92 protein-coding genes (2 of these 92 running past the window's edge) are annotated in these 115343 nt (G+C 75.4%); 41 read left to right on the top strand and 51 right to left on the bottom strand.

Annotated elements, in window-relative coordinates; all coding sequences use genetic code 11:
• From treZ to J0910_RS13310, 4 genes are all read left to right on the top strand, one after another.
• Positions 1 to 949, top strand: partial view of a malto-oligosyltrehalose trehalohydrolase gene (gene treZ / locus J0910_RS13295; protein ID WP_420158806.1) — the 3' portion only. 854 nt of this gene lie to the left of the window's left edge; the window shows 949 of its 1803 coding nt (coding positions 855-1803); the start codon falls outside the window, past its left edge; its stop codon occupies positions 947 to 949.
• 118 nt (positions 950 to 1067) lie between these two features.
• Positions 1068 to 2486 (top strand): aspartate aminotransferase family protein, encoded by a 1419-nt coding sequence (locus J0910_RS13300; RefSeq protein WP_420158807.1) that lies wholly within the window; start codon positions 1068 to 1070, stop codon positions 2484 to 2486.
• Between the two features lie 176 nt (positions 2487 to 2662).
• Positions 2663 to 4870 carry a chorismate-binding protein gene (locus J0910_RS13305; RefSeq protein ID WP_420158808.1) on the top strand — a complete coding sequence of 736 codons (2208 nt, stop codon included), beginning with the start codon at positions 2663 to 2665 and terminating at the stop codon, positions 4868 to 4870.
• 59 nt (positions 4871 to 4929) lie between these two features.
• Positions 4930 to 5985 (top strand): lipoate-protein ligase LplAB, encoded by a 1056-nt coding sequence (locus J0910_RS13310; RefSeq protein ID WP_420158809.1) that lies wholly within the window; start codon positions 4930 to 4932, stop codon positions 5983 to 5985.
• A 1059-nt stretch (positions 5986 to 7044) separates the two neighbouring features.
• On the opposite strand, the gene J0910_RS13315 is transcribed toward J0910_RS13310, so the two are convergent.
• The 5 genes from J0910_RS13315 to J0910_RS13335 all read right to left on the bottom strand — a co-directional run bounded on the left by J0910_RS13315 (position 7045) and on the right by J0910_RS13335 (position 12756).
• Positions 7045 to 8205, bottom strand: coding sequence for an acyl-CoA dehydrogenase family protein (locus J0910_RS13315; RefSeq protein ID WP_420158810.1), 1161 nt, complete (start codon positions 8203 to 8205; stop codon positions 7045 to 7047).
• 530 nt (positions 8206 to 8735) lie between these two features.
• Positions 8736 to 9383, bottom strand: coding sequence for a LutC/YkgG family protein (locus tag J0910_RS13320; RefSeq protein WP_420158811.1), 648 nt, complete (start codon positions 9381 to 9383; stop codon positions 8736 to 8738).
• A complete protein-coding gene (locus J0910_RS13325) occupies positions 9380 to 10861 on the bottom strand; it encodes a lactate utilization protein B (RefSeq protein ID WP_420158812.1) in 1482 nt (493 codons plus the stop codon). The genes J0910_RS13320 and J0910_RS13325 overlap by 4 nt, the downstream gene beginning before the upstream one ends.
• The gene (locus J0910_RS13330) at positions 10858 to 11604 is read right to left on the bottom strand and encodes a (Fe-S)-binding protein (RefSeq protein WP_420158813.1); all 747 of its coding nucleotides are present in this window, start codon (positions 11602 to 11604) and stop codon (positions 10858 to 10860) included. The genes J0910_RS13325 and J0910_RS13330 overlap by 4 nt, the downstream gene beginning before the upstream one ends.
• 273 nt (positions 11605 to 11877) lie before the next feature.
• Complete coding sequence (locus tag J0910_RS13335) at positions 11878 to 12756, bottom strand: fumarylacetoacetate hydrolase family protein (protein WP_420158814.1); 879 nt, start codon at positions 12754 to 12756, stop codon at positions 11878 to 11880.
• 263 nt (positions 12757 to 13019) lie between these two features.
• Here J0910_RS13335 and J0910_RS13340 point away from each other — a divergent pair, with 263 nt between their 5' ends.
• The gene (locus J0910_RS13340; protein WP_420158815.1) at positions 13020 to 13790 is read left to right on the top strand and encodes a FadR/GntR family transcriptional regulator; all 771 of its coding nucleotides are present in this window, start codon (positions 13020 to 13022) and stop codon (positions 13788 to 13790) included.
• Positions 13791 to 13914: 124 nt separating this feature from the next.
• Here the strand turns inward: J0910_RS13340 and J0910_RS13345 are convergent, their stop codons facing one another.
• The 5 genes from J0910_RS13345 to J0910_RS13365 all read right to left on the bottom strand — a co-directional run bounded on the left by J0910_RS13345 (position 13915) and on the right by J0910_RS13365 (position 18755).
• Complete coding sequence (locus tag J0910_RS13345; RefSeq protein WP_420158816.1) at positions 13915 to 15180, bottom strand: cytochrome P450; 1266 nt, start codon at positions 15178 to 15180, stop codon at positions 13915 to 13917.
• Positions 15177 to 15938 (bottom strand): alpha/beta fold hydrolase, encoded by a 762-nt coding sequence (locus J0910_RS13350; protein ID WP_420158817.1) that lies wholly within the window; start codon positions 15936 to 15938, stop codon positions 15177 to 15179. Before J0910_RS13350 ends, J0910_RS13345 begins: the two co-directional genes overlap by 4 nt.
• Before the next feature lie 106 nt (positions 15939 to 16044).
• Positions 16045 to 16566, bottom strand: coding sequence for a hypothetical protein (locus tag J0910_RS13355; protein WP_420158818.1), 522 nt, complete (start codon positions 16564 to 16566; stop codon positions 16045 to 16047).
• Positions 16566 to 16967 (bottom strand): hypothetical protein, encoded by a 402-nt coding sequence (locus tag J0910_RS13360; protein WP_420158819.1) that lies wholly within the window; start codon positions 16965 to 16967, stop codon positions 16566 to 16568. Before J0910_RS13360 ends, J0910_RS13355 begins: the two co-directional genes overlap by 1 nt.
• Positions 16968 to 17291: 324 nt before the next feature.
• A complete protein-coding gene (locus tag J0910_RS13365; protein ID WP_420158820.1) occupies positions 17292 to 18755 on the bottom strand; it encodes an FAD-dependent oxidoreductase in 1464 nt (487 codons plus the stop codon).
• A 125-nt stretch (positions 18756 to 18880) separates the two neighbouring features.
• Here J0910_RS13365 and J0910_RS13370 point away from each other — a divergent pair, with 125 nt between their 5' ends.
• Positions 18881 to 20179, top strand: coding sequence for an HhH-GPD-type base excision DNA repair protein (locus tag J0910_RS13370; RefSeq protein WP_420158821.1), 1299 nt, complete (start codon positions 18881 to 18883; stop codon positions 20177 to 20179).
• Between the two features lie 132 nt (positions 20180 to 20311).
• On the opposite strand, the gene J0910_RS13375 is transcribed toward J0910_RS13370, so the two are convergent.
• The 8 genes from J0910_RS13375 to J0910_RS13410 all read right to left on the bottom strand — a co-directional run bounded on the left by J0910_RS13375 (position 20312) and on the right by J0910_RS13410 (position 33937).
• Positions 20312 to 21355, bottom strand: coding sequence for a hypothetical protein (locus tag J0910_RS13375; protein ID WP_420158822.1), 1044 nt, complete (start codon positions 21353 to 21355; stop codon positions 20312 to 20314).
• A 677-nt stretch (positions 21356 to 22032) separates the two neighbouring features.
• Positions 22033 to 23088 (bottom strand): TerC family protein, encoded by a 1056-nt coding sequence (locus J0910_RS13380; protein ID WP_420158823.1) that lies wholly within the window; start codon positions 23086 to 23088, stop codon positions 22033 to 22035.
• Positions 23089 to 23197: 109 nt separating this feature from the next.
• Complete coding sequence (locus J0910_RS13385; protein ID WP_420158824.1) at positions 23198 to 23722, bottom strand: hypothetical protein; 525 nt, start codon at positions 23720 to 23722, stop codon at positions 23198 to 23200.
• Complete coding sequence (locus J0910_RS13390; protein ID WP_420158825.1) at positions 23722 to 25317, bottom strand: Nramp family divalent metal transporter; 1596 nt, start codon at positions 25315 to 25317, stop codon at positions 23722 to 23724. The genes J0910_RS13385 and J0910_RS13390 overlap by 1 nt, the downstream gene beginning before the upstream one ends.
• 318 nt (positions 25318 to 25635) lie before the next feature.
• On the bottom strand, positions 25636 to 27804 hold the full coding sequence (locus tag J0910_RS13395) for an acetate--CoA ligase family protein (RefSeq protein ID WP_420158826.1): 2169 nt from the start codon (positions 27802 to 27804) through the stop codon (positions 25636 to 25638).
• A 3-nt stretch (positions 27805 to 27807) separates the two neighbouring features.
• Positions 27808 to 29037 carry a formyl-CoA transferase gene (gene frc / locus J0910_RS13400; RefSeq protein ID WP_420158827.1) on the bottom strand — a complete coding sequence of 410 codons (1230 nt, stop codon included), beginning with the start codon at positions 29035 to 29037 and terminating at the stop codon, positions 27808 to 27810.
• Between the two features lie 32 nt (positions 29038 to 29069).
• The gene (locus tag J0910_RS13405) at positions 29070 to 30758 is read right to left on the bottom strand and encodes a thiamine pyrophosphate-binding protein (protein WP_420158828.1); all 1689 of its coding nucleotides are present in this window, start codon (positions 30756 to 30758) and stop codon (positions 29070 to 29072) included.
• Positions 30759 to 32536: 1778 nt separating this feature from the next.
• Positions 32537 to 33937, bottom strand: coding sequence for an MFS transporter (locus tag J0910_RS13410; RefSeq protein WP_420158829.1), 1401 nt, complete (start codon positions 33935 to 33937; stop codon positions 32537 to 32539).
• Positions 33938 to 34594: 657 nt separating this feature from the next.
• On the opposite strand from J0910_RS13410, the gene sucC reads away from it, so the two are divergent.
• From sucC to J0910_RS13425, 3 genes are read left to right on the top strand one after another with little or no spacing between them, the layout of a single operon-like run.
• Entirely contained in the window at positions 34595 to 35770 is a 1176-nt protein-coding gene (sucC, locus tag J0910_RS13415; RefSeq protein WP_420158830.1) for an ADP-forming succinate--CoA ligase subunit beta, read from the top strand.
• Between the two features lie 14 nt (positions 35771 to 35784).
• Positions 35785 to 36717: a succinate--CoA ligase subunit alpha gene (gene sucD / locus J0910_RS13420; RefSeq protein ID WP_420158831.1), complete on the top strand. Its 933-nt coding sequence runs from the start codon at positions 35785 to 35787 to the stop codon at positions 36715 to 36717.
• Entirely contained in the window at positions 36714 to 38264 is a 1551-nt protein-coding gene (locus J0910_RS13425; RefSeq protein ID WP_420158832.1) for an aldehyde dehydrogenase family protein, read from the top strand. The genes sucD and J0910_RS13425 overlap by 4 nt, the downstream gene beginning before the upstream one ends.
• A 56-nt stretch (positions 38265 to 38320) precedes the next feature.
• On the opposite strand, the gene J0910_RS13430 is transcribed toward J0910_RS13425, so the two are convergent.
• Complete coding sequence (locus J0910_RS13430; RefSeq protein WP_420158833.1) at positions 38321 to 38500, bottom strand: hypothetical protein; 180 nt, start codon at positions 38498 to 38500, stop codon at positions 38321 to 38323.
• Between the two features lie 240 nt (positions 38501 to 38740).
• On the opposite strand from J0910_RS13430, the gene J0910_RS13435 reads away from it, so the two are divergent.
• Positions 38741 to 39793, top strand: coding sequence for a hypothetical protein (locus J0910_RS13435; protein WP_420158834.1), 1053 nt, complete (start codon positions 38741 to 38743; stop codon positions 39791 to 39793).
• On the opposite strand, the gene J0910_RS13440 is transcribed toward J0910_RS13435, so the two are convergent.
• The 7 genes from J0910_RS13440 to J0910_RS13470 form a co-directional block, all read right to left on the bottom strand.
• Positions 39778 to 42243, bottom strand: coding sequence for an ATP-binding protein (locus J0910_RS13440; RefSeq protein ID WP_420158835.1), 2466 nt, complete (start codon positions 42241 to 42243; stop codon positions 39778 to 39780). The genes J0910_RS13435 and J0910_RS13440 overlap by 16 nt on opposite strands.
• Entirely contained in the window at positions 42240 to 45494 is a 3255-nt protein-coding gene (locus J0910_RS13445) for a hypothetical protein (protein WP_420158836.1), read from the bottom strand. The genes J0910_RS13440 and J0910_RS13445 overlap by 4 nt, the downstream gene beginning before the upstream one ends.
• Before the next feature lie 94 nt (positions 45495 to 45588).
• Positions 45589 to 49320 (bottom strand): DEAD/DEAH box helicase, encoded by a 3732-nt coding sequence (locus J0910_RS13450; protein ID WP_420158837.1) that lies wholly within the window; start codon positions 49318 to 49320, stop codon positions 45589 to 45591.
• Between the two features lie 210 nt (positions 49321 to 49530).
• Entirely contained in the window at positions 49531 to 50331 is an 801-nt protein-coding gene (locus tag J0910_RS13455; protein ID WP_420158838.1) for an SDR family oxidoreductase, read from the bottom strand.
• A gap of 102 nt (positions 50332 to 50433) precedes the next feature.
• Positions 50434 to 51399, bottom strand: a complete 966-nt coding sequence (locus tag J0910_RS13460; protein WP_420158839.1) for an acyl-CoA dehydrogenase family protein — start codon at positions 51397 to 51399, stop codon at positions 50434 to 50436.
• A complete protein-coding gene (locus J0910_RS13465; RefSeq protein ID WP_420158840.1) occupies positions 51396 to 52529 on the bottom strand; it encodes an acyl-CoA dehydrogenase family protein in 1134 nt (377 codons plus the stop codon). The genes J0910_RS13460 and J0910_RS13465 overlap by 4 nt, the downstream gene beginning before the upstream one ends.
• Complete coding sequence (locus J0910_RS13470; protein WP_420158841.1) at positions 52519 to 53373, bottom strand: enoyl-CoA hydratase; 855 nt, start codon at positions 53371 to 53373, stop codon at positions 52519 to 52521. The genes J0910_RS13465 and J0910_RS13470 overlap by 11 nt, the downstream gene beginning before the upstream one ends.
• Before the next feature lie 128 nt (positions 53374 to 53501).
• Here J0910_RS13470 and J0910_RS13475 point away from each other — a divergent pair, with 128 nt between their 5' ends.
• From J0910_RS13475 to J0910_RS13485, 3 genes are read left to right on the top strand one after another with little or no spacing between them, the layout of a single operon-like run.
• Positions 53502 to 54284 (top strand): SDR family oxidoreductase, encoded by a 783-nt coding sequence (locus J0910_RS13475; RefSeq protein ID WP_420158842.1) that lies wholly within the window; start codon positions 53502 to 53504, stop codon positions 54282 to 54284.
• Positions 54285 to 54292: 8 nt separating this feature from the next.
• The gene (locus J0910_RS13480; RefSeq protein WP_420158843.1) at positions 54293 to 54910 is read left to right on the top strand and encodes a TetR/AcrR family transcriptional regulator; all 618 of its coding nucleotides are present in this window, start codon (positions 54293 to 54295) and stop codon (positions 54908 to 54910) included.
• 19 nt (positions 54911 to 54929) lie between these two features.
• A complete protein-coding gene (locus J0910_RS13485) occupies positions 54930 to 56084 on the top strand; it encodes an acetyl-CoA C-acetyltransferase (RefSeq protein WP_420158844.1) in 1155 nt (384 codons plus the stop codon).
• 688 nt (positions 56085 to 56772) lie between these two features.
• Here J0910_RS13485 and J0910_RS13490 read toward each other — a convergent pair.
• On the bottom strand, positions 56773 to 57492 hold the full coding sequence (locus J0910_RS13490; protein WP_420158845.1) for a TetR/AcrR family transcriptional regulator: 720 nt from the start codon (positions 57490 to 57492) through the stop codon (positions 56773 to 56775).
• Positions 57493 to 57595: 103 nt separating this feature from the next.
• Between J0910_RS13490 and J0910_RS13495 the strand changes: the two genes are divergently transcribed.
• On the top strand, positions 57596 to 58066 hold the full coding sequence (locus tag J0910_RS13495) for a hypothetical protein (RefSeq protein WP_420158846.1): 471 nt from the start codon (positions 57596 to 57598) through the stop codon (positions 58064 to 58066).
• 432 nt (positions 58067 to 58498) lie between these two features.
• Here J0910_RS13495 and J0910_RS13500 read toward each other — a convergent pair whose 3' ends face one another.
• The 4 genes from J0910_RS13500 to J0910_RS13515 are packed head-to-tail and all read right to left on the bottom strand — an operon-like array spanning position 58499 to position 61867.
• On the bottom strand, positions 58499 to 59569 hold the full coding sequence (locus tag J0910_RS13500; protein WP_420158847.1) for an NAD(P)H-dependent flavin oxidoreductase: 1071 nt from the start codon (positions 59567 to 59569) through the stop codon (positions 58499 to 58501).
• Positions 59566 to 60297, bottom strand: a complete 732-nt coding sequence (locus J0910_RS13505; protein ID WP_420158848.1) for a CoA-transferase subunit beta — start codon at positions 60295 to 60297, stop codon at positions 59566 to 59568. The genes J0910_RS13500 and J0910_RS13505 overlap by 4 nt, the downstream gene beginning before the upstream one ends.
• Positions 60297 to 61118 carry a CoA transferase subunit A gene (locus J0910_RS13510; RefSeq protein WP_420158849.1) on the bottom strand — a complete coding sequence of 274 codons (822 nt, stop codon included), beginning with the start codon at positions 61116 to 61118 and terminating at the stop codon, positions 60297 to 60299. Before J0910_RS13510 ends, J0910_RS13505 begins: the two co-directional genes overlap by 1 nt.
• Positions 61118 to 61867 carry an enoyl-CoA hydratase family protein gene (locus tag J0910_RS13515; RefSeq protein ID WP_420158850.1) on the bottom strand — a complete coding sequence of 250 codons (750 nt, stop codon included), beginning with the start codon at positions 61865 to 61867 and terminating at the stop codon, positions 61118 to 61120. Before J0910_RS13515 ends, J0910_RS13510 begins: the two co-directional genes overlap by 1 nt.
• A 1072-nt stretch (positions 61868 to 62939) precedes the next feature.
• Between J0910_RS13515 and J0910_RS13520 the strand changes: the two genes are divergently transcribed.
• The 4 genes from J0910_RS13520 to J0910_RS13535 all read left to right on the top strand — a co-directional run bounded on the left by J0910_RS13520 (position 62940) and on the right by J0910_RS13535 (position 67306).
• On the top strand, positions 62940 to 64238 hold the full coding sequence (locus tag J0910_RS13520; RefSeq protein WP_420158851.1) for a hypothetical protein: 1299 nt from the start codon (positions 62940 to 62942) through the stop codon (positions 64236 to 64238).
• 229 nt (positions 64239 to 64467) lie between these two features.
• Entirely contained in the window at positions 64468 to 65211 is a 744-nt protein-coding gene (locus J0910_RS13525) for an SDR family oxidoreductase (protein ID WP_420158852.1), read from the top strand.
• A gap of 216 nt (positions 65212 to 65427) precedes the next feature.
• Complete coding sequence (locus J0910_RS13530; protein ID WP_420158853.1) at positions 65428 to 66123, top strand: Crp/Fnr family transcriptional regulator; 696 nt, start codon at positions 65428 to 65430, stop codon at positions 66121 to 66123.
• Between the two features lie 163 nt (positions 66124 to 66286).
• Entirely contained in the window at positions 66287 to 67306 is a 1020-nt protein-coding gene (locus J0910_RS13535; RefSeq protein WP_420158854.1) for a hypothetical protein, read from the top strand.
• Positions 67307 to 67878: 572 nt separating this feature from the next.
• Here J0910_RS13535 and J0910_RS13540 read toward each other — a convergent pair.
• The gene (locus tag J0910_RS13540) at positions 67879 to 68223 is read right to left on the bottom strand and encodes a serine protease inhibitor (protein ID WP_420158855.1); all 345 of its coding nucleotides are present in this window, start codon (positions 68221 to 68223) and stop codon (positions 67879 to 67881) included.
• Here J0910_RS13540 and J0910_RS13545 point away from each other — a divergent pair.
• From J0910_RS13545 to J0910_RS13575, 7 genes are all read left to right on the top strand, one after another.
• Positions 68222 to 68404, top strand: coding sequence for a hypothetical protein (locus J0910_RS13545; RefSeq protein ID WP_420158856.1), 183 nt, complete (start codon positions 68222 to 68224; stop codon positions 68402 to 68404). The two genes, J0910_RS13540 and J0910_RS13545, sit on opposite strands and share 2 nt — an antisense overlap.
• 277 nt (positions 68405 to 68681) lie before the next feature.
• Positions 68682 to 69518, top strand: a complete 837-nt coding sequence (locus J0910_RS13550) for an NAD-dependent protein deacetylase (protein WP_420161991.1) — start codon at positions 68682 to 68684, stop codon at positions 69516 to 69518.
• A 138-nt stretch (positions 69519 to 69656) separates the two neighbouring features.
• Positions 69657 to 70346, top strand: a complete 690-nt coding sequence (locus J0910_RS13555; RefSeq protein WP_420158857.1) for a Crp/Fnr family transcriptional regulator — start codon at positions 69657 to 69659, stop codon at positions 70344 to 70346.
• A 160-nt stretch (positions 70347 to 70506) separates the two neighbouring features.
• Complete coding sequence (locus J0910_RS13560) at positions 70507 to 71280, top strand: hypothetical protein (RefSeq protein ID WP_420158858.1); 774 nt, start codon at positions 70507 to 70509, stop codon at positions 71278 to 71280.
• Positions 71277 to 73028, top strand: a complete 1752-nt coding sequence (locus tag J0910_RS13565) for a hypothetical protein (protein WP_420158859.1) — start codon at positions 71277 to 71279, stop codon at positions 73026 to 73028. Before J0910_RS13560 ends, J0910_RS13565 begins: the two co-directional genes overlap by 4 nt.
• Positions 73025 to 73600: a hypothetical protein gene (locus tag J0910_RS13570; protein WP_420158860.1), complete on the top strand. Its 576-nt coding sequence runs from the start codon at positions 73025 to 73027 to the stop codon at positions 73598 to 73600. Before J0910_RS13565 ends, J0910_RS13570 begins: the two co-directional genes overlap by 4 nt.
• Positions 73600 to 74418, top strand: coding sequence for a hypothetical protein (locus tag J0910_RS13575; protein ID WP_420158861.1), 819 nt, complete (start codon positions 73600 to 73602; stop codon positions 74416 to 74418). The genes J0910_RS13570 and J0910_RS13575 overlap by 1 nt, the downstream gene beginning before the upstream one ends.
• A 143-nt stretch (positions 74419 to 74561) precedes the next feature.
• Here the strand turns inward: J0910_RS13575 and J0910_RS13580 are convergent, their stop codons facing one another.
• The 6 genes from J0910_RS13580 to J0910_RS13605 all read right to left on the bottom strand — a co-directional run bounded on the left by J0910_RS13580 (position 74562) and on the right by J0910_RS13605 (position 83997).
• Complete coding sequence (locus tag J0910_RS13580; RefSeq protein WP_420158862.1) at positions 74562 to 75167, bottom strand: Uma2 family endonuclease; 606 nt, start codon at positions 75165 to 75167, stop codon at positions 74562 to 74564.
• 218 nt (positions 75168 to 75385) lie between these two features.
• Entirely contained in the window at positions 75386 to 76246 is an 861-nt protein-coding gene (fdhD, locus tag J0910_RS13585; protein ID WP_420158863.1) for a formate dehydrogenase accessory sulfurtransferase FdhD, read from the bottom strand.
• 58 nt (positions 76247 to 76304) lie between these two features.
• Positions 76305 to 77309, bottom strand: a complete 1005-nt coding sequence (locus tag J0910_RS13590) for a 2Fe-2S iron-sulfur cluster-binding protein (RefSeq protein WP_420158864.1) — start codon at positions 77307 to 77309, stop codon at positions 76305 to 76307.
• A complete protein-coding gene (locus tag J0910_RS13595; RefSeq protein ID WP_420158865.1) occupies positions 77306 to 79360 on the bottom strand; it encodes an NAD(P)H-dependent oxidoreductase subunit E in 2055 nt (684 codons plus the stop codon). Before J0910_RS13595 ends, J0910_RS13590 begins: the two co-directional genes overlap by 4 nt.
• 1528 nt (positions 79361 to 80888) lie before the next feature.
• A complete protein-coding gene (locus J0910_RS13600; RefSeq protein WP_420158866.1) occupies positions 80889 to 82832 on the bottom strand; it encodes a molybdopterin oxidoreductase family protein in 1944 nt (647 codons plus the stop codon).
• 145 nt (positions 82833 to 82977) lie between these two features.
• Positions 82978 to 83997, bottom strand: a complete 1020-nt coding sequence (locus J0910_RS13605) for a 2-dehydropantoate 2-reductase (RefSeq protein ID WP_420158867.1) — start codon at positions 83995 to 83997, stop codon at positions 82978 to 82980.
• A gap of 231 nt (positions 83998 to 84228) precedes the next feature.
• Between J0910_RS13605 and J0910_RS13610 the strand changes: the two genes are divergently transcribed.
• Positions 84229 to 84945: a GntR family transcriptional regulator gene (locus J0910_RS13610; protein ID WP_420158868.1), complete on the top strand. Its 717-nt coding sequence runs from the start codon at positions 84229 to 84231 to the stop codon at positions 84943 to 84945.
• 114 nt (positions 84946 to 85059) lie between these two features.
• Here the strand turns inward: J0910_RS13610 and J0910_RS13615 are convergent, their stop codons facing one another.
• From J0910_RS13615 to J0910_RS13635, 5 genes are all read right to left on the bottom strand, one after another.
• Entirely contained in the window at positions 85060 to 85758 is a 699-nt protein-coding gene (locus J0910_RS13615; protein WP_420158869.1) for a class I SAM-dependent methyltransferase, read from the bottom strand.
• On the bottom strand, positions 85742 to 86563 hold the full coding sequence (locus J0910_RS13620) for a tRNA-dependent cyclodipeptide synthase (protein ID WP_420158870.1): 822 nt from the start codon (positions 86561 to 86563) through the stop codon (positions 85742 to 85744). Before J0910_RS13620 ends, J0910_RS13615 begins: the two co-directional genes overlap by 17 nt.
• Positions 86560 to 86865 carry a DUF6092 family protein gene (locus tag J0910_RS13625; RefSeq protein ID WP_420158871.1) on the bottom strand — a complete coding sequence of 102 codons (306 nt, stop codon included), beginning with the start codon at positions 86863 to 86865 and terminating at the stop codon, positions 86560 to 86562. The genes J0910_RS13620 and J0910_RS13625 overlap by 4 nt, the downstream gene beginning before the upstream one ends.
• Before the next feature lie 4 nt (positions 86866 to 86869).
• A complete protein-coding gene (locus J0910_RS13630; protein ID WP_420158872.1) occupies positions 86870 to 87424 on the bottom strand; it encodes a nitroreductase family protein in 555 nt (184 codons plus the stop codon).
• 574 nt (positions 87425 to 87998) lie between these two features.
• Complete coding sequence (locus J0910_RS13635) at positions 87999 to 89552, bottom strand: polysaccharide deacetylase family protein (RefSeq protein ID WP_420158873.1); 1554 nt, start codon at positions 89550 to 89552, stop codon at positions 87999 to 88001.
• 385 nt (positions 89553 to 89937) lie between these two features.
• Here J0910_RS13635 and J0910_RS13640 point away from each other — a divergent pair, with 385 nt between their 5' ends.
• The 4 genes from J0910_RS13640 to J0910_RS13655 all read left to right on the top strand — a co-directional run bounded on the left by J0910_RS13640 (position 89938) and on the right by J0910_RS13655 (position 92902).
• Positions 89938 to 90216, top strand: a complete 279-nt coding sequence (locus J0910_RS13640) for a hypothetical protein (protein WP_420158874.1) — start codon at positions 89938 to 89940, stop codon at positions 90214 to 90216.
• 384 nt (positions 90217 to 90600) lie between these two features.
• Entirely contained in the window at positions 90601 to 90900 is a 300-nt protein-coding gene (locus J0910_RS13645; RefSeq protein ID WP_420158875.1) for a hypothetical protein, read from the top strand.
• 92 nt (positions 90901 to 90992) lie between these two features.
• Complete coding sequence (locus J0910_RS13650) at positions 90993 to 92243, top strand: sensor histidine kinase (protein WP_420158876.1); 1251 nt, start codon at positions 90993 to 90995, stop codon at positions 92241 to 92243.
• Entirely contained in the window at positions 92240 to 92902 is a 663-nt protein-coding gene (locus J0910_RS13655; protein WP_420158877.1) for a response regulator, read from the top strand. The genes J0910_RS13650 and J0910_RS13655 overlap by 4 nt, the downstream gene beginning before the upstream one ends.
• 346 nt (positions 92903 to 93248) lie before the next feature.
• On the opposite strand, the gene J0910_RS13660 is transcribed toward J0910_RS13655, so the two are convergent.
• The 4 genes from J0910_RS13660 to J0910_RS13675 all read right to left on the bottom strand — a co-directional run bounded on the left by J0910_RS13660 (position 93249) and on the right by J0910_RS13675 (position 98924).
• The gene (locus J0910_RS13660; RefSeq protein ID WP_420158878.1) at positions 93249 to 94397 is read right to left on the bottom strand and encodes a pyroglutamyl peptidase; all 1149 of its coding nucleotides are present in this window, start codon (positions 94395 to 94397) and stop codon (positions 93249 to 93251) included.
• Positions 94398 to 94518: 121 nt separating this feature from the next.
• Positions 94519 to 96081: an aldehyde dehydrogenase family protein gene (locus J0910_RS13665; RefSeq protein ID WP_420158879.1), complete on the bottom strand. Its 1563-nt coding sequence runs from the start codon at positions 96079 to 96081 to the stop codon at positions 94519 to 94521.
• 186 nt (positions 96082 to 96267) lie between these two features.
• Positions 96268 to 98190 (bottom strand): ABC transporter ATP-binding protein, encoded by a 1923-nt coding sequence (locus tag J0910_RS13670; protein ID WP_420158880.1) that lies wholly within the window; start codon positions 98188 to 98190, stop codon positions 96268 to 96270.
• Positions 98191 to 98315: 125 nt separating this feature from the next.
• Positions 98316 to 98924 (bottom strand): flavin reductase family protein, encoded by a 609-nt coding sequence (locus J0910_RS13675; RefSeq protein WP_420158881.1) that lies wholly within the window; start codon positions 98922 to 98924, stop codon positions 98316 to 98318.
• 74 nt (positions 98925 to 98998) lie between these two features.
• On the opposite strand from J0910_RS13675, the gene J0910_RS13680 reads away from it, so the two are divergent.
• The 3 genes from J0910_RS13680 to rpsN all read left to right on the top strand — a co-directional run bounded on the left by J0910_RS13680 (position 98999) and on the right by rpsN (position 100577).
• A complete protein-coding gene (locus J0910_RS13680; protein ID WP_420158882.1) occupies positions 98999 to 99970 on the top strand; it encodes a threonine ammonia-lyase in 972 nt (323 codons plus the stop codon).
• A 61-nt stretch (positions 99971 to 100031) separates the two neighbouring features.
• A complete protein-coding gene (gene rpmB, locus J0910_RS13685; RefSeq protein WP_420158883.1) occupies positions 100032 to 100268 on the top strand; it encodes a 50S ribosomal protein L28 in 237 nt (78 codons plus the stop codon).
• A 3-nt stretch (positions 100269 to 100271) separates the two neighbouring features.
• The gene (gene rpsN, locus J0910_RS13690) at positions 100272 to 100577 is read left to right on the top strand and encodes a 30S ribosomal protein S14 (RefSeq protein ID WP_420158884.1); all 306 of its coding nucleotides are present in this window, start codon (positions 100272 to 100274) and stop codon (positions 100575 to 100577) included.
• Between the two features lie 558 nt (positions 100578 to 101135).
• Here rpsN and J0910_RS13695 read toward each other — a convergent pair.
• Positions 101136 to 104318 (bottom strand): amidohydrolase family protein, encoded by a 3183-nt coding sequence (locus tag J0910_RS13695; protein ID WP_420158885.1) that lies wholly within the window; start codon positions 104316 to 104318, stop codon positions 101136 to 101138.
• Between the two features lie 328 nt (positions 104319 to 104646).
• Here J0910_RS13695 and J0910_RS13700 point away from each other — a divergent pair, with 328 nt between their 5' ends.
• Complete coding sequence (locus J0910_RS13700; protein WP_420158886.1) at positions 104647 to 104904, top strand: hypothetical protein; 258 nt, start codon at positions 104647 to 104649, stop codon at positions 104902 to 104904.
• A gap of 226 nt (positions 104905 to 105130) precedes the next feature.
• Positions 105131 to 105847, top strand: a complete 717-nt coding sequence (locus J0910_RS13705; protein WP_420158887.1) for a Crp/Fnr family transcriptional regulator — start codon at positions 105131 to 105133, stop codon at positions 105845 to 105847.
• Positions 105848 to 106241: 394 nt separating this feature from the next.
• Here J0910_RS13705 and J0910_RS13710 read toward each other — a convergent pair whose 3' ends face one another.
• Positions 106242 to 107426 carry an aromatic acid exporter family protein gene (locus J0910_RS13710; protein ID WP_420158888.1) on the bottom strand — a complete coding sequence of 395 codons (1185 nt, stop codon included), beginning with the start codon at positions 107424 to 107426 and terminating at the stop codon, positions 106242 to 106244.
• Positions 107427 to 107569: 143 nt separating this feature from the next.
• The gene (locus J0910_RS13715; protein ID WP_420158889.1) at positions 107570 to 108409 is read right to left on the bottom strand and encodes a hypothetical protein; all 840 of its coding nucleotides are present in this window, start codon (positions 108407 to 108409) and stop codon (positions 107570 to 107572) included.
• Positions 108410 to 108557: 148 nt separating this feature from the next.
• On the opposite strand from J0910_RS13715, the gene J0910_RS13720 reads away from it, so the two are divergent.
• From J0910_RS13720 to J0910_RS13740, 5 genes are all read left to right on the top strand, one after another.
• Positions 108558 to 109361, top strand: a complete 804-nt coding sequence (locus J0910_RS13720) for a helix-turn-helix domain-containing protein (RefSeq protein ID WP_420158890.1) — start codon at positions 108558 to 108560, stop codon at positions 109359 to 109361.
• A gap of 257 nt (positions 109362 to 109618) precedes the next feature.
• Positions 109619 to 110644, top strand: coding sequence for an iron-siderophore ABC transporter substrate-binding protein (locus J0910_RS13725; RefSeq protein ID WP_420158891.1), 1026 nt, complete (start codon positions 109619 to 109621; stop codon positions 110642 to 110644).
• The gene (locus J0910_RS13730) at positions 110641 to 111681 is read left to right on the top strand and encodes a FecCD family ABC transporter permease (RefSeq protein WP_420158892.1); all 1041 of its coding nucleotides are present in this window, start codon (positions 110641 to 110643) and stop codon (positions 111679 to 111681) included. Before J0910_RS13725 ends, J0910_RS13730 begins: the two co-directional genes overlap by 4 nt.
• Positions 111678 to 112712 (top strand): FecCD family ABC transporter permease, encoded by a 1035-nt coding sequence (locus tag J0910_RS13735; protein WP_420158893.1) that lies wholly within the window; start codon positions 111678 to 111680, stop codon positions 112710 to 112712. Before J0910_RS13730 ends, J0910_RS13735 begins: the two co-directional genes overlap by 4 nt.
• Positions 112709 to 113521, top strand: a complete 813-nt coding sequence (locus J0910_RS13740; protein ID WP_420158894.1) for an ABC transporter ATP-binding protein — start codon at positions 112709 to 112711, stop codon at positions 113519 to 113521. The genes J0910_RS13735 and J0910_RS13740 overlap by 4 nt, the downstream gene beginning before the upstream one ends.
• On the opposite strand, the gene J0910_RS13745 is transcribed toward J0910_RS13740, so the two are convergent.
• Complete coding sequence (locus tag J0910_RS13745; protein ID WP_420158895.1) at positions 113448 to 114239, bottom strand: lysoplasmalogenase; 792 nt, start codon at positions 114237 to 114239, stop codon at positions 113448 to 113450. The genes J0910_RS13740 and J0910_RS13745 overlap by 74 nt on opposite strands.
• Before the next feature lie 457 nt (positions 114240 to 114696).
• On the opposite strand from J0910_RS13745, the gene J0910_RS13750 reads away from it, so the two are divergent.
• Positions 114697 to 115343 carry the 5' portion of a phytanoyl-CoA dioxygenase family protein gene (locus J0910_RS13750; protein ID WP_420158896.1) on the top strand. 145 nt of this gene lie beyond the right edge of the window, so 647 of the gene's 792 nt are visible here — the first part of the coding sequence; the start codon lies at positions 114697 to 114699; its stop codon lies beyond the right edge, outside the window.

The following is a 115343-nucleotide window of genomic DNA, read 5'->3' on the forward strand; positions in this document are numbered from 1 at the left end:
CGAGTCCGACCGGAACGACCCGCGCACCACCGCGCCGCGCGAGGCCGGCGGGCAGGGCATGACCGCGCAGTGGTCCGACGACCTGCACCACGCGCTGCACGCCGCGCTGACCGGGGAGGCGCACGGCTACTACGCCGACTTCGCCGCTCCCGACGCGCTCCCGCGCACGCTGCGCCGGGTCTTCCTGCACGACGGCCGGTACTCCTCGTTCCGCGGCCGGTCGCACGGGGCGCCGGTGGACCCGCGCACCTCCTCCGGCGCCCGCTACCTGGGCTACCTGCAGACCCACGACCAGGTCGGCAACCGCGCGCGGGGGGACCGGATCTCGGCCTCGGCCCCGCCCGCCCTGCTGTGCTGCGGGGCGGCACTGGTGCTCTGCTCGCCCTACACCCCGATGCTGTTCATGGGGGAGGAGTGGGCGGCCTCCACCCCGTGGCGGTTCTTCGCCTCCTTCACCGACCCGGAGCTGGCCGAGGCGGTCCGCCGCGGCCGGGCCCGCGAGTTCGGCGCGAGCGTCTGGGCCGGGGAGGGCGGCGGGCCGGAGGTCCCCGACCCGATGGACCCGGCCACCCGGGACGCCTCGGTGCTGGACTGGGCCGAGCCGGGCGACGAGCCGCACCGCTCGGTGCTGGCCGCCTACCGCGACCTGATCGCGCTCCGGCGGGCCCGGCCCGAGCTGGCCGACCCGAGGCTGGACCGGTTCGAGGTGCGCGCCTCGGCCGACGGGCGGGTGCTGGTGCTGCACCGGGGGCGGCTCCGCCTGGCCTGCAACCTGCGGCCCCGGCCGGCCGAGGCGGAGCTGGACGCCCCGGCCGGCGCGGTGCTGCTGGCCCGCGGCGGGGTCGAGGCGGACGGCCGCGCGCTGCACCTGCCCGGTCACTCCTTCGCGGTGCTGGAGACGGCCGGTGAGACCGACGGATGCGACTGCGAAAACCGTGGAGAAGATTGATGATCACTGCGCTATCGGTTGTCATCAATAAGATTTGCGCGTGAAACAGTTGACTTTTCCGGGAGAGGGTGCTGATCATGGGGCACCGCACAACGTTGACTGCAACGGGCAAGGGGCCATGAGCACGAACGCAGAGAAGGCAGCCGCTCGCGACGACGTCCAGCGACTCTCCGACGCCGCCCGCGACCACCTCTGGATGCACTTCACCCGGCACTCCCCCTACGAGAGCGGGGCGAAGGTGCCGGTGATCACCAAGGGCGAGGGCGTCCACATCTGGGACGCCGAGGGCCGCCGCTACATCGACGGGCTCGGCGGGCTCTTCGTCGTCCAGGCCGGCCACGGCCGCCGCGACATCGCCGAGGCCGCCACCCGGCAGGCGTCCGAGCTCGCCTACTTCCCGCTGTGGAGCTACGCCCACCCGGCCGCGATCGAGCTGGCCGAGCGGATCAGCACCCACACCCCGGGCGACCTGAACCGGGTCTTCTTCACCAACAGCGGCAGCGAGGCGGTGGAGACCGCCTGGAAGCTGGCCAAGCAGTACTTCGCGCTCACCGGCCGCCCGGAGAAGCGCAAGGTGATCAGCCGCTCGGTGGCCTACCACGGCACCACCCAGGGCGCCCTGTCCATCACCGGCGTGCCGGACCTGAAGAAGGTCTTCGAGCCGCTGGTGCCGGGCGCCTTCAAGGTGGCCAACACCAACCTGTACCGGGCCGACGAGATCACCGGCGTCCCCGGCATGGCCGAGGACCCCGAGGCGTTCGGCCGCTGGGCCGCGCACCAGGTCGAGCTGGCCATCCTCGCCGAGGGTCCGGAGACCGTCGCCGCGGTCTTCCTCGAGCCGGTGCAGAACTCCGGCGGCTGCTTCCCGCCGCCCCCCGGCTACTTCGCCGCCGTCCGCGAGATCTGCGACCGGCACGACGTGCTGCTCGTCTCCGACGAGGTGATCTGCGCCTTCGGCCGGGTCGGCGAGATGTTCGCCTGCACCCGCTACGGCTACACCCCGGACATCATCACCTGCGCCAAGGGCATGACCTCCGGCTACGCCCCGATCGGCGCGGCGATCGCCTCCGACCGGGTCTTCGAGCCGTTCCGCCACGGGGACAACACCTTCTACCACGGCTACACCTTCGGCGGGCACCCGGTCTCCTCCGCGGTCGCCCTGGCCAACCTCGACGTCTTCGAGCGCGAGGGCCTGAACGAGAACGTCCGCAAGAACGAGGCGGCGTTCCGCTCCACCCTGGAGCGGCTCAAGGACCTGCCGATCGTCGGCGACGTCCGCGGCGACGGCTACTTCTACGGCATCGAGCTGGTCAAGGACCGCGAGACCAAGCAGACCTTCAACGCCGAGGAGGCCGAGCGGATCCTGCGCGGCTTCGTCTCCGGCGCGCTGTTCGACGCGGGCCTGTACTGCCGCGCCGACGACCGCGGCGACCCGGTCATCCAGCTCTCCCCGCCGCTCACCGCCGACCAGCCGGTGTTCGACGAGATCGAGCAGATCCTGCGCTCGGTGCTGAGCGAGGCCTCCACGCTGATCTAGCCCGGAGCCGGTCCGCGCGCCCGTCCGCCCCGCAGGAGGGAGGGCGGGCGCCGTCCCGTTCCGCCCGCGCCCCGGCCGGTCCGGACCCGCGCCGCCGACGGCCGGGACCAGGGTGGATAAGGTGGGTCCGCCCCCTTTGTCCACCTGTCGGTCCGCTGGTCGGTGAGAGGCGACGCATGCATGACGACCCGCTCGGCAGCGGGGCCCACCCCTCAGGCGCGCGCCCGCGCGTGCTCCTCGTGGACAACCACGACTCCTACACCTGGAACCTGCACCAGCTGATCTGGCAGGTCGCCGGGGTCGAGCCGGTCACGGTCCGCAACGACGAGGTGGACCCGGCCGCCGCCCTCGCCGCCGGCCACACCCACCTGGTGGTCTCCCCGGGCCCCGGCACCCCGCTGCGCGGCGGCGACATCGGCCGCGTCCCCGAACTCCTCGCCGCCTTCCCCGGCCCGGTGCTCGGCGTCTGCCTGGGCCACCAGGCCCTCGCCGCCGCCTTCGGCGGCGCCGTCGAGCGCGCCCCCGAAGCCATGCACGGCAGGGTCGACGAGGTCGCGCACGACGGCGCGGGCGTCTTCGCCGGCCTGCCGCAGGGCTTCCGCTGCGTCCGCTACCACTCGCTGGCCGTCCCCGAGCCGCTCCCCGCCGAGCTGGAGGTCACCGCCCGCGCCTCCGACGGCGTCGTCATGGGGCTGCGGCACCGCACCCGGCCGCTGCACGGCGTCCAGTTCCACCCCGAGTCGGTGGAGACCGAGCACGGCCGCGAGCTGATCGCCAACTTCCTCCGGCAGGGCGCGCCCCCGCGCGCGGCGGACGCGGCGGAACCGCGGCCCGCCCGGAGCCGCCCCGCCGCCGGGGCCCGCCGGCCCCGGCCCGCCTCCGCGCCGGTGCACACCCTGCCGGTGCGGCTGCCCGGCACCGCCGAGGACGTCTTCGGCGCGCTGCACGCCGCCGACGAGCACGCGTTCTGGCTGGACAGCGCCCGCACCGCCTACGGGATGGGCCGGTACAGCCTCCTCGGCTCGGTGGACACCCGCCGCGACCCGCTGCTGCGCTACACGGCCGGCCCCGGCGCCCCGCGCCTGGAGGAGGTGCGCGGCACCGAGGTTCGGGCGCTCGGCGGCGACCTCCTCGGCGAGCTGCGCCGCCGGCTGGAGGCGGACCGGGTCGACCCCGCCGCCTTCCCGCTGCCGTTCCTCGGCGGCCTGGTCGGCTACCTCGGCTACGGCGCGGCCCGCGGCGCCGGACCGGACGGCGCCGGGGCCGGACCGGTCCGCCCCGACCCGCGCGGCCCCGACGCCGCCTTCCTCACCGTCCGCCGCTTCCTCGCCGTCGACCACCTCACCGGAGCCGCCTGGCTGGTGCACGCCGGCGGCACCGCGGCCGAGGCGGGGGAGTGGTTCGACGGCTACCTGGCGCGGCTGCGCGGCGCCGCCCCGCTGCCGCCCGCACCGGAGCCGCCCGGCGCGGCGGCGCGCCCCGGCGTCGACCGCCGCACCTACCTGCGCGACCTGGCCGAGGTGCGGCGCTGGCTGCTGGACGGGGAGAGCTACGAGGCCTGCTACACCTACGGGATCGGCGTCCGGGCGCCGCGCACCCCGGAGGGCCTGTTCGCCGCCTACCGCCGGCTGCGCCGGGACAACCCCGCGCCCTACGGCGCCTATCTGCGCACCGGCGCGCGCACCCTGCTCAGCGCCTCCCCGGAGCGGTTCCTCACCGTGGACGGCGCCGGCTGGGCGCACAGCAAGCCGATCAAGGGCACCGCACCGCGCCGCTCCGACCCGCTGCTGGACGCGGCCGAGGCCGAGCGGCTGCCCGCCGACGCCAAGACGCACGGCGAGAACCTGATGATCGCCGACCTGATCCGCAACGACCTCGGCCGGGTCTGCGAACCCGGGACCGTGCAGGTGCCCCGGCTGATGGGCGTGGAGTCCTACGCCACCGTGCACCAGCTGGTCACCTCGGTGCAGGGGCGGCTCCGCGCCGACCGGGACGCGCTGGACTGCCTGCGCGCGCTGTTCCCCGGCGGCTCGATGACCGGCGCGCCCAAGGAGCGCACCGTGGCGCTGCTGGACGCGCTGGAGGCCGAACCGCGCGGCCCCTACGCCGGCTGCCTGGGCTACCTGGGCTTCAACGGCACCGCGGACCTGAGCATCGTCATCCGCACCCTGGTCTGCGACCCCGCCGGCGCCCGGCTGGGCACCGGCGGCGCGATCACCGCCCTCTCCGACCCGGAGGAGGAGTACCGGGAGACGCTGCTCAAGGCCGCGGCCGTGCTGTCCTGCCTGGGCGCCGAACCGCCCGGGGCGGCCGTTTCATCCGCGGGGGGCGGGCGAGGAAGCTCACCCCGCGCGGCCCCGGCCGGGAGGGCCTCCGGCGCATAGGCTGGCGTCGGTTTCGCGGGGCCCGCAACGGGGCGGCCCCGGGACGACAGGAGATCGGCGTGCACGGAGAGTACAAGGTCCCCGGAGGGAAGCTGGTCGTCGTCGACTTCGACGCGGTGGACGGCGCGCTGCGCAACGTCCGCGTCGCCGGGGACTTCTTCCTGGAGCCGGACGAGGCGCTGGAGGCCATCGACCGCGCGCTGGAGGGGGCGCCGACCGACACCGACGCCCGCGCGCTGGGCCGCCGGATCGAGGCCGCGCTCCCCGAGGAGACCATGATGGTCGGCTTCTCCGCGGAGGCGGTCGGCGTCGCGGTGCGCCGCGCGCTGAGCCGCGCCACCACCTGGCGGGACTACGAGTGGCGGCTGATCCAGGACGGCCCGCACCCGCCCGAGGTGCACATGGCCCTGGACGAGGTGCTCATCCGCGAGGTCGCCGAGCGCCGCCGCCCGCCGACGCTGCGCTTCTGGGAGTGGGACCGCCCCTCGGTGGTGATCGGCAGCTTCCAGTCGCTGCGCAACGAGGTCGACCCGGACGGCGCCCGCCGGCACGGCGTGACCGTGGTGCGCCGGATCAGCGGCGGCGGCGCCATGTTCCAGGAGCCCGGCAACAGCATCACCTACTCGCTGTACGCCCCGGCCGCGCTGGTGCAGGGCATGCCGTTCGCCGACAGCTACGCGTTCCTGGACGACTGGGTGCTGGGCGCCCTGGCCGAGGTCGGCGTGGAGGCCTGGTACCAGCCGCTGAACGACATCACCTCCAAGGGCGGCAAGATCGCCGGCGCCGCGCAGAAGCGGATCACCGCGCACGGCTCCGCGGTCCTGCACCACACGATGATGGCCTACGACATCGACGCCGAGAAGATGACCGAGGTGCTGCGCATCGGCCGGGAGAAGATGTCGGACAAGGGCACCAAGAGCGCCCAGAAGCGGGTCGACCCGCTCCGCCGGCAGACCGGTCTGCCCCGGGAGAAGGTCATGGACGCCATGACCGGCGTGTTCCGCGCCCGGCACGGCCTGGTCGACGACGAGATCACCGCCGGGGAGCTGGCCCTGGCCCAGGAGCTCGCGGTCACCAAGTTCGGCTCCCGCGACTGGACCGCCCGCATCCCTTAGACCGCCGGAGGGAGAAGCCCCGGGCGATGATCTCGACGCTGAGGCCCTGTCCGAACGCCCCGTCGTCAAATGGCCGTTGCAACGAGGAAAACGAGGAACTCGAGGAGGGCCGAGGGGCGGGAGGCACCCCGACCGGGCGCGGCGCCCCGCAGAGCCGAGGTTCGGACCAGCAGCGACGGCGAGGGTAAGGCCGGGGTCCAGGCGATCGCCCGGGCGCGGCGCCTCGCGGAGCGGGGGTTCAAGCGGGCGGCGAGGGCGAGGAGGGGCACCGACCGGTCGGTCGAGTGCGGCGCCTCGCGGGCCCGCCCGCACCCCCAGGGCGCCTTATCCCTGTATGCCCGGTTTGCGGCGGGAGTGGGGGCGCCCTGCGCACCTCGGCGGCACCCCGATTGCATCTACCGGCGAGTAGTAAGCCCTGAGGCCTCCGCCCGCCTCTCGCCGGTTACCCAGAGTGGTCAAGCAGGGCCTCTCGGGAGAACGAAAGCGACATCTCGCCCCCGTGCCGCCCCTGCTCGGATTCCGGCCCCCTGCTTTGCGGCCTCGCGGGCGGCTTGAACCCCCGATCACCGGCCCGAACAGGGCGAATCAGGCCCTCAGAGGCCCGATCCGACCCAGGATGCGCGCCCGGGAATCACCGGGGTGCTCTCGCGGTGCGCAGGGAGCCCCACCTCACCATCACTCCGCGTATTCACTCAGGTCAGAGAGGTGCAGTGGTTTCAGGGGCGGCCGCCCCCGGCACCGAAGCGGCGCGGGCACGGCGATCCCGCCCCCTCTGCCCGCCCCGACGCCCCGCCCTGCTCTGCCGCACTCGACCGACCGGCAGGTCTCCACCGCCGCCTTCGCTGCCCGCTACCTCCGCTCCGCGAGGCGCCGCGCCCGACTGGGGCGCCCGACCACGTCCCAGCCTGCGCCGTCGCCGTCGGCTTGTACCTCCGCTCCGCGGGGCGCCGCGCCGGACCGACCGGCCGGTCCCTCTCCCTGCCGTCGCCGCCCGCTTGTACCTGCACCCCGTGGGGCGCCGCGCTTGACCGACCGGCCGTCCGGTTCCCGGTGGCCGGCTCAGTGCAGCGGCAGGTGCTTGGCGATGACCTCGTTCATCACCTCGTAGGTCCCGCCGCCGATGCTGAACACCCGGGCGTCGCGGTAGTGCCGCTCGACCTCGCTGCCGCGGAGGAACCCCTCGCCGCCGTGCAGCTGGACGGCGCCGTCGACCACCTGGTCGAGCGCCTCGGTGGCGGTGTTCTTGGCCATCGCGACCTCGGCGACCGGCTCCTCGCCGGCCTGGGCGCGCTCGGCGATCCAGCGCACGTAGGACCGCGCCACCCGGGTGCGCCGGTGCATCTCGGCGAGCCGGTGGCGCAGCACCTGGCGGCGGGCGAGCGGCTCGCCGAACGCGGTCCGCTCGCGCATCCGGCGCGCGCTGAGCTCGACGCAGCGCTGGGCGATGGCGCACGCCTGCACGGCCATGCCGATCCGCTCCGCCGCGAACTGGTGCATGATCTGGAAGAACCCCGTGTCCTGCTCGCCGACGAGGCGGTCGGCCGGCACCCGCACGTCGGCGAAGGACAGCTCCGCTGTGTCGGAGCAGCGCCACCCCATCTTGTCGAGCCTGCGCACGGCGGAGAAGCCGGGCGTCCCCCGGTCGACCACGAACAGCGAGATGCCCCGGTGCCCGGCGCCGGAGGTCCGGGCCGCCACGGTGACGAAGTCGGCCCGGTGGCCGGAGGTGATGAACGTCTTGGACCCGTTGATCACCCAGTGGTCGCCGTCGCGGACCGCGCGGGTGCGCAGCCCGGCCACGTCGGAGCCGGCGTCCGGCTCGGTGATCCCGAGCGCGCTGACCTTCTCCCCGGCCAGCGCGGGCCGGACGTAGTCGCGGGCGAGGTCCTCGCGCCCGCTGCGGACCAGGGCGGGCAGCGCGATGGAGCAGGTGAACAGGGAGGCCAGCACCCCGCTGGGGACACCGGACAGGATCAGCTCCTCGGAGGCGACGAGCTGGTCCAAGGACTCCCCGGCCCCGCCGACCCGCTCGGGCTGGCCCAGGCCGAGCAGGCCCAGGGCGCCCGCGGCGCGGTGCAGCGACCGCGGCAGCTCGCCGGCGTCCTCCCACTCCTCCACGTGCGGCAGGATCTCCTTGGCCGCGAAGGCGCGCACGGTCTCCCGGAGGGCGGTGCGCTCCGGGGTGTTCCACAGGTCGGCGGGGGCTCCGGCAGGGGTCATCGCTCACGCTCTCATCCGTGTTCGGCCCGAGCCGCGGCTCGGGGAGGGGCCACGGCGACGGAAGGGGACCTCGCCACCGCCTCCGGAATGAGACCCGGGTCGCTTGCCGGGCACAGTCTCACGGCCCGGGGCCGATCGGGTCAACGGCCCCCGGACCGCCCGCGGGCGGCCGCCGGGGCTTCCGCGCCGGCGGCGCCCCGTACCGGCGGACGCCCCCGGGGACCGGGGCCCTGGGGCGGCTCCCCGGGCCGGGGGCCGTCCCCGGTTCTCCCGTCCGGTCCGCCGGCGGCTCGCGGCGCGGCCGGCGGCCGGGACCTCTGCCCGCCGGCCGCCGCCCGCGTGGGGGCGCCGGGGCCGCTGGTCCGCTTCCCGGACCGGGCGCCGCCGCACCCGTTCCTTCCGCCCGGTCCGGGAAGCGGACCTCATCCGGGACGGCCGCCGGCCGGGTTCTCCGTGCGGCGGTCCGCCGGAGGCGGCGCGCCCGCCCGCGCGGGCCGCCCGTTCCGCCCGGCCCGGCCCCGGGCGCCCGCTCATTCGGCGATCAGCACCTCCAGGGTGCGCGGGCCGTGCACGCCCTCCACCCGCTGCAGTTCGATGTCGCTGGTGGCCGAGGGGCCGCTGATCCAGGTCTGGGGCAGGGCCGGGGAGAGCCGGGCCACCGCCTCCGGCACCGAGTCGACCACCTGGTCGGCCCGGACCACGCACAGGTGGTAGTCGGGGACCAGGGTGAGGGCGCGGCGCCCCTGGCGCTCACCGGTGTCCAGGACGATGGTGCCGGTCTCGGCGATCGCCACCGAGCAGCCGGTGACCACGCCGTCCACCGCGTCCAGCTCGGCCACGCCGAGCACCGGGCCGCCGCCGGGCGGGGCGTCCCGGACCACCTCCGCCGGGCAGGAGGCGAACCACTCCCCGGGGGCGTCGGCGGGGGCGGCGACCCGGGCCGCGCCGCGCCGCCGCAGCGCCTCGGCGACCGCCTCGCCGACCCCGGCGGCGGGCACCCGGCGCACCAGCGCCCGGTAGTCCGCCAACCGGTCCGCCAGCAGGTCCGGCGCGGGCCCCTGGCCGTGCGCGCGCCGGTAGCCGCGCGGCACCTCGACGTCCTCGGCGGCCTCGCCGCGCGGCACGTCGGACAGGGCGGCGCGCACCCGGGCCAGGATCCTCTCCCTCGAACCGGTCACCGCTCCCCTCCCTCGCGGTCCGCGCGCCCGCCGGCGGCGCCGGGGCCGCTCCCCCGGGCGCGCTCCCGCTCGTGCTCGCGCCACCAGTCCCGGAACGGGCGGGGCGGGATGTCGGGGAGGTCGCGGGTGTCGGTCCACCCGGCGGCGGGGCCGGGCAGCCGGCGGGGCACCGCGCCGCGCGCCGCCGACGCGGCGCGCTGCGCCATGTTCAGCAGCCGGTGGTCGCCGAGCACCGCCTCGGCCGCGGACATCGCGGCCCGCTCCGCGGCGTGTCCGGGCCCGGACGCGACCCGCTCGCGCAGGTGCACCAGGATCTCCGGGATGTCGATCGCCACCGGGCACACCTCGTAGCAGGCGCCGCAGAGCGACGAGGCGTAGGGCAGCGACGCCTCCATCGGCCCCTGCACGCCGCGCAGCTGCGGGGTGAGGACCGCGCCGATCGGGCCGGGGTAGACCGAGCCGTAGGCGTGCCCGCCGGAGCGCTCGTAGACCGGGCAGATGTTCAGGCAGGCCGAGCAGCGGATGCAGCGCAGCGCCTGGCGGCCCACCCGGTCGGCCAGGGTGTCGGTGCGGCCGTTGTCCAGCAGCACCAGGTGCACGTCCTGCGGGCCGTCGCCGGGGGCGGCCCCGGTCCACACCGAGCTGTAGGGGTTCATCCGCTCCCCGGTGGAGGAGCGCGGCAGCAGCTGCATGAACACCTCCAGGTCGGCCCAGGTCGGCACGAGCTTCTCGATGCCGACCACGGAGATGAGCGTCTCCGGCAGGGTCAGGCACATCCGGCCGTTGCCCTCCGACTCCAGCACCACCAGGCTCCCGGTCTCGGCGACCGCGAAATTGGCGCCGGAGACCGCGACCCGGGCGTTCAGGAACTTCTCCCGCAGGTGCACCCGGGCCGCCTCGGCCAGCTCGCGCGGGTCGTCGCCGAGCCCCTCCGGCGCCGGCACCCCCCACTCGGCCATCCGCCGCGCGAAGATCTCCCGGATCTCCGCGCGGTTGCGGTGGATCGCCGGCACCAGGATGTGCGACGGGAAGTCGTCGCTGAGCTGCACGATCAGCTCGGCCAGGTCGGTCTCGTAGGCGGTGACGCCGGCGCGGGCGAGCGCTTCGTTCAGCCCGATCTCCTGGGTGGCCATCGATTTGACCTTGACCACCTCGCGCTCGCCGGTGGCGCGCACCAGCCGGGTCACGATGGCGTTGGCCTCCGCGGCGTCGGCGGCCCAGTGCACGGTGGCGCCGGCCGCGGTCGCCCTCTCCTCCAGCTGCTCCAGGTAGCGGTCCAGGTGCCGCAGGGTGCGGTCCTTGATCGCCCGGCCGGCGGCGCGCAGCTCCGCCCAGTCGTCCAGCTCGCCGACGGCCTCGCCGCGCTTGCCGCGGATGGTGTGCGTGGCCTTGCGCAGGTTGTGCCGGAGCTGGGCGTCCTGCACGGCCCGCCGGGCCGCCGCCGGAAACGACGGCATGCCGATGAAAGTGCCGCTCATACCCGGGCCGGCTCCTGTTCGGTCGAGGCGAGGATCTCCGCGAGGTGCACGGTCTTCACACCGGCCCGCTCCCGCCGCAGGGTGCCGCCGATGTGCATCAGGCAGGAGTTGTCCACCGCGCACACCACCTCCGCGCCGGTGGAGGCGATGCCGCGGGCCTTGTCCGAGCCCATCGCGGCGGAGACGTCGGGGTTCTTCACCGCGAAGGTGCCGCCGAAGCCGCAGCACTCCTCCGCGCCGGGCAGCTCCTTCAGCTCCAGGCCGCGCACTTCGCGCAGCAGCCGGTAGGGGCGGTCGCCCAGGCGGAGCAGGCGCAGGCCGTGGCAGGTCGGGTGGTAGGTGACGGTGTGCGGGAAGTACGCGCCGACGTCGGTCACCCCGAGCACGTCCACCAGCAGCTCGGACAGGTCGTGGACCCGGGGCGCGAGCTCGGCGGCGGCGCGGGCCAGCCGGCTGCCCTCCTCGGCGAGCCGGGGGTGGTTGTCCCGGATCATCGCGGCGCAGGAGGCGGAGGGGGCGAGCACCGCGTCGGCCCCGGTGCCGGCGAAGGCGGTGGCGAACCGGACCGCCAGCCGCTGGGCGTCGCGCCGGTAGCCGGTGTTGTAGTGCATCTGCCCGCAGCAGGTCTGCGCCTCGGGGAAGACCACCTCGTGGCCCAGCCGCTCCAGCAGCCGGACGACGGCGCGCCCGGTGTCCGGATAGAGCGTGTCGTTGACACAGGTGATGAACAGGGCGATCCGCATGCGCTCCCTCGTCCGTGCGCTCGTGGCCCGCCTCGGCCGGTGCGGGCCGGCCCGGCCCCGTCCCCGGTGGGGGCGCGGGACCGGTCGGTGACGACTCTAGGACCGGGGCGCGGCGGCGCCCCGGCTCCGGGGGAGCGTGTCGGCGCACCGCCCCGCCGCCCCCGGCGGTGCCCCCGCGGCGCCGCGGGGCCGCCGGGGTCCGCCGGCGGCTCGCGGCACCGGGGCACCGGGGGAGGGGCGCGGACGGGAACCGCTCGCGCCCCTCCCTGCGGCTCAGGCCGCGGCCAGCAGCTGCCGCTGCGTGCCCAGCCCGTCGATCTCCAGCTCCATCACGTCGCCCTCCCGCAGGTAGGGGGTGCCCGGCCGGGTCATCGCCGGGCCGGCGGGGGTGCCGGTGATGATGACGTCGCCCGGGCGCAGCGCCATGAAGTGGCTGAGGTGGTGGACCAGGTAGGCGACGCCGAACAGCATCGCCCCGGTGCTGCCCTCCTGGACCAGGGAGCCGTTGACGCGGAGCCGCAGCCCCAGCGGCGCGGTGCCGCCGCCGTCCAGCTCGTCCGGGGTGACCAGCCAGGGGCCCAGCGGGGTGAAGGTCTCGAAGGACTTGCCCTTGCCCCACTGGCCGCCGTGGCCGAACTGGTGCTCCCGCTCGGTGACGTCGTTGGCGATGGTGAAGCCGGCGACGGCGGCCGCGGCCTCCTTCTCCGAGGCCAGGTAGCGGGCGTGCCGGCCGATCACCACGGCCAGCTCCACCTCGTGGTCGGTGGCGGAGCACCCGCGCGGGATGAGCACCCGGTCGCGGGGGCCCACCACGGTGTCGGTGGGCTTGATGAACACGATGGGGCGCTCCGGCGGCTCGGCTCCGGTGGCCGCCGCGTAGTCGGAGTAGTTGGTGCCGATACCGATCAGCTTGCCGTTCGGGGAGACCGGCGGGCCGATCCGGGGCCCGCCCTCCCGCCCGGCGCCGGCCGCGCCCTCCAGCGGGGGCAGCGCGCCCCCGGCGAGGGCGGCGCGGACCCGGTCCGGGCCGTCCCCGGAGAGGAAGGCCCCGTCGACGTCGGGGGTGATGCCGGAGATGTCCAGCGGGGTCCCGTCGGCGGAGAGCACCGCGGGGCGCTCCGCTCCGGGCGCACCGATGCGCAGGAATTTCAAGGCGTTCTCCCGTCCAGCGGCGGCTCTCGGGCGGCGGGCCGCACCGAGATCGCGTCGATTGGTCTGATGAGTCGTTCGTGGCTGTCGGCCGATCGACGTTGAATAGCCGGTTCGCCTCGGTTTCACCCGAGAGGGGTCGAGTGAGTGGTCTGATCTCTTCTACGTGCAGTGCGAGAGTGGTGTCAAGATGGTGTGCGAAAGAGAAGCGGACGAGAACCCCGGCGGCCCCGCGCCCCCGGCCCGCCGGAGCGGAAGGACCCTGCGTGACCACCCCTGACGGCCTGCAAGGCGCCGCGGCGCGGATGCCGGTGACCCGGCGACCGGTCGAGCGGATCAAGGAGATGATCGCCGAGGGCGAGCTGAGCCCCGGCGACCGGCTGCCCACCGAGCGGGAGCTGTCCGCGGCGTTCGGGGTCTCGCGCAGCTCGCTGCGCGAGGCGGTGCGCACCCTGACCACCCTGGGCGTGCTGGAGGTGCGGCACGGCGCCGGCGTCTACGTCACCGGCCTGCGCCCGGTCGACCTGCTGGAGACCTTCTCGGTGCTGGCCGAGATCTCCCAGGGCGACACCCTGATCGAGGTGCTCCAGGTGCGCCGGATGCTGGAGCCGGCCGCCACCGCGCTGGCCGCCGCCCGCGCCACCGACGAGCAGCTGCGGCGGATCGGCGCCATCCTGGAGCGGATGGCGGAGGGCGGCGGCGAGCGCGAGGCCGTCGCCGCCGACCTCACCTTCCACCAGGCGATCGTGCAGACCACCGGGAACGCGACGCTGGCCGCGATCAACGACGGGCTCTCCTCGCGCACCTTCAACGCCCGGGTGTGGAGCGGCCACCGCGAGGCCGGGCAGACCGCCCGGCTCCGCGACGACCACCAGCGCATCTACCAGGCCCTGCTCGCCCGGGACCCGGACGCCGCCCGCGCCGCCGCCACCATGCACGTGATGGAGGTCGAGCGCTGGCTCCGCTGCGACCTCCACCGCGAAAAGGGGACCCGTCCGGGCGGAGCGGAGCAGGCCCCCCGCCCCGAACCCGCCTGAGACCGCCGCCGGGGAACGGGGTGAGCGGGCGCCCTTCCGCGCCCGCGCCCCTTTCCCGCCAGCGGCCCCGAGCGGCCGCCGCGCGGAGGCGCGGCCGACTCCGCCCGGCGCCCGGCCCGGAGGGTCAGCGGGGGCGCCAGCGCAGCGGCAGGTGGCTGATGCCGTTGATGAAGTTGGAGGTCAGACGGGTCGGCGGGCCGTCGGGTTCGGGGCGGTGCGCCAGCCGGAGCAGCTCGGTGAAGAACGCGTGCATCTGCATCCGGGCGAAGTGCGCCCCCATGCACAGGTGCGGGCCGTCCCCGAAGGCGAGGTGGGGGTTGGGGGAGCGGGCGACGTCGAACCGGTGCGGGTCGGGGAGGGCGCGCTCGTCGAAGTGGGCCGAGCAGTGGTAGACGACCACCTTGTCGCCCGCCGCGATGCGCCGCCCGGCCAGCTCGGTGTCCCGGACCGCGGTCCGGCGGAAGGTCAGCACCGGCGGGTGCCAGCGCAGCATCTCCTCCACCGCCGAGGGGAGCAGCGACGGGTCGGCCTCCAGCCGGGCGAGCTCGCCCGGGTGCTCCAGCAGCGCCAGCAGCCCGCCGGGCAGGGCGCTGCGCACCGTGTCGTTCCCGGCGACGACCAGCAGGAAGAAGAACATCCGCAGCTCGGAGTCGTCCAGCCGGCGGCCGTCCACCTCGGCCTGGACCAGGGCGGTCATCAGGTCCTCGGCGGGGCGGCGGCGCTTCTCCCCGGCCAGCTCGGAGGCGTAGTCGAACATGTCGCCCAGCATCCGCGGCGAGCGCGGGTTGACCGGGCGGCCGTCGGAGCCGGTCACCAGGTGGGCGTGCTCGGCGTCCTGGTAGCCGATGACGCGGTTGGTCCAGGCCAGCATCAGATGCCGGTCCCCGGGTGGGACGCCGAGCAGCTCGCCCAGGTTGGCCAGCGGGAAGTCGTCGGTGACGTCGGCCGGCAGGTCGCAGCGCCCGCGCCGGGCCGCCTCCTCCAGCAGCGCGCGGGCCCGCGCGGAGACCGCGGCGCCGAACCGCTCCAGCCGCCGCCGGGTGAACACCGAGCTCGCCACCCGGCGCAGCCGCATGTGCTCGGGCGGGTCCATGTTGAGGATGGTGCGTCTCAGGAACGGCAGGTCACCGGGGTCCGGGTCGCGGATCTGGGTGGCGCCGGCGTGCGAGGAGAACACCTCCGGGGTGCGCAGGACGTGCCGCACGTCGGCGTGCCGGGTGACCGCCCAGAAGCCGGGCCCGGCCGGCCACGGCCCCACCTCGTGCTCCTCCTGCCAGGACACCGGGTCGGTGTCGCGGAGCAGCCGCAGCGCCCGGTGCGGCAGCCCTTCGGCGAACACCCGCGGGTCGAAGACGTCCGGGGCGGCGCCCGCCGGGGCGCCGGTGCTCACGCGACCCCCGCCAGGTGCCGCTCGATGAGCGTGGCCACCGCCACCGGGGTCTCGTCGACGGCGTAGTGCCCGGCGTCGCCCAGCACCTCGATCTCGGAGTCGGGGTACCACTGCTGGAAGGTGCCGGCCATGGCCGGCGCGCCGAGGGCCGGGTCGTGCCCGCCGACGATCAGCCGCACCGGCACCGGGCTGCCCTCGATCTCGCCGTGGAAATCGGTGTCGGCCCAGGCCTTCAGGTAGGCGGCGAAGGCGTCCCGGTCGGAGGCGGAGACCGAGTGGGCCACCATGGCGTCCAGCCACACCCCGGTGAGCCGGTTGCCGGTGGTCATGTCGATGATGGCGCGGCGCTTGGCCGGGTCGTCCGCGGCGCCGTCGAACAGCGCCCGGGTCTCGGCGTCGAACGGCACCCCGCCGGCCGGCACCGGCGAGATGCCGACCAGCCCGCGGACCCGCTCCGGGGCGTCGGCCAGCACCCGCTGCATCACGCTGCCGCCCATGGAGTGCCCGACCATGGAGAACCGCTCCCAGCCGAGCGAGTCGGCGAGTGCCAGGACGTCCGCCGCGGCCTCGGCCAGGGTGTAGTCGCCCGGTTCCGACCGGCGCTCCCCGTAGCCCCGGTAGTCGGGGAAGACGTAGCTGAAGGCGCCGCCGTCCAGGTGCGGCCAGAGCGGCGCCCAGGACGCCCCCGAACCGAACCAGCCGTGCAGCGCCACCACGGGGTGCGGGCCCCCGCCGACCCGGTGACCGCCTCCGCCCATCGGCGTCTCCTCTCACTCGCGGTACGGATGTGAGGAGCCTCACCCGCCGCGGGGGCGGGCGTCAAGGGCGCCGTGCCAGCCTGTGGACGGAGGCGGCCGGAGGTGATCAGCCCGCGCCGGGCGGACCGCCGAGCGGACCGCCGGCCGGCGGTGCGGGCGGCGCCGGCGGTCCCGGCGGCGGACCCGCGGGCCGCGGGCCGCCCGGCATCGGGGGCGCGTACGGCGGGTGCGGCCGGTTCGGAGGCTGCGGCGGGTGGGCGTGCAGGACCGGAGGCGCCGCGGGGCCCTGCTCGCGGGGGGCGCCGAACACGGCGATCAGCAGCATCACCACCGCCGCGGCCGGCAGCAGCGGGCCTGCGAAGTTCCACACCGGCATCAGCACGTCCTGCATCAGCGCGGAGAAGGACGAGGGGGGACCGGGGGTGAAGCCCAGGCTGTAGGCGAAGAAGGCGTAGTAGACCCGGATCGCCGCGGAGAGCAGCGCGTACACGATGAACAGGACCCCCGCGGCGGCGATGAGCCCGCGGGAGTTCTGCGCCCGGCCGGCGCGGATCAGGACGACCAGGCCCGCCACGCCCGCCAGGGCGGAGAGGGCGGCTCCGAGGCCGCTGAGGATGTAGGCGAACACTAGTGGCGGACTCCGTTCGGTCCGGGGTGCGGCGGGAAGGGGCCCGGGCCGCCCGGCTGCGGCGCCGGGGCGCCGGCCATCGCGGGCGCGGGCGCGGGCCGCTTGGCGCGCCGGGTGGCGGCCAGGCCGAGCAGCAGGAACCCGACCCCCTCCAGCAGCACTCCGAGCAGGCCGACCAGCTGGGACAGCGGGGTGAGCAGCTCCTCGTCGAGGGTCCCGTACAGGTTGCCGATCACGAACATGTTGACCAGGAAGACCAGCTGCGCGCCGAGCATCAGGACCAGGCCGGTCAGGGCCGTCCCCCGGGCCGCCTTGGGGACCTTGGCGATCAGGGCGAGCCCGACCACCGCGGCGATGGTGAGCGGCGCCACGCTGAACACCTGCATGAGTATTGGGGGCATCGGGCCTCCGGGGCTGTGAAGAGCGGGAGCGGCGCCCCTCCTGGGTGCGCCGGACGACGATGCTACCGCCGGGGCCCGACCGGCCCGCCGCGGCGGAGCCCCGCTCCCCGGTCCGCCGGCCTCCTCCGCAGCGCAGGGAGCCCGCCCCTCCCTCCCCCCGGGCGGGCGGAGCCGGCCCCGCGGACTCCGCCCGGTCCCGGCCCGCCGCGCCGCTCGGCCCGCCGGGAGGCGCGCACGCCCCCGCACCGGGAACGGGCCGGCCTCGGACGGGGCGACGGGAGAGGGCCGCGGAACCGGCCCCTCCCGCCGGGGCGGGCCCGGCCCTCAGTCCGGGGCGCCGCACCAGTCGCGCAGTGCGGCGCGGACCCGCTGCGGCTCCGGTCCCAGGCCGCTCCAGGCCAGGTAGCCGTCCGGGCGGACCAGCAGCACATCCATGGTGGACAGGCCCAGGCCGTCGGCGCGGACCGCGTCGACGCGGTCGGACCACTCCGCGGCCTGCGCGGCGGCCGCGCCGTCCGGGGAGGCGTCGACCAGGGTGAACCGGTCGCGGTGAGCGCGGGCGTGCAGCCGGCCGCCGGACTCCTCGGGCAGCGGCAGGTCGGGGACGCGGTGGCCGATCGAAGGGGTCTCCTCGATGCCGGGCGGGGCAGGGTAGCGCACGTTCAGAGCGGAGACGGTGCGGCGCACGCGCCGCCGCACGGCGGGCCGGTCCAGCAGGGCGGGCAGCATGTAGGGGCGGAAGGGCCGCACCGGCGCGGGGGCGGTGGCGACCCGCAGGATGGTGTCGGTCAGCCGCAGCGCGGTGCGCCCCGCCGGGTGCCGCTCGGCCTGGTAGGTGTCGAGCAGCCACTCCGGGGCCCGGCCGCGGTGCGCGGCGATGAGCTTCCAGGAGAGGTTGGCGGCGTCCTGGATGCCGGTGTTCATGCCCATCGCGCCCAGCGGCGAGTGCACGTGCGCGGCGTCGCCGGCGAGGAAGACCCGCCCGGAGCGGTACCGGTCGGCCTGGCGGCGCTCGCTGAGGAAGCGGGTGGACCAGCCGATCTCCGCCGCGCCGAAGTCGTCGCCGGCGATCCGGCGCAGCGACTCGCGGACCTGCTCCAGGGTGAGCGAGGCGTCGGCGGGCACGTCCTGCACGGTGCGGTCCCAGATGACCGCGCGGAACCAGCCGTCTCCGTAGGGCGCCAGCAGGCCCACCCCGGCGTCGGCCATGAACGGGTTGAGCGCGCCCTCCAGGTCCGCCTTGAGCAGCACGTCGGCCAGGAGGATCCGGTCGGGGTAGCTGCGCCCGGGGAACCCGGCGCCGATGAGGTCGCGCACCGCGCTGTGCGCGCCGTCGCAGCCGACCACGTGGTCGGCGGTGAAGACCCGGCCGTCGGCGGTGGTCACCGCGGCGCCGCGGGCGTCCTGCTCCAGCCCGGTGACCTCGGCGCCGTGCACGACCTCCGCGCCGAGGTCCAGGGCGCGCTCCAGCAGCGCCGCCTCGGTGCGCGCCTGCTTGAGGATGAGGACGAAGGGGAACCGGCTCTCCGGATGGCGCAGGTCGAGCGCGGCCGAGGCGTTCCCGACGCGTACCCGGACCTCGGGCAGCCCGGTCCCCTCGGCGACCAGGCGGTCGGCCAGGCCGCGCATGTCCAGCAGCTCCAGTGAGCGGGCGTGCAGGCCGAACGCCCTGGTCAGGTTGGACTCCTCGGTGCGGCGCTCCAGCACGGTGACGGGGACGCCCGCTTCGGCCAGGTCCCCGGCGAGCAGCAGCCCGGTGGGGCCGGCTCCGACGATGACGACGCTCATCCGATCCTCCTCGGATCACTTTCCTGAGACTCGAAGTATCACAACTCAAGTGATACTCCCGGTATCTGATACTGTCAATCCCAGAAAAGATGATCGTTTCGGAGCGCTTCCTTGGAGGGATCGGGATGAGTGGGGCGACCGCGCGGCGGGGGCGGGCACCGGACCCCGGGGTCGACGATGCGATCCGCGCCGCGGTGCTCGGCCTGCTCGCCGAGCGCGGCGCCGACATGACCTTCGACGAGGTCGCCGCGCGCGCCGGGGTCGGCCGCGCCACCGTGTTCCGCCGCTTCCCCACCAAGCGGGACCTGATCCTGTCCGCGGCGGCCTCGCAGAGCACCGGGCTGATCCACCCGCCCGCCACCGGGACGCTCCGCGGCGACCTGGAGGCGCTGGCCGCCATCGCCATGGAGGTCTTCGGCGAGCCCGCCCGCTCCGGCCTGGTCCGCGCCATGGCCGCCGAGTCCGCCCGGGACCCCGCCTTCGCCGAGCTGTTCCGCACCCTGCTGGACCGGCGCACCGAGATCTTCGCCGAGGTGCTCGGCCGGCACGTCGCGACCGGCGAACTCCCCCCGGAGACCGACCCCCTCATCGTCGCCGACCTGGTCTCCGGGATGCTGGCGCTGCGCCTGATGAGCCGCCGCGACCTCCCCGGCCCCGAAGAGCGCGCCCGCATCGTCGACCTCCTGGTCGCCGGCCTGACCGGCGCCCGGACCCCGGACGCGCGCACGCAGGACGCGCCCGCACCGCGGCCGCCCGCGCGGAACGGACCCGCACCGGACGCACCGGCGCGGAACGCGCGGCCTCCGGAGGCCGCCCCGCACCCCGACCGGTGGCAGGATCAAGGCATGGAACGCACGCTTCACCTGACCGGAGACCCCGGGGCCGACGCCCTCCTCGCCGAGGAGCCCCTCGCTCTCATGCTGGGAATGCTCCTGGACCAGCAGATCGCGATGGAGGTCGCCTTCGCCGGCCCGAAGAAGATCGCCGACCGCCTCGGCTCCCTGGACGCCGCCGACATCGCCGCCCGCGACCCCGAGGAGCTCGCCGAGGTCTTCGCGCAGACCCCCGCGGTGCACCGCTTCCCCTCCTCGATGGCCAAGCGGGTCCAGGCGCTCTGCGCCGCCCTGGCCGCCGACTACGGGGGCCGCGCCGAAGCCGTCTGGACCGAGGGCGCCCCGGACGGCCGCGAACTCCTCCGCCGCCTCAAGGCCCTCCCCGGCTACGGCGACCAGAAGGCCCGCATCTTCATCGCCCTCCTCGGCAAGCAGATGGGCGTCCACCCCGCCGGCTGGCGCCAGGCCGCCGGCGCCTACGGCGAGGAGGACGCCCGCCGCTCCATCGCCGACGTCGTCGACGAGCAGACCCTCACCGAGGTCCGCGACTTCAAGAAGGCCGCCAAGGCAGCCGCCAAGAAGAAGGGCTGAGGCGCGGGGCGGCCCCCGCCGCCCGGGAAGCGGCCGGCACCGGGCCGACCTTCATCTTCAGGTCGGTGCCGGCCGCGAGGCTGCCGAGGCCGAAGAGCCGGTGGGCGTCCGGGCGCGGGAGAGGGGAAACGTTCAGGTGCTCCGGTGCAGTGGGCGTATCGCCAGGACGGAGCCGTCCGGGTGCCGGGAGACGGGGCCGCCCCACCGCTCGTCCCAGATGACGGGCTTCTCGGACCACTCGGCCATCCGGGCGTGGACCTCGCGGCGGTACTGCTCCACCTTTCTCTCTTCCACGAGGTCGAACAGGTATTTCGGGATTCCAGAGAAGGCGTCCAGGCGATTATCGCCCAGCCGGAACACGTGGTCCGTGCCGGTGAAGGGGAGACCGAAGAATTCCTCGCCGTGGACGTTGCGGATGCTTCCGGTGACGGAGTGGGCGAAGGCGGAGAAGTATTTCTTTCCTTGGCCTTCGGTGAGGTAGCCGGAGGCGACTTCGCCGTCGCCGGTGAAGGCGGCCAGGCCGGCCATGGCGGTGTGCGCCAGCACCCGCTGGAACCATTCGCCGTTCTCCGGTTCGATATGGAATCCGGGGACGTTCTCTGCGGGCCCGCCCCGTGGATCCGGGCGGTCGATTCCCGGGAATTCATTGCGGGATTCGACTCTGCGGTCCAGGTTCCCGCTCGGAGGGCCCAGGGGCCGGTCCGAACCTGAGGCCTCCAAGGCGTAGACCGTGATGGGCCGCTCCGTGTCCAGCGCGGTGCTGAACGCCATGCACGGGGTCCGGTTCCACGGGCCGATGTGCACGGCCTCGACCCGGGCGGAGGAGTCCGCCAGCTGCCGGTGGGCACTGGCAGGGGTGCTGTGGTTGCCGCGGAAATCGGCGGGGAACACCCGCGAGGGTTCCCCGGGCTTCCAGACCTCGAAGAAGCAGGCGAGGCGCTGCTTGCGGCCCGACAGGCTCCCCTGGCCTTTCCGGTGCCTCCCGTCGTCGGCGCTCAGGGCCCATCCGGCCTGCAGGGCGGTATCGGCGGGGATGAGCGAGACCATGTGCCCGGGGTAGCGTTCCCGCAGGATGTGCTCGGCCAGGACGATTCCGAACCCGGTGCCCAGCTCATCGGAGCGGAGTCGCTTGTAGTAGGCGGAGGCCACCCTCTGGGAGGCGGAGGAGAGAACCATGCTCCCCCGCGTTCGCGCGGAATCGGGAGAGAGGTCCAGGCCGTATTTCAGGCCGCCCCAGTGCTCGGACAGGCCGCGTGCGGCCCCCTTCCGGGTCAGAGTGAGAGAGCGGGCGAGCGCGTGCAGGACGCTCCACGGCGTCGTCACCAGGCCGCCGCTCGCCCCGGGGACCGGGGACAGGCCGGGTTTCCTGCGCAGGGCACCGGTTCCGCGGCCGGATTCCTTCCGCTTCTCCTCTCTCTTCTCATCGTCCTTCGCCGCCGCTTTCTCCACCTTCCCGGCCAGAGCAGAGGACGAATGGATTGCGACGGCCGCTTCTTTCACGAGGTCTTCGAGAACTTTTTCTGGTTTCGCCAAAATCGCTCCCATCGGCCCGTGGGGGGTGATGCGGGCCGTGTCGGAGATTATCCGTTGGGAAATGCCTGCCTGCAAGGGGCGCGGTTCCGCAAACGGGTTAGCGGGCCGCCTGATAACGCAACAGGAGTCTCCGGCCTCCAGAACGTCTGGTTTCAAAGGGGCTGGAGACAGGGCCCGCATCTCATGGGAGCCTGCACAGGCGGCTTTCCGGGAGATGGCCGTATCCGGTCAGGCGCCGGAGAGAGCGCTCGGTCTCATGAGCTGAGGGCCGGGCACCCGCGCGGGTGCCCGGCCCTTTTCTTCTCTCCGGTGTGGGGCGGCTAGACCTTGAGGCGGTCGGCGTCGCCGCCGCCGTCGGGGTCGCCCGGGGTTTCGTGGGCCGGGGCGGAGGGCTGTGCCTCGGCGGTCGCCTGGGCGGCGGTCGCCTGGGCGGTGGCCGCTGCGGTGCGGCGGCTCTTGAGGAGGCTGGCGGCGGCGGTGACCAGCAGGGTGAGGAGGATGACGACCAGGGAGAGCAGGGTGGGGATCTCCGGGACCGGCCAGGTGGTGGTCTCGTGCACGGCGTGCAGGATCAGCTTCACGCCGATGAAGCCGAGGATCACGGCCAGGCCGTGGCTGAGGTAGACCAGGCGGTCCAGGAGGCCGCCGATGAGGAAGTAGAGCTGGCGCAGGCCCATCAGCGCGAAGGCGTTGGCGGTGAAGACCAGGTAGGGCTCCTGGGTGATGCCGAAGATCGCCGGGATGGAGTCCAGGGCGAACAGGATGTCGGTCATGCCGACGGCGATCATCACCATCAGCATCGGGGTGACCATGCGCCTGCCGTCGATCCGGGCGGTCAGCCGGGAGCCGTGGTAGTCGTCGGTGGTCGGCAGGACCTTGCGGATCGCGCGCAGGGCCGCGTTCTCCTTGAACTCCTCGTCCTCGTCGCCGCCGGCGATCAGCTTCCAGGCGGTGAACAGCAGGAACGCGCCGAACAGGTAGAACACCCCGGCGAAGGCGCTGACCGCCGCCGCGCCCAGGGCGATGAACAGGCCGCGGAAGAGCAGGGCCAGGGCGATGCCGACCAGCAGTACGCGCTGGCGGTGCTCGGGCGGGACCGCGAACGCGCCCAGGATCAGGATGAACACGAACAGGTTGTCCATGCTCATCGAGTACTCGACGATCCATCCGGTGAAGAAGTCCACCGCCTGCCCGTCGGTGAAGGCGGCCAGCCCGATGCCGAACAGGACCGCCAGCGAGACGTAGACGCCGATCCAGATGCCGGCCTCGCGCATCGACGGCTCGTGCGGGGTGCGGGCGGTGATGACGAAATCGACCGCGATCACGCCTAACAGGACGGTGATCGTGACGGCCCAGATCCAGGGTGCGATGTCCACGTGCGGATACTCCAGGTCTCTTCAGGCGCGGGTCGGCCTGCCCCCGGGCGCGGTCGCGCCCGGGGGAGGATAGCAGCGGAGCGGGAGGGGGCCGGCGAGAGCGGGGAGGTCAGCTCCCGCGCGGGCGGCCGGGCGGCGGGGCGTAGTGCGACGACAGGGCCGCCGCGACGGGGTTGCGGGACCGGATCCGGCGGAACCAGCGCGGGGCCAGCCGCTCGTGCAGCCAGAGGAAGCCGATCGCGAAGCCCAGGCTCAGCATCGCCTGGAACAGCAGGAACGAGGGCAGCGGCTCGCGCAGCACGGCGCCGTGGCCGACCGCCGCCGCGACGAACGCCTCCTCGGCGAGCCGGGCGGCCGGGAAGCCGACGACCCAGAACAGCGCGGCCGGGCCGATCGCGCCCGGCGCGACCAGGCCCCTGCCGACCAGCACCCCGTACACCCCGCCCAGCAGTGCCAGCGGGGCGCCCATCCCGGCCGCGATCGCCCCGGTCAGCCCGGCGCCCAGCCCGGCCAGGGCGGCGGTCACCGCCCCGAACGAGCCCGCCGCCAGGCCGATCGCGGCGCCGGGCAGCGCCGCCTCGGCGTAGTGCAGCACGCCCCCGGCCGGCGCCGGGGCCGCCGTGCGCGGGCCCATCAGCTCACCACCACGCCGAAGGCGAACAGCGAGTAGAAGAGCGCGCCCAGGTAGAACAGCGCGGCGAAGCCGATCAGCGCGTTGGACACGATCCCCGGGCGGATCGGCTTGGGCAGCGTCAGGTTGTTCACCAGCAGCAGCACCACGCAGTAGGCGCCCATCGCGAAGGTGGACAGGAAGGCCAGCACGTCCAGGATCGAGGCGGGGCCGTCGGCCGGGCCGAACAGCAGCACGCCGATGCCGAACAGGATCAGCCCCCACAGGAAGAACGCGTAGAGCTTGGAGACGCTGAACCGCTTGGCGCCCGGCACGAAGTGGTAGGCCATGTCGGCCTGGCCGCGGGAGAACGAGTCGAACAGCCCGAGCGTGGCGTTCAGCCCGATCAACGCGATGAACAGGAAGAAGACCGTGCCCAGGACGGGGCTGCCGGCGGCGGAGAAGGCGCCGGCCATGGCGTCCAGGGCGGCGTCCCGCTCACCGTCCCGGATCACCTCGGTGACGCCGGGGTCCAGCCGCGCCGAGGCCTGCGCCAGCACCGTGAAGGAGACGGTGACCAGCATGGTGATGCCCCAGAAGAGCAGCAGGGCGTCGAAGGCGACCCAGCGCCGCCACCCCCTCCACTTGCCCATCTCGGCGGAGTCGGAGGTGTCGAACATGAAGCCGCGGGAGGGCATCTCCTCCTGCTCGCCGGCGTGCCGCAGGCCGCGCACCTGCGGGATGTGCGCGCCCATCCCGGCGCCCTTGTCGCGCAGGTGCAGCGTGTACCACATCTGCTGCATGCCGGAGGGGCCGGCGAACGCGATCGACCCGACGATGATCGGGAACCAGGCCGGGGAGAGCGCCTCCTCCGGCATGTAGCCGAAGGCGAACATCCCGGTGACGGTGGAGGAGAGGTCGGCGAAGCTGCCCACCATCGCGGCGACCACCGCGGTGCCGGCCACCAGCAGCCCGATGCAGATCGACAGCACGTTCTCCAGCAGGTTGTAGACCACCTTGGCCAGGGTGAACACCACCCCGACCAGGAGCATCCCGGCGACCGCCGTGGCCTGCCAGGGGATCCCGGTCACCCGCTCGAGCGCCGAGGCCCCCGCGGAGAGGTGTCCCGGCCAGATGTAGACCGCGATCGCGGTGATGAAGAAGAACCACATCAGCGGCTTGAACACCCGCGCGGCGCCGAAGAAGATGCTCTCGCCGGTCGCCATGGCGTACCGGGCCATCTCCAGCATGACGACGGCCTGCAGGGTCACGCCGATCAGGAACAGCCACCGGATCTCCGGCCCGAAGACCAGGACCAGCCGGGGCCACATGTAGGACTCGCCCATGCCCACGCCCAGCGCCACCAGGAACACGGTGGGGCCGAGGATGTGGATGGACGGCGGGGCCTTGGGCAGCTTGCGGATGGGCATCGGCTCCAGCCGGCCGGCGCGCCAGAAGCGCTCGGCGGGGGCCTCGGGCCCGGAAGCGCCGGAGGCCTGCTCCTGGGCCGGGGGCCTGCGCTGGCGGGGGACGGAGGCCGCGCCGGCGGCCTCGGGGCCGGTGGAGACGGGTTCGTCCCGCTTCGCGGGGCGGCCGGATTCAAGGTCTGGGGAATCCATGGACGGGATCTCTCCCTTGCAGGTCACGGATGCGAGTTCGCCCCTCATACGCCCCCGGGGAGTGGATACCGCCTCCTATCTGCGGCTCGCAGAGCGGTCGTGGCCGGCGCGGCGCACCGCGCCGGCGGAGCGCGGAGGCCGCGGTGCACCCGGGGCCGGCCGGATGGCGGACCGGCCGGCCGCCGGGTTCGGTTGCTCCGGACGGGTCTGGGGGGCCGTCCGGGCGATGCGTGCGGTGGAGGGTGGCTCGGGTCGGGAGCTCCGCCCGGGGCGGGCGGGGCCCGGGGCGCAGATGCGCCCCCCGTTACGTGTCCCGGGTCACAATAGTCCGGCGGCGCGCGCCCAGCGATACTTCGCGCCGAGCACCTGCACCGGCCGCTCCGTGGTGTAGGGGTAGGCCACCACCCCGTGCTCGAACAGGTGCTCGGCGGCGGCCTCCACCTCGGTGTCCCCGGACAGCGAGGCCACCACCGGCTTGTCGATGCCCTCCGCCCGCGCCTGCTCCACCACGCCGGCGACCAGCTCGGCGAAGACCATCGGCGGGGTGACGATGGTGTGCCAGTAGCCCAGGATCAGCGCGTGCACCCGCGGGTCCTCCAGACCGAGGCGGATCGTCTTCTCGTAGGTGGACGGCGGCTCCCCGCCGGTGATGTCCACCGGGTTGCCCGCGGCGCCGAACGGAGGGATGAACGCCCGGAACGCCTCGTCCAGATCGGGCGGGATCTCCATCAGCGACATGCCGTTGTCGACCACCGCGTCGGAGAGGAGCACGCCGGACCCGCCGGCGCCGGTGATGATGACGACGTTCTCCCCGGCGGGGGCGGGCAGCACCGGCAGCGCCCTGCCGTACTCCAGCAGCTCGCCCAGGCCGGGCGCGCGCACCACGCCGGCCTGGCGCAGGATGTCGTCGTAGACCTTGTCGTCGCCGGCCAGCGCGCCGGTGTGCGACCCGGCGGCGCGCGCCCCGGCCGAGGTCCGCCCGGCCTTGAGCACCACCACCGGCTTGCGCGGCACCACCTCGCGGGCGGCCTCCACGAAGGCCCGGCCGTCCTTGAGGTCCTCCAGGTGCATGGCGATCGCGTCGGTGCTGCCGTCCTGGCCGAAGAAGGTGAGCAGGTCGTCCTCGTCGATGTCGGCCTTGTTGCCCACCCCCACGATCGCCGAGACGCCGGTGCGGGTGCTGCGGCTGTGGCCCAGGATCGCCATCCCGATCCCGCCGGACTGCGAGGTCAGCGCGGTGCCGCCGGCCACGTCGTAGGGGGTGCAGAAGGTCGCCGAGAGCTTCTGCGGGGTGTAGTAGTAGCCGTAGATGTTGGGGCCGAGCAGCCGCACGCCGTGCTTGCGCGCCACGGCCAGCACCTCGTCCTGGAGCTCCTGCTCCCCGGTCTCGGCGAAGCCCGACGGGATGAGCACCGCGCCCGCCGCGCCCTTCGCGCCGACCTCCTCCAGCGCGCCGGCCACGAACTTCGCCGGGATGGCGAAGACCGCGACGTCGACCTCGCTGGGGATGTCGGCGACGCCGCGGTAGGCGGTGCGCCCGTAGACCTCGGAGGCCTTGGGGTTGACCGGGTACACCTCGCCCTCGTAGCCGCCGTCGACGATGTTGCGGATGACCGAGTTGCCGATCTTCCCGGCCTCGTTGGAGGCGCCGATGACGGCGATGGAGCGCGGCCGGAAGATCCGCTCCATCGCGGTGAGGATCTCCTCCCGCCCGAACCGCTTCGGCCCCGGCGCCGGCGCGAAGTCCAGCACGAACCGCAGGTCGGCGGCGACGGCGCCGCCCGCGGAGGCGAACACCGGGTTCAGGTCCGCCTCGGCGATCTCGGGGAAGTCGGTGACCAGCTCGGAGAGGCGCACCAGGAGGTCGGCCAGGGCGCCCCGGTCCACCGCCTCGCCGCCGCGCACCCCGTCCAGCACCTCGGCGGCCCGGATCGAGCCGATCTGGTCCAGCGCCTCCTCCCGGTCCACCGGGGCCAGCCGGAAGGACACGTCCTTGAGCACCTCGACCAGGACGCCGCCCAGCCCGAACACCACGATCTTGCCGAAGGTGGGGTCGGTCGCGGCGCCGACGAGCACCTCGGTGCCGCCGCCGACCATCCGCTGGACCTGCACGCCGTCGATCCGGGCGCCGGGGTCGTGCGCGCGGGCGCCGGCGGTGATCCGCTCGTAGGCGTCCCGCACCGCCTGCGGCGAGTCGAGGCCGATCGCCACGCCGCCGGCGTCGGTCTTGTGCAGGATGTCGGGGGAGACGATCTTGGCCGCCACGGGCAGGCCCAGCTCCACGGCGGCGGAGACGGCCTCGTCCGCGGAGGCCGCCAGCGCCTCGCCGGGCACCGGGATGCCGTAGGCGTCGGCGAGGGCCTTGCCCTCGGGGGCGGTGAGCGCGGTGCGGCCCTCGGCGCGGGCCCGGTCCAGGACCGCGCGGACCGCGTCCCGGTCGCGGCCGCGGTCGCCCGCGGGGGATGCGGTGGTGTCGGCGGGGGGCATCGGTCAGATCACTCCGTTCGCTGCGAGGTCGGCGATTTCGCCGTCGGACAGGCCCAGCTCGCCGCCGTAGATCTCGGTGTTGTGCTCGCCCAGCAGGGGGGAGCGGCGCACGTCGGCGGGGGAGTCGGAGAGCCGGATCGGCAGGCCGACGGTGGTGTAGGAGCCGCGCTGCGGGTGCTCGACGTCGGTCACGATGCCGCCGGCGCGCAGCGTCTCGTCCTGGATGATCTCCCTGGTGGACAGGATCGGCCCGCAGGGGATGTTCCGCTCGTTCAGCCGGGCCAGCACCTCCCACTTGGGCAGCTTGGAGGACCACTCCTCGATCAGCGAGAACGCCTTGTCCAGCTTGTCCAGGCGCGCCTCGGGGGTGGCCCACTCCGGATCGGAGGCCAGCTCGGGCCGGCCGGCCAGCTCCGCCAGGTGCGGCCAGCCGGGCGGCTGGATGATCACGTAGACGTAGTCGTTGGGGCCGCCGGGGGCGGTGCGCACCGCCCAGCCGGGCTGCCCGCCGCCGGAGGCGTTGCCCGAGCGCGGCACCTCGTCGCCGAACTCGTCGTTGGGGTACTCCGCCAGCGGGCCGTGCGCCAGCCGCTGCTGGTCGCGGAGCTTCACCCGGCACAGGTTGAGCACCGCCTCCTGCATGGCCACCTCGACCCGCTGGCCGAGCCCGGTGCGGGCGCGCTGCAGCAGCGCGGCCAGCACCCCGGCCACCAGGTGCATGCCGGTGCCGGAGTCGCCGATCTGCGCACCGGTGGCCAGCGGCGGCCCGGTGTCGAACCCGGTGGTGCTCATCGACCCGCCCATCGCCTGCGCGATGACCTCGTAGGCCTTGAAGTCGGCGTAGGCGCCGGGCCCGAAGCCCTTGATCGAGGCGTAGACCAGCCTCGGGTTGGCCTCGTGCAGCACCTCCCAGGTGAACCCCATCCGGTCCAGGGCGCCGGGGGCGAAGTTCTCCACCAGCACGTCGCTGCCGCGCACCAGGTCGAAGAAGATCCGCTTGCCCTGCTCGCTCTTGGTGTTCAGGGTGACGCTGCGCTTGTTGGAGTTGAGCATCGTGAAATAGAGGCTGTCGGCGTCGGGGAGGTCGCGCAGCTGCCGCCGGGTGATGTCCCCGGTGGGCGCTTCGAGCTTGACCACGTCGGCGCCGAGCCAGGCCAGGATCTGGGTGGCCGAGGGGCCGGACTGCACGTGGGTCATGTCGAGGACGCGGACGCCGTCGAGGGCCTTCGCCATGGCTCTGCTCCCGTCTTCTTCGCGCCGGCCGGTCACTTGTACATGGTCTGGTTCATGGTTCCGGGGGCGTAGGCGTCCGGGTCGATCCAGACGTTGACCAGCGACGGCCTGCCGGACTCGCGGGCCCGCCGCAGCGCCGGGCCGATCTCGGAGGCCTCGCGGACCTCCTCGCCGTGCCCGCCGAGCATCTGCGCGAACTCCGAGTAGCGCACGTCGCCCAGGGTGTTGCCGAGCTCGCCGCGGTCCGCGCCGTACTTGGCGATCTGGCCGTAGCGGATCTGGTTCATCGAGGAGTTGTTGCCGACGATGCCGACGAAGGGCATGCCGAAGCGGACCAGCGTCTCGAAGTCCCATCCGGTGAGGCTGAACGCGCCGTCGCCGAAGAGCGCGACGACCTCCTTGTCCGGCCGGGCGTACTTGGCGGCCATCGCGAACGGGACGCCGACGCCGAGCGTGCCCAGCGGCCCGGGGTCCATCCAGTGGCCGGGCGACTTGGGCTGGACGACCTGCCCGGAGAAGGTGACGATGTCGCCGCCGTCGCCGATGTAGATCGAGTCCTCGGTGAGGAAGTCGTTGATCTCGGAGACCAGCCGGTAGGGGTGGATCGGGGAGGCGTCGGAGGAGAGCAGCGCGGAGCGCTTGTCGCGGGCCTTGGCCTCCACCGCGCGCAGCTCCTCCAGCCAGGGCTTGCGGCTCTGCGCGCCGGTGTCGCCGAAGCCGGAGGCGGCCTGCAGCACCCCGCGGAGCACGGTGTCGGCGTCGCCGACGATGCCCAGGTCGATGTCGCGGTTCTTGCCGACGGTGGCGTAGGACAGGTCGATCTGGACCACGGTCGCCTCGGGGGAGAGCCGCTTGCCGTAGCCCATCCGGAAGTCGAACGGGGTGCCGACGATGATGATCAGGTCGGACTCGGCGAAGGCGTGCCGCCGGGAGAGCTGGAAGTGGTGCGGGTCGCCGGGGGGAAGGGTGCCCCGGCCGGCGCCGTTCATGAAGGCCGGCACGTTGAGCGCGCGCACCAGCTCGACCGCGGTGCCGGTGGCGCGGGTGGTCCACACCTGCCCGCCGAGCAGGATGCTCGGCCGCTCGGAGCGGACCAGCAGCTCGGCCAGGCGCTCGATCGCCGCGGGGTCGCCGGCCTGCCGGGTGGAGGCGCGGTACCCGCCGGGCCGGGGGATCCGGGCCCGCTCCACCGGCACCCGGGCGTCCAGTACGTCGCGCGGGATCTCCAGGAAGGACGGGCCGGGGGCGCCGCTGGACGCCTCGCGGAAGGCCATCGAGACCATGTCGGCGACCCGCTCGGTGTGCGGGACGGTCGCCGCGAACTTCGAGATCGGGGTGATCATGTCGACGTGCGGCAGGTCCTGCAGCGAGCCCATCTTGTGCTGGCTGAGGGCGCCCTGGCCGCCGATGAGCAGCATCGGGCTCTCGGCGCGGTAGGCGTTGGCGATGCCGGTGACGGCGTCGGTGGTGCCGGGGCCGGCGGTGACCACCGCGCAGCCGGGCTTGCCGGTGATCCGGGAGTAGCCGTCCGCGGCGTGCGCCGCCACCTGCTCGTGCCGGACGTCGATGATGTCGATGCCCTCGTCGGCGCAGCCGTCGTAGATGTCGATGATGTGTCCGCCGCAGAGGGTGAAGACCACGTCGACGCCTTCGGCCTTCAGTGCCTTGGCGACCAGGTGGCCGCCGGAGATCGAGGTGTCCTCGCCGGTTCCGTTGCTCATGGCAGGTGCGTCTCCTCGCTCGTCGCGCTGCTCATCGGTGCGGTCCGGTGCCGTTCGGTTCCGCTCAGCGGTGTTCGTCGAATACTGCATACAGTATGGGTCTTCATTGCTACCTCAGCCCCGCCCGGGTGTCCAGACCCCCGGGGCCGGCTCAGGGGCTGCCGGATATGCGCGCGGTGGCGGTGGGGGCGGGCCGGGTGCGGCGTCTCGCGGAGCGGAGGTTCAAGCGAGCGGCGAGGCCAGGGGGCGTGCCGGCCAGCCGGTAGGGCGCGGCGCCCCACGGGGTGAAGGCTCAACCAGGCGGCGACGGCGGAGGAAGGTGCGGGGCGCGGGTGTCGGTCGGGCGCGGCGTCTCGCGGGGCGGGGTTCAGGCGGGCGGCGACGGCGGAGGTAGGGGCGGGGTGCGGGTGTCGGCCGGGCGCGGCGCCTCGCGGAGCGAAGGTTCAAGCGAGCGGCGAGGCCAGGGGGTGTGTCGGCCAGCCGGTCGGGCGCGGCGCCTCGCGGAGCGAAGGTTCAAGCGAGCGGCGAGGCCAGGGGGCGTGCCGGCCGGTCGGTCGGGCGCGGCGTCTCGCGGGGCCGGGGTTCAGGCGGGCGGCGAGGGCGGGAGTGGGCCGGGGTCGGCGGGTCGCCTGCGGCAGGGCGGTGGGGTGGGTGAGGGGGCGGGTTCGCCGTTCCCGCGTCGCCCCGGTGGTGGGGCGGGCCGCCCGGCGACCGCCGACACCTCCCTGAACTGTATGAATACGGAGGGTGACGGTAGTGGGGGGCGCCCTGCGCACCGCGAGAGCACCCCGGTGATTCCCGGGCGCACATCCCGGGCCGGAACGGGCCTCCCGGGGCCCGAACGGCCCCGATCCGGGCGGCGGCCGGGGATCCGTGCCGCCCGGAAGGCCCGAAAGGCCGGGCCGGAACCCCTTGGAGGGGCGGGGAGGGGGCGGGATGTCGCATTCGTCCTCCCGGCGGGCCCCGCTTCGGCCACTCTGGGTGACCGGGAAGGTGGTGGCGGGGCTTCAGGACTTACTACTCGCCGGTAGATGTCATCGGGCATGCTGCGGGGGTGTGCAGGGCGCCCCCGGCCCGCCCGATCCCCGCCGGCGATCCGGCATAGCGGACATAACCCCCTCCGCCGGCAAGGTGACTCCGGGCCCGCCGCCGGAACACCGCTTCCCTGTCGGGCGCCTGGTTGCGGACCCGTGAACGCCGCCCCGGCCCACTCCCGCCCTCGCCGCCCGCCTGAACCCCCGCCCCGCGAGACGCCGCGCCCGACCGAGCAGCCGACACGCCCCTACCTGCGCCGTCCCCGCCCGCTTGAACATTCGCTCCGCGAGACGCCGCGCCCGGCCGACACCCGTGCTCTGCCCCTACCTTTGCCGCTGCCGCCTGCTTGAACCCCCGCCCTGTGGGGCGCCGCGCTCGGGCGACACCCGTTCCCTGCCCCTGCCGGCGCCGTCGCTGCCGGTTTGGACCTTCGCTCCGCGAGGCGCCGCACCCGGCCGGGACGCTCTGTCCCGCCCCTGCCGGCGCCGTCGCTGCCGGTCTGAGCCTTCACTCCGTGGGGCGCCGCACCCGGCTGGGACGCTCTGCCTCACCCCTCCCCTTGCCGTTGCCGCAGGTTTGAACCCCTGCTCTGCGAGGCGCCGCGCCCGACCGGCCGGCACGCTTCCTGCCCTCACCGCCTGCCTGAACCCCCACTCCGCGAGACGCCGCAGTCGGGTGAGGCGCCCGGCCCCGCCCCGCCCGCCGCCTCGCGGAGTCGGCTGCATGCCCGGCAGTCCTCCCTCTCAGGTGGAGGGGAGCGGCAGGGTGCGGGCCGACAGCGGGCGGCGCAGCCGGGCGGCGGCGAGCGCGGCGGCCCCCGCCGCGGCCCCGGCCGCCGCTGGAGCCGCCACCGTCCAGGCGGCCGGGGCCAGGGCGAGCAGGGCCGCCGCCCCGCCCACCCCGACCAGCCCGCCCACTCCCTTGGCGCTGTAGACCAGCCCCTGGATGCGCGCGGAATCGCGCACCCCGAAGAAGTCCACCGCCAGCTCCCGGGTGAGCGGGTAGCACGATCCGCCGCCGATCCCGGCCGCGGCGGCGAAGCAGACCAGCGCGGGCGCGGCCCCGGCCGCGACCGCCGCGGCCAGCCCGGCATGCGCCACCGCCCCGCAGGCCAGCGCGGCCGCCAGCACGGTGCGGCGATCGCCCCGCTCGGCCCACCCGCCGGCGGCGATCCGGCCCAGGCCGCTCCCGGCGACCACCGCGGCCGCCGCGGCGGCGACCGCGCCGGGCGGGAAGTCGGCCCGGGTCAGCAGCAGCGGCAGCACCGCGGCATCGAACAGCGCAGCGGCCCCGGAGGCGGCGACCACCAGGTGCAGCCGGGGCAGCGCCCCGCTGCGCCAGGCCTCGGCGGGGGAGTGGTCGCGCGAGGCGGGCGGTGCGGTTCGGGGGCGCAGCGCCCAGCCGCGCGGATCGGTCTCCGGCGGCCACCAGCGCGGCGGCGGTTCGGCCAGCCGGAGCCCGCAGGCCGCGCCGACCGCGCCGACCAGGACCGCCAGCGCCAGGGCGGCGGGGGCGAGCACCTCCGGCGGAGGGCCCAGCCCGGCCGCCGCGACCAGCGGGACCGAGCCGAGCGCGAACGCGGCGCCGGTGAACGCGGTGTGCAGCGCGGGCCGCTCGGGGTACCAGGCCGCGGCCAGGTGCACGCAGGAGTGGTAGACCAGCCCGGCGCCGGCCCCGCCGAGCAGGCCGTGGCCGAGCACCGCCCAGAGCGGGTCGGCGGCCCAGGGCAGCGAGGCCGGGCCGGCCGCGGCCAGGACCGAGCCGAGCGGGACGGCCAGGGAGGGCGGCAGGGCGCCGCGCTCGCGGAGCCGCGCCACCGGCGCCGCCGAGCCGGCCTGGACCAGCGCCCACACCGCGAACGGGAGCAGCGCCTGGACCGGGCTCCAGCCGTGCGCGGCGATCAGCAGCGGGACGGCCGCCCCGTAGCCGAACTGCAGCACGCCCACGGCGGCCAGCGCCAGCGCGGCGCGGCCGAGCAGGTGCGACCGGTCCCGGCCGGTGAGCGCGCGGGCGCTCGGGCCGACGGTGTAGCGACGCCCGGACCAGTCCCGGTACTCGCCGGCCCGCGGCGCGTACGGCGAGGCCGGCCCGGCACCGGGCGCGGGCCGGTCCGGCGGTTCGGGTGGGCGGTGTGCGGTGGTCACGGCCGATCACCTCCGAGGCTCCAGAAAAATTGCATACAGTATCCATGAAATGGCCGACTCTGCCCAGGGGGTCGTTCACCGGCGCTCCGCCGGCGTGCGGCCGGGGCGCCGGCGGGCCCCTGGTCGGCCGGCCCGCAGCGCGCGACCCGCTCGGTTCCCGTTCGGGAAGCCTGCCGCCGGTCGGGTCCCGGGCGGCCTGTCCGCCCCGGCCGGGTCCGGCGGGTGTGGACCCCGTCCGGTGCAGGCGGGCGGGGCGTGCGAAGCCCGGGGTGCCGATGGGCCCCGCCCAGTCGGTCCGCGACGTGCGTCCTGCCGGCTTCCGTTCGGGGCCCGTTTCCGGTCGGAGCCCCGAGCGGACCGAAGGGGGCGGGGTGCCGGTTCGGCGCCCCGCGCCTTCCCCGGGGCGGTCCAGGGGCCGCTCCGCGCGGTGCCCGGCCCGCCGGGCGCCTGCCGGTGCGGTCGCATTCTCCGCCGCCTCCCGGAAGAGGGCGGCTCCGGCGGTGGCGGTTTCCCGCAGCTCGGGCCGTGGTGGAGCGGGGCGGCGGCGCGGCCGGGCGGCTCGAGCGGGCGGGAGGGAATTCGGGCCGCGATATTGAATACTGCATACAATCTCGCTAAGACTGTTCCGAGGGGGCTTACCAGACCCGAGGAGGGCCGGTGGATCTCTACGAACACGAGGCGAAGCAGCTCTTCGGCGAGCACGGTGTGCCGCTCGCCGAGCGGCAGCTCGCCCGGACCCCGGAGCAGGCCGTGTTCAGCGCGGCCCGGCTCGGCGGCCGCGTCGCCGTCAAGGCGCAGGTCAAGACCGGTGGCCGCGGCAAGGCCGGCGGTGTGAAGGTCGCCGCGGACGCGGAGGAGGCCGGCCGGCACGCCGAGCGGATCCTGGGCATGGACATCAGGGGCCACACCGTGCGGAGCGTGCTCGTCGAGCAGGCGACCGACATCGCCGAGGAGTACTACTTCTCGGTGCTGCTGGACCGCGCCGACCGGTCCTTCCTGGCGATCTGCTCCGCCGAGGGCGGCGTGGACATCGAGCAGGTCGCCGCCGAGCGCCCCGAGGCGGTGGTGCGTACCCCTGTCCCGGTCCGCACCGGGCTGGACGCCGCCACCGCCGGGCGGATCTGCGCCGAGGCCGGGCTGCCCGAGGAGGTCCGCGCCCCCGCGGCCTCCGCCATGCGGCGGCTGTGGGAGGTCGCCGTCCAGGAGGACGCCACCCTGGTCGAGGTGAACCCGCTGGTGCGCACCGCAGACGGGCGGATCCTGGCACTGGACGGCAAGGTCACCCTGGACGACGGCGCCGGGTTCCGGCACCCGGAGCGCACCCCGTTCCGCAACGGCGACGGCGGGGGCGGACGCGAAGAGGCGGCCCGGGCAAAGGGCCTGAACTACGTCAAGCTCGACGGTCAGGTCGGCATCATCGGCAACGGCGCGGGCCTGGTCATGTCCACCCTGGACGTGGTCGCCTACGCCGGCGAGGCCCACGGCGGGGTCAAGCCCGCCAACTTCCTCGACATCGGCGGCGGCGCCTCGGCCGAGGTGATGGCCAACGGCCTGGAGATCATCCTGGGCGACGCCGACGTGCGCTCGGTGTTCGTCAACGTGTTCGGCGGGATCACCGCCTGCGACGCGGTGGCCAACGGCATCGTGCAGGCCCTGGAGCTGCTGGAGTCGCGCGGCGACGACGTGACCAAGCCGCTGGTGGTGCGCCTGGACGGCAACAGCGCCGAGCTGGGCCGCTCCATCCTGACCGAGCGGGCCCACCCCGCGGTGCGCCAGGTGGAGACCATGGACGGCGCCGCCGCGCAGGCCGCGCAGCTGGCCGCGGCGAAGTAGAAGGGGCGAGACACGTGGCGATCTTCCTGACCAAGGACAGCAAGGTGCTGGTCCAGGGCATGACCGGCTCTGAGGGCACCAAGCACACCCGGCGCATGCTGGCCGCCGGCACCCAGGTGGTGGGCGGGGTCAACCCGCGCAAGGCCGGCACCGCGGTGGACTTCGACGGCACCGAGGTGCCGGTGTTCGGGTCGGTGGCCGAGGGCATGGCCGCCACCGGCGCCGACACCACGGTGATCTTCGTTCCGCCGAAGTTCACCAAGGACGCCGTGATCGAGGCGGTCGACGCCGGCATCGGGCTGGCGGTGGTCATCACCGAGGGCGTGCCGGTGCACGACACCGCCTACTTCTGGGCCTATGCCACCGAGAAGGGCAACAGGACCCGGATCATCGGGCCCAACTGCCCCGGCCTGATCACCCCGGGCGCCTCCAACGCCGGGATCATCCCGGCCGACATCACCAAGCCGGGCCGGATCGGGCTGGTGTCGAAGTCGGGCACGCTGACGTATCAGATGATGTACGAGCTGCGCGACATCGGCTTCTCCACCTGCGTGGGCATCGGCGGGGACCCGATCATCGGGACCACCCACATCGACGCCCTGGCGGCCTTCGAGGCCGATGCCGACACCGACGCGATCGTGATGATCGGCGAGATCGGCGGGGACGCCGAGGAGCGGGCCGCGGAGTTCATCAAGGCCAACGTCACCAAGCCCGTGGTGGGCTACCTGGCGGGGTTCACCGCGCCGGAGGGCAAGACGATGGGGCACGCGGGCGCGATCGTGTCCGGGTCCTCGGGCACCGCCCAGGCCAAGAAGGAGGCCCTGGAAGCGGCCGGTGTGCAGGTCGGCCGCACCCCGAGCGCCACCGCCGAACTGGCCCGGCACACCGTCGCCGTGCTCGGCGCGGAGGCCGCCCCGGCGGGCGCGGCGGCGGGGAGGGGCCGGTGAGCGGGCTGCGCGTCAAACCGGGGACCGAGTGGGACGCCCTGTACGGCCGCTGCCGGGACGCCGCCCCCGAGGCGTTCGGCGCCGACCGGGTCCGCAACCGCTGGGGCGGGGCCTGGCGCGCCGACGGGGAGCCGCGGCCCGCGCACTCGCCGGTGGACGGCACCGAGATCGCCGGGCCGCCGCTGGTCGGCGCCGGCACCGCGGAGGGGGCGGTGCGCGCCGCCGCCGACGAGCACCGCGCCTGGCGCCGGGTCCCCCTGCCCGAGCGCAGGGCCCGGGTGCGCGCGGCGGCGGACGCGTGGAAGCGGCACCGGGACACCCTGGCCCTCGCCCTGGTCTGGGAGATCGGCAAGCCGTGGCGGCTGGCCCGCCAGGACGTGGACCGGGCCGTCTCCGGGGTGGAGTGGTACCTGGACGAGATCGACGGGATGCTGGAGGGCCGCGCCCCGCTGGACGGCCCGGTCTCCAACATCGCCAGCTGGAACTACCCGATGAGCGTGCTGGCGCACGCGATGTGCGTGCAGGCGCTGGCCGGGAACGCCGCCGTCGCCAAGACCCCCACCGACGGCGGGCTGGTCTGCCTCACCCTGGCCATCGCCCTGGCCGTCCGGGAAGGGCTGCCGTTCACCCTGGTCAGCGGCGGCGGCCGGGAGCTGTCCCCGGCGCTGGTGCGCGGCCCGGAGATCGGCTGCGTGTCGTTCGTCGGCGGCCGGGACACCGGCGGGCAGGTCGCCGCGGACCTGGCCGACCTGGGGCGCCGGCACATCCTGGAGCAGGAGGGGCTGAACTGCTGGGGCGTGTGGGAGTTCGGCGACTGGGAGGCGCTGTCCGGGCAGATCCGCAAGACGTTCGACTACGCCAAGCAGCGCTGCACCGCCTACCCCCGGTTCGTCGTCCAGCGCGGCCTGTTCGACCGGTTCCTCGCCGCCTACCTGCCCGCGGTCTCCTCGGTCCGGTTCGGCCACCCGCTGGCCGTCGCCGACCCCGGCGACGACCTGCCGGAGCTGGACTTCGGGCCGCTCATCGGGGCGGCCAAGGCCAAGGACCTCGCCGCCCAGGTCGACGAGGCGGTGGCCGGCGGCGCGGTGCCGATCCACCGCGGCTCGCCGGCCGCCGCCCGGCTCATCCCCGGCCAGAACGCCGACGCCTACATGGCCCCGGCCGCCCTGCTGGAACCGCCGCGCTCCTCCCCGCTCTTCCACGCCGAACCGTTCGGCCCGGTGGACACCTTCGTGCTGGTCGACACCGAGGCCGAGCTGCTGGCGGCGATGAACGCCAGCAACGGGGCGCTGGTCTCCACCGTCTCCTGCGACGACCCCGACACCGCCCGCCGCCTGGCGGCCGAGGTCCGCGCCTTCAAGGTCGGCATCAACGCCCCCCGCTCCCGGGGCGACCGGGAGGAGCTGTTCGGCGGGTGGGGCGCCTCCTGGCGCGGCGCCTTCGTCGGCGGCCCCCTCCTCGTCCGCGCCGTCACCCGCGGCCCGGAGGGCGAGCGCGTCCCGGGCAACTTCCCCGACTACACCCTGATCCCGGAGGGGCACGCCTGAGTCCGGAGACGCGCCCGGGAGGCGGACGGTCGCCGTCCGCCTCCCGGGGCGCGGGGCTATTCGATCTGTTGGCCGATGAGGGTCGCCGAGCCCATCACCGCGGCCCCGCCGGCGCCCACCGCGGCCAGCAGGGCGGCCGGCCACGAGGCGGCGGTGGCGAGGGTGAGCCCGCCGACGAGGAGGGCGGCGAAGCAGCCGGCGAGGCCGATCACGGCCCAGTGGAGGGGGAGCTTCATGGCGGTGCACCTTTCTCGAGCTGTCCCGGATTTCTTCCGCTGCCACCATGAAACCGATCCCGGTGGAATTCGCGTATGCGTTTCCGGTGCCGGTGCGGAGAAGTCCGGCGGACCCGTGGAACGGATCCTCCGCCGCGGTTCCGCGGCCTTTCCTCGGCGGTTCCGCCGGCGTTCCGCAGCGGCGCCGCCCGCCCGGCCGCCACCCGGGGCGGACCGGGCCGGCGCGGCTACAATCCCTGTATGGCAGCGGGTACCGATCGCGTGTTCACCGTTCGAATGCTGGGAGAACTCCAGGTGCACCGGGTCTCCGACGGGGAACCGGTGCCGCTGGGGGAAGGAACGGGCCCGCGCGCCGTCTTTCTCCGGCTGATGCTGGCCAACGGCGAATTCGTGCATATCGAGCGCCTGCAGAGAACGCTCCAGACGACCTCGGCCAGCGGCGACCTCCGCGGGCTCGCCAGGAAGTACGTCAGCCAAGTGCGCAACGCCCTCGACGCCGAGCCGGAGGTGCTGGAGACCAAGGGACAGGGCGGAACGCTCGGCTACCGCCTCGCCCCGGAGGCGTTCGGCGTCGACGCCCGGGACTTCACCGAGGGCGTGAAAAGGCTCCCCCGGCCCCCCGCCGCTCCCGATCCGGGGGAGGTCGACCGGCTGCTGCGCATGTGGACGGGGGACCCGCGCGAGCAGTACCGGCGGCTCCTGGACCAGGGGCTCTGGGGCGAGCTCTACCGGAGCCGGGACCGGCTGGCCGAGGCCGCCGCCCGCCTGGCCGCCGGCGGCGGGGAGGTCGAGGCGTGGCCCGGTTTCCGCTCCTGCTTCGAGCTGGACCCGGGCTTCCTGCGGAGCGGCGCGGCCCGGCGGCTGGACGAGGGGCGCGCCGCTCCGCAGCGGGCCGCGGAGAGCCGCCGGATCCTGCTGGTGGAGGACCGGTTCCACGACTGGTACCGCGAGCGGCTGGCCGGATACGACTGCGTCGTGGTCCGGTCACTGGCGGAATGGCACGCCCTCAAAGCGGGGGAACCGGGGCTCGACTTCGATCTGGCGCTGGTCGACCGCCACCTGACCGAGGAGTCCGACGACTCCGACGGCCTGGGCATCCTGGAGGAGATGCTGGACATGGGCTGCACCTTCCCCCGGGTGCTGATGACCGTGGAGATCCCCGAGGAGTACGACAGCGAGGAGATCAAGCGGCGCTACGGGGTGAGCACCATCGTGCAGAAGGACCGGAACCGCCAGAGGCCGGAGGGACTGAACCTGCTGCGGCAGGTGGTCCGCCGCTACACCGCGCGCTGATCCTCCCCCGGCAGCTCCCGGGCGAGCGGGAACCGCAGCCGCACCCGGGCCCCGCCCAGCTCCTCCGAGCGCGGGAAGTACTGCACGTTGCCGTCGTTGAACAGCACCCCGGCCTTACCGATGGCCACGCCCCGGCCGGACAGGCCGCTGTCGTCGTTCCAGATCTCCTCCCAGCCGTGGTCGTTGAAGAGCCGGATCCGCTCCTCATCGAGGCCGCCGCCGGAGTCCTCGATGTGCACATCGACCCCGGACGGGGCATCGTGCCCGGGGTAGCGGATGCGCCGCAGCGCCATCCGCACCCGGCCGCCCCCCGCGGCGCGCACCGCCTGGACCGCGTTGTCCAGCAGGGCGTCCACGGCCACCCGGAGCATGTCCTCATTGGCCCACACCCACGCGCCCGCCTCCGGCTCCTCCACCTCCAGCCGGTCGACCCGCACCTCCGCAGGGAGGGAGAAGCCGAGCCCGTTCCGGCACCGGCCGAGGAAGAGCGGGAGGTCCAGCCTGCTCCTCTCGCCCCTGCCGATCCGCCCGATCCGCGCCTCCCGGTACTCGTCCTTGCCGATCGGCGGGCGGTCCTGCCCGGCCTGCCGGGACTTCTCGTTGTGCCGCCAGATCTCCTCGTACATGTCCGCCAGGCGGGGGCGGAGCGCGGCGACCGTGCGCTCGCGCCGCTCCAGCGTGCGCCGCACCCCCTCGGCGACGGCCCGCCGCAGGTGCTCCTCGCCGACCGAGGCCAGCAGCCCGGTCAGCCGGGGCGAGGCCCAGCGGTAGGCGCCGGGGGAGCCGTCCGCCCTGCGCAGCACCCCGAACCGCTCCATCCGGGCCAGCAGCTGCTCCGGGGTGCTCTGCGCGAACGGCTCGGCGGCGTCGGCGTACTCGAACGCCGCGGAGACCTCGGCCGGGCCGATCAGGCCGTCCAGCGCCTCGCCGAACAGCAGGAGCGCGCGGAGCACCAGCGCCGCCTCGCCGGTCAGCCGCTCGGCGCCGAGCACCCGCTCGTGGCAGGCCAGCAGCGCGCCCGGGTCCTCCCGCCAGCGCTCCACGTCCTCGATCCGCAGCCGCCCGGTGCCGGCCCGCGCCTCGCGGACCAGGAAGTCCACCGCGGCCCGCAGCGCCACCGGGTGCTCGTCGGCCTCGTCCAGGAGGGTGTCCAGCACCCCCGGGTCGACGCCGACGCCGAGCAGGTCGAACCACCAGGCCAGCTCGTTGCGGACGGCGAGCGTCGGCGGGCGCTCCCCCGCCGCCACGTAGGGGGAGTCGGCGCCGGTCACCTGGGCGGGGGAGAGCCGGCGGCAGATCTCCCGCAGCAGGTTGACCCGCTGGAAGACCGCGGTCCCGGGGCCGCCGGGCGCGGCGGAGCAGAGCAGCCGCCGCGCGTCCACGGGGACGGGCCCGGGGGACTCCTCCTCCGCGCCCGGGGGCGCCTCCTCCAGCACCAGGCGGATCCCCGGCGCGCCCCGGGGCGGCCGCCAGCCGGGCGGGCCGACCCACAGCGGCAGCGGCCGGGGCAGCGGGAGCCAGGGGAACCGCTCCTCGGCCGCCCCGAGCAGCTCGGTGCGCCATCCCTCGCCGACCTCCTGTACCGCGCGGCCACTCGGGGCGTCCGCGCCCAGGTGGGCGTCCCAGGCCAGGGCCAGCGCGCGCACCGCCTCCCCGCTCGGCGCCTCCTGCGCCCCCCGCAGCGCCTCGACCAGCTCCCGCCCGGTGTCGGTCTCCGGCCACCACTGGCCCACGAACCCGGTCGGGACCAGGGCGCCCTCCCGGTACATCGCCAGCGCCTCGGGCACCGGCCTCGACTGCAGGAGGCCGTTCCACCGCCAGGGGCGGACGTAGTCGGGCCATTCGTAGGAGTGCGTGCCGGGGGGCAGCCCGATCAGCCGCTCGGCGGCGTCGAACTCGCCGCCCTCCAGGCAGCTCCGGGCGGCTTCGAGCAGCTCCTCGTTCTGCGGGCCGCCGCCGGCGAAGCGCTCCTCGGCTCGGGCGCGCAGCCGCTCGCGCAGCAGCTCCTCCTGCTCGGCGATGCGCGCCTCCCAGTCCCGCAGCGCCGCGTCGGCCGCGCCGCGGCCCGGTGCGAGGACCTCCTCCGGGGCGAAGGGCACCCGCTCCGAGGCGATCCGGGCCTTGCGCGAGCGCCGGAGCAGCCGGCCGATCCGGCGGTCCAGCCGGACCCGTTCGGCTTCCACGTGCTCCTCGACCAGGCGGAGCGCGCCGGGGCCGCCGGCCGGCGCCGCCTCCCGGGCGGCCCGGTGGTCGCCCTGGCAGAGCAGGCGCCGCACGCTCTCCTCGGGGTCGGCCACCGGGTCGGTGTAGCCCTCCAGGACCGCCTCGACCAGCTCGCCGGCGGCCGGCTCGCCGGCGTCGCCGGAGAGCAGCGGCAGCAGGCCGGGGAACCGCCACCGGTCGGGCCAGGCCCGCAGGGCCGCAAGGATCTCGGGGGGAGGTGGGGTCACCTGCTGCTCCATTCCCGTATCAGCTCCAGCGGGTCCAGGGCGCGGCGGACGAGGTGCCGCTCCGGCTCGGCGATCTCCTCCGCCGCGCCGAGCCACCGCTCCGCGCCGCCGGCCAGGCGGCGCGCGGTCTCCCCGTGCCGCGGGGCGAGCCCGGGGACCGGGGGCGCGGCCCGGTCCTCCGCCGCCACCCGCGCGGCCAGCCGGCTGATCACCTTGAGCTTGTCGTCCACGTAGCCGCGCCGGCGGGCCGCGTCGATCCTGGGCATGGCCTTGGTGCCGGGCAGGTCCCGGGTGGTGCGGTCCACCAGGTCGTCCACCGCGTCCTCGGGGTGCTCCCGGGCCCAGGCGGCCACGGCGGCGCCGTCGTGCGCGCGGACCGCCTCCAGCAGCAGCCCGAAGGCGCCGTCGGAGCGGAACAGCGCCTGGTGGGTGCGCCTGCCGGAGGTGAAGTCCAGGTGCACCAGGGAGGTCGATTCCAGCAGTTCGAGCAGGCGGGTCCAGTCCTCATCGACCTCGGCGCGGGCGCGCAGGACCGCGACGGCCGACCGCAGCTCGTCCACCGGGACCGGCCCGGAGTCGCGCTCGGCCTGCCGGTGCTCCAGCGCGCGGTCGGCCAGCTCGCGCCAGGGCGGGCCGAGGTGCTCGGCGAGCGCGCCGAGCGCCTCCCTGGCCTCCCCGGCACCCGCGCCGAACAGCAGCTCGGCGGAGAGCAGCACGCCGAGCGCGACCAGTTCGTCCCGCCCTCCGGGCAGCGGGGCGGCGCCCGGCTCCAGCGCCTCCTCCGCGGTGAGCGCGGCGGTGACCGCGTGCTCCTCGAACAGGGGGGTGCCGCGCAGCGCCGCCAGGGCCGCGGCGACCGGGCCGGGGCGCAGGTCGGGGTCGGCCAGGCCGGCGCGGAGCACGGCGGCCGCGGGGAAGTCCCCCCGCTCCCACAGGTGGCGCAGGAGCCACTCCCACCACGGGCGGAACCGGGGGGTGCCGCGCTCCTCCGGCGCCGTGCCGCGCAGCACCTCGGCCACCGCGACGTGCATGTCCGCGGCCGGGAAGCCGGCGGTGTGCAGCTGCGCCAGCAGGGCCAGGAGGCGGTCGCTCCCGCTCTCCCGCAGCTCGGCGATCCGGTCCCGGACCAGCCGGGCGCGGGCGGCGGGCTCGCCGGTGCCGAGCCGGGACAGGTCGTGGTCGAGCCGGGAGCCGTCGGTGCCGAACCCGGCGGTTTCCTCGGCGGGCGCGGCTCCGGAGCCGGGCGGCGGCAGCGGGGGGAGCCGCCGGGTGAGGTTCTCCACGAACGCGTCCACGGCCTCCCGGCCGGTGATCCGCACGCCCACGCCGAACCGGCGCAGGTGCCTGGCCCCCGCCGAGGTGCGCTGGTCGGTCAGCGGGTCGAACCCGCCCACCAGCAGCTCGTCGTCGAAGGCGACGAACCGCGCGTTGCTGCGCTGCTTGAGCGCGTGGACATAGCGCCGGCAGTCCTGCAGCGCGCGGTTGGCCTGCTTGCCCGCCTCGCTGCGGTTGTCCGCCGGGCCGGGGTGGACCAGGGTGACCAGCGCGCCGTCCTGGTGGCGCGCCCGCAGCTCCTCCAGCAGGGCGTGGTCCAGGGTCCGGGCGTCCAGCCGGGAGCAGCCGATGACCAGCTGCCGGCGCGCGCCGCGCAGCGCCTTCCAGAGCATGTCGCGGTGCTGGCCGTCCAGCACCACCGAGGCGCGCGGGGAGGGCAGCGCGTCGTAGGAGCGCCGCAGGGCGTCGGCGTAGGAGGTCCAGGCGTCCTGCCACAGCAGGCCGTTGCCGGGCTGGGCGGGTTCGGGCGGCAGGGCCGGCTCCCACGGCTCCTCCCCGTCGCCCCCCGGGGCGAAGTCGTGGCGCCGGGTGGACAGGGTCCCGCCGACCCGGTGGTCGGGGACGACGGTGGCGGCCCAGGACAGCAGCGACTCGATCGGCGGGCACGGGCCCGCCGGCGGGGCGGACAGCACCACCCCGGCCTGGCGCACCCCCTCCTGCGGCCGCTGCGGCAGCGGGCAGCCGGTCACCAGGGCGGCGCGGTCGTCGGCGATGGCCGCGGTGGTGTTGACCCGGCTGGACCTGCGGCCGAACTCGAACCGGCCGGGGTGGGAGCGGCGCAGGTCGATGAGCATGTTCCAGGCCCTGGACTCCAGGGTGGCGTCGTGCTGGGCGCCCCACAGCAGGACCACCCGCACCTGCCGCTCCAGGACCAGGCGGAGCGCGTCGAACCACCGGCTCAGCCCGTCGTAGCGCAGCGCCGGCCAGACCAGCACGAGCTGGTCGCGGGCCTGGTCGAACAGGTCGCCCAGGGCGCGGTGGTGCTCCTCGGCGGAGTCGAGCGCCTCCACCCGCACCCGGGTCATCGCCAGCCCGCGCAGCCGGCCGGCGATCCCCCGGGCCTCCTCGCGCATCCCCTCGTGCCGCTGCTCCCAGGACTGCGGGGCGGTGCCGGCGAGGGCGGCGGCGTCCTCCCGGAACCGCGCGATCCGCTCGGGCAGCGGGACCGACCCGGTGAACCCGTGGTCGACCCTGCCCCGGACCTTCCTGGAGAATTCGCTCTGCGGGGCGGACTCCACCAGTTCGGCGATGCGCAGCTCGGCCCGCTCCCGGTCGGCCGCGGACAGGTCGCGGTCGTCCAGCTCGACGATCAGCCGGTCGGCCGCCTCGTCCCAGCCCAGGGCGGCCTCCACGGTGCGCCAGCGGCGGCGGTGCAGCCCGCTCCGGCCGCTCTCGGGGACGTGCGCGCCCAGGACGTGCCGGAGCGCCGACCCGGGGGCGCCCCGGCGGGCCCGGTCCTCGGCGGTGGCCCGGGTCGCCCGCAACAGGTCCACCTGGGAGAACGCGGTGGAGGAGACGAGGTCGGCGGGGACCTCGACGCTGCCCTCCGGCGGGGCGAAGGGGCCGCCCTCCGGCAGCAGCGCCCCGGTGAGGCCGTCCACCATGACGCGCCACTCCTGGGTGTCCACCTGGGCGGCGTCCAGCCGGTCCAGCGTTCCGTCCCGGGCGTGCTTGCGGACCTCGTCGGTGACGGCCACGGTGGCGGCCCGCATGTCCACCGCGAGGTAGCCCTTGTGCCACAGGTCGTCCACCAGGTCCACGGTGACCCGCTCGCCGATGCCGAGCAGTTCCACCAGGTCGGGAAGGTAGTAGCGGGCGTCAGGGGCGTAGGGCTCGGCCTCCGGCGGCCCCAGGGCCACCACGGCCAGCACCGTCTGCTCCATCCGGGACAGCACCCGGTCGTAGCCGAGCCGCACCCGGACCGGAAGCAGCTCGCAGGGGATCGCCAGGCGGGTCGTGCTCAGTGTTCCTCCCTCACCGTCACCGTCGTCGTCCCGGCCGGCCGGGGGCTCACACCAGGGCGCGTGCGGTGACCACGCGCCCGTCCTCCTCGAACCGCCTGCACACGCGCGGCCAGAACCCTCCCTCGTTCTTCGCGAAGAACCCGTGGTCGCCCACCATGACCAGCAGCCTCCTGGCGCGCGAGCACATCACGTTCACCAGCTCCGGCTGGGTGAGGTGGCCGATGTTGAGCCACGGCCGCTCCCAGCTGCCCCGCTCGCGGTCGCGGACCAGGGAGATGACGACGATGTCGGCCTCGCGCCCCTGGAAGGAGTGGACGGTGTGCGCGAACGGGGCGAGCCGGTCCTTCCCGCGCAGGATGTCGAGCTGCTTCCGGTAGGGGCTGAGCACGGCGAGCCGCTCGGCGGCCTCCTCCGGGTCGCCGTGGAGCGGGTGCGGGCGCAGCGCCTCGATGAACCGGGCGACCACCTCGGCCTCGCCCCGGTTGTACCAGCTGGGCTCGTCCGCGCAGTCGGCCGCGTCGGCGGTGTCCAGCCAGAGCAGGGAGAGCCCTTGCAGCCAGGACGGCTCGGCCAGGCCGTGCGGCTCGTCCGGGAGGCCGTTGCGCACCAGCCCGCCCCGGCCCGGCGCGGGGTCGGTGGAGCGCGGGTCGGTGTAGAAGACATCGCTGACCAGGTCGCCGATGGCCCGGTTCATCCGGAACTGCGTGCTCAGGTGGCGCACCGGCGGGTCGGCGGCCCCCTGCAGCTGCTCCACCCGCTCCAGGGCGGGCGAGGCGGACGGGTCGACCTTGGAGAAGAGCGACCCGAAGAGGTTGAACGCCCGCATGTACTGCTCGCCCCGCCGGGCGTGCTCGCTGAGCTCCTCGTCGTCGCTCTCCGCGCACCCGGCGAGGAACCGCTCGACGTCGCTGCGCCGGTGGGCGGGCAGCTGCTTGTGGTCGCCGATGAGCGTCCACCGGATGCCCTGGGTCAGCGGGATGACCAGCTCGGTGGGCCACGCCTTGGCGGCCTCCTCGATCACCACCCAGTCGAACAGGTCGCCGCCGCGCCCGGTGGCGTCGGCGGTCCGCCCGGCCGCCGAGCAGGTGGCGAAGACCAGGTTGGCCGACCGGCGCACCCGGTCCACCAGCTCCATCTCGTCGTGCTCCACCACCGAGGGCCATTCCGCCAGCAGCTCGGCGAGCCGGGGCTTGCGGCGCACCTCCTCGGCGCGCGCCCGCTGCGGCATCAGCCCGTGGAGCAGTTCCACCCGCCGCTGGGCCAGCTGCTCGGGCACGAACCGGTCGCGCAGCCGGGGGTCCACCCGGTCCTCGTGGCCGTGCGTGGCCAGCCGCAGCGCGATGACGCGCCCGGACTCGTCCTCGCCGGCCCGCTCCTCGGCCCCGTCGCCGCCCAGCAGGTCCAGCCGCTCCAGCAGCACGGCGGCGAGGTTGTCCAGCGCGTAGTTGGACTGGGCCGACACCAGCACCCGGCGGCCCGGGTTGTTGCGCAGGTAGGCCGCGATCGCCTGGGCGGAGACCCGGGTCTTGCCGGTGCCGGGCGGGCCGTGCAGGGCGAAGAACGGCTCGCAGACCAGCATCTCGGTGGCGATCACCCCGCCGATCAGCCCGCTGCCCGCCTCCTTCTTCCACGGGTGGACCAGGCCGCGGATGGTGGTCGGGTTCAGCAGCTGGCCGACCAGCATCCGGTTGTCGAGCAGGGTGGGCAGGGCGTCGCTCTGGCGGCGCAGCGCGATCTCGCTGCCGGTCTCGTTCTCCGGCCGCACCCACCCCCTCTCCGGGATCCGGGGCCGGTGCGGCCCCTGGCGGACGGTGATGCCGTCCTCGCCGCCCCGCTCGACGAAGTCCACCTTGACCGGGTCGCGGCCGGGGCGGCCGCCGCTGTCCGGGAGCACCTCGACCACCCTGCGGTGCTCGCCGCCGCCGGCCACCGAGTCGAAGAAGTCGCCCATGCCCGGCCGGAGCCGCGGGGTGCCGTAGTAGTGGGCGGTGAGCGCGTCGTCGTAGCGGACCTTGCGGTCCCGCTCCTCGTCGAGCCGGAGCACCGTCCGGTCGCCGGTGCCCTCGGCGATGTAGGGGTAGTGCCGGGCCTGGAACTCGATCCGCTGGTACTGCAGCAGCCACTTCATGGCCTCTTCGAATTCGCGGTAGGCCTGGGACTTGCCGGCCGAGATCTTGATGCTGTCCAGCAGCCTGGACCAGACCGGGCGGCCGGTGCGCTGGTGCTCCAGCTCCTCGGGGTCGACGGTGAGGGGGAGGGCCTCGACCGAGCCGATCTCCCGGCTCAGCTCCTTGCCGGTGGAGGGGGCCGACTCCTTGCCGATCAGCGCCTCCCGGAGCCGCCGGCCGGGTGCCGCCTGCAGGTTCACCACGTACTTGATGATCAGGACGTCCGGGTAGGGGTCGCCGTACCCGGACAGGCCCTGGCGGGGGCGGAACTCCCGGCAGAACCAGGCCATTCTCCTGCCGAACAGCAGGTACTCGGACTTCTCCTTGTCCCGCAGCTGCTGCGCGGTGCGGGAGGCCATGTAGGGGGCGGCCCCGGAGGGGGCGTGGTACAGCCGCGCCCCGCGCAGGTCCGCCTCGATGCGGTCGGCCAGCTCCTTGGCGCCCTCCTGCGTCTCCACCGGGTCGTGCCGGATCTCCCCCCAGGCCAGCAGGGTGTCGCGGTACTCGGAGGGGGCGTAGATGAGCAGGTGCGGCCGCTCGTCCTTGGCCGGATCGTCCCAGTACCACATGATCTCGTCGAACTTCTTCCGGAGCCTGCCCACCACCTGCCCGCTGGACGGGCGCGACCTGGTGTGCCCGTGCAGCATGGCCGCGAGCAGGTCCTTGAGGGCCTTGGGCAGTCTCCGGGAGTCGCGGACCGACTGGACGACCCGGTGCTGCCAGGTGAGGACCTCGTCGCGGCCGGGGGGACCGGCATCGGCGGGCGGGGCGGGGGCGTCCTCGGCCAGCAGCCCCGCCGCCACCAGCCCCAGGCTGTACACGTCCGACCACTCGCCGACCTGCGGGATCCGCTGGAGCCCGAGGTCGAGGAATTCGAGCATCTCCGGGGCGCAGTAGTACAGGTCGGCGCCGTGCAGTTCGCGCAGGATCTGCGCGGGGTCGCGGTCGTGCTCGGCGACGGCGAAGCGGAGCAGGTCGTTGGTGAGGGTGCTCATCTCGAACCGGGTCAGCTGGAGCCCGATCTGGCCGGTGCCGGAATCCGGGGCGTCGGAGAGGACCGCGCCGATGCTGCCCCGGGAGATGCTGCGGTGCACCATCCGCTGCCCGTGCAGCTCCTGCAGCCCGTCGGCCAGGACGAGGAACTGGCGCAGCGATGAGGGCGGGTCGCCGCGCAGGTCGTCCCAGAAGGCGGTGAGGGCGTGGCCGTGCCGGCGGGTGACGACGTAGGCGAACCCCTCCGTGCCGATCCCCTGGCCGCGGACGTACTCGTCGTCGCGGTGGCCGCCCTCCAGGATCTCCGGCAGGGCGGGGTGGCCGTAGGAGGCGGCGCGGAGCAGGACGCGGACCTGGCGCTCCCACAGGTTGCCGCCGAGCCTGCCCACGCCCCGGTACAGGTGCAGGGTGACCGGCTGCTTCCGGGAGTCGACCAGGGGGCACCGGTAGAGGACGCCGGGGATGATCGTGTGGCACTTCTCGGTGACCGGCCGATCGGCGGGCGTCGCGTAATGGCCGATGGCGGTCTCGGGATCGCAGAAGAAGTGCCCGATGAGCGCGGCGACCTCGCGCAGATCGTCCGGGACAGGGGGGTTCTCCGAGGGGGATCCGTTCAACGAGGCCTCGATCCTCCTTTCGCGGCGATCGGTGCCTTTCGCGCGCGGCCGCCTCGCCGGGGGTGGAGGTGAATATACCCGCGGAAGTGCGGCGGAGTGGTGCGGAGGAAGAGTTTTCCGCCTTCAAGGGACTTATGGGGCTCGTTTTCTTTTTTCTTTTTCAGCCGGGCGCTCCGGGGCGCCCCCCCCGGTGCGCCGCGCCCGCACGCCCTATCTCCCCGAGACCGGCGGGTCCGGCATCGCCAGGTAGCGGGCCGGGACCTCGCCGCCGCCGTGGACGGCGAGGTCGGCGCCGGTGATGTAGGGGTCGGAGGCGAGGAAGAGGCAGGCGCGGGCGATGTCGGCGGGCTCGGCCATCCGGCGCATCGGGATCACCCGGTCGACCCCGTCGGCGCCGGCGGGGCCGAACACCTCGTCCGCGGCCTCGGTGCGGACCGGGCCCGCGGTGACGTGGTTGACCCGCACCTCCGGCCCCCACTCCAGGGCCAGCGCCCGGGTCAGGCCGAGCAGCCCGGCCTTGGCCGCGGTGTAGGCGGCCGTCCCCGGCTGCGGGTCGTGCGCCGCCACGCTGCCGATGTTGACGATCCAGCCGCCCTCCCGCTGCCGCCGCATGATCCGGTTGGCCGGCTGGGCGGTGTGGAACGGCGCCAGCAGGTTGAGGCCGACGACCTTGGCCACGAACCGGGGCGAGACCTCGGCCGCCTCCGCGCTCGGCGCCCCGCCGGCGTTGTTGACCAGCACGTCGAGCCGGCCCAGCGGCTCCGCCGCCGCCTCCACCAGCCCGGCCGCCTGGTCCGGGTCGCGCACGTCGGCCGCGAGGAAGCGTGCGGTCCGCCCGCCGGCGGACGGCGGAACCCCGGGCGGGGTCCGCCCGCCGACGGCCACCTCGGCCCCGGCCGCCAGGAACGCCTCGGCGATCACCCGCCCGATGCCCCGGGTCCCCCCGGTGACCAGCACACTTCGGCCACGGAAATCGGCCGCTGCGGTCATCTCCTCCACCTTCCCGACCATCGGCTCTCCCCGCCGCCCCCGCGATGATCCCGGCGTTCCGGGGCCGTCAGCACCCGTCGATGCCCCCGGAACGCCGAGATCATCGCGGGGGCGGGGCGTCGTTCACTCACCGGTGAGGGCGGCCATCACGCGGCCGCGGTGGTGGGCGGGGGAGCCCCAGGCGGTGTGCAGGGCGCGGGCCTTGCGGATCCACAGCGACAGGTCGAACTCGTCGGTGTAGCCGATCGCGCCGTGCAGCTGGAGCGCGGTGCGGGCGGCCCGGTAGGCGGCCTCGGAGGCGGCGGCCTTCGCCGCGGAGGCGTCCCGGGCGGCGTCGGGGCCGCCGTGCGCGACCGCCGCGCCGTACACCAGCGAGCCGGCGAACTCCAGCTCGATCAGGGTGTCGGCCAGCCGGTGCTGGACCGCCTGGAACGCCCCGATCGGGCGGCCGAACTGCTCGCGGGTCCGGACGTGCTCCGCGGTGGCGTCCAGCAGCCGGCGGCCGGCGCCCAGGGCCTGGGCGGCGCAGGCCAGCGCGCCGAACTCCGCGGCGGCCGCGGCCGGGGAGGCGGCCGCGCAGGGGACCTCCCCGGCGGGGGACCAGGAGAACAGCCGCCGGGCCGGGTCCAGGGAGCGGCGCGGCCCGCCGTCGGGCCCGGCCCGGTGCAGCGCGCCGCCGTGCACGGCCAGCACCAGGTCGGCGGCGTCGGCGTCCAGCGCGTAGGGCACCACCGGGGGCAGCGCCAGGGTCGCGGACAAGGAGCCGTCGGCGATGCCGGCCAGGGCCTCCGGATCGCCCAGCACCCGGGCGGCGGCCAGGGTCTCCACCACCGGGCCGGGCACGCCGTGCCGCCCGACCTCGATCAGCGCGGCGACCAGCTCCACCGGGCGGACGCCGGCGCCGCCGTGCTCCTCCGGCACGGCGAGCGCGAAGACGCCCGCATCGGCCAGCGCCCGCCACAGCGCCCGGCCGGGCGCGCGGTCGCCGCGGCCCCAGGCCCGCGCGGCGCCGCACGCGTCGGCGCCGGACAGCAGGCCGCGCACGGTCTCGGCGAACAGCCGCTGCTCGGAGTCGAGGGTGAACCTCACCTGCCGCCCCTTCCCGCGCGGGGGAGGCCGAGGACGCGCTCGGCCACCACGTTGCGCTGGATCTCGTTGGTGCCCGCGTAGATCGGCCCGGCCAGGGCGAACACGTAGTCCTCCAGCCAGGGGCCGTCCAGTTCGCCGTCCGGGCCGAGCAGGTCGAGCGCGGTCTCGGTGAGAGCCACGTCCAGCTCCGACCAGAAGACCTTGTACATGCTGGCCTCCGACCCGGCGTCGTGCATCCGGGAGAGCACCGCGTACCCGTGCATCCGGTAGGCGCGCGCCCGGATCCAGGCGTCGGCGACCCGGTCCCGCAGCGCGGTGTCGGCCGGGTCGCCGCGCTCGGCCCAGAGCCGGACCAGCCGGTCGGCGGCGGCGGTGAACCGCCCCGGGCTGCGCAGGGTCAGCCCGCGCTCGTTGCCCGCGGTGCTCATCGCGACCCGCCAGCCGTCGCCCGGCTCGCCGATGACGTCGGCGTCGGGCACGAACACCCCGTCGAAGAAGAGCTCGGCGAAGGCCGGCTTGCCGTCCAGCCGGCCGATGGGGCGGACCGTCAGGCCCTCGGCGTCCAGCGGGAACATCAGGTACGTCAGGCCGCGGTGCCGTTCGCCGGAGGAGCGGAAGATGCCGAACGCGCGGTCGGCGAACGGCCCCCGGGAGCTCCAGATCTTCTGCCCGGACAGCAGCCAGCCGCCGTCGGTGCGCGACGCGGTGGAGCGGATCCCGGCCAGGTCGCTCCCGGCGCCCGGCTCGGACCAGGCCTGTGCCCAGATCTCCGCCCCGGCGGCCATCGGCGGCAGCACCCGGGCGCGCTGCTCGGCGGTGCCGTGCGTGAAGAGCGCGGGGGCCAGCAGGTTGATCCCGCCCTGGTTGACCCGGCCCGGCCCGCCCGCGGCGTGGTACTCCTCCTCGAAGACCAGCCACTCCAGCGGGGCGGCGCCGCGCCCGCCGTACTCCTCGGGCCAGGAGACCGCGGACAGCCGGGCCGAGTGCAGCTCGCGCTCCCACTCCCGGTGCGCGGCGAAGCCCTCCCGGGTCTCCAGCGACGGCAGCGGCTCCGCGGGCACGTGCTCGCGCAGCCACGCCCGCACCTCGGCGCGGAACGCCTGCTCGGCCTCGGTGAAGTCAAGATCCATCGGAGGCCGCCCTCTTCATGCTCCGCGGGTCCATCCCGGCCAGCGCGTCGGTGCCGGTCTCGGCGTTGTGCGCGTGCGCGAGGTGGTGCAGGCCGAACGCGGCGTCCATGCCGGCGCGCATCCCCTGCAGGTCCTCGGCCTGGTTGACGGCGCGCTTGGCCAGCGCCAGCCCGAACCGGGGCATCCGGCCGATCCGCTCGGCCAGCGCGAGCGCCTCCCGCTCCAGGCCGTCCCGGGGCACCACCCGGTTGACCATGCCGACCTCGCGGGCCCGGTGCGCGTCCATCCGGTCCCCGGTGAACAGGAACTCCTTGGCCACCCGGGGCGGCATCACCCAGGGGTGGGCGAAGTACTCCACGCCGGGCACGCCCATCCGCAGCACCGGGTCGCTGAAGAACGCGTCGTCGGAGGCGACGATCAGGTCGCAGCACCAGGCCAGCATCAGGCCGCCGGCCACGCAGGCGCCCTGCACCATGGCCACGGTCGGCTTGGGCAGCTCCCGCCAGCGCCGGCACATGCCCAGGTAGACCTCTGCCTCGCGGGCGAACCGGCGCTCGCCGCCGGCCTTGTCGGAGTGGTCCCACCACAGGCCGGCGCGGCGCTCGAAGGGCCGGTCGGCGTCGCGGCCGGGGCTGCCGATGTCGTGGCCGGCCGAGAAGTGCCGGCCGGCGCCGGCCAGTACGACCGCGGCGACGCCGTCCTCCTCGGCCGCCCGGTAGAAGGCGGCGTCCAGGGCGTAGGTCATCGCGGAGTTCTGCGCGTTGCGGTACTCGGGCCGGTTCATCGTGATGACGGCGACGGACTCCTCCGCGCCGCGCCGCTCGTAGCGGACGACGTCGTCCATGCGGGCCTCCTCGCTCCTCGGTCCGGCCGACGGCGTACGGATGCTCCTGTTTTCTAACAAGTGTTTGGTAGGGTAGCATGCGAGCGACCGGCGGCCCAGGCCGCGCGCCCCGAGCGGAAGGTCCCCCGATGAACGCGGTGCCGCCCTACGTTCCCGGCCACGGACTGATGCGCGGCCGCACCGCCGTGGTCACCGCCGCCGCGGGCACCGGCATCGGCGGCGCCGCCGCCCGCCGCCTGCTGGAGGAGGGCGCCCGGGTGCTGCTGAGCGACGCCCACCGGCGCCGCCTGGAGGGCACAGCCGCCGGACTGGCCGCCGAGTTCGGCGCCTCCGCGGTCGCCTCGGTGCCCTGCGACGTCACCGACGAGGACCAGGTCGCCGCCATGTTCGACGCGGCGCTGGAGCGCTTCGGCCGGATCGACGCGGTGGTCAACAACGCCGGGCTCGGCGGCACGGCCCGGCTCACCGAGATGACCGACGCGCAGTGGAGCCGGGTGCTGGACGTCACCCTCACCGGGACCATGCGCTGCACCCGGGCCGCGCTGCGGCTGATGGCCGGCGGCGGGGGCGGCGCGATCGTCAACAACGCCTCGGTCCTGGGCTGGCGCGCCCAGGAGGGGCAGGCGCACTACGCCGCGGCCAAGGCCGGGGTGATGGCGCTGACCAGGTGCGCCGCGGTGGAGGCGGCCGGCGACGGGATCCGGGTGAACGCCGTCGCGCCCAGCCTGGCGGTCCACCCCAACCTGGCCAAGGCCGCCTCCGAGGAGCTGCTCGCCGAGCTCGCCGCCCGGGAGGCCTTCGGCCGGCACGCCGAGCCGTGGGAGGTCGCGAACGTTATCGTCTTCCTGGCCAGTGACTACTCCTCGTACATGACCGGGGAGGTCGTTTCGGTTTCGAGTCGGAGAGCGTGACGTTGACGATGAGCCCACGGCGACGCGATGCGGAGGGCGCGGCCGCGGCCCGCGCGGCCCGGCGCACCGAACTGCTCGGCACCGCGGCGGAGGTCTTCGCCGAGCGCGGGTACGCCGCCACCACGGTCCGCGAGGTCGCCGACGCGGCGGGCATGCTCGGCGGCAGCCTCTACTACCACTTCGACTCCAAGGAGTCGATGATCGACGAGATCCTCTCCGGGTTCCTCACCGCGCTGTGGCGGGACTACGACGCGGTCCTGGCGCGCGGCGGCGGCGCCGAGCGGACGCTGCGCGGCCTGGTCGCCGCCTCGTTCCAGGCGATCGACCGGGACCGCGCCGCGGTCGTGCTCTACCAGAACGAGGCCAAGCACCTCGCCCCCAACCCCCGCTTCGGCTACCTGGACGAGTCCCGGGGGCGCTTCCGCGACATGTGGGTGGGCCTGCTGGAGCAGGGCGTCCGCGACGGGTCCTTCCGCGCCGACCTGGACGCCCCGGTCGTCTACCGGTTCATCCGCGACACCGTGTGGCTGGCCGCGGGCTGGTACCGGCCGGGCGGGCGGCTCGGCGCGGACGAGGTCGCCCGGCAGTACCAGGCCCTGGTCCTGGAGGGGATCCAAGGGTGCTGACCAGCGAAGGAGGAGTCAGGTGGCCGAGGCCTACATCGTGGAGGCGGTCCGCACCCCCGTCGGCAGGCGCGGCGGCGGGCTCGCCGGAGTCCACCCCGCCGACCTGGGCGCGCACGCGCTGAGCGCACTGATCGACCGGTCCGGCGCCGACCCCTCCGCCGTCGACGACGTGGTCCTCGGCTGCGTGGACACCCTCGGCCCGCAGGCCGGGGACGTCGCCCGCACCGCCTGGCTGGCCGCCGGGCTGCCCGAGGAGGTGCCCGGCGTCACCGTCGACCGGCAGTGCGGCTCCTCCCAGCAGGCGGTGCACTTCGCCGCGCAGGCGGTGCTCTCCGGCACCGCGGACCTGGTGGCCGCCGGGGGAGTGCAGAGCATGTCGCAGGTCCCGATCGGCGCCGCGATGACCGCCGGCGAGGCGTTCGGGCACGCCGGCGGGCCGTTCCTCGGCTCCCGCGGCTGGGTGCGGCGCTACGGGACCGGCGCGGTCGACCAGTTCCGCGGCGCGGAGATGATCGCCGAGCAGTGGGGGCTGACCCGGGAGCGGATGGAGGCCTACGCCCTGGAGTCGCACCGCAGGGCCGCCGCGGCCGCCGACGCCGGGCGCTTCGCCGCCGAGACCGCGCCCTGCGCCGGGCTGGCCGCCGACGAGGGCCCGCGCCGGGACACCACCCGGGAGCGGATGGCCGCGCTGCCGGAGCTGGTCCCCGGCGGGCGGCTCACCGCCGCGCTGGCCTCACAGCTCTCCGACGCCGCGGCCGCGCTGCTCATCGCCTCGGAGCGGGCGGTGGCCGAGCACGGCCTCACCCCGCGCGCCCGCGTCCACCACCTCTCCGCACGCGGCGAGGACCCGATCCGGATGCTCACCGCGCCCATCCCGGCCACCGCCCGCGCACTGCACCGGACCGGACTGTCCGTCGCCGACATCGACGTCTTCGAGGTCAACGAGGCGTTCGCCTCGGTGGTCCTGGCATGGCTGGACGAGACCGGCGCCGACCCCGCCCGGGTCAACCCGAACGGCGGCGCCATCGCCCTGGGCCACCCGCTGGGCGCCACCGGCGCCCGGATGATGACCACCCTCCTGCACGAACTGGAGCGCACCGGCGGCCGCTACGGCCTGCAGACCATGTGCGAGGGCGGCGGCCAGGCCAACGTCACCGTGATCGAGCGCCTCTGACCCGCCCGCCCGGCCCGCGGGCGTCGCAGAGCGGCCGCGGCGCCCGCCCGGCCCGCGCGGCGCCCTCGCCGGACCGGGCGGCGGCGGGGCGGACGGCCGTTCCCGGCGTTCGGCCCGCTCGGCGCCGTTGCCGAGGGAGAGGGAAGGGGCCGCGGCCCGCTCGCGGACCGCGGCCCCGCCGGCGGCCATGGCGTGCGGTTCGGCGGCACGCGGTCACCGGCCGGGCCGGCCCGCCGCCACCGCCGGTGCGTCCGCGCGCGATGCCCGGCGGCCCGGCCTGCACGCCCGCGACCGGGGGCAGGGGAGGCGCGGCCCGGCGCGTCCGGATCCGCTGCGGCGCCGCAGACCGCCTGGAGCAGTGACCGGCACCGGTTCCGCCGCCGCGTGCCCGCACCGGCGGGCAGGCGGGGCCGGAAAGGGGCGGCGGGGGAGAGGTCCGGCCTCCGGAGGCCCCTGGAACGCGGCCCCCTCCACCCGTCGCCGCCGCCGGCGGCGCCGTGCCCGCTCAGGCCGTGAAGGCGGTCCGGGCTCCCGCCGCCCCGCCTCCCGGGTCCGCCCGGCTCCCGTCTGGTCCGCTCGCTTTCGGCCGGCTTCTCCGGCGGTCCGCTCGCCCCGGTGCGGGTGGAGCGCGCCGGCGTGAGCCGGAGGCGGGGCGGCCTCCGGGGCCGGCCGGGGCCGGAGCGGCGGGTCAGGCCGGTGCGCCGGGAGGCGGGGCCGGGGGCCGGTCGGGGCGCATCTCCGTTCCGGCGATCAGCGGGACCAGGTCGGTCAGGGAGCCCGCGCGGGCGCCGAGGATCCGCTCGACGGCCTCCAGGTGCGCCCGGACCAGCACCTCGCGGCGGCGCGGCCCGCCCTCCCCTCCGGCCGGTTCGAGGTAGGCGTCGATCAGGGCGTCGCCCAGGTGGAGGCCCATCCCGGCGATGATCACCGCGGCCTCCTCCGGGTGGGAGGCGTCGAAGACCCCCTCGTCGCGGCCCTGGCGGACCACGGCGGCCAGCAGGGGCGCCTGGGCCTGCACGGACGCCTCGCTGATCCGCTGCTTGAGCAGCGCGTTGTTCTCGTGCCTCCACATCCGGGCGACCGCCGAGAGCTCGTCGGTGTGCGCGGCCTTCCACGCGATCGCGGCGGAGAGGTGGCCCCGCAGCCGGGCCACGGCGTCCCGGGACGGATCGGCGGCCGACTCCAGGGCGGCGCGCGCGTCGCGGGTCAGGTCCTCCACGATCCCGTCGAGCACCGCCCGCTTGGAGCGGAAGTAGTGGTAGAAGGCGCCCTTGGAGATGTCCAGTCTGTCCAGGAGGTCGGCGATGGTCATCTCCTGGTAGCCCTTCTCCCGGATCAGGTCCAGGGCGGCGGCGATGATCCGCGCCCGCCGGGCCGCGTACTCCTCGGGCCTGACCCGCCGCGCCATTCCGCTCCCTCCGATGGTCCGCCCGGGGCCGTTGCCGGACCCGGGCGGCAAGTGTACCTTGAAAATAAACCGACCGTCGGTTTGTGAATAGAGGGAGGCGCAGGTGTCCCAGGAATCGGTGTCCGAGGAGGAAGCGGCCCGGCTTCGCACCAAGGTGTTCGCCCGAGTCATCGGCCCCTACATGACGATCTTCACCGGGGTGATCGCGCTCCGCCTGCCCGAAATGGAATCCCTGGTCGGCGACCCGTTCGCCGACCCGTTCAACCTCTGGATACTCGGCGCGCTGATGATCGCCGGCGGGCTGGTCGTCATCGGCGGGCACCGCAACTGGCGCGGGCCGGCGGCGGTCGCGATCTCCCTGTTCGGCTGGTTCGTGGGCCTGCGGGGGATCGGACTGATCGTCCTCACCTCCCCGATGCAGAGCGGCGTCGACGCGGTGGTCGGGCAACCGGGGCCGCTCGCCGTCGCCCGGGTGCTGTTCGGGGTGATGGCCCTGTTCGGCCTCTGGCTCGCCTACCACGGATGGGCCCCGGACCGGCGCACCGAGCCCCGGAAGGCCGGCGCCCCCGCCTGATCCCGCCGGGGGCCGCGCCCCTGACGGCCGACCCGGGGAGGGCGCCGGTCGGGCCGCGGCACCTCGGACGGGGAGCCGACCGGGCGCCGGGTGCGCTTCGGGGTCTGTCGCCGTTCCCCCTGGCGGCCCGGCGCCGGCCGGGGTGCCCGGGTGCCGGTCGGCCCGTGGAGCGCTGCGGGTCCGTCCCGGTGGGCGGTCCCCGGCCGTCCCCGGGGCTGCGTTCCGGCCGCCGGGGTCGTGCGGGCATCTGGCGCGCTTCGAGGGCCGTCGCTGTTTCCGCGGGCGGTGCGCGAGCGGTCCGGGGCGCGGACCGGTCGGGGCGTCTGCTGCTCCGCGGAGTGCCGCGGGTTCCTCCCGGCGGGCGGGGGAGCGCGCCGGCCGGACCCTCGGCGTCCCGCGTCGGCCCTGGTTCACCGGGACGGGCGGGACCGGTCAGTCCCCGGCCCGGCGCAGGCCCTCCAAGCGGTCCAGGGCGCGTACCGCGTCGGCGACGATTCCCTCGATCAGCTCCGCGCAGCCGGGCAGGTCGTCCACGGCCGCGACGGCCTGGCCCGCGGCCATCACGCCCAGGTCGGCGCGGCCGTCCACCATCGCGGCCTTCAGCAGCACCGGCGTGTTGGCCGCCATCAGCACCTGGGACCAGGAGAGCCCCCGGGCCCGCCGCATCGCGGCGCCGTCGCGGAGCAGCGACCCCCAGGACAGGCCGGTCTCCCGGCGCAGCGCCGCCGCGCTGCGCACCGCCACGGACAGCCGGGACACCGGGCCGGAGCGCTCCAGCGCGTCCACCGCCGGGGTGCGCAGCACCCGGTGCGGCACGCCGTCCACCTCCCGGGTCACCACCGTCTCCGCCGCCTCCAGGTAGGCGCGCTTGACCGCGTCGGGCACCGGGCTGTCCGAGGTGAGCAGGAACCGGGTGCCCATCGCCACCCCGGCGGCCCCGTAGGCCAGCGCCGCCGCCAGCCCGCGCCCGTCGAAGAACCCGCCGGCCGCGATCACCGGAATCCGCACCGCGTCCACCACCTGCGGCAGCAGCAGCGTGGTGGCGAGCGGCCCGGTGTGCCCGCCGCCCTCGCCGCCCTGCACCAGAACCGCGTCGGCGCCCCACGCCGCGACCTTCTCCGCGTGCCGCCGCGCGCCGACCGAGGGGATCACCACCACCCCGGCCTCCTTCAGCCGGGCGATCAGCTCCGGCCGGGGCGCCAGCGCGAACGAGGCGACCCGGACCCGCTCGGAGATCAGCAGCTCGACGCGCTCCTCGGCGTCGCCGGCGTCGGCGCGCAGGTTCACCCCGAACGGCCGGTCGGTGCGCTCGCGGACCTCCCGGATCGCCGCGGCGAGCCGGTCGACCGGCATCGTCGCCGACGCCAGCACGCCCAGCCCGCCCGCGTTCGCGGTCGCCGACACCAGGCGCGGCCCGGCCACCCACCCCATGCCGGTCTGCACCACCGGGTGGCGGCAGCCCACCAGGTCGGTGAGGGCGGTGCGCAGCGGCCCGGTGCTCACGCCGGCACCTCCCGGTCGCGCAGCCCGCCGGGATCGAGCACCTCGCGCAGCAGCCGCAGCTCCTCCCCGGTCGGCTCGCGGGTCACCGGCACCTCGCCGTCCGCCCCGGCCAGGTCGAACCCGGTGCGGTCGAGGACCTCCCGCACCGTCGCCCCCGGGTGCACCGAGACCAGCCGCGCGGTCCCGCCGGGGCCGCCGAAGTCCAGCACCGCCAGGTCGGTGACGACGCGGCGCAGCCCGTGCGCGTCGGCGGCGGCCACCCCGCTGACCATGTCCACCTCCGGCACGAACACCCGGCGGGAGTGGCGCGGGACCCAGTAGCTGGTCGGGTTGGACCGGGTGTTGCCCGGTGCGCCGCGCACCCCCAGCAGCTGCCGGTCGGGGCGCTCCCACGGGCCGATCGCGGAGATGTTGCTCCGGCCGAACCGGTCCAGCTGGGAGGCGCCCATCATCACGTGCCGGCGCCCGTGCAGCACCAGCCACAGGTGGTCGCGGAAGGGCAGCCACCCCTCGGCGTCCTCCGGGCCGGCGGCCCGGCCCAGCGGGAGCGCCTCCCGGGTGAGCAGCGCGCCGCCGTCGGTGGTGAGCAGGCCCGGCTCGAACGTCATCCGGGCCAGCCGCGCGCCCAGCACCGAGCAGGTGCCCATCGCGGCGGCCAGCACCTCCCCGTCGCCCCGCCACGCCTCGGCGCACGCCACCGCGCAGACCTCGGCCCTGGTCGCCGCCATCACGCCGCCTCCGTCCGGCCGGGGCCCGGGCCGGGCCCGAAGAACTCCGCGCGCAGCGCCGGGTCGGACGCGGAGGCCGCGTAGCGCCGCTGCGCCTCCTCGTCGCGCCCGTAGTCCGGTTCGCACGAGGTGAAGAGCGCGCCGCCGGGGGTCTCCGCCACGCCCGCCACCATCGCCCTGCTGACCAGAAGCGACTGCGGCGGCCCGGTGAAGGAGCCGACCAGCCGCTCGCAGGAGAGGTAGCAGCGGTCGGCGGCCTTGGCGAACAGGTCGTCCAGGTAGGGGTCGGGGCCCAGGTACTGCCCGTTGCCGCGGTCATCGGCCCGGTTCACGTGCACCAGCGCCGCGTCCAGCCGCAGCGGGGGCACCGCGACCAGCGGGCCCTCCCCCTCGGCGGGGTAGGGGGAGCGGACGGTGCGCAGCCCGGGGTTGACCCGCAGCACGTCGGAGCCGAGGCCGGCCGGGGTGGGCAGGAACGGCAGCCGGTGCGCGGCGGCCAGCAGCCCGAACATGAACATGCCCTCGTCGTACTCGGTGAGCGCGACCGCACCGCTCTCCCGGGCGGCGCGGAAGTACGGCTCCAGCGGGATCGAATCGAGCGTGACGAAGGGGGCCACCACCCGCCGGACCTTGCCGTGCGCGCAGAGCATGCCCACGTCCGGGCCGCCGCAGGAGACCACGGTGAGGTCGCGGACCGGGGACCGGCAGACCGCGCGGACCAGCTCCATCGGCTTGCGCCGCGACCCCCAGCCGCCGATGCCGAGCACCATCCCGTCGGCCAGCGACGCGGCGATCGCGTCCGGCGTCGTCACCTTGCCCATCACCGCTCCGCTCCGCGGGCGAACGCCGCCCGGTGCTCGTCGCCCGCCCCGGCCAGGGTGAGCTCGAAGGTGAACCCCTGCTCGAACCGGTAGGAGCGGTGGACGTCCACCGGGTCGATGCCGTTGAGGGACTCCTTGGCGCACCGGATGACGCGGGGGTCCTTGGCCGCGATCGACCGCGCGGTGCCGAGCGCCTCGCCGCGCAGCTGCTCGCGGGGGACCACGGACAGCACCGAGCCGAAGGCGTGCAGCTCGGCGGCGGTGGCGGTGCGGCAGGTGTAGACCATGGCCCGCATCAGGTGGTGCGGGACCAGCCGGGCCAGGTGGGTGGCGGCGCCCAGGGCGCCCCGGTCCGCCTCGGGCAGGCCGAAGCGGGCGTCGTCGGAGGCGACCACCACGTCGGCGTTGCCGGCCAGCCCGACGCCCCCGCCGAGGCAGAACCCGTGCACCGCGGCGACCACCGGGACCGGGCAGTCGTAGACCGCGGAGAACGCGGCGGCGCAGCCGCGGTTGGCGCCGAGGAGCGCGGTGTGGCCGGGGTCGCGCTGCATCTCCTTGATGTCGACGCCGGCGTTGAACCCGCGCCCCTCCGCGCGGAGCAGTACGGCGCGGGTGCCGGGGTCGCGCCCGGCGGCCAGCAGCTCGCCGGCCAGGTCGTGCCAGCCCTGCACGGTGAGCGCGTTCACCGGCGGCGCGTCCACGACGATCTCGGCGACCCCGTCCGGGTGCCGTGTGGTGGAGACAGCCATGACCATTCCTCCAACCAAACACTTGTTAGAATTCACCGTAGCAAGCCCGGCCCCCTCGCGGCAGGGGCCCGGCGCCGTCCTGTCCGGAGACCCGCACGGACCGACCGGAAGGGGAGCGGTCCCGCCCCTCCGCCCGCCCGGGCCACCGTTCTCGGGGGCGCCGGCTCCCGCTCTCCTTCTGCGGTGCGGCTGCGAGCCGCGTGCGTCAGGCGGCGCCCACCGGACGGGAGTGCCGACCGGGTACGGCGGTGGTGCTTCCCGCATCCGCCCGCGGGACCGGCCGGAGGGGCCCCGACGCGGTCCGCCCAGGCCGAAACGCTCGGCGGCCTTCCCGGCGCGGATTCCGCTCGGCCCCGGGGGCTCCGCCCGCCTGGAACACCGGGTCTTCCCGGATGCGGACGGGCTCCGGCTCGGCCGGGCGGCTCGGAGCGCCGGGCCCGGCGACGGTGCTTTCCGCATCCGGTCACCAGTCTCCGCTGCCGGCCGGGCGCCCGCCCCGGCTCCAGCGCCCGGCGGCCCTCCCGCCCGGACGGGTGCTCGGTTCCGAGAGCGCCGCCGCTCCTGATCCCCCGGGTTCTCCGAGGCGTGGGCGGGTTCCGGTCCGGACGGAGTAGGGCGGTGGGCGCGGTGGGGAAGGCGGATCCGCGACCGTCCGGCGGTTCCGCCGAGGGCGCCGCCCGGGAGGCCCCGCAAGGCCCACGGATGGCCGGATCCGGCCACGGGGCCGGTTTCGTTCGCGTTCTGAGACCGGAAGCGGTCTTCCGGCCCGCGCGGAAGGAGTAGCCTCCCGCACAGGCATGATCATCGGCGGGCGCGGGGATCCGCGCACCGGCGGGCCTCCCGCAGGCCGGAGCGCCGGGAACGCGACGGATCGTGCCGCGATCAGGTCCGCACGCACCGCTCGCGGCCGGGCCGCCCGCGCCGTCCCCCGACTCCGGCGCGGGACGGGCCCGGGGCGATCCGGCGCGGTGCGCCGCCGGTCCGAGCCGCGTGCACCGGAGAGGCCGCACCGGCCGCACCGTCCGCAGGAAGGAGGGGGCGCCTCCCGCGCGGGAGCGTGCCCGAACAGGTGATGACCAGGACAAGCCGCGCCCTGCTGGCGGTGCTCTCGGCGGGCGCGGCCGTGGCCGCCCTCGTCCTCCTCGGATGGTGGGCCTACCGCGCCTGGGACCTGGGCAGGCTGCTGCCCGGACCGGACGCGGCGCCGCTCGCGGCCGCCGGCGCGGCCGCGCTGCTCGCCGCTCTCGCCCTCGCGGTCCTGCTGGCCGCGGGGTCGCGGGCGCGGGACGGGCGCCCCGGTGCGGCCGCCGCCGGCGCCCTGGAGGAGGCCGAAGCACCCTACCGGCGCAAGCACGTGTTCCGGCTGGAGCTGCCCAGCGCCCGCAGGGACTACCCCTTCCTCTTCTCCGCGGTCGTCTGCTGGCGGGGCGCCGCCGCGGCGGAGAGCGCCGCCGAGGGCGCCGCGGTCTGCGCGATCGAGGGGCGCGCCCGCGCGCTCTGCGCGGCCGAGCGGCCGGAGGAGCACGGCGCGGCGGGCTTCCGGCTGACCGCGGCGCTCGGCCCGGAGCCGTGCCGCCACCCCGGCGTCGACGAGGCCTGGGCCGAAGAGGTCCGGCTGGAGATCTCCGCCGACGACGAGGAGCGCCTCGCCCGCCTCCGCGAACTGCGCAAGACCAAGGCCGCCCGGGAGGAGGAGCGCGAGCTGGAGCGGCTGGAGCAGGAGTACCTGGGCGGCGAGGTCCTCTCCGACCCGGGCCGGGCCGTGGTCTGGTGGCTGGCCCGCCACCCCGAGCGGGTCGAGGAGGCGGTCGCCCGGATCGGAACGCTCACCCGGCTCTCCTCGGCGGCCACCGGGCGCCGGCTCCCCGACGTCTACCGGGAGCTCACCGAGGCGGTCGGCGCCGCCGGGGCGGAGCGGGAGCCGGCGGCGCGCACCGGGGCGCCGGACCCCCGCCCCGCGCCCCCGTTCCCGCACGCCGAGCCCTACGCGGGCCAGGTCTACGGCTACATCCCGGAGGACGGCGGACCGGAGGAGCCCCGCCCCGCCCCCGCCCACCCGGCCGACGCGCGCCGCTCCGACCAGGACCCGTGGCTGCACGCCGCGGCCGTCGCCGCCGGCGACTGGGAGGACGAGGAGGAGTACGAGGGCTTCCTCCAGCGCTTCGCGGTCTTCCTCAAGTCCAACGGCTACACCGACGGCGCCTCCCGCATCCGCGACGCCTACGGGCTGGGGCCCGGCTTCCCGTCCGTCTTCGGCTCCGCCTCCGACTTCGAGCCCGACCCCTACGTCGGACCGGAGGGAGAAGAGGACGGGGAGCCGGAGGACGCCTCCGGGCACTCCGGCGGCACCGGAGCCTCGGCGGCGGGCTGAGCGGGCGCCCGGGCCCGGCGCGATCCCTCTCCCCGGGGCCGGCGGCCCGGAAGCCCTTTTCCCGGCCCTGGCCGGGGACCGCCCGGCCAGGGGTGCGGTCGCGGCCCCGTTCCGGGCACCGCTCCGCCCGCGGAAACCGTGCCCGTGGCCGGAAGAAGCGGCCGGGATCCGGCCGGAACCCCCGCCACCATGGCCGCTCCGAGAACGCGAACCGGAGAGGAACAGGGGCATGGACGTGCGGGAAGCGGCGCCGGCGGTGGTCACCGGCGGGTCGCGGGGGATCGGCCGGGCGATCGTGGAGCGGTTCGCCGCGGACGGGGCCCCGGTGGTGTTCGGATACGTCTCCGAGCGCTCCCGGGCCGAGGAGGTCGTCGGCGCGGTCCGCGCCGGGGGCGGCAGGGCCTGGGCGGTCCGGGCCGACCTGGGCGAACCGGACGGGGTCGATCGGCTGTTCGCCGCGGCCGACGGGCACCTGGGCGGCCGGCTGGGCGTCCTGGTGAACAACGCCGCGATCCCCGGCCGGACGGCGTTCGACGACGCCGGAGCGGAGGAGTTCGACCGGGTGATGGCGGTCAACGCGCGCGCCGCGCTGCTGGCCATGCGGCACGCGGCGCGGCGGATGGAGCGCGGTGGGCGGATCATCAACGTCTCCTCGGTCAGCACCGGCTGGCCCGGCGCGGACGAGGCGCTGTACGCCGCGAGCAAGGGGGCGCTGGAGCAGCTGTCCCGGGTGGCCTCCCGGGCGCTGGGGCCGCGCGGCATCACGGTCAACACCGTCTCGCCCGGGACGACCGACACCGACCTGCTGCGCGACGCGGTCCCCGCCGAGGCCCGGGAGGCCGTCGCCGCGATGACACCGCTGGGCCGGCTCGGACGCCCCGAGGACGTCGCAGCGGTGGCGGCCTACCTGGCCGGCCCGGACGCGGCCTGGGTCACCGGGCAGAACATCCGGGCCGACGGCGGCCTGCTCTGAGGCCGTCGGAGGAAGCGCGTTCCCCGGCGCCCGCCGGGGAGGGCGGGCGGGGCGCTTCCCCGCGCCCCGCCCCGGCCGGCCCTCCGAAGGGCGGGGCCGGCGCCCCCGGCCCTTCTCCCGGCGGCCGGAAGCGGCCATCGGCCGCGCCGCGGGCTTCCGCCCGGCCCGCAGGGGAACCGCTGGTGTGGAAGGGGCGGACGGGCGGAGAGGGACCGGGTGGGCAGGCAGGGTTTCGGGGCGCTGGTCTCGGACGACCAGTGGGCGCTCTTCCTGAAGGCGGGGAGCACGCGGCGGTTCGCCGACGGGGAGCCGATCATCCGCCAGGGCGAGCACGAGGACGCGGTCCACATGCTCGCCGAGGGGACGGTCAAGGTGACCGCGGTGCGGCCGGACGGGATCGAGGTGCTGCTGGCGCTGCGCGGCCCGGGTGAGGCGCTCGGCGAGATGTCCGCGCTGTCCGGGCTGGCGCGGACCGCGACGGTGGCGGCCTCCGGCGGGCCCTGCCTCACCCGGGTGCTCAGCGGAGCCCAGTTCCGGCTGCTCCTCCGCCGCCAGGGGCTGGACGGCGCGCTGCTGGAGCACCTGGTGCTCCGGCAGGCCGAAGGGGAATCGGTGCGGACCGAGATCACGGTGCTGCCGTCGGCGCAGCGGATCGCCGCGGCCCTGCTCCGGCTCGCCGCGCTGACCGGGACCGACGTCGGGACCGCGCCCGGCGGGCGGCGCGGCGTGGTGCTCCGGCTCGGCCTGTCCCAGCGGGAGATCGGCGACTGGGTCGGGCTCTCCCGCGCCTCGGTCGCCGCGGAGTTCCGCCGGCTCCGGGACGGCGGCGTCATCCGCACCGGGCGGCGGTACATCGCGGTGCTCGACGTGGACCGGCTGCGCCGGACCGCCGCGGGCGGGCCCCTCGGCTGAGCACCGCCGGCCGGGAGCGCCGGGCGGGCCTTCTCCGCGCGGCGGCGGGGCGGACGGCCCCGCTGTGTCCAGGAATCGACACTGCGCCGCGCCGCTCCGGGCCAGAGTCGGGGGAGGCGGCCGCGGAGGCCGCCGGCCGCCCCGACCCCGGAGGAGAGACCGCATGGCGGAGTACCGCGGACGCGCCCGGCGCACCAGCTCGAACATGCCGCCCTACCGCGCCGTCCTCGCCGTCGACGTGGAGAAGTACAGCCGCACCACCTCGGCCCAGCAGCAGCTGCTCAGCAACACGGTGCGCGACGCGCTGGAGCAGGCGTTCGCCGACAGCGGCCTGGAGGAGGTGTGGCGCACGGCCTCGTTCCCGCAGAGCACCGGGGACGGCTACCTGGTCGGCGTGCCCACCGAGTACCTGCCCAGGCTGATCCACCCGCTGCTGCCGGAGCTGCAGGACGTCCTGGACGACATGCAGCCCGCGCTGGCCTCGGAGGACCGGTCGCTGCGGCTGCGGCTGCGCGCCGCCATCGGCCTGGGCCCGCTGCCGGACACCGGCGGCGAGGAGCGCGGCGACGGCATCGGCACCGCGATGAACGAGACCCACCGGGTGCTGGACTCCCCGGCGCTGAAGAAGGCGCTCGCCGAGTCCGACCCCGACATCACCTTCCTGGCCGCCGGGCTGACCCGCCGGGCCTACGAGGACGCCGTGCTCGGCGGCTACGTCGCGGTCAAGCAGCGGCTCTTCCGGGGCGTCACGGTGGACCTGCCGGACAAGGAGTACCGGGCCGAGTCCTACATCTACGTCCCGCAGCCCTCGATCAACCCGGGCGGCCCGGCGCCGGAGGGCCCGGGGGAGTCCGCCGCCCCGGCCGGAAACGGCTCCGGCGGCCCGCCCGCACCCGCGGACGCGGCCGCCGGCGCCCCGCGGACGCGGCGGAGGAGCGCCCCCGTCGGTGCGGCCGCAGAGGTCGCGAACAGCGTCGGCGGCGACTCCAAGAACACCTTCCAGGCCCGCACCGTCCACGGCGACGTGTACAACGGAGACACCCGCACCTCCGTCCAGCACGGCGGCATCGGGCCGATCGGCGGCGACGTCGGCACCGCGGTGGCCGGGACCCGGGGACCGGTCAACATCGGCGGCACCCAGTACAACGACTTCCCCGACCAGGATCCGGAGGAGGAGGCGTGACGGCCCCGCCGGCATGAGCGGCGGCGCGGGCCCCTCCCGGAACGGACGGTGCGGGGCCGCCGGGTCCCCGCCCTCCGTTCGGCGGCCGGCGGTGCGGATCCCGGGACCGCTTCATACGGGGCGTTCTCGGAAGGGGGATTCCCGAGTGGATACCGTATCCGGAACGGAAGGTCGGGCGGTGCGCCCGGAGATGTGAGAAAAGGGGAGAGAATATCCGGTTCGCCCGGACCGTTCTCCGGGGAGCGGCGGGAAGGGGCGGCCGGATGGAGGGCCCGCTATCCGGTGGAATGCCGGAGGAGGAGAAAAAGGGAGCCGGCGGAATTCCCGGACTTTCTTCGGGGGAGGGGCGTCCGGAGGGGGCCGGGAAAACGGTTCCCGCTCCTGGGGTGCTCCTCGGAAATGCCGGTATTCCGGTGTCCGGGACAGGAAAGAGCCCGCCCGGCGGTGTCGCACCACCGCCGGGCGGGGGACCGGGGCGCCGCGCCCCTCGGGCCGCGCTTGCCGAGGGGCCCCGCTACTCACGGCGGCCCGGTCAGGCCGGCCCCGGGGAGGGGGGTCCCCGGGGCCGGGGTTCAGCCGATGCTCGGTATACGCGTCACCAGCAGGGGGGACGTCTCGGAGCCATCGGAGGGGGAGTGGAAGATGCGCACCCGGTCGCAGCGGAAGTCGGTGGTCACCGCGGTGTCCTCGGGGACCTCCAGCACGGTGACGAAGGGGTTCTGCTCTTCGATGGTGCGGATCGCGATCTCGGTGGGCACGCCCACCAGCTCGGGCCAGCTCTGCTTTCCGATGCAGTGCTGCGCGGCGGAGCCGGACGGGCCGGCGCCGTGCTGATCGGCGGAGGCGAGGGCGGGAAAAGCGAAACCGATGCTCGTGGCAGCGGCGAAGACGGCGGTCGCGATGGTGACGCGGTTCATGGCCGAATCCTTCCAACTTTTGATTGCAAAGGACGCCAACGAAGTTAGCACGCAAAGTATCGGGGTGATTACGAGTGAATTTCGGTGGGGGTTGACAGAAGCGTCGATTACGTTCAGTGAAGTGTTCCCAGGTGGTGCGGGCGCCATGGCCGGCGGGGCGGCTGCGGGCGTCCTTCGTTGAATTCGGTACCAATCTCGTACTCGGTTCCGGATCTTCCGGTCGGACGTGCGGTTATGTCGGGTCCGGCGGCCCGGAGGAGAGGGGGAGCGGTCCAAAAAGTGGTTCTCATCACATACGCCGTTCGGTTTCACGGAGAGAAATTCGAAAACTTTGGGAAAGTTTTCACGAACGGCTTCCATACTCCTTCCGGGTATTGCCGCATTTCCCCTCGAAAAGGGTGCCGGGGCGCCGGCGGCCACCTCGGACCGGGGCGCATACCCTCGAGGGCGTGACGAACATGCTGGAGGCCGAGAGCCCGGCCGCTGCGGCGGCGCGCATCCGCGACGTGCTCGGGAGCGGACCGGTGGCCGTGCTCACCGGTGCGGGCCTGTCCACCGACTCCGGGATCCCCGACTACCGGGGCCCGGGATCACCGCCCCGGACGCCCATGACCTACCAGCAGTTCGTCGGCGACCCCGCGTTCCGCCGGCACTACTGGGCCCGGAACCACGTCGGGTGGGGCCACGTGCACCGCACCCGGCCCAACGGCGGGCACCTGGCACTGGCCCGCCTGGAGGCGGCCGGCGTGGTCGGCGGCGTCATCACCCAGAACGTCGACACGCTGCACGGGGAGGCGGGCAGCAGGCGCGTCATCGACCTGCACGGCCGCTACGACCGGGTGGTCTGCCTCTCCTGCGGCCGCGCGGTCACGCGGCAGCGGCTCGCCGAGCGGCTGACCGAGCTCAACCCGCACTTCGCCGACAGCGTCGCCGACGTCGAGGTCGCCCCGGACGCCGACGCGGTGCTCGCCTCCACCGAGGGGTTCCGGGTCGCCGACTGCGAGTCCTGCGGCGGCATGCTCAAGCCCGACATCGTCTACTTCGGCGAGAACGTGCCCAAGGAGCGCGTCCTGCGCGCCTACGCGCTCGTCGAGGAGTCCTCCGCCCTGCTGGTCGCGGGCTCCTCGCTGACCGTCCTCTCCGGGAGGCGCTTCGTCAAGCAGGCCGCCGGAGCGGGCAGGCCGGTGGTGATCCTCAACCGCGGCGAGACCCGCGGCGCCCCGCTGGCCGACCTCAACGTCGACGGCGGCTGCACCCCCGTCCTCACCGCCCTGGCCGAGGCCTACGGGGCCTGAGCGGGGCCCGGGCGGCGCCTGCGGCGCCCCCGGCCCGGGTGGCCGGATCCGGTCAGAGGCGGGGGGAAACGGCTCCGGAAGGGCCCGCCTGGGATAACGCTGTACCCCCGGGGGGAGCGGGTCCGGAATGGAGCGGAGATGGGCAGACAGGGTTTCGGTGCGCTCGTCTCGGACGAGCAGTGGGCGCGGTTCCTCCGGGCCGGGGCGACGCGGCGCTTCGCCCCCGGCGAGCGGATCGTGCGCCAGGGCGAGCGCGGCGATGCGGTCTACATGCTCGCCGAGGGCACGGTGAAGGTGTCCATGGTGCGGGCCGACGGAGCGGAGGCGCTGCTGGCGCTGCGCGGTCCGGGCGAGGCGCTCGGCGAGCTGTCGGCGCTGTCCGGGCTGGCGCGGACCGCGACGGTGGCGGCCTCCGGCGGGCCCTGCCTCACCCGGGTGCTCAGCGGGCCGCAGTTCCGGCTGCTGGTCAAGAGCATGGCGCTGGAGGGCGCGCTCTGGGAGCACGTCGTGCTCCGGCAGAGCGAGAGCGACTCGCTGCGCGCGGAGATGGCCGCGCTGCCCGCCGGCCAGCGGCTGGCGGCGCTGCTGCTCCGGCTCGCCTCGCTGCTCGGCGCCGACACCGTCCACGGCGGGAGCGGCGGGCGCGGCACGGTCCTCAGGTTCGGGCTGACCCAGCAGGAGCTCGGGGACTCCATCGGACTCTCCCGGACCTCGGTGGCCGCCGAGTTCGCCCGGCTGCGGTCGATGGGCGTGATCAGCACCGGGCGGCAGTACATCGCCGTGCGCGACGTGGACCGGCTGCACAAGGTGGCGGTGGGCGAGGAGTGAGCCGGGGCGCCGGTGGCGCACGGGCGGTCTGCGCCGACCGGGACCCCGCCGGTCCGCTGTGTTCGGATTCGGGCACAGAGGCGGCCCCTTTCCGGGCAGAGTAGGGACCCCCGGAACCCGGCGGCCGGAACCCGGCCCCGACCCCCCAGGAGAACCGACCATGGCGGAGCCTTCGCCCGGCGGCCGGCGCGCGAGCAGACGCATGCCGCCCTACCGGGCCGTCCTCGCGGTGGACGCCGAGGAGTACTCCCTGGCGTCCTCCTACAACCAGCGGATCCTGCACAACACGGTCCGCGACGCGCTGGAGCAGGCGTTCGCCGACAGCGGCCTGGAGGAGGTGTGGCGCACCGCCTCCTTCCCGCGGAGCACCGGTGACGGATACGCGGTGGGGGTCGGCCCCGAGTACCTGCCGCTCCTCCTGCACCCGCTGCTGGGCGAGGTGCAGGAGGTCCTCGGCGACATGCAGCCCGGCCTGGCCTTCGAGGACCGGTCGCTGCGGCTGCGGCTGCGCGCCGCCGTCGGCCTGGGCCCGCTGCCGGACACCGGCGGCGAGGAGCGCGGCGACGGCGTCGGCAGCGCCATGGCCGAGACGCGCCGGCTGCTGGACTCCCCGGCGCTGAAGAGGGCGCTCGCCGAGTCCGACCCCGACATCACCTTCCTGGCCGCCGGGCTGACCGCCCGGGTCCACCAGGACGCGGTCCTCGGCGGCTACGTCGGCCTGAACCCGCGGCGGTTCCACCGGGCGCCGGCCGCCCTCCCGCCCGCCGGGGGCGGCGGGAGCCCCGGCGACGCCTACCTCTACATCCCCCAGCCATCCAAGCGGCCCCCGGGCGCGCAGGACGGATCCGGCGCCGCCCCCGGCGGCCCGGATGCGCGCCCGCGGGGCAGAACCGGTGCCGTCCTGTTCGAGGCGGTCGGAGAGGAGCGGCGGTGAGCGGCCCGGCCGACCCGTCGCGCAGCGAGCCCACCCGGCTGATGTGCGCAGGCGCCTACCTGGACCGCGGGTTCCGCCGCGCCGTCATCGCCGAACTGGTCGAGCGGCCGGAACGCGCGGTCGCGCCCTCCCTGGGGTTCGACGCGGTGCCGGTGCTCCGGCACTGCCTGCACGCCCGCAGGCTGGAGACCGAGGCCGGCGGGCGGCTGGTGCTGCTCTGGCTGGCCTGGCCGCTCACCGCCCTCCTCGCAGGCCTCCTCGTCGAGCTGCTCAGCGGGGAGGAAGGCGGGGAGATCACCATGGGAGCGCTCGTCACCACCCTGCTCTTCATGGCGGGCTTCGCCGTCCTGTGCCTGATCGGGACGGCGCAGCGGCGGGTGGCCGGGAGCCCCACCGGCTTCTACCTGGCGGATCAGGACAAGCAGCGGCTCCGGAGCGGCGGCCGCGCCTGGCCGGGCCTGGCGTTCACCGCCGTCGTCTGGACCATGTCGGCCGTCCTCTGGCCGGCGCTGCTGGGGATGGTCTGGTTCTACGGGTGGGAGACGGGCGGCCCGGCCCTGGCCGCCGTCCTGCTCCTCGTCTGCGGGGCCTGGCCGGCCCTGATCGCCGGGGTCGTGCAGCGGCACCGGTCGCGGGTGGACGGCATCCTCCTCACCGACCTCACCCCCTCCGGGTTCACCGGCGCCGGGCCGGAGGTGCACCCCGGGTACGAGCCGCTGCTCCGGGCGATCGCCGCCGAGCAGTACTCCTCCGTCGTCCTGTACGCCCCCGAGGCCCCCTTCCGAGGGGCGGGGGAGCCGCGGAGCCCGTGGCTCCTCGCCCTGGAGCTCCGGCCCGAGCCCGGGAGCGGGGCGGAGCGGCGGCTCACCGGCCGCCGCCTGGTCGACGTCATCCGGAAGCGGGTCGAGGCCCTCACCGAGCGCGCGGACGAGGAGAGCCGGGACCGCCTCACCGGCCTGGAAGTGCGCGAGCAGGTGTTCCTTCCGGGGCCGCTGCCCTACGGCAGCACCCGGGAGCAGCTGCCCACCGGCCCGGAGGACCGGGACCCGGCGCGGCGGCACGTCGCCGCGGCGGTCCAGGAGGGCGGTGAGCAGCGCAGGCACTTCCTCCGCCTCCGCGTCGGCGGCTGGGAGGAGGAGGTGGTGACCACCGTCTACGTCCGGGCGCACTGCCAGGGCCGGATGCTGCTGCTGGAGGTGGCGCCGCACGTGCTGGCGCCGATCGCGGACCGGTTCCAGAGGGTCGACGCCCTCCCGGCCTGGGTCGCCGCCCGCGGTCCGTTCGGCAGGGCGTGCACCGCAGTGCTCCTGGCGCCGGCGGCCTCGCTCATGGCGGTGGCCGCGCTGCTCTCGACGGCGGCGTCCGGGATCCGGGTGCACTTCGCCGCCCGCGAGGCCTCCAGGGTCGAACCGCCCCGGACGAGCCTGCGGGAGCTGGCCGCCGACAAAGGGCGGATCTCGCTCTTCCAGGACATGGACGTGGCGCGCTACACCCAGACCCTGCACGACCGGATCGGCTCCGCGGTCCGGCGGAGCCTGGTCGACGCCGGCTACCAGAGCGACGAATTCCAGCGGCACATCGTCAACATCGGCGCCGGCGGGGTCTTCGTCGGAGGATCGGTCAGCGGCGGGGCCATCGCCTCGGGCGAGGGGGCGCGGGCGGAGAGCGGAGACGGAAAGAGCAGGGCCGATCGGGACCGGAGTCGGCCCCGGGGGGCGGAATCGGCCGATACAGGAGAGAAGGCATGACGCACTACGACCCCGAAGAGCCGGAGACCACCGGCGGCGAGCAGGGAGCGGGACTCTACATCGCGGGCTCGATGCTCGGCGGCGCGATCGCCACCGGCACCGAGGCCTACGCCGAGGACCGCGCCCGCAGGGAGGACGGCCCGGACCCCGCCGCCCTCCCCGCGCCGACGGTGCGCCCGACCGCCGCCCCGCCCGGGCAGGTCGTCATCGGCGGCCACGTCGCGGGCGGAGCCGCGGCGGTCGGGCCGCGCAGCAAGGCCGTCGACGCCTCGGTGCACACCGGTACGGCCCGCAGAGGGCTGGCCGGGGCGCTGGCGGGCGTCCGCAGGGAGCTGGCCGGGCGGGAGCGCACCGTGGAGATCGCCGCGGTGGACGGCGAGCTCGCCCGCGCCGAACGGGAGATCGCAGAGGAGGGCGGCCCCGGGCGCGAGGCGGTGGAGCGGCTGGCCCGCCTGTTCACCGGGGGCAGCACCGTACTGCGCGGCGCCGCCGGAGCCGCGGAGGTGCTGGACGCCCTGAAGAGGTTCGTGGACCTGGCCCCCGGGGGCGCCGGAGGGGCGGAGGGCGACTGATGGGCGGAAGCGGTATGGCCGGCGGGCACCTGGAATGGGACCCGGAGCAGCAGCGCTGGATCCCATCGGGGCGGCCGGCGCAGCCGGGCGGGGCGCTCGCCCCGCAGGGCGTCTGGCCGTCCGGCCCGGAGGGGAAGGCGGCGGTGGTCGCGCTGGCCGCCCTCGTCCTCATCCTCGTGGTCGGAGTCCCGGTGGCGGTCTTCGCCGCCTGGAGCGGGGAGGAGGACGGGGTGGAGACCGTCGCGGGCGAGGATCCGGGGGCCGGCGCCGACGCGGGCGGCGAGGAGGGCCCGGAGGCGCCCGGCCCCCTGCCGGACGAGGAGCGGCCCTGGGACGACCTTCCCGGAGAGGGCGGCGGCACCGAGCCGGACGAGCCGGCCGCGGACGGCTACACCCGGGTCGAGGAGCCCGAGGGCTTCGCCCTCTCCGTCCCCGACGGATGGGAGCGCGACCCCACAGGGGAGGAGGGGGCGGGCGCGGTCTATGTGGCCGGCGACCCCCGCTACCGCCTTCAGGTGCTGTGGCAGGAGGATCCCGCCGTCGGAGCGCGGGAGGAGGCGGAGGCGATCCTCGCCGACGCGTCCGGCCGCTCGGACTACGAGGAGCTCTCCTTCTCGGGCGGCGGCGACGCCGTCGAGTTCGAGTACTCCTACGACAACACCGTGCACGGCCCCCGCTACGTCATGGGGAGCGCGTTCGGAGCCGACCCCGTCCACGTGATCATCTCGGCGGGGCCGGAGTACGACCGGGGCGCCGTCGCCGAGGTGCACGCCGCCGCCGCGGCGGACTTCTGCGCCGACGCGCTGCTCTGCGGGTAGGGGCGGGGCGGAGGGCCGTTCGGCGGCCGGCCCGCCCTTACCCGGCGCCCTCGGCGCCGCGGCCCCGGCGAGGCGCGCCGACAGGTCCGCGACACCGATGGCACCGGGAGGGGGCGGCGGTCCGGGGCGTCAGGGGCGGCGGCTCAGGGGTAGCGGCGGAGCCGGGCGGTGTCGATGCGCACGCCCTCCAGCGGGGAGGGGAGCTTCACCATGTCACCGAAGGCGAACCGGCAGACCGCCCGGTACTCCCCGTCCCGGGGATCCGACCGGCAGACGATCGTGCCGTCGCGCGGGTCGACCAGCAGGTAGATCGGGATGGCCCAGGAGGCGTACCGGTCGACCTTGGCGACCGTGTCGGTCTTGCTGCTCCCCGGGGAGACGACCTCCATGACGAACTCGACGGCGTCCGGAGCCAGGAGCCATTCCCGGTCAAGGCGGTCTGAATCGGTGTCGGGCACGACGATCAGGTCGGGGGTGGCCAGGTCGCCGCTGTTGCCGCTCAGCCCGGTGGAGAGGACCTCCATGGCGAGCAGGGAGTCGGGCAGCTGCGCCTCGATCTGCCTGCGGATCAGGGTGATGTGCCGGTTGTGGCCGTACGAGGGGGTGGGGGACACGACCAGTTCTCCTCCGAGGATCTCCACCCGGTAGCCGGGGGGGAGCATCTCGGCCATCCGACCGGCCACGCTCCGCAGGGGTTCCTCGGGGGCGGCCTTGAAGACGTCGGGCAGTTCCGGCGCGGTGGCGGACATCGGTGCTCCTTTGCGGTCCCCGGCCATCGTAGAAAGCACCCCGCCCCTCTGTCCGGCGAATGATCGATTTTCGAAACACCTTGCGGGAACCAGCCTAATCCGCGTGGGGAAAGGTCACCAGAACGCCTCACCGGTGAAGCGCACCGGGGTGTCGGGACCGGTCGGCGCCGGGGGCTCGGTGAGCGCCGGCCGGTCCCGCGCCTACGGCCCGGCCGGGGTCACCGCTGGGCCGCCATCGGCGTCGGAGACGCCGCCTCCAGGGTGATCCGGTGCCGGCCGGCGTAGACGTTCATGGAGGCGCCCCGGAGGAACCCGACCAGGGTCAGGCCGTGGGCGCGGGCCAGCTCGACGGCGAGGGAGGAGGGCGCCGACACCGCGGCCAGGGCGGGGATCCCGGCCATCAGCGCCTTCTGCACCAGCTCGAAGGAGGCGCGCCCGGAGACCATCAGGACCGTGCGGCGCAGCGGCAGCCGGTCCTCGCGCAGCGCCCAGCCGACCACCTTGTCCACCGCGTTGTGCCGGCCGACGTCCTCGCGCAGGCAGAGCAGCTCGCCGCCGGCGTCGAACAGGCCGGCGGCGTGCAGCCCGCCGGTGCGGTCGAACACCCGCTGGGCCGAGCGCAGCCGGTCCGGCAGGGCCGACAGCTCCTCCGGGGTGAGCCGCAGCGGGTCCTCGGCGACCTCCCAGCGGACCGCGGTGTGCACCGCGTCGATGCTCGATTTGCCGCACAGCCCGCAGGAGGAGGTGGTGTAGAAGTTCCGCTCCAGCGACGCGGCGGGCGGCGGCACGTGCGGCGCGGCCGCCACGTCCACCACGTTGTAGGTGTTGGAGCCGTCCGCCGCGGTGCCCAGGCAGTAGCGGATCGCGGTGATGTCGCGCGCCGCCGCCACCGCCCCCTCGCCGGCCAGGAACCCCGCCGCCAGGTCGAAGTCGTGGCCGGGGGTGCGCATGGTGACGGTGAGCGGGGCCCCGCCGAACCGGATCTCCATCGGCTCCTCGACGACGAGGGTGTCCGCGCGGTCGCCGGCGGATCCGTCCCTGATCCGCAGCACCTTCTCGCGGGTCGTCACGCGTCCCATAAGGCCTCCGCCTCCCCGGTGCTCTGCCCGCCACGGAACCGGCGCGCCCGTGTGCGGCTCATCCCATTCTCCCGGGTCCTCCGCCGCTCCGCCCCCTGCGGTCGGCCCGCTCGCCGTCCCGCTGCACGTGCTGGAAGCCGAACCGGCCCTTGATGCACAGGTTGCCGTGGGTGACCGGGTTGTCGTGCGGGGAGGTCACCTTGACGATCTCGTTCTCCTGGACGTGCAGCGTCACGTTGCACCCCACCCCGCAGTAGGTGCACACCGTGGTCGTCCGCGTCTGCCGCGACTCGTCCCAGGTGCCCTCGGCGCGCATGTCGAACTCGGTGGTGAAGGAGAGCGCCCCGGTCGGGCAGACCTCGATGCAGTTCCCGCAGTACACGCAGGCCGAATCGGGCAGGGGCACGTCGTGCTCGGTGGAGATGCGGGCGTCGAAGCCGCGCCCGGCCACACCGATCGCGAAGGTGTTCTGCCACTGCTCGCCGCAGGCGTCCACGCACTTGTAGCACATGATGCACTTGGCGTAGTCGCGCACGTAGAGGTCGTTGTCGTCCTTGGCCGGCTGCTCCACGGTGGCGGCGGCCGACCCGTCGCCCGCCTCGTGCTCGCCGGCGTGCCGGGCGTCCCGCTCGCCCAGCGGCGCGGGCTCGGCACGCGGCCCGAACCGGTCCGGGTCGGCCCCGTACCGCTCGTTCCACTCCGCCGCGCCCGGGGTGGTGGACAGGTCCACCGAGGAGCCGAGCAGCTCCAGCACCAGCCGGCGGCTGTGCCGGACCCGGGGGGAGTCGGTGCGCACCTCCATCCCCTCCTCGACCTTGCGCGAGCAGGCCGGCACCAGGGTGCGGGCCCCCTCCACCTCCACCACGCACACCCGGCAGGCGTTGCGCGGGGTGAGCGTGTCGCCGTAGCACAGGGTGGGCACCTCGGTGCCGACCGCGCCGCAGGCGTCCAGGACGGTGGAGTCCTCCGGGACGCGGACCTGCTCGCCGTCCAGGGTGATGTCGACCAGCCGCCGGGGCAGGCCCAGCGGGACCGGGGCGACGCGGGTTCGGGCCGTGCTCACGGGGCCTCCTCGGGAGCGGTGGGGGAAGCGGGGGCGGTCTCCGCGAACACGCCCAGCCGGTCGATCGCCGACTCCACGGCGTTCCACGCGGTCTGGCCGAGCCCGCAGATGGACGCGTCGCGCATGGCCTCGCCGACCTCGCGCAGCAGCGGCAGCTCGGTGCCGGTACCGGCTCCGCCGGAGAGCCGGACCAGCGCCTCCTCCTGGCGGACGGTGCCCACCCGGCACGGGACGCACTGCCCGCAGGACTCGTCCCGGAAGAACGCGGCGATGCGCACCAGCACGGCGGGCAGGTCCACGGTGTCGTCGAAGACTAGCACCACACCCGAGCCGAGGGTGGTCCCGGCGTCGCGGGCGCCCTGCACCGTCAGCGGGAAGTCCGCCTCGTCGCCGCGGACGAAGCCGCCGGCCGCCCCGCCGAGCAGCACCGCGCGGGGATCCCGGCCGGCCGGGCGGCCCCCGGCCAGGTCCAGCAGCTCGCGCAGGGTCGCCCCGAACGGCAGCTCGTAGACGCCGGGGCGGGCCACCGTCCCCGAGACGCAGTACAGCTTGGGGCCGGTGGAGCCGGGCACCCCGATCGACGCGTAGGCGGGGCCGCCCGTCTCCAGGATCGGCAGCACGTTCACCAGCGTCTCGACGTTGTTCACCGCGGTGGGGCGGCCGAACAGGCCGTACTCCACCGGGAACGGGGGTTTGCTGCGCGGTTCGCCGCGCAGCCCCTCGATCGAGTTGAAGATCGCGGTCTCCTCGCCGCAGATGTAGGCGCCCGCGCCGCGGCGGATCTCGATGTCGAAGGAGAACCCCGAGCCCAGCACGTCCGGACCGAGCAGGCCGCGGGCGCGGGCCTGGGCGATCGCGTTCTCCAGCCGGGAGAGCGCCCGCGGGTACTCGCCGCGGATGTAGAGGTAGCCGGTCCGCGCGCCGATGGCGTACCCGGCGATGGTCATGGCCTCGACCAGGGAGAACGGGTCGCCCTCCATGACCACCCGGTCCTTGAAGGTGCCGGGCTCGCTCTCGTCGGCGTTGCACACCAGGTAGCGCGGGATCTCCGGGCGCTGGGCGGTGGCCGCCCACTTGCGTCCGGTGGGGAAGGCCGCGCCGCCGCGCCCGGCCAGGCCGGCGTCGGTCACTTCCCGGATCACCCCGGAGGGGCCCAGCAGCAGCGCCCGGCGGAGCGCCGTGTACCCGCCGTGGGCGCGGTAGGAGTCCAGGTCCTCGGGGTCGGCGGTGCCGATCCGCCGGAGCAGCACCAGACCGGGGTCCCCGGCCTGGGGGACCGACGCCTCCGGGGGCGGCTCGGGCGCGGGGCCGGGCAGCGGGTCGGGGGAGAAGGTGGTACGGGGCGCGGCCCGGCCGCCACCGGGCGGGGCGCCGTTCGGGCGGTCCGTCCGGCCGGCGCGGTCCGTGCCGGCGGGATCGGCGGAGGCGCCGGGGGCCGCCTCCGGGAGGGCCGGCCCGCACACCTCCTCGGCGGTGGCGGGCGCGGCGACCGCGTAGCGCGGCCGTTCCCCGGCCTCCAGCACGAGCGCGGCCGGAGCCCGCTCGCACAGCCCCAGGCAGGGGCTCTCCGCCCAGGTCGCATCCGGGCCTTCCGCGCCGCCGGGCCGGGCCGCCCCCTCCGGCGGCCCGGAGCGCGGCGCGTGGCCGGGCCCGCCCAGGCGCTCGGCGACCTCGGCGCGCAGCCGCCGCGCACCGCGGGCGGTGCAGGCGATGTCGGTGCACACGTGCACCTGCCGGCGGGGCCGCTCGCGCAGGGAGAGCATCGAGTAGAACGTCGCGACGCCGTACGCCTCGGCGGGCGGCACGGTCAGCCGCCGGCAGATGTAGCCCAGGGCCTCCTCACTGACCCAGCCGATCCGGTCGTTGACCGCGTGCAGCGCGGGGAGGAGGAGGTCCCGCCGGGCGCGCGCGGCGTGCCCGCCGTCGGCGCGGCGCAGGTCGCCTTCGGTGCGGTCGCCGCCTTCCCAGGCGGACCCGGCCGGTCCGAGGAGTGCGTCGACCGCGGCGCGCTCGGTGTCGGTCGGCGGCGCTTCCAGGTGCTGAAGATCCACGTTCCCCGCTCACCTCTCCGTGTCCGAAAGAGCAGGTATCGACGTGTTAGCCACATCACAGGATTTTGTATACCGGCTACAGTATGCTGAGTGTCGGTTGGTCGGCAACCCCCGATTCCGGTGAATTCGTCTCCGATGTTCGGGGCGCCTCCGCGCGCCTCCGCCGGAATCCCGCCGGACCGGGCCCCGGGCGCACGTGATGGGCCTCCGCCGGCCCAGGGGGCGCGCCCGGGGCTCTCTCTTCTGTCGGGCTTCCCGGCTTCGGTCTCCCTTGCCGGGGGAGTGGTTCGAGGACTGTGGCGGCGGCGCGGGTGGGGACGGGGTTCAGGCGTCGCCCGGGTGCGGCGCCCCACAGGGCGGGGGTTCAGGCGGGCGGCGACGGCGGAGGTAGGGGCGGGGCCGGGCGTCCCGGCCGGGCGCGGCGCCCCACGGAGCGGAGGTTCAAACCGGCGGCGAGGCCAGGGGGCGTGCCGGCCGGTCGGTCGGGCGCGGCGCCCCACGAGGCGAAGGTTCAAGCAGGCGGCGAGAGCGGGAACGGGCCGAGGGGCGGCGGGGCGCGTGCGGCAGAGCGGTTCTGGCCGGTGGTGGCGGGTGAGGGGGCGGGATCGCCGCGCCCGCGTCGCCCCGGTGGCGGGGCGGGCCGCCCGGCGACCACCGACACCACCCTGACCTGGGTGAACACGGGCAGTGACGGTGGTGGGGGGCGGCCTGCGCACCGCGAGAGCACCCCGGTGATTCCCGGGTGCGCATCCCGGGCCGGAACGGGCCCCGGAAGGTCGGAACGGCCCTGATCGGGGCGGCGGCCGGGGATCCGTGCCGCCGGGAAGGCCGGAAGGGCGGGGCCGGAACCCCGTGGAGGGGCGGCGAGGGGGCGGGATGCCGCATTTATCCCCCCGGCGGGCCCCGCTTCGGTCACTCTGAGTGACCGACGAGGGGTGATGGGGGCTTCCGGGGCTGCTACTCGCCGGTAGATGTCATCGGGCCTGCTGCGGGGGTGCGCAGGGCGCCCCCGCCCCGCCCGACCCCGCCCGCGATCCGGCAAAGCGGACACACCCCCCTCCACCGGCACGGAGGGCCCGCGCCCTTCCCCGGAACGCCGCTTCCCCCGCCGGGCGCCCGGGGCGGACCGGTGAACACCGCCCCGGCCCACTCCCGCCCTCGCCGCCCGTCTGAACCCCCACCCCGTGGGGTTCCGCACCCGGCCGGGACGCCCGGCCCCGCCCCTGCCTGCGCCGTCGCTGCCGGTTTGCGCCTTCACTCCGCGAGGCGCCGCGCTCGGGTGGGGCCTTCGCCCCGGCCCTACCCTCGCCGTCGCCGCCGGTCTGAACCTTCACTCCGTGGGGTGCCGCGCCCGGCCGGGGCGCCCGGCCCTGCCCCTACCTGTGCCGTCGCCGCCGGCCTGAACCCTCGCCCCGTAAGGCGCCGCGCCCGGGTGGAGAGCTTCAGTCCATCCCGCCTCCCTCCCCTGAGCCTGTTCCCGCTCCCGGGGCCCGCTCGTCCGGCGGGCCCCGGGCCCCGGGCGGGGCGGTCAGCCGGTCGCGGCCTGAGGGGCGGCCTCAGGGCGGACCTTCTCCACGCGGACCGCGGCGGCCTTGTACTCGGCGGTGCCGGCCAGCGGGTCGGTGGCGTCGATGGTGAGGAGCTGGGTGTCGACCTGGTCGGGGAAGTGGAAGGTCATGAAGACCAGGCCCGGCCGCAGCTCGGGGGAGACGGAGGCGGGGACCAGAACCGAGCCCCGGCGGGAGGAGACCCGCACCGTCTCGCCGTCGGCGACGTCCAGGGCGGCGGCGTCCTCGGGGGAGATGTCCAGCAGCTCCCCGCGGCGCAGCGGGGAGGAGAACCCCCTGGTCTGCACGCCGGTGTTGTAGTCGTCCAGGCGGCGGCCGGTGGTCAGGCGGAACGGGAAGTCCTCGTCCAGCAGGTCGACCGGAGGGGAGTGGCCGACCAGGCCGAACGGGGCCGGCTCACCGCGGTCGGCCGGGTCCTCGGCCCAGAGCCGCCCGTGCAGGTAGCTCGGCTCCAGGGAGTCCTCGGAGAAGCAGGGCCACTGGATGCCCTGGTTCTCCTCCAGCCGCTTGTAGGTCATCCCGCGGTGGATCGGGGAGAGCGAGCGCAGCTCGTCCCAGACCTCCTCGGAGCTGGGCCGCTGCCACGGGTGGCCGAGGCGCGCGGCCAGCTCGCACATGATCTCGATGTCGTCCCGGGCGCCCGCCGGCGGGTCCACCGCCTTGCGGACCAGCTGCACGCGGCGCTCGCTGTTGGTGAAGGTGCCGTCCGACTCGCACCAGGCGGCGCTGGCAGGCAGCACCACGTCGGCCTGCTCCGCCGTGCGGGTCAGGAAGATGTCCTGGACGACCATGTGGTCCAGTTCGCGCAGCCGGCGCAGGGTCGTCTCGGTCTCCGGCTCGGACTGGACCGGGTTCTCGCCGATCACGTAGAGCGCCTTGACCGCGCCCTCCTCCATGCCCTCGAACATCTGGGTGAGGTTGCGGCCCCTGTAGGGCCTGATCGGCACCCCCCAGGCGTCCTCGAAGGTGCGGCGCAGATCGGCGTCGAGGATGTCCTGGAAGCCGGCCAGCCGGTCCGGGATGGCGCCCATGTCGCCGCCGCCCTGCACGTTGTTCTGCCCGCGCAGCGGCTGCAGCCCCGAGCCGTACCGCCCGACGTGCCCGGTGAGCAGCGCCAGGTTGATCAGCGCGCGCACGTTGTCGGTGGCGTTGTGGTGCTCGGTGATGCCCAGCGTCCAGGAGAGCTGGGCCCGCTCGGCCAGGGCGTAGGCGTGCGCCAGCTCGCGGACGGCCTCGGCGGGCACCCCGGTCACCCGCTCGGCCGCGGTGGGCGTCCACGGCTCCACCAGCCTCCGGTACTCCTCGAAGCCGGTGGTGGCCCGGCGTACGAACGCCTCGTTGACCAGGCCGGCGCGGATGATCTCGCGGCCCACCGCGTGCGCCAGCGGGATGTCGGTGCCGACGTTGAGGCCGAGCCAGCGGTCGGCCCACTCCGCGGTCGCGGTGCGCCGGGGGTCGACCACGAACAGCCGGGCGCCCCGGTGCACCCCCTTGAGCACGTGCTGGAAGAAGATCGGGTGGGCCGCCCTCGGGTTGCCGCCCCAGACGACGATCAGGTCGGTCTCCTCCACCTCGCGGTAGGAGGAGGTGCCGCCGCCGGAGCCGAACGCCGCGGACAGTCCGGCGACGCTGGGGGCGTGGCAGGTGCGGTTGCAGGAGTCGACGTTGTTGGTGCCGATGACGACGCGGGTGAACTTCTGGGCCACGAAGTTCATCTCGTTGGTGGAGCGGGCGCAGGAGAGCATGGCGAAGGAGTCGGGGCCGTGCCGGTCGACGGCCCCGCGGAACCCTGCGGCCGCGCGGTCGAGCGCCTCCTCCCAGGTCGCCGGGCGCAGCTCGCCGCCTTCGCGGACGAGGGGCGCGGTGAGTCGTTCGTAGGCGGTGGTCCGCCGGTCCGATCGCATCGTGTCCTCGCAGGGGGTCGTTCTCCAGGGGGCCGGAGGGCCCGCCGGTTCCGGTTCGGGAGGTCGGCGCTGGACGATACTGTCTACAGTATTCATCCGCTGTGCCGCGGGGCAAGGCCGCGCCGCGGGGCGGGGAGCGCCGGGCTCAGCCCGCCGGCGCGGCGGTCCGGGGCCGCGCGGCCGGTGCCACCGCCCCCTCCCGCAGCCGGTCGTTGAGCAGCCGGGCGAGCGCGTCGACGGTGCGCAGCGCCGGCACCTCGGCGCCGGTCGCCTCTGCCAGCTCGACCACGGCGGACAGGATCACGTCCAGTTCCATCGGGCGGCCGCGCTCCACGTCGTGCAGGGTGGAGGTGCGGTGGTCGCCGGCGCGCGCGGCGCCGGCCATCCGCCGGTCGATGGAGACCGAGGGGTGCACGCCGAGCCGCGCGGCGACGTCCAGGGTCTCCCGCATCATGGCCCGCGCCGTCGCCGCGGCGCCCCCGGCCGCGCAGATCTGCGCCATGGTCGACCGGGTCAGCGCGCTGAGCGGGTTGAAGACGACGTTGCCCATCAGCTTCACCCAGACGTCTTCGCGGATGTCCGGCTCCACCGGGCACTTGAGGCCGCCGGCGGTCATCGCGGCGGAGAAGTCCAGGCAGCGCCGGGAGACCGTGCGGTCCGGCTCGCCGATGGAGAAGCGGGTCCCCTCCATGTGCCGGATCACGCCGGGGCGCTCGATCTCGGTGGCGGCGTAGACCACGCAGCCGATGGCGCGCTCGGGCGGGACGGTCGCGCTGACCGCGCCGCCGGGGTCGGCGGCCTCCACCCGCCGGCCGGCCAGCGGCCCGTCGAACCCGTGGAAGTACCACCAGGGGATGCCGTTCTGCGCGGCGACCACGGCGGTGTCCGGGCCGAGCAGCGGGGCGAGCAGCGGGCCGCAACCCGCGTAGTGCTGGGCCTTGAGGCCGAGCAGCACGTAGTCGACCGGTCCGACCTCGGCGGGGTCGTCGGTGGCCGGCGGGTGCGCGGTGAAGTCGCCGCGCGGGCTGAGCACCCGGACGCCGTCGGCGCGCAGCGCCTCCAGGTGCGGGCCGCGGGCGATGAGGTGCACTTCGGCGCCCCCGCGGTGCAGGGCGGCGCCGGCGTAGGCGCCGATGGCGCCGGCTCCGAGGACGGCGATTCTCATGGGCGGTCCCTTCTCCCGTCGGAAGAGATACTGTATACAGTATTCTGAGAAAGCGGTGCGGCCGCCGCCACCGCCCAGGGGGAGAAGGAACGGGGAACCCGCTCGGAGGCGAACTTCTCCGCTTCTTTCCGGCTCCGGGACGGAGGGGTGAAGGGGAAGCGCATTTCGTACACTGTCTACAGAGCCCACGCGTCCCGCAGACCGGCTCGGCCGAGGAACCGGAGGCCCCGCATGTCCCCCCAGTCGACCGACCACCGCCCCGCCGGGCGGCTGCGCCGGCCGGTGCCGCTGCGCGAAGCGGTCTACGAGTCCCTGCTCGACCTGATCACCACCCGCGCCCTGCCGCCCGGCAGGCACCTGGTGGAGACCGAGCTCGCCGAGTACCTCGGCGTCTCGCGCCAGCCGGTGCGCGAGGCCCTGCAGCGCCTCAGCAACGAGGCCTGGGTCGAGCTCCGGCCCGGCTACGGGGCGTTCGTGCACACCCCCACCGAGAGCGAGGCCGACCAGCTGCTGGCCGTCCGCGCCCTGCTGGAGACCGAGTCGGCCCGGCTCGCCGCGCGGCACGCCGGCCCCGAGGACGTCGCCCGGCTGCGCGCGCTGTGCAGGGACGGGGCCCGGGCCGCCGCGCGCGACGGCGTCGATGGCGCGGTCACCGCCAACGCCGGCTTCCACCGCGCCCTCACCGAGGCCTCCGGCAACGGCGTCCTCGCCGAGCTGGCCGCCCGCGTCGACCGCAGGGTCCGCTGGTACTACGCCCCCATCGCCCGCCGCCGCGGCGCGGCCTCCTGGGACGAGCACGCCGGCATCATCGACGCCATCGAGGCCGGCGACGGCGCCCTGGCCGCCCGGCTGATGGGCGAGCACACCGAGCGCACCCGGCGCGCCTACCGCGACCACGGGGAGGACCCCGCCGACCGGGAGGAGGGAGAGCCCTCCCGGGCGCTGTGAGCCCGGCCGGCGGACGCCGCCCACCGGACGCGGTGCCGCATCCCGGGGCGGCCCGGCTGCGGGCTCCGCCGGGGCCGGCGGGCGGGCGGAACCGCCCTCCGGCCCCGTTCCTGGTCAGCCCTTCGCCGCGCTGACCAGCAGATTGATGGGAGAGTGGACGCCGCCCGGGATCCCCTCGAGGGGCTCCCAGGTGACGGTGGAGAAGCCGACCGCCCGGAGCGCCTCCTCGATGCTCCGCCGGCTCCAGTACCGGGCGGGCACCGTGGTCGGCGGGACGGTCGGGAAGGTGAGGCGGTACGGGGCGCCGTCGGCCGGGTCCTCGGAGCGGTCCACCACCAGCCCGTTGAACTGGACCGCGCCCACGGGCAGCTCGGGGTTGGCGACGTAGGCCAGCAGGCGGCCCCCGGCCGCGAGGTTCGCGTGGGCGCGCTCGCACATCCGCCGGAGCGCCGCCGCGTCCTCGGCGTAGTGCAGCACGGCCAGGGCGAGCACGGCGTCGAAGGAGCCGAGCACCGGCATGTCCGTGATGTCGTGCACCTCGAACTCGGCCCCCGAGGGGTCGCTCCGCTCGCTCCGCCGCGCCACCTCGATCATGGCCGGAGAGGAGTCCACCCCCAGCGCCCGCGCCGCGCCCAGCCGCCCGACCAGCCGGGTGTGGTCGCCGGTGCCGCAGCCGGCGTCGAGCACCGAGAGCCCTTCGACCGCGCCGAGCGCCCGGAGCAGGGAGGGGATCTCCACGAGGTGCCGGTAGGTCCCGAACACCCGCTCCACGTCGAGGTGCCTCTCCGCGACCGCGTCATACTCCTGGAGCACCGGCCACCTCCCCCTCTTCGGTACCGGGCCCGGTCGGGCGGACCACGATGAAGCCCTGCTCCGGGTGGCGGGGGATCGGGGACCCCTCCCGGAAGAGGGCCTTCGCGATCGGCATCATCTTGTGGTAGCAGGTCACCGAGGAGCGGGCCCCCGTCATCTCCGGGGTGTTCAGGAAGAAGGGGAACTCGGCCCGGACGTAGGCCATCCCCGCCTCGAACATCTCCGACTCGGAGGAGACCAGCGCGGTGCCGTCCGCCCGGTCCTTGTAGAAGTCGGTGACCTGCTCCTCGCAGGCGTGCATGAGCTCCTCGTCCTCGCCGAGCAGCCGGTCGACCGAGCGCAGCGCCTCGGCGTACGCGGGGAGGGGGACGTACTCGGAGAGCGGGCGGACCACGACGGAATCGGCGGCGCCCGGTGCGGCCTCCACGCCCCGGCGGAGCCTGCGGCGCACGTCCTTCAGCTGGGCCTTGACCCGCTTGCGCACCGAGGCCGGCGGGTAGCCCAGGGCCTCCAGCATGGTGTCCATGTGCGTGTCGACGTACACGACGTCGATCCGCTCGAAGCGCGGGACGGCCCAGGAGAGCAGGGCGCCCACCCGCTCCGCGCTGAAGTAGGAGTTCCCCGCGCTCACCCCGACCAGCAGGTGCTCCCCGCGCTCGAAGATCCGCCGGCAGGAGGGCGTGGCCGCGTCCACCTCGAACGCGGCCCCGCCGAGGGCGCCGTCTGCGGGCGTGCGGGTGGTATCGCTCCCATGGTGCGCGGCGGCCCCGGCTTCGGCCTCCTGGGGGGTGCAGTTGCGGCTCATCCCCGCTCCCCGCCGGTCGAGGAGAGGACGTCCGACTCCTTCAGCGCGGTGAGCAGGGTCGCGCAGAGCTCGTCCAGGAAGGCGGCGAGGTCGTGGTATTCCATGGGGCCGCACATGAAGTCGTCCAATCGTGCTCGGATGTCGGCGAGCCTCTCGTCGCGGAGGCCGGCCTTCTCGGCGATGACGAAAGTCCTGCGTGCCGCGTCCAGGCAGCGTATGGGGCCGTAGGCCTGGGGCTCGTTGAAAAGGCCGCGTGCACAATTGAGCAGATGCGTCGCGAGGAGGACCAATTCCTCGGTCACTTCCTCAGTTGTGGTCTGCGTCACGGTTCCCCCAGGTTTCATGTCTGATCACCTCGCCGCGGTCGCGGCGGGGCGGCGACGCCAGAGGGCGCGCCGGATGGCCGATGGACACCAGGAGGATGGGCTCCAGGTGTTTCGGCAGTTCAAGGATTTCCTGTACGGATTCGCGGCGGAAGCTGGCGACCGGGCATCCGCCGAGCCCCGCGGAATGCGCGGCGAGAAGAAGGTTCTCCACCGCCATGGCCACGCACAGCAGTCCCTCGTCCCAGAATTCGCCGTCGTCCTTGACGGCGCGGGACCGGTCGAAGCAGGCGGCGACGATCAGCGGCGCCGGCTGGATGATGCCGGGCGCGAAGGCCCGGAGGAGCTTCAGGTTGCGCGGCTCCTGGACGGCCACGAAGGCCCAGGCCTGGACGTTGCCGGCGGACGGGGCGGCGACCATGGCGTCCAGCAGCCGCTGCAGCACCTCCGGCTCGACCGGCTGCTTCGTGAAGTCCCTGACGGCGCTCCTGCCGAGCAGGACGCGCGTGAAGTCGAGTGACTGGTCGGGGAGCGTCAAACGATCCTCCCGAAAACGAGAACGTATTCTGTTCTCCGGCTGGTGATCGGAAAATCCTTCCGTGTCACTTCGTGCTGTTGCCGAGAATTAATCGGTGATTCATTCGCAAAATCTGTTCGACGGCACGCACGGCGCAGGGCTGCGGGGGATCATTAGAGCGCGAGCGGCGGAAGAGAAGGGGGTGGGCCCTTGGAAGAAGAGGTTCCCCTCCGCCCATAATTCTTCCGTACCGTGCGGGCCACTAGACAGTTATAGGCGTCCGGTCATCGCCCTGACAACCCTTAGTTCGGGAATAGCGACGTTCTGCCACTTCAGGTGCGGTGAAAAAATTCGCGCGCCGCCGGAGGGCCGTGCGGCGGCCGGGAACGGGCTCCGGGGCGCGGCGATCCGCGGAGCAGGGGGCGCCCCCTGCGGGGAGCCAGGAGCCGCAGAGGGGAGAAGCCCGCCTCGGGCGATGATCTTGGAGTTGCGGGGCCGACAGAGCGCTCTGACGGCCCCGCAACTCCAAGATCATCGGGGGGAGGGCGGGGAGGCGGGTGTCCTTCTGCGCCCGCCGCCTCTTCCCGTCAACGATCTAGCCCTGGTCCGCGGGGTCCGGGCGGCTGTGGTAGGCGGTGCCGTCCTCCAGCCCGGTGCCGGCGAAGAGCTCCTGCACGGTGACGAAGTGGAACCCCTCGGCGTGCAGCCGGCGGAGGATCTCGGGAACCGCGTCGACCGTGGAGGCGTGGATGTCGTGCATCAGCACCACGCTCCCCGGGCGGGTGCCCTCCACCGCGGTGTCGGCGACCTTGCCGCTGTCCCGGGACTGCCAGTCCAGGGTGTCGACGTCCCAGAGCAGCACCGGCGCGCCGGCGTTCTCCAGGGTGGTGCCGTTGAAGGACCCGTAGGGCGGGCGCATGGTCAGCGGCGGCGCCCCGGCGGCCTCCTCGATGGCCTCGGCGGTGCGTTCCAGGTCGTCGGCGACCGCGCCGCCGGACTTGTTCGCCAGGTCGTCGTGCTTCCAGGAGTGGTTGCCCAGCTCGTGCCCCTCGTCGTGGATGCGCCGGACCACCTCCGGGTCCTCCCCGACGAGCTGCCCCAGCAGGTAGAAGGTGGCCTTCGCGGAGTAGGCGTCCAGTTCGTCCAGGAGCCGCGCGGTGTGCTCCCCGGGGCCGTCGTCGAAGGTCAGTGCGACGCACGGCACCCGGGCGCAGTCCAGGGAGGCGCCCGGCGCGCCGCCGGAGTCCTCCAGGTCCAGCGGTGCGCCTGCGGCGACCGCATCGCGGGCCCGCACCCCGAACTCGGACAGCAGCGGGGCGGCCCGATCGCCGTCGACCGGCACGTGCAGCTCCCCGGAGGCGCCCCGGGCGACCGTGACCACCAGGCCGCCGGCGGTGTCGAAGGCGACGTCCTGCAGCGGCGAGCCGGCGTACTCCTCGGCCAGGGCGCGGGCCGCCTCCGCGTCGACCGGCGGCGCCTCCCCGCCCCCGGAGCCGGCGGGCGGCTCGGTGCCGCCGTCGGAGACCAGGCCGGCCGGCATGTCCCCGGGGGCGACCCCGGCCTCCTCGCGCAGCGCCCGGGCCACCGCGGCGTCCAGCGCGGCGACCTGGTCGGCGCCGCCGAACAGCGCGGTCCACGGCAGGGCCCGCCCGGCGGAGCCGTCGAACCAGCGGGTGGTGGTCTCCACCCGGGTGTCGCCGCCCACCGAGGTCTCCCGGACGATGCGGGCGCCCAGCACCTTCCCGGAGGCGGCGAGGAACTCGGAGCGCTGCTCCAGCGAGGCCGGCCCGTCCCCGGAGCCGTGCTCGGCGAGGAACGCGGTCTGCGCCTCGGCCATGGCGGTGCGCACCTCGCCGCCGAACGCGGGGGCGCCGGGGACCTCCGGATAGGAGGCGGAGACCGCCACATCGCCCTGCTCGACGCGGTACTCGACGGTCTCCGCCCCGGCGACGGACTCCGGGACCGCCTCGGCCGGCGCGGCGGCCGGCGCGGTGCGCACCGCGGCCGCGGCCGGCACGGCGAGCAGCGCCAGGGCGGTGAGGCCGGCCAGGGCGTGCCGCGGGGAGGCGCGCCGGAGCGGGTCGGGCACCCGCAGGCGGGCGATATCGGGACGGCGGAACCGGAACGGGATCTCCAACGTGGGGCTCATCCGGGCTAGGAGGGGACAGGGGCGGGCGCCGGAGCGGCGATCGCGGCGGCCGGCGCGGAGGGGAGGGGCTCCGGGCCGCACCGTGAACATACGGTGGTGCGCTTCGGGACGCAATCGGGCGATCACGGCACAAGCCGCGCCGCGGCGGCAATGGGAACGGGCCGGTAACGAATCCGCCCGGACCTGGAACCGGGAGCACCGGACGCGCATCAGAGGTGAGAACATCTGCAGGCCGCTCGTGAAAATTCACCGGGCCGGTTCTGGCAACCCTCACTCATGGCTGGAGAAGGCGAGTATGAGTTATGGAACGGGCGGGTACGGGCCGCCTCCGCCGCCCCCGCCTCCCGGGCAGGGCCCTCCCCCGCCGGGAGGCTTCGGTGGAGGGATGGGGGGTCCCCCTCCGCCTCCGCCGCCGATGGGGCACGGCGAGCCGCCCGCCAGCAAGGGCAGCGCGATCGGCCTGATCGTCGTCGGCGTCCTCTGCTGCAACGTGCTGACGCTGGTGCTGGGGATCGTCTCCCTGGTCATGGTGGACAGCAACCCGAAGGCGTCCAAGACCTGCTCGCTGATCGGGTGGATCCTGTTCGGCATCGGCCTGGTGCTGTCGATCGCCTACATCATCTTCTCCTTCTTCATCGCGGCATCGACGCCCACCACCTATTAGCGGGCCCGTCCCGCAGCGCCTGGAGCCGCCCCGACCGGACCCGGTCGGGGCGGCCCCGTTCCGGTCGCCGGGTGGTAGGGTCGCCGCGCGCAGAGCCGCGTTCGAGACGGCCCGCTCTCCCGGTGACCCCCGCTCCGTCCGGCCTGCCCCGGACCGCCCGGAACGATCGCCCAGGATCCGATCGCCCGCCGGGGCCGAGCGGCGCGAGCCGGGAGGATCCCCTTCCGGCGGATACAGACCGAAGCTGGAGAAGGCGAGCATGAGTTACGGAACCGGCGGGTACGGTCCGCCTCCCCCGCAGGGCCCGGGCGGCTACGGTCCGCCCCCGCCTCCCGGAGGGGGCTACGGCGGCGGCATGGGGGCCCGCCCCCGCCTCCGCCGCCGATGGGGCACGGCGAGCCGCCGGCCAGCATGGGCAACGCGGTCGGCGTGATCGTCGCCTCGGTGCTCAGCTTCTGCATGTGCTGGCCGCTCGCGATCGTCGGCCTGGTGCTGGGGATCGTCTCCGCGGTGATGACGACCTCCAACCCGAAGGCCTCCAAGACCTGCGCGCTGATCGGCTGGATCATGGCCGGTATCGGCCTGCTCCTCACGATCCTGCTCTTCGTCCTCTACGGCGGGTTCGGGCTGCTGTCCGTGCTCTCCGAGTCCGGCTCCGGCTCCTACGACACGACGAGCTACTAGCGGGCCCGCGGGCCTCCCCGCGCCCGGAGCACACCGCCGCCTCGGCCGATCGGCCGAGGCGGCGCCGCTGTTCCCGGCCCTAACCTTGGCTTATGCGAAGCAGGGGGAGCGGGCGGGCGGCCGAGGCGGCGGGGCGGTCGGCCCTGGGGAGGCTGGGGGCGCTGCCGATCGCCGGCGCCCTGGCGCTGATGGGCGTCGCCTTCCTGATCGATTTCCAGGCCTGGCTGAGCCAGCCGCCCCCCGGCCCGGACTACTACGGCCCCGAGCCCTCCTTCCGGGATGCGGTGATCCCCGCCTCCGGGCTGCTGGCCTGCCTGGCGGGGCTGGTCGCCCTGCCGCCCGGAGCACCGGTGCGGCGGGTCGAGCTGGTCGCCCCGCTCGCCCCGGCCGCGGTGTTCGCCACCAGCCTGGTGCTGTCCACCGGCGAGTTCGGCGCCTACGGCTACTCGATGGGCATGACCGAGCTGCTCGGGATCTTCCTGGCGGTGACCGCGGTCGCCTCGCGCGCCTCCCGGACCTCCCTGGCCGTCATGGCGGCGGCGGTCGCCGCGGCCTTCCTCACCATGCCGCTCCGCTCGCCGGGCTGGGGCATCGGCGAGTCCGGCTGGCTGCTCTTCGCCGGGATGGTGATGTTCACCCCGGGGCTGTACATCCGCTGGCGCGACCACGAGCGGACCTGGCGGGTGGAGGAGATCCGCCGCGAGGAGCGCCTGGTCCTCGCCCGCGACCTGCACGACGTCGTCGCGCACCAGGTCTCCGGGATCGTGGTGCAGGTCCAGGCGCTGCGCCACATCGCCGACCGGGACCCGGAGCGGGTGGCCGCCGCGCTGCCCGACATCGAGCGGGCCGGCAGCAGCGCGCTGGCCGCGATGCGGCGCATGGTCGGTGCGCTCCGCGAGGAGGACGAGCCCGCCCCGCTGGACTCCCACGACCTGCCCGCCGCGCTGCGCTCGCTGGAGGCCCAGGGCGACATGGGGCGGCCCCGGGTGGAGGTGGACCTCGACGGGGGCGCCGCAGCGCTGCCCTCGGAGGCCTCGGCCGCCGTGCTGCGGATGGCCCAGGAGGGCGTGACCAACGCGCGCAGGCACGCCCGGGGCGCCACCCGGGTACTGGTCCGGCTGCGCACCGGGGGCGGGCGCGCCGTTCTGGAGGTGCGGGACGACGGCCGGGGCGCCGGGGCGGTCCACGCGGGGGAGGGCGGATACGGTCTGATCGGCATGGCAGAGCGGGTCCGGCTCCTGGGCGGCGAGTTCGACGCGGGGCCGGTCCCCGGCGGCCCGGGGTGGCTGGTGCGGGCGGAGCTGCCCGCCGAGCCCGCGGAGGACGAAGGAGGTGCGCGGTGACGATCCGGGTGGTGCTGGCCGACGACCAGGAGATGGTGCGGACCGGGTTCCGGTACATGCTGGAGGCCGAGGGCGACATCGAGGTGGTCGGCGAGGCGGGGGACGGACTGGAGGCGCTGCGGCTGGCCCGCGAACTCCGCCCCGACGTCGCCCTGCTGGACATCCGGATGCCCGGCATCGACGGGCTGGAGGCCACCCGCCGGCTGGCCGGCCCCGGGGTGGCCGACCCGGTCAAGGTGGTCGTGGTGACCACCTTCGACCTGGACGAGTACGTCTACTCCGCGCTGGAGGGCGGCGCCGTCGGATTCCTGCTCAAGGACGCCGGGCCGGCACTGCTCATCGAGGCGGTGCGCGCCGCCGTGCGCGGCGACGCCCTGGTCTCGCCGAAGATCACGGTGCGGCTGCTCAGCCGGTTCACCCGGCAGCGGACCGTGCGGCGGGGCGAGCCGGAGGACCGCGGCCTGACCGAGCGGGAGAAGGAGACGGTGCGGGCGGTCGCCGAGGGGCTGACCAACGTCGAGGCGGCCGAGCGGCTGTTCGTCTCGCTCAGCACGGTCAAGACCCACCTGGCCAGCGTCCAGGCGAAGCTCGGCGCCCGGAACCGGGTGGAGATCGCGGCCTGGGCCTACCGCGGCGGCCTGATGGACGAGCGGGACTGAGCCGCCCGGGCCGTCCCCGCGCCGACGGGGCCTCTTGCCGGCGCGGGCGCTGCCGCGGGCCTCAGGTCGCTGATGGGAAAAGGGCGGTAGGCGCAGAAGAACACCCCGCCCCCCGCCCTTCCCCCGATGATCTTGGGGCTATCAGAGCGCTCTGATAGCCCCAAGATCATCGGGGGGGAGCGGGCTTCTCCCGTCAACGATCTCAGGCCCGGCCGCCGCCCGGGACCCGTCCGGTGCCCAGGGGCGCGGCCGTCCCGGCCCCGGCCGGGTCCGGGAGGCGGGCGGAGCGGGGCGCTCCGCCGCGGCCGCCTTCCCCGGGCGGGCGGTCCCGGCGGTGCGCCCGGGGTCAGCGGAGCGGGGCGGCGCGGACCGCGGCGGCCACGATGGCGCGCAGCTGCTCGGTGATGTCGGCGCGGTCCCGTTCGAAGCCGGGGTCGGTGAGCGCGTCCGGATCGCCGGTGCCCGGCTCCAGGAGCGGGGTGCGCACGTGCCCGGCGGGGATGTCCCGGCCGGTGGCCTCGCGCAGCAGGGTGTTGCGGTAGGCGAGCTCGTTGGCCAGGTGGTCCCCGCCGCCGCCGGCGCGCGCCAGGGACCCGGGGGTGGGCCCGTCCTCGCGCACCACCGGCTCGGCGGAGCCGGCCGGGACCTCGGTGACCCGGGTGTCGTCGTGCACCGGGAAGCGCCCGCCGGCCTGCGCCCGGACGGCCTGGCGGGGCAGGGTCGAAGAACCCCACTGCGGCAGGGGCGAGGGGAGTTCCGGCAGGTCGGGCGGGGGGATCGGGCCGGGTGCGCAGGCGCGCTCGTTGTCCGGGGCGCCGCCGCGCCAGGCGGCGCTGCGCGCCTCCAGCTCGAACCGGTCCGACCGGCCCCGGCTGAGGGTGATCACCGCGTCGGCCGGCGCCGCGGTGCCGGTGTAGTGCGGCAGCAGGCAGCGCTCCACCATGCCGCCGGTGAAGTCGCGCCAGCGGACCGGGAACAGCGCCGCGCGCACCACCGCGGTCCTGCCGTGCGCCTCGAAGGTCTCCCCGTGCAGCGCCAGCGCCGCCACCCCCGAGGGGTTGGAGCGGCGCACGTCGTCGTCGAGCTCGAAGGGGTCGAACCCGGTGACGATGACGCGCAGCTGCCGGTCGTCGGGGGCGAAAACCAGGTCGTCGTGGCCGCGCGAGGCCTGCTCCAGGCGGGCCAGCAGCGCGGCGCGCTCCTCGCCGGCCAGCGGGAACGACGGCCGCCAGGAGCGCAGCAGCGAGCTGAGGGTGAGCCGGGCCCAGTACAGCGGGCGGTCGTCGCCGACCCGGTCCCGCCGGGAGGCCGCCTCGGTCCACAGCCGGTGGCCGTGCGAGGTGACCACCCGGGCGGCCTCCGCGGCGTCGCCGGCGCCGGCCAGGTCGGCGGAGAACAGGGGTACGGCCGCGGCGAACCCGGACCGGCGGAGCAGCGTGCGCGGGGCCTCCAGTCCGGCTCGTTCCTCCTCGGGGGTGGCGGCGGTGGAATCCATGGCTCCGATCCGGGTTCGACGGCGGGGGCGTGCGTGACCGGGGCGTGAGTTTACATGTCCCCGGTGCCGGTTTCGGCTGCCCCGCAGCGTGTCCCGGTGCCGCCGCCCCCGCCCCGGCCGGTCAGTCCAGCCGGAAGCCCAGGTCGGCGTCGATCTCCACGACGTCCATCTGGGCCTTCTGCAGCCGCCCGGAGTAGTCCCAGTTCATCGACTGCCAGCGGGTGAACTGGTCCAGCACCCACATGCCGGAGAGCCGGCCGCCGTTGCCGGAGCGGCCGTTGCCGCCGAACGGCAGGTGGGCCTCGGCGCCGGAGGTCGAGTTGTTCACGCTGACCATGCCGGCGCCGATCCCGGAGCGGAACGCGAAGGCCTTCTTCGGGTCGGTGGTGTAGATCGAGCAGGACAGCCCGTAGCCGGGCAGGTCGGCGAGTTCGACCGCCTCCTCCAGGTGCCGGTAGGAGGCCACGCCGACGATCGGGCCGAAGGTCTCCTCGGTGAAGACCCGGTCCTCGGGGCGCACCCCGGCGAGGATGACCGGGTGGTAGAAGAGCCCGTCGGCGGGGTCGCCGACGAAGCCGGCGCGGGGCGAGGCCGCGGTGATCCGGCCGGTCGCGGTGGAGCCGAGCACCCGGTGGTGGCCGGAGATCCAGTCCAGGTAGCCCTCGTAGCGGTCGGCGAACCGCTCGCTGATCATCGGCCCGTAGAGCACGTCCCGGGTCGGGTCGCCGACCGCGGCGGCGGCGGTGGCGGCGGCGAACCGCTCCAGGAAGGCCTCGTGCACCGACTCGTGCACGATGGCGTTCCCCAGCGAGGTGCAGCGCTGCCCGGCGGTGCCGAAACCGGAGAACAGCGCCCCCTCCACCGCCAGGTCGAGGTCGGCGTCCTCGGTGACCACCATCGGGTTCTTGCCGCCCAGCTCCAGGCAGGGGGTCTGCAGGTGGCGCCCGCACAGTTCGCCGATCCGGGCGCCCACCGCGCTGGAGCCGGTGAAGCCGACCTTGTCCACCAGCCCCTCGCCGAGCGCCTGCTCCAGCCCGGCGAAGGTCTCCTCGCCGTCGGCGTAGACCAGGTTGAGCACGCCCTCGGGCAGCCCGGCGCGGGAGAACAGCTCGTAGAACGCCCACGAGCAGGAGGCGGCGTACTCGGCGGGCTTCCACACCACGGTGTTGCCGGTCAGCAGCGCGGGCACGATGTACCAGCTGGGCACGGCCACCGGGAAGTTGCCCGCGGTGATGATCGCGGCGGTGCCCAGCGGGTTGCGGAAGGTGAACAGCTGCTTGTCGGGCATCTCCGAGGGCACGGTCTGCCCGTAGAGCCGGCGCCCCTCGCCGCGGAAGAACTCGCAGGTGTCGATGATCTCCTGCACCTCGCCGCGGGCCTCGCCGAGGGTCTTGCCGATGTCGCGGGTGACGGCGCGCGCCAGGGCCTCCTTGTTCGCGGCGACCAGGTCGCCGATGTTGCCGATCACCTGGCCGCGGATCGGCGCGGGCACCGCCGCCCAGGCGCGCTGGGCCTCCTTGGCGGCCCGGCAGGCGGCGGTGAACTCGGCCCGGCCGGCCAGGCTCACCTCGGCCAGCACGTCGCCGGTGCGCGATGGGTTGGTGCTGATCAGCGGTTTGTCGGCGCGGTCGAGCCGCTGTCCGGCGATCACGGAACGGAGGTCGTCAGGCGTGGTCTGGGTCACCGAGTGCTCCATTGCTCTGGTGGACGTCTGCGATCAGTGCGCCTGATTCTGCCCGTCCGGGGCCGCCCTGACCAGAGCCGGGCGGCCCGCGCCGCGCGGGCCGCCGCCCGCTCCGGCCCGGTCCTCTCCGCTCGGGCGCGGGGAGGCGGCCGGCGTGCCCGGAGAGCGGCCGCGGCCCGCCGGCGGTCAGCCGGCCGCCGCGGGGGCGGTGCTGCACGGCCCGGGTTCGGCCGCGGCGTCCTCCCCGGAGGAGCCGGCGAACTGGGTCCGGTACAGCTCCTCGTAGCGGCCGTGCGCGGCCAGCAGCTCCTCGTGGCTGCCCTGCTCGACGATGCGCCCCTCCTCGATCACCAGGATCCGGTCGGCGGAGCGGATGGTGGAGAGCCGGTGCGCGATGACGATGGCGGTCCGCCCGCGCAGCGCCTCGGCCAGCGCCTCCTGCACCGCGGCCTCGGAGGTGGCGTCCAGGCTGGAGGTGGCCTCGTCCAGGATCACCAGGCCGGGGGAGGCCAGCAGCAGCCGGGCGATGGTCAGCCGCTGCCGCTCGCCGCCGGAGAACCGGTAGCCGCGCTCGCCGACCATGGTGTCCAGGCCGTCGGGCAGCGCCGCGACCAGGCCGTCCAGCCGGGCCCGGCGCAGCACGTCCCAGAGCTGCTCGTCGGCGGCCCCGGGGCGGGCGAGCAGCAGGTTGGCCCGGATGGTCTCGTGGAAGAGGTGGCCGTCCTGGGTGACCATGCCGACGGCGGAGCGCAGCGAGGCCGCGGTCAGATCGCGCACGTCCACCCCGGAGATCCGCACCGCCCCGGAGTCCACGTCGTACAGCCGGGGGACCAGCTGCGCGATGGTGGACTTGCCGGCGCCGGAGGAGCCGACCAGCGCCACCGTCTCCCCGGGGGCCGCGGTGAAGTCGATGCCGTGCAGCACCGGGCCGCCCTCGCGGTCGTCCAGCGTGACCACCTCCTCCAGGGAGGCCAGCGAGAACCGGTCGGCGGAGGGGTAGCCGAACCCGACCCGGTCGAACTCCACCGACACCGGGCCCTCGGGCACCGGGCGGGCGTCCGGGCGCTCCTTGACCAGCGGCTCCAGGTCGAGGACCTCGAAGACCCGGCTGAAGCTGACCATCGCGCTCATCACCTCGACCCGGGCGCTGGCCAGCGAGGTCAGCGGCGCGTACAGCCGGCTGAGCAGCAGGGCCAGCGCGACCACCGAGCCGGAGTCCAGCCCGCCGGTGAACACGAAGTACCCGCCCAGGCCGTAGACGAGCGCCAGCGCCAGCGCGGAGACCAGGGTGAGCGCGGTGATGAACACCTCCTGCACCATGGCGGTGCGCACCCCGATGTCGCGGACCCGCCGGGCGCGGAAGGAGAACTCGGCGGACTCCTCGCGGGGCCGGCCGAACAGCTTGACCAGGGTGGCGCCGGGGGCGGAGAACCGCTCGGTCATCCGGGTGCCCATCGCCGCGTCGTGCTCGGTGGCCTCCCGCTCCAGCCGGGCCAGCCGGCCGCCCATCCGCCGGGCGGGCAGCACGAACACCGGGAGCAGCACCAGCGCCAGCAGGGTGATCTGCCAGGAGATCCCGACCATGACGACCAGGGTGAGCAGCAGCGTCACGGTGTTGCTGACCACCCCGGACAGCACGTCGCTGAACGCGCGCTGGGCGCCGATGACGTCGTTGTTCAACCGGCTGACCAGGGCGCCGGTGCGGGTGCGGGTGAAGAAGGCGACCGGCATCCGCTGCACGTGGTCGTAGACGGCGGTGCGCAGGTCGAGGATGAGCCCTTCGCCGATGGAGGCGGAGAACCAGCGGGTGACCAGGCCGAACCCGGCTTCGGCCAGGGCGATCCCGGCGATCAGCGCGGCCAGCCCGACGACCAGGCCCAGGTCGTCGCCGGCGATGATCGCGTTGACCGCCTCGCCGGCCAGCACCGGGGTGGCCACGGTGAGCACGGCCAGCACGGTGCTGGAGGCCAGGAACCAGGAGAGCCGCGCTCGGTGCGGCCGCGCGAACCCGGCGATGCGCCGCAGCACGGCGCGGGAGAACGGCCGGCTGTCCTCCTTCGCGTGCATCGCGTTGTACATCGACGACCACGCGGCCATCTCCATGCTCATCGCCAACCACCGACCTCTACCGGGATCTTTCGGTCCATGGCTCGGAAGAGTAGAACCTCAAGTTAGCTGGAGGTCAAGGTCGGACGGTCCGGTGCGGCCCGGGGCGGGCGCGGCTCCGACCGGGGTCAGCCGCGCGGCGGCCCGCCCGTGCGCGGCCGGTCCACCGCGGTGACCTCGCCCAGCGCCCCCCACTCGTTCCGGCCCAGCCGGGAGATCGGGCGCAGCAGGGAGACCTCCGGGTGGCCGTCGACCAGCACCGCCTCGTCCACGGCGGCGTGCACCACGCGGCCGAAGACCACGGTGGAGTCGCCGAGCAGCACGGTGGAGTGGAGCCGGCACTCCAGGGCGACCGGGCTGGCGGCCACCCGGGGTGCCTTCACCGCCGTGCCGGGCTCCCGCTCCAGGCCGACCGCGTCGAACTCGCTGACGCCCGGCGGGAACGGGGCCGAGGTCGCGTTGATCTCGGCCTGCAGCCGCTCCGGCGCGAAGTTGACGGTGAACTCCCGGGTCTCCTCCACGTTGCGCAGGGTGTCCTTGCGGCCGGTGGAGGTGAACTGCACGATCGCGGGGTCGGCGCAGGCGACGGTGAAGAACGAGTGCGGGGCGAGGTTGTCGGCGCCGGCGGCCGAGACCGTGGAGACCCACGCGATGGGGCGGGGGACCACGACCGAGGCGAGCAGCCGGTAGAAGGCGCGTCCGGGCAGGTCGTCGGGGGTCAGTTCAGTGCGTGTCACCCCGCCATTATCGGATCCGCCCGCCGCCTCCGGGGCGGCGGGTGGCGCGGCGCGGGGCGGGGAACACCACCGGGATGGAGCTGATCTCACTCGCCGACGTCCAGGCCGCCGCCGGGCGGATCCGGCGCCGCGCGGTGCGCACGCCGCTGCTCTCCTGCCCGTGGGCGGAGGGGCGGCTGTGGCTGAAGCCGGAGAACCTGCAGCCGGTCGGGGCGTTCAAGATCCGCGGCGCGACCAACGCGCTGCGCGCCCTGCCGGAGCGGCGCCGGGCCGCCGGGGTGGTCACGCACTCCTCGGGCAACCACGGCCAGGCGCTGGCGTACGCGGCCCGCGCCGAGGAGGTGCGGTGCACGGTGGTCGTCCCGGAGGGGGCGCCGGAGGTGAAACTGGCCGCGATGCGGCGGCTGGGCGCGGAGCTGGTGCCGGTGGCCCCGGCCGACCGGGAGCGGACCGCGGTGCGCCTGGCCGAGCGGCGCGGGATGGTCCTGGTGCCGCCGTTCGACGACCGGGAGGTGATCGCCGGGCAGGGCACGATCGGCCTGGAGGTCGTGGAGGACCTGGCCGGGGTGGACGCGGTGCTGGTGCCGGTGGGCGGGGGCGGCCTGGCCTCCGGGGTGGCCACCGCCGTCAAAGGGCTGCGGCCGGACGTGGCGGTGGTCGGGGTGGAGCCGGAGCTGGCCGCCGAGGCGGCCGAGGGGCTGGCGGAGGGGCGCAGGGTCTCCTGGTCCCCGGAGCGGACCCACCGGACGGTCGCGGACGGGGTGCGGGTGGGCCCCTCCGACCTGACCTTCGCGCACATGGCGGCCCGGCTGGACGGGATCGTCACGGTCACGGAGGAGGAGATCACGGCGGCGATGGGGGTGATCGCGCGCCGGGCGCGGGTGGTGGCCGAGCCCAGCGGGGCGCTGGCGGTGGCGGCGCACCTGGCCGGGCGGGCCGGCGGCGGGTGCGCGGTGGCGGTGGTCTCCGGGGGGAACGTCGACCCGGAGCTGCTGGCGCGGGCGGTCGCCGCGCCCCCGGCGGAGGACGGCGCCGGCATCGAGTGAAAACGATTATCATTCCGGTGTATCGTGGGACGGGCCAGCAGCACCGACCGAGAGGAGCACCGTGTCCCGCGTCTGCCAGGTCACCGGGAGGCGGCCGGCGTTCGGCAACGCCGTCTCGCACTCGCACCGGCGCACCCGCCGCCGCTTCGACCCCAACATCCAGCGCAAGCGCTACTGGCTGCCCTCGGAGAACCGGTGGGTCCGGCTGCGGGTCAGCGCCAAGGGGATGAGGACGGTCGACCGGCTCGGCATCGAGCGCGTCGTCGCCGACATCCGCGCCCGAGGGGAGAAGGTCTGAGCCGTGGCCAAGAAGAGCAAGATCGCCAAGAACGAGAAGCGCGCCCGCATCGCGGCCCGCTACGCCGAGCGCCGCGCCGAGCTCAAGCGGATCGTCTCCCGCCCGGACGCCTCCGCCGAGGAGCGCGCCGCCGCCCTCCGCGAACTGGGCCGCCAGCCGCGCGACGCCAGCCCCACCCGGTACCGCAACCGGGACGCGGTGGACGGCCGCCCGCGCGGCTACATCCGCAAGGCCGGGCTCTCCCGGATCCGCTTCCGCGAGATGGCCCACCGGGGCGAGCTGCCCGGGATCACCAAGTCCAGCTGGTGACGGCCGGAACCTGAGAGAGAGGGGCGCCCGCCGCCCGGACCGCCGGCGGAGCGGCCCGGCGGACGGTTCTCCGAGACCGGGAAGCGAGACCGGGAAGAAGGAGCGGAACCGGTCCGCGGGGGCGCCCGTACCCCGGCCCGAGGGCCGCCCGGCCGGAGGCCGGCGTTCCGCTCCGCCCTCGCGGCCGTGCCGCCCGGGGCCGCCGGCCGGCCCCCGGCGCCCGGAGGCGCGGGTGCCGGCGGAGGCGGTGACCGGCCAGGGACCGCACCCCGGCTCCGCGGAGGAGCGGGGACCGGTGGAGGCCTCCCGCGCCCGCCGGACGGTCGTCCGCCGTGGAAGATCCGGTGGCGAGGGCACCCGCCGCCTGGGGGCGCGGGTGCCCGCGGAGGCGCCGGCCGCGCGGGGGAGCGCGGCCGGCGCCTCCCGGGAGAGCGGGGAAGCCGGCGGAGGCCTCCCCGTCCGCCGGCCGGCCTCCCGGGGCGGCGGCCCGGTCCGGGGCGGGCGGCGCCCGGCCGCATGCCGCGCGGACCGCCGCCCGGCGGTCCGCGCGGCCCCGGGTCAGCAGCGGTGCGGGGCGGTGCGCTCCGATTCGCCGTGCCACCAGGGGCCGTCCGCGGTGGCCGAGGGGAGCGGGTCGCCCAGGGCGGTCGGCTCTTCGGAGGAGCGCAGCGGGCTCCGCTCCCGGAACGGTTCCAGCAGGTCATCTCTGGTGTGCACGGTGCCGTTGGCGATGGTGATCCGCACGTTCGCGGCGGCGGTGATGTCGTCCAGCGGGTCGCCCTCCACCGCGGCCAGGTCGGCGAGCCGTCCGGGCTCCACGGTGCCCAGGTGCTCGCCCAGACCGAGCCATTCGGCGGTGGTGGAGGTGGTGACGGTCAGCGCCGCGCGCGGGGTGAAGCCGTACTTCACCAGCGCCCGCATGTTCTGGTGCAGGCTGATCGCCACGTTGTCCAGCGGGGCGTCGGTGCCGCCGAGGACGGTGCCGCCGCCCTCGTGCACGGCGCGCACCATGGCGACGTGGCCGGGGAGCGCCGCGCGGGTCCGCCGGGCGTCGGGCGCGTCGGAGCCGGCCTCGTCGGCCTTGTCCACCAGGGACCGGTACTCCCAGGCGGGGAAGAGCACCTCGGTGCGCTCGTCCTCCACCAGGGACCGGTCCTCGGCGTAGAGGGCGGCGGAGGTGAACAGGGTCGGGGTGAGCGACATCCCGGACTTCGCGAACAGGGTGACGGCGTCCTCGTAGGACCGGCCGAGCAGGCTGACGGTCTGCGAGTAGCCGAGCCGGTTGGTGGCGCCGGTGTGCTCCATGCCGTCCATGCCCAGGTGCACCGCCGGGTAGAGGTAGTGCGAGGTCAGCGGCAGGTCGACGGCGTGCGCCCGGTCCACGGCGGTGCGCTGGGAGCGCACCGGCAGCCGCACATAGGTCTTGACCAGGTCGTAGTCGAGCTCGAACGCGCGCTCCAGCTCCCGCTCCACCCCCTCGGCGTCGTAGGTGGTGCGCATGAAGTCGTAGTAGATCCGGGAGCCGTCCACCGCCTCCCCGGTGGCCAGGTAGCGTGGTCCGGTGATCGCGCCGGAGTCCAGCGCCTCCCGGGTCTCCAGCATCTGGTAGGCGGGGTCGCCGGGGGAGCGGGTGGTGGTCACCCCGTAGGCCAGCCAGAGCGGTCCCTGCCGGGACCCCCACTCCCGTCCGCGCAGGTGCCAGTGGTTGTGCGCGTCGATCAGCCCGGGGATGACGGTCAGCCCGGTGGCGTCGACCAGGGTGGTGCCCTCCTCCTCGGCGCGCTTGCGGCGCTTCTCCACCGAGGTGATCCGGTTGCCCTCGATGACGATGTCCACGTCCCGGCGGAGCTCGTCGGACCTGCCGTCCCAGACCGCCCCGGCCTGGACCACCACCCGCCCGGAGGGGGCCTTGCGCCGCCAGGTGAGCGGCGTCCGGACGGTCTCGGGGCGGCCGCCCTCCAGGGAGACGCGGCGCAGCCGGCCGTTGCCCAGGTAGAGCAGCGAGGCGGAGTCCCCGCTCCAGCTGGGGGCGTCGGTCGGCTCGGAGGTCAGCCTGCGCGGCTCGCCGGTGAACGCGCCGCGCCCGTCCACCGGCACCACCCACAGCAGGCTCTCCATCACGAAGGCCAGGTGCCGGCCGTCGGGCGACCAGACCGGGCCGTCGTCGCCGCGGGTGGAGAGCGAGCGGTGCGGTGCGGGCTCGGTGTAGGAGGTCTTCCCGGTCTCCAGGTCGACGGTGAGGATCTGGCTGGAGCCCTCGCGGAACCGGCGGGAGCGCGGCCGGACCGCGGCCAGGGCCAGGGTGCGGCCGTCGGGGGACCAGGTGGGGCGCCCGGGCTGGAACAGCTCGGGCAGCACCTGGCGGGCGGTGTCCGAGCCGGTGTCGTAGACCCAGGTCGCGCCGTCCTGGTCCTGGTAGGCGATGCGCCTCCCATCGGGTGACCAGCGCGGGAAGACCTGCGCGCCGTCCAGGCGGGTGATCCGCTCGTCGGTGCCGGATTCGAGGTCGTGCCGCCAGAGCGCGGGGGAGCCCTCGCGGTCGCTGCTGTAGACCAGGGAGGTGCCGTCGGGGTGCCAGTCGGGGTCGGAGGAGAAGGCCCCGTCGTCGGCGACGGCCCTCGGCTTCTTCCCGATCCGCATCACCCACAGCGCCCCCAGGGCGCGGAAGGCGACGCTGCGGCCGTCGGGGGAGAGCACCGGGCCCGCGATGCCGCGCACCGGGTGCTCATCGGTGTCGTCGATGTCGCGCCGCGCCCGGCGCGGCTCGCGGCGCAGGTAGGGCACGGTGGCGCTGAACGCGACGTCCTCGGCGCCGCCCCCGAGGGTGCGGCTGCGGATCGCGCCGTCGGCGGTGTGGAGCAGCCGGTTCTCGCCGGTCCAGGTGACGGTGCCGGGGAAGACGTCCTCGTCGCCGCCGGAGGCCGGCTCCCCGTCGACGATCAGCCGCACGGTGTCGGCGTGCGCCGCGATGTGCGCGAGCCGGCCGCCGGGGCCGGGGGCGGGCGAGTAGAGGGTGGTGTGCTCGGCGGCGGGGACCAGCTCCTCGGTGCGGCCGTCCAGGTCGGTGGAGCGCACGCTGGAGCGGTCGGAGACGTGCACGATGCGCTCGCCGTCGGGGGTCCAGGCGGGCTCGGCCTCGTCGGCGCCGGTGTCGGTGACCGCGGTGAGCTCCTCGCTCTCCAGGTCGTAGAGCCAGATCCCGTAGCCGTCGCCGCGGTCGGAGGCCAGCGCGATCCGGGTGCCGTCGGGGGAGAACGCGGGCTCGCGGTGGTCGTGCGGCCCGGAGGTGAGCCGGCGCGGCCTCCCGTCCGGGAGGTCGAGGACGTAGACGTGGTAGTTGCCCTCGGCGTAGGCCTGGAAGGCGATCCGCCCGGAGTCGGGGGAGAACCGCGGCCGGGTGGCGTCGGCCAGGTCGCCGGTGAGCCTGCGGGCCTCGCCGCCCCCGGCGGGCACCAGCCAGATCGCGGTGTAGAGGTCGAAGGCGATCCACTTCCCGTCGGGGGAGGGGGCGGCGGAGATGTTGGTCCCCTGGGTGACGGTGGCCTCCGGCGCGCCGCCCTCCTCGGCCGGGGCGGCCGCGGCGGCGGCCTGCTGCGCGGGGGGCATGAGCCATGCGGCGCCGCCCGCGACGGCGGCCCTGCCGCCCTGCGCGAACAGGCCTCTTCTGCTGAGGGCGCCCGGGGGAGCGGAGCCGGGGGCCGGCTCGGGGACGGGGGGAACGGGGGATGACGGGTGTCCCATGCCTACCTCGCCGTTGTCGGTGCGTGTCCCGGCGGACACTTACCGGGACGTTCTAACCCGCGCCTCCTCCGCCGCGCAATCCCCGGGAGCCCCGTGTTCCCCGGCCCTCCCGCGCGGGCGGGGCGGGGCCGCCGGGCGCCGCGGCCGCTCGGCCGGTGCGCAGGGGGTTGCCGCGGCCCGCGACACAGAACGGTTCCTTGTTCCCGCGATGTACAAAATTGAAACGTGAAACATGTCATGAGAATGACACTGCGTTGGCGGGTGACCGCTTTCAGGCAGAGGGTTGCGTCATCGGAAAAGGCCCGATATGTCCGAACGGAGGAAGACCATGGCGAGGAAGCTGCGCACCGTGCTGGCCGGCGCGGCCGCGACGGCCGCCATGTCGGGGGCCCTGCTGCTGGGCGCCGCGGCGCCGGCGTCGGCGTCCGGCTACGACGACGACTGCGACCGCCACTGCGACCACGGCTACAGCTACACCTACCACGGCCACGGGCACGGCAAGTGGTGCAAGGACAAGGACCACGACCACCACTACAACCACCACTACGGTTCCTGGCTGGGCTTTGTGAAGATCAGCATCCGCTGAGGACGGACCCCGCGGACAGCGGCGCCGCGCCGGCGGCCGGACGGCCCCGGTGCGGCGCCGCCGCCGTGTCCGGAGTCCGGCGCCGGCCCCGCGCGTTTCCGCCGCCCCCGCGGACTCGTCCGCTACTTTCGTTAGCCAGTCGCCTCAGGCGCCGGACCGGGGGAGCGCGCACCGCCCGGCGGCGGTCCCGCCCCCGGTCCGGTCCGGCGAGACGGGGGGAGTGGGGATGCGGCCGACGGAACACGCACCGGGGGACCCGGACGGGAACGGCGACCTGAGGGTGCAGCACGCGGCATGGGTGGCGCGCTGCGTGGGCCGGGGGGACTCGGTGCCGCTGTCACCGGAGGACATCACCGCGCTCGCCACCAGCCTGCAGCGCCGCTCCGTCCCCCGGGGGGCGTTCGCCTTCGGCGGCCGGACGGCCCGCCCGGGGGTGTGGATCGTCCGCTCCGGCAGGCTGGAACTGGTCTCGGGGCGCGGCGCCGACCAGGTGGTGGTGCAGATCCTGCGCACCGGCGACGTCGACGGCGACATCCAGGCGCTGCTGGGAGTGGAGGTGCCCTACAGCGCGCGGGCCCTGGACGACACCGAGCTGCTCCACTTCGACCGCGGCGACTTCGAGCAGCTGCTCTCCCAGCACCCCCAGATCGCCCGCCGCTGGCTGTCCAGCGTGGCCGGCCGGCTCACCGCGAGCCAGGCGCGGATCCTGGAGCTGCTCGGCAAGTCCCTGCACCAGCAGACCGCCCGGCTGCTGCTGGAGGAGGCCGACGGCGACAGCCTGGTCCTGCCGCAGCGGACCCTCGCCGCGATGCTGGGCGTGCAGCGCCCCTCGATCAACAAGGTCCTCAAGGAGCTGGAGCGGGAGGGCCTGATCGCCCTGCACTACTCCGCCATCGACATCCTGGACCGCGGCGCCCTGCACCGCCGCGCCGGCATCGGCTGATCCGGAACCGGGGCGGAACGCATGGGACCCCTCCGGCCGGTGAGGACGGGGACAGGGACGACAGCGGCCCGAACCGGCGGGAGGACCCGGTCGACCCGGGCGCCCGGGACCGGGAGGAGGCCGGGCCGCCCGCCCAGGGGGACGGCACCGAGGACGGGCCCCTGCCCGCCCCGGACGAGGTGGGGGCGACCGGAACGGAGAAGGAGGCGGGAGAGCCGCTGGGCGAGGCGCTGGCGGGTCCGGCGGGGACGGCCGGGCGCCGGGGATCGCCGACCCGCACGAGGGGGTGCGGCGCGACGCCGACCAGGGCACCGCCGCCGACCCGGCGGGCCCCGGAGGCGGCGCTCCGGGAACGGGGCGGCGACCGGGAGCGCTGAGCGGGCGGCCCGGCCCCTCAGTGCGGCGGCGCCTCCCCGGTCTCCTCGCGGAGGGCGTCGCGCAGCGTGCGGAACTCCTCCTCCAGCCGGGCCGCGTCGGTGTACACGGCCGTCCGCACCGCGTCGCCGGACCGGTCCTCCTCCAGCCGGGACAGGCGCAGCCGCACGTCGTCGAGGCGCCCGTCGAGTTCGCCGATGCGCTGCCGCAGCGGCCCCTCGCCGATGTCCTGCAAGGAGCGGGCCGCGTCCGACAGCGAGGACAGCAGCGCGCCCAGCTCCGCGGGGGAGGGCGCGGCCGCTTCCCCGCCGTCGCGCTCCGCCAGGCCGCGGGCCAGGGAGGAGGCCAGCCCGCCGACCCGGTCCAGGGCGCCGACCACGTTCCGCTGGGTCTCCAGTGAGGTGCGGTCCCGGTGCCTGCGCAGGAAGAACACCGGGTTCAGCCGCAGGCTCTCCCGTGCCGTCTCCACCCCGGTCCGGGCCTGGGAGACCATGTCGGCCAGGCCGTTGGCGCGCCGCCGCCACCGGTGCGCGTCGTCGGAGCCGGCCTCTCCCGAGCACAGCGCGGTCCCCATGTCCTGGAGGAGGTCGGCGACCGAGGAGGCGAGCACCGCCAGCCCCTCGTCGGCGCTGCGGTAGCGCAGCGGCGGGAACAGGACCAGGTTGACCGCCACCCCGGACAGGCAGCCGACCAGGACCAGCAGCACGATCTCCACCAGCCCCTGCACCCGGCCGGCGGTGTCGGTGGCCATGGTGAACTGGGAGAACGCGAAGAACGCCGCGGTGGCCACCGACGTCCGCTGCGCCCCCAGGGCCGGCAGCCTGCTCAGTGCCAGCGCCACCAGCGCGACCAGCAGGAACGTGGGGAAGGCGGGACCGAAGAGGAAGCCCAGGGCGCCCTGGACCACCACCCCCGCGGTCACGGCGGCGACGTAGCGCCAGGAGGCCGCGATGGAGCGGTAGATCGTCGCCTGCACCATCATCACCGCGGTGAAGGGGGCGAAGGCGGGCGACGCGGCCTGCATCAGGGTCGAGGCGATGAACCAGGACAGCCCGGCGGCCACCGTGCACTTGACCAGCAGGACGACCTCGGCCCGCTCCCGGCTCCGGGAGTCCCGCAGCCTGCGGAGCCGGCGCCGGGCCCGTTCCGGGAACCCGCTCCCGCCGGTCTCCCGCCTCCAGCGGTCCTCCTGCTCATCCGGCATTTCGCGAACCCTCCTCTGCAATCTCCGGAATCCCTGGAACCTTTCGAATCCCGCGCCGGGGACCGCCCGGGCCCTCGCCGGTACCCGGCGGGGAGAGCGGTGCCTCCGGGGAGGCCGGGGGCCGGCGGCCCCGCCCCGCGGGGTCAGGGCCGCCCGTGGTCCAGGACTTCGACGACCTCCCGCGGCCACACCGCCTCTCCGCCGCCCGCCTCGGCGGCCACCTCGAAGCGGCGCCCGCCGGGGTGCGGGGCGAGCCGGCCCGTCGCCGTCTCGGGCGCCGCGCGCCGGGGTGCGGAGGCGCGGGGCTCCCGGCGGGGGCGGAGGCAGGTGACCGTCACCCAGTGCCCCACCAGCTCTTCCAGCACCCCGCGCATCGCGTCCTCCTCCGGTCCGACGGGGATCCACGGCGGAGCGGCGGCCTGCTGCGCGGGGACCGCCCGCGCCGGGTCCGCGGCGGTGCGCGCGGGGAGGCGGCGGTACCCCTTCAGCACCGGGAGCTCGTAGCGCACGCCCACGACGGCCTCGCCGCCGCCGTCCAGCGGGAATCCCAGCTCCAGCGCCCGGGGGGCGGAGACGCCGCGCAGCAGCAGCGGTCCGGGGAGCAGGTCGGCCATGGTCCGCAGCGCCGCCGAGGCCACCGCCCCGGTGCCCCACCCGTAGGGCTGCCCGGGGACCTCCCAGCAGGCGGCGACCGCCGTCGCATGCCAGGAGAGGGCCAGGGAACCGGGGGGCAGGCCTGAGGCCTCCTCCTCCCAGAACCGCTTGCGGGCGCTCTCGATCCCGGCGCGCTGGGCCTCGAAGGCCTCCAGGTCGAAGGGGGCGGGGGCGCCGCCCAGGAGCACGGCGGAGACGGTGCGGCGGCCGATGCCCATCAGGTCGGCGATGCGCTCCTCGTCCAGGCCGGCGGCGTGGGCGCGGCGGACCAGGGAGTCACGGCCGCGGTGGGTGCGGCTCCACAGGCGGAGGGTGTCCTCGATGGTCATGCCAGAGACCTTAGGAGAGCGTGCGCTTTTCGAGGCCTTTCCACGCCGGTCTCCGGTCCCCTCCGGGAGGCGGACCGCCGGCGGTGGAGGGCGGCTTTCCGCCCCGGCCTGCGGCGAGGCCGCCCGCGGGCCGCCTAACCTGGGCGGCGTGGCCGAACCAGACACCCGACCGGGCCCCGGCGGCGCCGACAGCCGCAGGCTGCCGCGGTACGCCGCCGGTGAGATCGACGTGCCGTTCGTGATCGCGGGCAGGGCCGAGGACATCCCCCGGGACACCTTCTGGGAGGAGCACTCGCACCCCACCCACGAGCTGCTCTGGAACGAGCGGGGCGCCTCCTCGGCGTCGGTCGGCAAGCGCGTCTGGACCATCACCCCGGCGGTGGGCCTGTGGGTCCCGGCCGGTACGCCGCATTCCGGGTGGACGCCGGCGGGGACGCGGCACCGCGCCGCGCAGTTCAGCATCCACGCGGCGCCCGCGGTCTCCGAGCGGGCCGTCGCGGTGGAGGTCACTCCGCTGCTGCGGCTCCTGCTGGACCGGCTCGACGGCGGCGGCCTCGGCGCGGGGGAGCGGTCCAGGACCGAGGCGATGGTGCTGGACCTGCTCGCCCCGTCCCGGCGCGAGCTGATCCTGCAGATCCCCGAGTCGCCGCTGCTGGCGCCCATCGTCGAGGCGGTGCGCGAGGACCCCGGCGACGCCACCACGCTGGCGGTGTGGGCCGAGCGGCTCGGTGTGAGCACCCGCACCCTCACCCGGGCGTTCCGCGCCGAGACGGGCCTGGGCTTCGGCGGCTGGACGGCGGCCGCGCGGGTGCAGCGGGCGGCCGAGATGCTCGCCCGCGGAGAGGAGGTCGAGGAGGTCGCCGCCTGCGTGGGATACCGCTCGGCGAGCGCCTTCGGGGTGGCCTTCCGGCGGGTCACGGGGCTGAGCCCGGGGCGGTTCCGCGCGCAGTGACCGCCGGTCGGACCGGCGCCTCCCCGGGCTCCGGATGTCCGTTCCGCGACACGGGGAGTCCCTTCCGCGCGATTGCGCCTCAGGTCAGTGCAACCTAAATTCGGTTAGGCAAACCTAAGCCACTGCCGTCGCTGCGGCCAGGGCCCGCGCACCCCCGCGCCCCCGGACCGCCCCGGCCGGACCCCGGGACGCGCCGCCCCCGCCCCCTCAGGGCCCCCGCCGGTCCGGGTCCGCACGGCGACGACCGGAAGGAAGCCATGCCCCGCGTTTCACGCCCGTTCGCGCTCCCCGGCGCCGCGCTGCTCGCCCTCGGGCTCGCGGCCTGCTCTCCCTCAGCCCCCGAGGAAGGGGAGGGCGGCTCCGGCGACTGGACCCCGGTCACCGTCGAGCACGCGTTCGGCGAGACGGCCATCGACGCGAAGCCCGAGCGGGTCGCCACGGTGAACTGGGCCAACCACGAGGTCCCGCTGGCCCTGGGGACCGTGCCGGTCGGCATGGCCGCAGCGAACTTCGGCGACGACGACGGCGACGGCGTCCTCCCCTGGGTCGAGGAGAGGCTCGAAGAGCTGGACGCCGAGACGCCGGTGCTGTTCGACGAGACCGACGGCATCGACTTCGAGGCGGTCGCCGACACCCGGCCGGACGTGATCCTCGCCGCCTACTCCGGGCTGACCCGGGAGGACTACGACACCCTCAGCGAGATCGCCCCCGTCGTGGCCTACCCGGAGACCGCCTGGGGCGCCTCCTGGCGGGAGATGATCCGGATGAACAGCCGCGCCCTGGGCCGGGAGGACGAGGGCGGGGAGCTCATCGCCGGCCTGGAGAAGGAGATCGGCGAGGCGGCCGCAGGCCACCCGGGGATCGAGGGCCGCTCGGTGATGTTCCTGACCCACGTGGACACCACCGACCTCAGCGAGGTCAGCTTCTACACCACGCACGACACCCGCACCATGTTCTTCGAGGACCTCGGGATGGAGATCCCGGAGAGCCTGGCGTCCGCCTCGGAGGAGACCGACAAGTTCTCCCTGACCCGCAGCGCGGAGAAGGCGGACGCCTTCGACGACGTCGACGTCATCGTCACCTACGGCGGCGACGAGCTGGTGGAGACCCTGGAGGGCGACCCGCTGCTCTCCCGGATGCCGGCGGTGGAGAACGGCGCCGTCGTCAACCTCCCCGGGGACGGCCCGCTGGGCACCGCCGCGAACCCCACCCCGCTCTCCATCTCCTGGGTCCTGGACGACTACCTGTCGCTCCTGGAGACGGCCGCCGACGGGGCGAAGTGACGGCCGGACCCGCGGCCCCGCCCGCCCCGTCCGCCGCGCGGCGGACGGGGCGCGGCAGACCCCTCTGGCTGCTCGCGGCGGCGGCCGCGCTGCTCGCGCTGATGTTCGCCTCGATCGCCGTCGGCTCCCGCGAGGTGCCCTGGTCGGCCCTGACCGCGGCGTTCGGCGGCCCGGTGGACGGCTTCGACCAGGCGGCGGTCGCCAAGCGGGTCCCCCGCACCCTGCTCGCCGTCCTCGCCGGCGCCGCCCTCGGCCTGTCCGGGGCGGTCATGCAGGGGGTGACCCGCAACCCGCTGGCCGACCCCGGCATCCTCGGCGTCAACATGGGGGCCTCGCTCGCCGTGGTCGCCGGCATCGCCTTCTTCGGACTCACCTCCGCGACCGGCTTCGTCTGGGCCGCGATCGCCGGCGCCGGCGCCACCGCGGCGTTCGTCTACGCGGTCGGCTCGCTGGGGCGGGGCGGCGCGACACCGCTCAAGCTCGCCCTCGCCGGGGCGGCCACCTCCGCGGCGCTGGCCTCCTTCATCAGCGCCGTCGTCCTGCCGCGCAACGACATCGCCGGAGGGGTCCGCTCCTGGCAGATCGGCGGGGTGGGCGGCGGCACCTTCGAGGGCGTCGCCCAGGTGCTCCCGTTCATCCTGGCCGGAGCGGTGGTCTGCCTGCTGTCGGCGCGCGGGCTCGACCTGCTGGCGCTCGGCGACGACCTGGCCGCCGGCCTGGGGGCGCGGGTCGCGGCCGCCCGCGCGGCCGCCTCCCTGGGGGCCGTCGTGCTCTGCGGCGCCACCACCGCCCTCACCGGGCCGATCGCCTTCGTCGGGCTGGTCGTGCCGCACGCGGTCCGGCTGCTCGTCGGCGGCGGGCACCGCTGGCTGCTGCCGCTCTCCGCGCTCACCGGCGCCGCCCTGCTGACCGCGGCGGACGTGGTCGGCCGGATCGCGGTGCGCCCGGCCGAGATCGACGTGGGCATCGTGACCGCGCTGATCGGGGCGCCGTTCTTCATCCACATCGTCCGCCGTCGGAAAGTCCGCGAACTGTGAACACCTCCACCGTCGAGGCGGTGATCCGCGGCCGGAGGCGGCGGTCCCGCCGGCGGCGCACCGTGATCGCCGTCCTCGCCGCCCTGATCGTCCTCGCCTTCGCGGCGGCCCTCATGGCCGGGCGGACCTTCTACCCGCCCGGCGACGTGCTCGGGGCGGTCCTCGGCCGGGACGTGCCGGGGGCCTCGTTCACCGTCGGGCGGCTCCGGCTGCCCCGGGCCGCGCTCGCGGTGGCGGTGGGGCTCTGCTTCGGGCTGGGCGGCGTCACCTTCCAGACCATGCTCCGCAACCCGCTCGCCAGCCCGGACGTCATCGGCATCAGCTCCGGCGCCGGGGCGGCCGCGACCTTCGCGATCGTGGTGCTCTCGCTCGGCGGGGCCGCGGTGTCGGCCTTCGCGATCGCCGCCGGGCTGGCCGTGGCGGTCCTGATCTACCTGCTCTCCTTCAAGGACGGGGTCGCCGGGACCCGGCTGGTCCTGATCGGCATCGGCGTCGCGGCCATGCTGGACGCCGCCACCGCCCACATCCTGGACCGGGCGGCCGAATGGGACCTCCAGGAGGCGATGCGCTGGCTGACCGGGAGCCTCAACGGCGCCGCCTGGGGCGACGTCTGGCCGGTCCTGGCCGCGCTGCTGGTCGCCGGGCCGGTGCTGCTGCACCGCTCGGGCGAGCTCTCCCTGCTCCGGCTGGGCGACGACACCGCCTCCGCGCTGGGGGTGCGCGTGGACCGCACCCGGTTCGCCGCCATCATCGCCGCGGTCGGCCTCATCGCGTTCGCCACCGCCGCGGCGGGACCGGTGGCCTTCGTCGCCTTCCTCTCCGGGCCGATCGCGGCGCGGATCACGGGCCGGGACGGCTCCCTGCTCGTCCCCGCCGCCCTGGTGGGGGCGCTCCTGGTGCAGGCGGCCGACCTCTGCGCGCAGTTCCTCTTCCCGACCCGCTACCCGGTCGGGGTCGTCACCGGCGTGCTCGGCGCGCCCTACCTCGTCTACCTGCTCGTCCGAACCAACCGCGCCGGGGGCTCCCTGTGACCACGGACCACACGCTGACCGCCGAGGAGCTGACCCTCGGCTACAAGGACCGCACCGTCATCGACTCCCTCGACCTCGAGGTCCCGCCGGGGAGGATCACCGCGATCGTCGGCGCCAACGCGTGCGGCAAGTCCACCCTGCTCCGCTCGATGTCCCGGCTGCTGGCGCCCAAGGGCGGGCGGGTGCTGCTGGACGGCGGGGAGGTGCACCGGACCCCGCCGAAGCGGCTCGCCCGGACGCTGGGCCTGCTCCCGCAGTCGCCGGTCGCCCCGGAGGGGATCACCGTGAGCGACCTGGTGGGCCGCGGCCGCCACCCGCACCACGGGGCGCTCTCCCGCCGGCGCAGGGAGGACGACGAGGCGGTCGCCGCCGCCCTGGACGCGACGGGGACCGCCGAGCTCGCCGACCGGCCGGTCGACGAGCTCTCCGGAGGGCAGCGCCAGCGGGTCTGGATCGCGATGGTCCTGGCCCAGCGGACCGACCTGCTGCTGCTCGACGAGCCGACCACCTTCCTCGACGTCAGCCACCAGATCGAGGTCCTCGACCTGCTCACCGACCTGAACCTCTCGCTCGGCACCACCATCGTGCTGGTCCTGCACGACCTCAACCTCGCCGCGCGCTACGCCGACCACCTCATCGCGCTCGCCTCCGGAGGCCTGCACGCGGCGGGCCCGCCCGAGCGGGTGCTCACCCCCGAGACGGTGCGCGCCGTGTTCGGGCTGCGCAGCGAGGTCATCACCGACCCGGTCTCGGGCCGCCCGCTGATGCTCCCCCTGGGGCGGCACCACGCCCCCGCGCCCGCCGGCTGACCCCGGGCGGCCCGCCCCTCCGGCGCGCCCGCGCCCCGCCCGCCGCACCGGCGGGCGGGGCCTCCGCCCGCTTCAGGGCGCCCAGCGCGATCAGGGCCTGCGCCGCGCAGTAGGAGGCCATCACCCAGAAGCCGTCCAGCGGCGGCGCGAAGCCCGGGACGAAGGCGCGCAGCGCGATGAGGCCGTCGGAGGCCAGGAACAGCGCCCCGCCCGCCGCCGTCCAGGGGCCGGCCCCGGTGGCCAGCACCGCCATCAGCCCCAGCACCGCCCCGTAGGCGAGGACGGGGACCAGCAGGCCGCCGGCGTGCGGTGCGCACAGCCAGACCAGGGCCGCGACGGCCCCGGCGTAGGGCGCCAGCAGCCACCGGCGGCGCAGCAGCACGCTCCGGTCCCGGTACGGCCAGAACAGCAGTACGTACACCAGCTGGGCGGCCAGGAAACCACCCACCATCAGCAGGAACGCGGTGTCGCCGGAGGCCAGGGCGGGAAGGGCGTCGCCGAGCCAGGAGAAGAACAGGGCGGCCGCCAGCAGCGCCACCGGGCGGCTCCGGGGCCGCTCCGCGGCGGCGAGCACCGCCAGGGCCAGGGCCGGCATGAGGAGGACCTGGGTCGGCCGGTCCCAGGCCCCGGCCCCGAGGAGCAGGACGGCCAGGTGGACCGCGGCCAGGAGCAGGAAGGCGGCGAGGAGCGCGCGGGCGAGGGGGCGCCGGGGGACCATCGGGGCATGATACGGGCCGCGCCGCCGGAGCGGCCGCACGCGGCCTCCAGGCGGGCGGCGCCGCCTCTCCGGGGCCGGATGCGGACACCGGCGGAGGGGGAGCCCGAAGGGGCGGGCGCCCACCGGCCCGGCCAGGGCTTTCCCGCGCGGAGCGGCGGGGCGGGGGAACCAGGGTCGGCCAGATCCGCCGCCCTGTCCAGTGCCCCTGCCGCTTCCGGCCACTACCCGTGGTAACCCCTTGCCTCCCCTCCGGCACACCCGGTTACGATGCACGCCTACTTGATTCCGCTCTGCGATCACGGAGGTCAGGTATGGCGGCCCGGATCGATGAGAGAAGAACCGCCCCCCGGGAGCACCCCGCCCCGCGCCGGACCGCCCCGCGCGGGCCTGCGCAGGCGCCCCCTCCCGGAGGCGCCTGCGGAGCACCGTCGCCGCGCGGAGAGGCCGGTCGGCACTGATGCGGCCGTCGCCCGGGCGGGCGGACACCGCCGAGAGGCAGAACACGTTCGACGAGTCGGGCTACCTGGTCCTCCCCGGCCTCCTGCCCGACTCCCTGCTGGACCGGCTCCTTCCCGAGGTCGACCGCTGGGTGGACGAGGGGCTGCGGGCGCGCTCGATCGCGTGCAGCGTCGACCCGGCCGCCAACGGCCTGCCCCCGCTGCTGGAACTGGAGCTGGAGGCCCACGGCGAGCTGCTCGCCCTCCCGCCGCTGATGGGCGTCCTCTCCGAGCTCATGGGCGGACCGTTCGCCTTCCACCACCTGCACAGCGACCGGCACGACGCGCAGGGCGCGGGCAAGCCCTGGCACCACGACTACGAGCCCAACAGCGGCGCGGACCGGTCCCTGCTCATGGTGCACGCGCTGCACTACCTCGGCGGCCTCGACGAGACGATGGGAAGCCTGGTGGTCCTGCCCGGATCGCACCGCGAACCGGCCGGCAAGGACGCCCGCGCCCACCTCGGCACCGCCGAGCTGCCGGGGGAGGAGGTGGTCGGAGGGCTGCCCCCGGGCTCGACCGTGCTCATCAACTCGGCGCTCTTCCACGCCCGCAGGCCCGCCCCGGGAGGCGGCGGCCGCCCCCGCTACTTCGTCGACGCCTCCTA

This window comes from Nocardiopsis oceanisediminis (assembly GCF_048595525.1).
In the GTDB taxonomy this organism is placed as follows: Bacteria; Actinomycetota; Actinomycetes; order Streptosporangiales; family Streptosporangiaceae; genus Nocardiopsis_A; species Nocardiopsis_A oceanisediminis.

What these genes read in the sequence shown, in the direction of transcription:
- J0910_RS13300 (WP_420158807.1), top strand. Translation starts at nt 1,068, where the DNA reads ATGAGCACGAACGCAGAGAAGGCAGCCGCTCGCGACGACGTCCAGCGA.
- J0910_RS13305 (WP_420158808.1), top strand. Translation starts at nt 2,663, where the DNA reads ATGCATGACGACCCGCTCGGCAGCGGGGCCCACCCCTCAGGCGCGCGC.
- J0910_RS13315 (WP_420158810.1), bottom strand. Translation starts at nt 8,205, where the DNA reads ATGACCCCTGCCGGAGCCCCCGCCGACCTGTGGAACACCCCGGAGCGC.
- J0910_RS13325 (WP_420158812.1), bottom strand. Translation starts at nt 10,861, where the DNA reads ATGAGCGGCACTTTCATCGGCATGCCGTCGTTTCCGGCGGCGGCCCGG.
- J0910_RS13330 (WP_420158813.1), bottom strand. Translation starts at nt 11,604, where the DNA reads ATGCGGATCGCCCTGTTCATCACCTGTGTCAACGACACGCTCTATCCG.
- J0910_RS13350 (WP_420158817.1), bottom strand. Translation starts at nt 15,938, where the DNA reads ATGGGCGGAGGCGGTCACCGGGTCGGCGGGGGCCCGCACCCCGTGGTG.
- J0910_RS13360 (WP_420158819.1), bottom strand. Translation starts at nt 16,967, where the DNA reads ATGCCCCCAATACTCATGCAGGTGTTCAGCGTGGCGCCGCTCACCATC.
- J0910_RS13365 (WP_420158820.1), bottom strand. Translation starts at nt 18,755, where the DNA reads ATGAGCGTCGTCATCGTCGGAGCCGGCCCCACCGGGCTGCTGCTCGCC.
- J0910_RS13370 (WP_420158821.1), top strand. Translation starts at nt 18,881, where the DNA reads ATGAGTGGGGCGACCGCGCGGCGGGGGCGGGCACCGGACCCCGGGGTC.
- J0910_RS13375 (WP_420158822.1), bottom strand. Translation starts at nt 21,355, where the DNA reads ATGGTTCTCTCCTCCGCCTCCCAGAGGGTGGCCTCCGCCTACTACAAG.
- J0910_RS13385 (WP_420158824.1), bottom strand. Translation starts at nt 23,722, where the DNA reads ATGGGCCCGCGCACGGCGGCCCCGGCGCCGGCCGGGGGCGTGCTGCAC.
- J0910_RS13390 (WP_420158825.1), bottom strand. Translation starts at nt 25,317, where the DNA reads ATGGATTCCCCAGACCTTGAATCCGGCCGCCCCGCGAAGCGGGACGAA.
- J0910_RS13395 (WP_420158826.1), bottom strand. Translation starts at nt 27,804, where the DNA reads ATGCCCCCCGCCGACACCACCGCATCCCCCGCGGGCGACCGCGGCCGC.
- frc (WP_420158827.1), bottom strand. Translation starts at nt 29,037, where the DNA reads ATGGCGAAGGCCCTCGACGGCGTCCGCGTCCTCGACATGACCCACGTG.
- J0910_RS13405 (WP_420158828.1), bottom strand. Translation starts at nt 30,758, where the DNA reads ATGAGCAACGGAACCGGCGAGGACACCTCGATCTCCGGCGGCCACCTG.
- J0910_RS13430 (WP_420158833.1), bottom strand. Translation starts at nt 38,500, where the DNA reads ATGAAGCTCCCCCTCCACTGGGCCGTGATCGGCCTCGCCGGCTGCTTC.
- J0910_RS13435 (WP_420158834.1), top strand. Translation starts at nt 38,741, where the DNA reads ATGGCAGCGGGTACCGATCGCGTGTTCACCGTTCGAATGCTGGGAGAA.
- J0910_RS13455 (WP_420158838.1), bottom strand. Translation starts at nt 50,331, where the DNA reads ATGGTCGGGAAGGTGGAGGAGATGACCGCAGCGGCCGATTTCCGTGGC.
- J0910_RS13465 (WP_420158840.1), bottom strand. Translation starts at nt 52,529, where the DNA reads ATGGATCTTGACTTCACCGAGGCCGAGCAGGCGTTCCGCGCCGAGGTG.
- J0910_RS13470 (WP_420158841.1), bottom strand. Translation starts at nt 53,373, where the DNA reads ATGGACGACGTCGTCCGCTACGAGCGGCGCGGCGCGGAGGAGTCCGTC.
- J0910_RS13475 (WP_420158842.1), top strand. Translation starts at nt 53,502, where the DNA reads ATGAACGCGGTGCCGCCCTACGTTCCCGGCCACGGACTGATGCGCGGC.
- J0910_RS13480 (WP_420158843.1), top strand. Translation starts at nt 54,293, where the DNA reads ATGAGCCCACGGCGACGCGATGCGGAGGGCGCGGCCGCGGCCCGCGCG.
- J0910_RS13490 (WP_420158845.1), bottom strand. Translation starts at nt 57,492, where the DNA reads ATGGCGCGGCGGGTCAGGCCCGAGGAGTACGCGGCCCGGCGGGCGCGG.
- J0910_RS13505 (WP_420158848.1), bottom strand. Translation starts at nt 60,297, where the DNA reads ATGGCGGCGACCAGGGCCGAGGTCTGCGCGGTGGCGTGCGCCGAGGCG.
- J0910_RS13510 (WP_420158849.1), bottom strand. Translation starts at nt 61,118, where the DNA reads ATGGGCAAGGTGACGACGCCGGACGCGATCGCCGCGTCGCTGGCCGAC.
- J0910_RS13515 (WP_420158850.1), bottom strand. Translation starts at nt 61,867, where the DNA reads ATGGCTGTCTCCACCACACGGCACCCGGACGGGGTCGCCGAGATCGTC.
- J0910_RS13520 (WP_420158851.1), top strand. Translation starts at nt 62,940, where the DNA reads ATGACCAGGACAAGCCGCGCCCTGCTGGCGGTGCTCTCGGCGGGCGCG.
- J0910_RS13525 (WP_420158852.1), top strand. Translation starts at nt 64,468, where the DNA reads ATGGACGTGCGGGAAGCGGCGCCGGCGGTGGTCACCGGCGGGTCGCGG.
- J0910_RS13535 (WP_420158854.1), top strand. Translation starts at nt 66,287, where the DNA reads ATGGCGGAGTACCGCGGACGCGCCCGGCGCACCAGCTCGAACATGCCG.
- J0910_RS13545 (WP_420158856.1), top strand. Translation starts at nt 68,222, where the DNA reads ATGGCCGAATCCTTCCAACTTTTGATTGCAAAGGACGCCAACGAAGTT.
- J0910_RS13540 (WP_420158855.1), bottom strand. Translation starts at nt 68,223, where the DNA reads ATGAACCGCGTCACCATCGCGACCGCCGTCTTCGCCGCTGCCACGAGC.
- J0910_RS13550 (WP_420161991.1), top strand. Translation starts at nt 68,682, where the DNA reads ATGCTGGAGGCCGAGAGCCCGGCCGCTGCGGCGGCGCGCATCCGCGAC.
- J0910_RS13555 (WP_420158857.1), top strand. Translation starts at nt 69,657, where the DNA reads ATGGGCAGACAGGGTTTCGGTGCGCTCGTCTCGGACGAGCAGTGGGCG.
- J0910_RS13560 (WP_420158858.1), top strand. Translation starts at nt 70,507, where the DNA reads ATGGCGGAGCCTTCGCCCGGCGGCCGGCGCGCGAGCAGACGCATGCCG.
- J0910_RS13570 (WP_420158860.1), top strand. Translation starts at nt 73,025, where the DNA reads ATGACGCACTACGACCCCGAAGAGCCGGAGACCACCGGCGGCGAGCAG.
- J0910_RS13575 (WP_420158861.1), top strand. Translation starts at nt 73,600, where the DNA reads ATGGGCGGAAGCGGTATGGCCGGCGGGCACCTGGAATGGGACCCGGAG.
- J0910_RS13580 (WP_420158862.1), bottom strand. Translation starts at nt 75,167, where the DNA reads ATGTCCGCCACCGCGCCGGAACTGCCCGACGTCTTCAAGGCCGCCCCC.
- fdhD (WP_420158863.1), bottom strand. Translation starts at nt 76,246, where the DNA reads ATGGGACGCGTGACGACCCGCGAGAAGGTGCTGCGGATCAGGGACGGA.
- J0910_RS13600 (WP_420158866.1), bottom strand. Translation starts at nt 82,832, where the DNA reads ATGCGATCGGACCGGCGGACCACCGCCTACGAACGACTCACCGCGCCC.
- J0910_RS13605 (WP_420158867.1), bottom strand. Translation starts at nt 83,997, where the DNA reads ATGAGAATCGCCGTCCTCGGAGCCGGCGCCATCGGCGCCTACGCCGGC.
- J0910_RS13610 (WP_420158868.1), top strand. Translation starts at nt 84,229, where the DNA reads ATGTCCCCCCAGTCGACCGACCACCGCCCCGCCGGGCGGCTGCGCCGG.
- J0910_RS13620 (WP_420158870.1), bottom strand. Translation starts at nt 86,563, where the DNA reads ATGAGCCGCAACTGCACCCCCCAGGAGGCCGAAGCCGGGGCCGCCGCG.
- J0910_RS13635 (WP_420158873.1), bottom strand. Translation starts at nt 89,552, where the DNA reads ATGAGCCCCACGTTGGAGATCCCGTTCCGGTTCCGCCGTCCCGATATC.
- J0910_RS13640 (WP_420158874.1), top strand. Translation starts at nt 89,938, where the DNA reads ATGGGGGGTCCCCCTCCGCCTCCGCCGCCGATGGGGCACGGCGAGCCG.
- J0910_RS13645 (WP_420158875.1), top strand. Translation starts at nt 90,601, where the DNA reads ATGGGGCACGGCGAGCCGCCGGCCAGCATGGGCAACGCGGTCGGCGTG.
- J0910_RS13650 (WP_420158876.1), top strand. Translation starts at nt 90,993, where the DNA reads ATGCGAAGCAGGGGGAGCGGGCGGGCGGCCGAGGCGGCGGGGCGGTCG.
- J0910_RS13660 (WP_420158878.1), bottom strand. Translation starts at nt 94,397, where the DNA reads ATGGATTCCACCGCCGCCACCCCCGAGGAGGAACGAGCCGGACTGGAG.
- J0910_RS13670 (WP_420158880.1), bottom strand. Translation starts at nt 98,190, where the DNA reads ATGAGCATGGAGATGGCCGCGTGGTCGTCGATGTACAACGCGATGCAC.
- J0910_RS13680 (WP_420158882.1), top strand. Translation starts at nt 98,999, where the DNA reads ATGGAGCTGATCTCACTCGCCGACGTCCAGGCCGCCGCCGGGCGGATC.
- J0910_RS13695 (WP_420158885.1), bottom strand. Translation starts at nt 104,318, where the DNA reads ATGGGACACCCGTCATCCCCCGTTCCCCCCGTCCCCGAGCCGGCCCCC.
- J0910_RS13700 (WP_420158886.1), top strand. Translation starts at nt 104,647, where the DNA reads ATGGCGAGGAAGCTGCGCACCGTGCTGGCCGGCGCGGCCGCGACGGCC.
- J0910_RS13705 (WP_420158887.1), top strand. Translation starts at nt 105,131, where the DNA reads ATGCGGCCGACGGAACACGCACCGGGGGACCCGGACGGGAACGGCGAC.
- J0910_RS13710 (WP_420158888.1), bottom strand. Translation starts at nt 107,426, where the DNA reads ATGCCGGATGAGCAGGAGGACCGCTGGAGGCGGGAGACCGGCGGGAGC.
- J0910_RS13715 (WP_420158889.1), bottom strand. Translation starts at nt 108,409, where the DNA reads ATGACCATCGAGGACACCCTCCGCCTGTGGAGCCGCACCCACCGCGGC.
- J0910_RS13725 (WP_420158891.1), top strand. Translation starts at nt 109,619, where the DNA reads ATGCCCCGCGTTTCACGCCCGTTCGCGCTCCCCGGCGCCGCGCTGCTC.
- J0910_RS13745 (WP_420158895.1), bottom strand. Translation starts at nt 114,239, where the DNA reads ATGGTCCCCCGGCGCCCCCTCGCCCGCGCGCTCCTCGCCGCCTTCCTG.